84 protein-coding genes, 1 tRNA gene and 1 pseudogene are annotated in these 84,598 nt (G+C 65.9%); 55 read left to right on the forward strand and 31 right to left on the reverse strand.

Annotated elements, in window-relative coordinates:
• Positions 1-121: 121 nt before the first annotated feature.
• The 7 genes and pseudogenes from minC to HB681_RS32465 form a co-directional block, all read left to right on the forward strand.
• A pseudogene (gene minC / locus HB681_RS32435) lies at positions 122-481 on the forward strand (septum site-determining protein MinC); the annotation flags it as partial.
• A gap of 67 nt (positions 482-548) precedes the next feature.
• Complete coding sequence (gene minD / locus HB681_RS32440; protein ID WP_213959002.1) at positions 549-1,361, forward strand: septum site-determining protein MinD; 813 nt, start codon at positions 549-551, stop codon at positions 1,359-1,361.
• A 3-nt stretch (positions 1,362-1,364) separates the two neighbouring features.
• Positions 1,365-1,634 (forward strand): cell division topological specificity factor MinE, encoded by a 270-nt coding sequence (minE, locus tag HB681_RS32445; protein ID WP_213959003.1) that lies wholly within the window; start codon positions 1,365-1,367, stop codon positions 1,632-1,634.
• Between the two features lie 221 nt (positions 1,635-1,855).
• Positions 1,856-2,395, forward strand: a complete 540-nt coding sequence (gene phaP, locus HB681_RS32450; RefSeq protein ID WP_213959004.1) for a TIGR01841 family phasin — start codon at positions 1,856-1,858, stop codon at positions 2,393-2,395.
• Positions 2,392-3,300, forward strand: a complete 909-nt coding sequence (locus tag HB681_RS32455; RefSeq protein ID WP_345944796.1) for an alpha/beta hydrolase — start codon at positions 2,392-2,394, stop codon at positions 3,298-3,300. The genes phaP and HB681_RS32455 overlap by 4 nt, the downstream gene beginning before the upstream one ends.
• Before the next feature lie 79 nt (positions 3,301-3,379).
• Positions 3,380-5,101: a long-chain fatty acid--CoA ligase gene (locus HB681_RS32460; RefSeq protein WP_213959005.1), complete on the forward strand. Its 1,722-nt coding sequence runs from the start codon at positions 3,380-3,382 to the stop codon at positions 5,099-5,101.
• Between the two features lie 134 nt (positions 5,102-5,235).
• On the forward strand, positions 5,236-5,484 hold the full coding sequence (locus HB681_RS32465; protein WP_213959006.1) for a hypothetical protein: 249 nt from the start codon (positions 5,236-5,238) through the stop codon (positions 5,482-5,484).
• A gap of 121 nt (positions 5,485-5,605) precedes the next feature.
• On the opposite strand, the gene HB681_RS32470 is transcribed toward HB681_RS32465, so the two are convergent.
• Together HB681_RS32470 and HB681_RS32475 are read right to left on the reverse strand one after the other, a co-directional pair.
• A complete protein-coding gene (locus HB681_RS32470) occupies positions 5,606-7,312 on the reverse strand; it encodes a hypothetical protein (protein ID WP_213959007.1) in 1,707 nt (568 codons plus the stop codon).
• A 299-nt stretch (positions 7,313-7,611) separates the two neighbouring features.
• Positions 7,612-8,505, reverse strand: coding sequence for a transporter substrate-binding domain-containing protein (locus HB681_RS32475; protein WP_213959008.1), 894 nt, complete (start codon positions 8,503-8,505; stop codon positions 7,612-7,614).
• 156 nt (positions 8,506-8,661) lie between these two features.
• Here HB681_RS32475 and HB681_RS32480 point away from each other — a divergent pair, with 156 nt between their 5' ends.
• Positions 8,662-9,921, forward strand: coding sequence for a D-amino acid dehydrogenase (locus HB681_RS32480; protein WP_213959009.1), 1,260 nt, complete (start codon positions 8,662-8,664; stop codon positions 9,919-9,921).
• 131 nt (positions 9,922-10,052) lie between these two features.
• On the opposite strand, the gene HB681_RS32485 is transcribed toward HB681_RS32480, so the two are convergent.
• Positions 10,053-10,622, reverse strand: a complete 570-nt coding sequence (locus tag HB681_RS32485) for a cob(I)yrinic acid a,c-diamide adenosyltransferase (RefSeq protein ID WP_213959010.1) — start codon at positions 10,620-10,622, stop codon at positions 10,053-10,055.
• A gap of 99 nt (positions 10,623-10,721) precedes the next feature.
• On the opposite strand from HB681_RS32485, the gene HB681_RS32490 reads away from it, so the two are divergent.
• Positions 10,722-12,146, forward strand: a complete 1,425-nt coding sequence (locus tag HB681_RS32490; RefSeq protein ID WP_213959011.1) for an FAD-linked oxidase C-terminal domain-containing protein — start codon at positions 10,722-10,724, stop codon at positions 12,144-12,146.
• A gap of 277 nt (positions 12,147-12,423) precedes the next feature.
• Here HB681_RS32490 and HB681_RS32495 read toward each other — a convergent pair whose 3' ends face one another.
• The 9 genes from HB681_RS32495 to HB681_RS32535 form a co-directional block, all read right to left on the reverse strand.
• Positions 12,424-13,311 carry a CsgG/HfaB family protein gene (locus HB681_RS32495; RefSeq protein WP_213959012.1) on the reverse strand — a complete coding sequence of 296 codons (888 nt, stop codon included), beginning with the start codon at positions 13,309-13,311 and terminating at the stop codon, positions 12,424-12,426.
• Between the two features lie 101 nt (positions 13,312-13,412).
• Complete coding sequence (locus HB681_RS32500) at positions 13,413-14,354, reverse strand: ParB/RepB/Spo0J family partition protein (RefSeq protein ID WP_213959013.1); 942 nt, start codon at positions 14,352-14,354, stop codon at positions 13,413-13,415.
• A 63-nt stretch (positions 14,355-14,417) separates the two neighbouring features.
• Positions 14,418-14,963: an alpha/beta fold hydrolase gene (locus tag HB681_RS32505; protein ID WP_213959014.1), complete on the reverse strand. Its 546-nt coding sequence runs from the start codon at positions 14,961-14,963 to the stop codon at positions 14,418-14,420.
• A 47-nt stretch (positions 14,964-15,010) separates the two neighbouring features.
• The gene (locus HB681_RS32510) at positions 15,011-15,877 is read right to left on the reverse strand and encodes an AAA family ATPase (protein WP_213959015.1); all 867 of its coding nucleotides are present in this window, start codon (positions 15,875-15,877) and stop codon (positions 15,011-15,013) included.
• A gap of 154 nt (positions 15,878-16,031) precedes the next feature.
• Entirely contained in the window at positions 16,032-16,646 is a 615-nt protein-coding gene (locus HB681_RS32515; protein WP_213959016.1) for a LysE family transporter, read from the reverse strand.
• A 100-nt stretch (positions 16,647-16,746) separates the two neighbouring features.
• Positions 16,747-17,394 carry a 16S rRNA (guanine(527)-N(7))-methyltransferase RsmG gene (gene rsmG / locus HB681_RS32520; RefSeq protein ID WP_213959017.1) on the reverse strand — a complete coding sequence of 216 codons (648 nt, stop codon included), beginning with the start codon at positions 17,392-17,394 and terminating at the stop codon, positions 16,747-16,749.
• On the reverse strand, positions 17,391-19,337 hold the full coding sequence (mnmG, locus tag HB681_RS32525; RefSeq protein ID WP_213959018.1) for a tRNA uridine-5-carboxymethylaminomethyl(34) synthesis enzyme MnmG: 1,947 nt from the start codon (positions 19,335-19,337) through the stop codon (positions 17,391-17,393). The genes rsmG and mnmG overlap by 4 nt, the downstream gene beginning before the upstream one ends.
• Before the next feature lie 375 nt (positions 19,338-19,712).
• Entirely contained in the window at positions 19,713-20,636 is a 924-nt protein-coding gene (locus HB681_RS32530) for a transglutaminase family protein (protein WP_213959019.1), read from the reverse strand.
• Positions 20,637-20,822, reverse strand: a complete 186-nt coding sequence (locus tag HB681_RS32535) for a DUF1328 domain-containing protein (RefSeq protein WP_213959020.1) — start codon at positions 20,820-20,822, stop codon at positions 20,637-20,639.
• A 177-nt stretch (positions 20,823-20,999) separates the two neighbouring features.
• Between HB681_RS32535 and gstA the strand changes: the two genes are divergently transcribed.
• Entirely contained in the window at positions 21,000-21,608 is a 609-nt protein-coding gene (gene gstA / locus HB681_RS32540; RefSeq protein WP_213959021.1) for a glutathione transferase GstA, read from the forward strand.
• Between the two features lie 30 nt (positions 21,609-21,638).
• Here gstA and HB681_RS32545 read toward each other — a convergent pair whose 3' ends face one another.
• Positions 21,639-22,883, reverse strand: a complete 1,245-nt coding sequence (locus tag HB681_RS32545; protein ID WP_213959022.1) for a YbfB/YjiJ family MFS transporter — start codon at positions 22,881-22,883, stop codon at positions 21,639-21,641.
• Positions 22,884-23,033: 150 nt separating this feature from the next.
• Between HB681_RS32545 and HB681_RS32550 the strand changes: the two genes are divergently transcribed.
• Both HB681_RS32550 and HB681_RS32555 read left to right on the forward strand, forming a co-directional pair.
• A complete protein-coding gene (locus tag HB681_RS32550; protein WP_213959023.1) occupies positions 23,034-24,137 on the forward strand; it encodes an alkene reductase in 1,104 nt (367 codons plus the stop codon).
• 117 nt (positions 24,138-24,254) lie between these two features.
• Positions 24,255-24,659: a VOC family protein gene (locus HB681_RS32555; protein ID WP_213959024.1), complete on the forward strand. Its 405-nt coding sequence runs from the start codon at positions 24,255-24,257 to the stop codon at positions 24,657-24,659.
• Between the two features lie 107 nt (positions 24,660-24,766).
• Here the strand turns inward: HB681_RS32555 and HB681_RS32560 are convergent, their stop codons facing one another.
• The 4 genes from HB681_RS32560 to HB681_RS32575 form a co-directional block, all read right to left on the reverse strand.
• On the reverse strand, positions 24,767-25,054 hold the full coding sequence (locus HB681_RS32560) for a hypothetical protein (protein WP_213959025.1): 288 nt from the start codon (positions 25,052-25,054) through the stop codon (positions 24,767-24,769).
• A 40-nt stretch (positions 25,055-25,094) separates the two neighbouring features.
• Complete coding sequence (locus HB681_RS32565; RefSeq protein ID WP_213959026.1) at positions 25,095-26,687, reverse strand: mechanosensitive ion channel domain-containing protein; 1,593 nt, start codon at positions 26,685-26,687, stop codon at positions 25,095-25,097.
• 80 nt (positions 26,688-26,767) lie between these two features.
• Complete coding sequence (locus tag HB681_RS32570; RefSeq protein WP_213959027.1) at positions 26,768-27,199, reverse strand: DUF202 domain-containing protein; 432 nt, start codon at positions 27,197-27,199, stop codon at positions 26,768-26,770.
• A gap of 101 nt (positions 27,200-27,300) precedes the next feature.
• Positions 27,301-27,732 (reverse strand): response regulator, encoded by a 432-nt coding sequence (locus tag HB681_RS32575; RefSeq protein ID WP_213959028.1) that lies wholly within the window; start codon positions 27,730-27,732, stop codon positions 27,301-27,303.
• A 94-nt stretch (positions 27,733-27,826) separates the two neighbouring features.
• On the opposite strand from HB681_RS32575, the gene HB681_RS32580 reads away from it, so the two are divergent.
• The 3 genes from HB681_RS32580 to HB681_RS32590 are packed head-to-tail and all read left to right on the forward strand — an operon-like array spanning position 27,827 to position 29,295.
• On the forward strand, positions 27,827-28,312 hold the full coding sequence (locus HB681_RS32580; protein WP_213959029.1) for a RidA family protein: 486 nt from the start codon (positions 27,827-27,829) through the stop codon (positions 28,310-28,312).
• A 26-nt stretch (positions 28,313-28,338) separates the two neighbouring features.
• The gene (locus HB681_RS32585) at positions 28,339-28,980 is read left to right on the forward strand and encodes a hypothetical protein (RefSeq protein ID WP_213959030.1); all 642 of its coding nucleotides are present in this window, start codon (positions 28,339-28,341) and stop codon (positions 28,978-28,980) included.
• 21 nt (positions 28,981-29,001) lie between these two features.
• Positions 29,002-29,295 (forward strand): DUF2007 domain-containing protein, encoded by a 294-nt coding sequence (locus HB681_RS32590; RefSeq protein ID WP_213959031.1) that lies wholly within the window; start codon positions 29,002-29,004, stop codon positions 29,293-29,295.
• 61 nt (positions 29,296-29,356) lie between these two features.
• Here the strand turns inward: HB681_RS32590 and HB681_RS32595 are convergent, their stop codons facing one another.
• The 3 genes from HB681_RS32595 to HB681_RS32605 form a co-directional block, all read right to left on the reverse strand.
• Positions 29,357-30,742 (reverse strand): sensor histidine kinase N-terminal domain-containing protein, encoded by a 1,386-nt coding sequence (locus HB681_RS32595; RefSeq protein ID WP_213959032.1) that lies wholly within the window; start codon positions 30,740-30,742, stop codon positions 29,357-29,359.
• Positions 30,735-31,436 (reverse strand): response regulator transcription factor, encoded by a 702-nt coding sequence (locus tag HB681_RS32600; protein ID WP_213959033.1) that lies wholly within the window; start codon positions 31,434-31,436, stop codon positions 30,735-30,737. The genes HB681_RS32595 and HB681_RS32600 overlap by 8 nt, the downstream gene beginning before the upstream one ends.
• 104 nt (positions 31,437-31,540) lie before the next feature.
• Positions 31,541-33,772, reverse strand: coding sequence for a heavy metal translocating P-type ATPase (locus tag HB681_RS32605; RefSeq protein WP_213959034.1), 2,232 nt, complete (start codon positions 33,770-33,772; stop codon positions 31,541-31,543).
• A gap of 130 nt (positions 33,773-33,902) precedes the next feature.
• On the opposite strand from HB681_RS32605, the gene HB681_RS32610 reads away from it, so the two are divergent.
• The 6 genes from HB681_RS32610 (at position 33,903) to HB681_RS32635 (ending at position 38,516) form a co-directional block, all read left to right on the forward strand.
• The gene (locus tag HB681_RS32610) at positions 33,903-34,097 is read left to right on the forward strand and encodes a heavy-metal-associated domain-containing protein (RefSeq protein ID WP_213959035.1); all 195 of its coding nucleotides are present in this window, start codon (positions 33,903-33,905) and stop codon (positions 34,095-34,097) included.
• Positions 34,094-34,495: a Cu(I)-responsive transcriptional regulator gene (cueR, locus tag HB681_RS32615; protein WP_213959036.1), complete on the forward strand. Its 402-nt coding sequence runs from the start codon at positions 34,094-34,096 to the stop codon at positions 34,493-34,495. Before HB681_RS32610 ends, cueR begins: the two co-directional genes overlap by 4 nt.
• A gap of 75 nt (positions 34,496-34,570) precedes the next feature.
• Entirely contained in the window at positions 34,571-35,632 is a 1,062-nt protein-coding gene (locus HB681_RS32620; protein ID WP_213959037.1) for a cupin-like domain-containing protein, read from the forward strand.
• 98 nt (positions 35,633-35,730) lie between these two features.
• Positions 35,731-36,480, forward strand: coding sequence for a two-component system response regulator CreB (gene creB / locus HB681_RS32625; protein ID WP_213959038.1), 750 nt, complete (start codon positions 35,731-35,733; stop codon positions 36,478-36,480).
• Positions 36,477-37,919: a two-component system sensor histidine kinase CreC gene (gene creC / locus HB681_RS32630; protein WP_213959039.1), complete on the forward strand. Its 1,443-nt coding sequence runs from the start codon at positions 36,477-36,479 to the stop codon at positions 37,917-37,919. Before creB ends, creC begins: the two co-directional genes overlap by 4 nt.
• Before the next feature lie 36 nt (positions 37,920-37,955).
• On the forward strand, positions 37,956-38,516 hold the full coding sequence (locus tag HB681_RS32635) for a hypothetical protein (protein ID WP_213959040.1): 561 nt from the start codon (positions 37,956-37,958) through the stop codon (positions 38,514-38,516).
• A 179-nt stretch (positions 38,517-38,695) separates the two neighbouring features.
• On the opposite strand, the gene HB681_RS32640 is transcribed toward HB681_RS32635, so the two are convergent.
• The gene (locus tag HB681_RS32640; RefSeq protein WP_213959041.1) at positions 38,696-39,067 is read right to left on the reverse strand and encodes a DUF4148 domain-containing protein; all 372 of its coding nucleotides are present in this window, start codon (positions 39,065-39,067) and stop codon (positions 38,696-38,698) included.
• Positions 39,068-39,275: 208 nt separating this feature from the next.
• Positions 39,276-40,193 carry a LysR family transcriptional regulator gene (locus HB681_RS32645; protein ID WP_213959042.1) on the reverse strand — a complete coding sequence of 306 codons (918 nt, stop codon included), beginning with the start codon at positions 40,191-40,193 and terminating at the stop codon, positions 39,276-39,278.
• A 110-nt stretch (positions 40,194-40,303) separates the two neighbouring features.
• Here HB681_RS32645 and HB681_RS32650 point away from each other — a divergent pair, with 110 nt between their 5' ends.
• The 3 genes from HB681_RS32650 to HB681_RS32660 are packed head-to-tail and all read left to right on the forward strand — an operon-like array spanning position 40,304 to position 42,388.
• Positions 40,304-41,551, forward strand: a complete 1,248-nt coding sequence (locus tag HB681_RS32650; RefSeq protein ID WP_213959043.1) for an aromatic ring-hydroxylating dioxygenase subunit alpha — start codon at positions 40,304-40,306, stop codon at positions 41,549-41,551.
• 2 nt (positions 41,552-41,553) lie between these two features.
• On the forward strand, positions 41,554-42,024 hold the full coding sequence (locus HB681_RS32655; RefSeq protein ID WP_213959044.1) for an aromatic-ring-hydroxylating dioxygenase subunit beta: 471 nt from the start codon (positions 41,554-41,556) through the stop codon (positions 42,022-42,024).
• A 49-nt stretch (positions 42,025-42,073) separates the two neighbouring features.
• Positions 42,074-42,388: a non-heme iron oxygenase ferredoxin subunit gene (locus HB681_RS32660; protein WP_213959045.1), complete on the forward strand. Its 315-nt coding sequence runs from the start codon at positions 42,074-42,076 to the stop codon at positions 42,386-42,388.
• Positions 42,389-42,779: 391 nt separating this feature from the next.
• Here HB681_RS32660 and HB681_RS32665 read toward each other — a convergent pair whose 3' ends face one another.
• A complete protein-coding gene (locus HB681_RS32665; RefSeq protein ID WP_256735190.1) occupies positions 42,780-45,173 on the reverse strand; it encodes a penicillin-binding protein 1A in 2,394 nt (797 codons plus the stop codon).
• A gap of 28 nt (positions 45,174-45,201) precedes the next feature.
• The gene (creD, locus tag HB681_RS32670; RefSeq protein ID WP_213959047.1) at positions 45,202-46,623 is read right to left on the reverse strand and encodes a cell envelope integrity protein CreD; all 1,422 of its coding nucleotides are present in this window, start codon (positions 46,621-46,623) and stop codon (positions 45,202-45,204) included.
• 192 nt (positions 46,624-46,815) lie between these two features.
• Between creD and HB681_RS32675 the strand changes: the two genes are divergently transcribed.
• The 19 genes from HB681_RS32675 (at position 46,816) to HB681_RS32760 (ending at position 63,623) form a co-directional block, all read left to right on the forward strand.
• Positions 46,816-48,882: a VIT domain-containing protein gene (locus HB681_RS32675; RefSeq protein ID WP_213959048.1), complete on the forward strand. Its 2,067-nt coding sequence runs from the start codon at positions 46,816-46,818 to the stop codon at positions 48,880-48,882.
• Between the two features lie 13 nt (positions 48,883-48,895).
• Entirely contained in the window at positions 48,896-49,789 is an 894-nt protein-coding gene (gene xrtQ / locus HB681_RS32680) for an exosortase Q (protein WP_213959049.1), read from the forward strand.
• Positions 49,770-50,351 carry a hypothetical protein gene (locus HB681_RS32685; protein ID WP_213959050.1) on the forward strand — a complete coding sequence of 194 codons (582 nt, stop codon included), beginning with the start codon at positions 49,770-49,772 and terminating at the stop codon, positions 50,349-50,351. The genes xrtQ and HB681_RS32685 overlap by 20 nt, the downstream gene beginning before the upstream one ends.
• A gap of 181 nt (positions 50,352-50,532) precedes the next feature.
• Positions 50,533-50,608 (forward strand) — tRNA-Gly (locus HB681_RS32690).
• Between the two features lie 415 nt (positions 50,609-51,023).
• Positions 51,024-52,280: a transglycosylase domain-containing protein gene (locus HB681_RS32695; RefSeq protein ID WP_213959051.1), complete on the forward strand. Its 1,257-nt coding sequence runs from the start codon at positions 51,024-51,026 to the stop codon at positions 52,278-52,280.
• A 65-nt stretch (positions 52,281-52,345) separates the two neighbouring features.
• Positions 52,346-52,795, forward strand: coding sequence for a hypothetical protein (locus HB681_RS38505; RefSeq protein WP_256735186.1), 450 nt, complete (start codon positions 52,346-52,348; stop codon positions 52,793-52,795).
• The gene (locus HB681_RS38510) at positions 52,792-53,142 is read left to right on the forward strand and encodes a GNAT family N-acetyltransferase (protein ID WP_256735187.1); all 351 of its coding nucleotides are present in this window, start codon (positions 52,792-52,794) and stop codon (positions 53,140-53,142) included. Before HB681_RS38505 ends, HB681_RS38510 begins: the two co-directional genes overlap by 4 nt.
• A gap of 85 nt (positions 53,143-53,227) precedes the next feature.
• A complete protein-coding gene (locus tag HB681_RS32705; protein ID WP_213959052.1) occupies positions 53,228-54,316 on the forward strand; it encodes an ABC transporter ATP-binding protein in 1,089 nt (362 codons plus the stop codon).
• A 155-nt stretch (positions 54,317-54,471) separates the two neighbouring features.
• Complete coding sequence (locus HB681_RS32710; protein WP_213959053.1) at positions 54,472-55,752, forward strand: PotD/PotF family extracellular solute-binding protein; 1,281 nt, start codon at positions 54,472-54,474, stop codon at positions 55,750-55,752.
• Between the two features lie 132 nt (positions 55,753-55,884).
• Positions 55,885-56,802, forward strand: a complete 918-nt coding sequence (locus HB681_RS32715) for an ABC transporter permease (RefSeq protein ID WP_213959054.1) — start codon at positions 55,885-55,887, stop codon at positions 56,800-56,802.
• Positions 56,803-56,817: 15 nt separating this feature from the next.
• The gene (locus HB681_RS32720) at positions 56,818-57,708 is read left to right on the forward strand and encodes an ABC transporter permease (protein ID WP_213959055.1); all 891 of its coding nucleotides are present in this window, start codon (positions 56,818-56,820) and stop codon (positions 57,706-57,708) included.
• Between the two features lie 31 nt (positions 57,709-57,739).
• Positions 57,740-58,471 (forward strand): aspartate/glutamate racemase family protein, encoded by a 732-nt coding sequence (locus HB681_RS32725; RefSeq protein ID WP_213959056.1) that lies wholly within the window; start codon positions 57,740-57,742, stop codon positions 58,469-58,471.
• Between the two features lie 75 nt (positions 58,472-58,546).
• Entirely contained in the window at positions 58,547-59,455 is a 909-nt protein-coding gene (locus HB681_RS32730) for a pirin family protein (RefSeq protein WP_213959057.1), read from the forward strand.
• A 235-nt stretch (positions 59,456-59,690) separates the two neighbouring features.
• Positions 59,691-60,017 carry a thioredoxin family protein gene (locus tag HB681_RS32735; RefSeq protein WP_213959058.1) on the forward strand — a complete coding sequence of 109 codons (327 nt, stop codon included), beginning with the start codon at positions 59,691-59,693 and terminating at the stop codon, positions 60,015-60,017.
• A 141-nt stretch (positions 60,018-60,158) separates the two neighbouring features.
• Positions 60,159-60,593 (forward strand): YciI family protein, encoded by a 435-nt coding sequence (locus HB681_RS32740; protein WP_213959059.1) that lies wholly within the window; start codon positions 60,159-60,161, stop codon positions 60,591-60,593.
• 19 nt (positions 60,594-60,612) lie between these two features.
• Positions 60,613-61,053, forward strand: coding sequence for a YciI family protein (locus HB681_RS32745; protein WP_213959060.1), 441 nt, complete (start codon positions 60,613-60,615; stop codon positions 61,051-61,053).
• Positions 61,054-61,079: 26 nt separating this feature from the next.
• Complete coding sequence (locus tag HB681_RS32750; RefSeq protein ID WP_213959061.1) at positions 61,080-61,622, forward strand: SRPBCC family protein; 543 nt, start codon at positions 61,080-61,082, stop codon at positions 61,620-61,622.
• 66 nt (positions 61,623-61,688) lie between these two features.
• The gene (locus HB681_RS32755; protein WP_213959062.1) at positions 61,689-62,960 is read left to right on the forward strand and encodes an RNA polymerase sigma factor; all 1,272 of its coding nucleotides are present in this window, start codon (positions 61,689-61,691) and stop codon (positions 62,958-62,960) included.
• Positions 62,961-63,092: 132 nt separating this feature from the next.
• Positions 63,093-63,623: a Spy/CpxP family protein refolding chaperone gene (locus HB681_RS32760; RefSeq protein ID WP_213959063.1), complete on the forward strand. Its 531-nt coding sequence runs from the start codon at positions 63,093-63,095 to the stop codon at positions 63,621-63,623.
• 100 nt (positions 63,624-63,723) lie between these two features.
• On the opposite strand, the gene HB681_RS32765 is transcribed toward HB681_RS32760, so the two are convergent.
• Complete coding sequence (locus tag HB681_RS32765; RefSeq protein WP_213959064.1) at positions 63,724-64,089, reverse strand: serine/threonine protein kinase; 366 nt, start codon at positions 64,087-64,089, stop codon at positions 63,724-63,726.
• Between the two features lie 200 nt (positions 64,090-64,289).
• On the opposite strand from HB681_RS32765, the gene HB681_RS32770 reads away from it, so the two are divergent.
• From HB681_RS32770 to HB681_RS32780, 3 genes are read left to right on the forward strand one after another with little or no spacing between them, the layout of a single operon-like run.
• Positions 64,290-65,078 carry an endonuclease/exonuclease/phosphatase family protein gene (locus tag HB681_RS32770; protein WP_213959065.1) on the forward strand — a complete coding sequence of 263 codons (789 nt, stop codon included), beginning with the start codon at positions 64,290-64,292 and terminating at the stop codon, positions 65,076-65,078.
• Positions 65,079-65,099: 21 nt separating this feature from the next.
• A complete protein-coding gene (clsB, locus tag HB681_RS32775; RefSeq protein WP_213959066.1) occupies positions 65,100-66,335 on the forward strand; it encodes a cardiolipin synthase ClsB in 1,236 nt (411 codons plus the stop codon).
• On the forward strand, positions 66,332-67,330 hold the full coding sequence (locus tag HB681_RS32780) for a YbhN family protein (protein WP_213959067.1): 999 nt from the start codon (positions 66,332-66,334) through the stop codon (positions 67,328-67,330). Before clsB ends, HB681_RS32780 begins: the two co-directional genes overlap by 4 nt.
• 61 nt (positions 67,331-67,391) lie before the next feature.
• Here HB681_RS32780 and HB681_RS32785 read toward each other — a convergent pair whose 3' ends face one another.
• Positions 67,392-68,030, reverse strand: a complete 639-nt coding sequence (locus HB681_RS32785) for an acyloxyacyl hydrolase (protein WP_213959068.1) — start codon at positions 68,028-68,030, stop codon at positions 67,392-67,394.
• A 118-nt stretch (positions 68,031-68,148) separates the two neighbouring features.
• Between HB681_RS32785 and HB681_RS32790 the strand changes: the two genes are divergently transcribed.
• Complete coding sequence (locus tag HB681_RS32790) at positions 68,149-68,649, forward strand: polyhydroxyalkanoate granule-associated phasin (protein WP_213959069.1); 501 nt, start codon at positions 68,149-68,151, stop codon at positions 68,647-68,649.
• 6 nt (positions 68,650-68,655) lie between these two features.
• On the opposite strand, the gene HB681_RS32795 is transcribed toward HB681_RS32790, so the two are convergent.
• From HB681_RS32795 to corA, 3 genes are all read right to left on the reverse strand, one after another.
• Positions 68,656-69,825, reverse strand: a complete 1,170-nt coding sequence (locus tag HB681_RS32795) for a metallophosphoesterase (protein WP_213959070.1) — start codon at positions 69,823-69,825, stop codon at positions 68,656-68,658.
• Positions 69,826-69,941: 116 nt separating this feature from the next.
• Positions 69,942-70,403, reverse strand: coding sequence for a carboxypeptidase-like regulatory domain-containing protein (locus HB681_RS32800; RefSeq protein WP_213959071.1), 462 nt, complete (start codon positions 70,401-70,403; stop codon positions 69,942-69,944).
• 90 nt (positions 70,404-70,493) lie between these two features.
• Positions 70,494-71,471: a magnesium/cobalt transporter CorA gene (gene corA, locus HB681_RS32805; RefSeq protein ID WP_213959072.1), complete on the reverse strand. Its 978-nt coding sequence runs from the start codon at positions 71,469-71,471 to the stop codon at positions 70,494-70,496.
• Between the two features lie 1,474 nt (positions 71,472-72,945).
• Here corA and HB681_RS32810 point away from each other — a divergent pair.
• From HB681_RS32810 to HB681_RS32825, 4 genes are all read left to right on the forward strand, one after another.
• Positions 72,946-73,737 carry an HNH endonuclease gene (locus tag HB681_RS32810; RefSeq protein WP_213959073.1) on the forward strand — a complete coding sequence of 264 codons (792 nt, stop codon included), beginning with the start codon at positions 72,946-72,948 and terminating at the stop codon, positions 73,735-73,737.
• A 329-nt stretch (positions 73,738-74,066) separates the two neighbouring features.
• Positions 74,067-74,462, forward strand: coding sequence for a hypothetical protein (locus HB681_RS32815; RefSeq protein ID WP_213959074.1), 396 nt, complete (start codon positions 74,067-74,069; stop codon positions 74,460-74,462).
• 754 nt (positions 74,463-75,216) lie between these two features.
• Entirely contained in the window at positions 75,217-75,924 is a 708-nt protein-coding gene (locus HB681_RS32820; protein ID WP_213959075.1) for a BPSL0761 family protein, read from the forward strand.
• A gap of 414 nt (positions 75,925-76,338) precedes the next feature.
• Positions 76,339-76,797 carry a hypothetical protein gene (locus tag HB681_RS32825; protein WP_213959076.1) on the forward strand — a complete coding sequence of 153 codons (459 nt, stop codon included), beginning with the start codon at positions 76,339-76,341 and terminating at the stop codon, positions 76,795-76,797.
• A 53-nt stretch (positions 76,798-76,850) separates the two neighbouring features.
• Here HB681_RS32825 and HB681_RS32830 read toward each other — a convergent pair whose 3' ends face one another.
• Positions 76,851-77,477 carry a hypothetical protein gene (locus tag HB681_RS32830; protein WP_213959077.1) on the reverse strand — a complete coding sequence of 209 codons (627 nt, stop codon included), beginning with the start codon at positions 77,475-77,477 and terminating at the stop codon, positions 76,851-76,853.
• 371 nt (positions 77,478-77,848) lie between these two features.
• Positions 77,849-79,306 carry a hypothetical protein gene (locus tag HB681_RS32835; RefSeq protein ID WP_213959078.1) on the reverse strand — a complete coding sequence of 486 codons (1,458 nt, stop codon included), beginning with the start codon at positions 79,304-79,306 and terminating at the stop codon, positions 77,849-77,851.
• 524 nt (positions 79,307-79,830) lie between these two features.
• On the opposite strand from HB681_RS32835, the gene istA reads away from it, so the two are divergent.
• The 4 genes from istA to HB681_RS32855 form a co-directional block, all read left to right on the forward strand.
• On the forward strand, positions 79,831-81,354 hold the full coding sequence (gene istA, locus HB681_RS32840; RefSeq protein WP_213959079.1) for an IS21 family transposase: 1,524 nt from the start codon (positions 79,831-79,833) through the stop codon (positions 81,352-81,354).
• Positions 81,351-82,181, forward strand: a complete 831-nt coding sequence (gene istB, locus HB681_RS32845; RefSeq protein ID WP_213959080.1) for an IS21-like element helper ATPase IstB — start codon at positions 81,351-81,353, stop codon at positions 82,179-82,181. Before istA ends, istB begins: the two co-directional genes overlap by 4 nt.
• A gap of 131 nt (positions 82,182-82,312) precedes the next feature.
• Complete coding sequence (locus tag HB681_RS32850) at positions 82,313-83,596, forward strand: hypothetical protein (RefSeq protein ID WP_213959081.1); 1,284 nt, start codon at positions 82,313-82,315, stop codon at positions 83,594-83,596.
• Between the two features lie 364 nt (positions 83,597-83,960).
• On the forward strand, positions 83,961-84,598 hold a 638-nt coding region (locus HB681_RS32855), incomplete at its 3' end, for a WYL domain-containing protein (protein ID WP_213959082.1).

Consider the following 84,598-nt stretch of genomic DNA (forward strand, 5'->3'; position numbering starts at 1 on the left):
GGGGGGGGGGGGGGCGAGGAGAGGAGGGGCGCGGGGGGGCGGGGGCGGGGGGGGGGGCGCGAGGCGGGGGGGGCCGGGGGGCCGGGGCCCGGCGGCAGGGGGGGCCGCGAGGCCGGGGGCGGAGGCTGTGCGCGAGGTGCCGGTGCCGCCCAATGGCACCCTGGTCATCGACAAGCCGCTGCGTTCCGGCCAGCAGGTGTATGCACGCGGCGGCGACGTGATCGTGACCGCCGTGGTTAGCGACGGCGCCGAAGTCATCGCCGACGGCAACGTGCACGTTTATGCCCCGCTGCGTGGCAAGGCAATTGCAGGGGCTCGCGGCAACACCGCCGCACGGATCTTCACGACCTGCCTGGAAGCCCAACTCGTGGCCATCGCCGGCATCTACCGCACCGCCGAGGTGCCGTTCCCGGCCGCGGTGGCGGGCAAGGCGGCACAGATCAGCCTCGACGACAAGAAACTCGTGATCGACCCGATATGAACGCCCGTGGCGGCCCGACGGCGGCCGCAAACTCATTCGACAGTATTTGAATTCAGAAGGAACGTAGATGGCCAAGATTGTGGTGGTGACCTCGGGCAAGGGCGGCGTCGGCAAGACGACCACGAGCGCGAGCTTTGCATCCGGGCTCGCGCTCGCGGGCAAGAAGACGGCGGTGATCGACTTCGACGTCGGCCTGCGCAACCTCGACCTGATCATGGGTTGCGAGCGTCGCGTCGTGTACGACCTGATCAACGTGATCCAGGGCGAGGCCAACCTGAACCAGGCGCTGATCAAGGACAAGCAGTGCGACAACCTGTTCGTGCTGGCCGCCTCGCAGACGCGCGACAAGGACGCGCTCAAGCAGGAGGGCGTCGAGAAGGTGCTGAAGGACCTCTCCGACATGGAGTTCGACTACATCATCTGCGACTCGCCTGCCGGCATCGAGACCGGGGCGCTGATGGCCATGCACTTCGCCGACGAGGCGCTGGTGGTGACCAATCCGGAAGTCTCCTCGGTGCGCGACTCCGACCGCATCCTGGGCATCCTCAGCAGCAAGACCAAGCGCGCGATCGAGGGCAAGGAGCCGATCAAGGAACACCTGCTCATCACGCGCTACAACCCGAACCGCGTGGCCGGCGGCCAGATGCTGTCGCTGGAAGACATCCAGGACATCCTGCGCATCAAGCTGATCGGCGTGATCCCCGAATCGGAGACCGTGCTCAACGCGTCCAACCAGGGCATCCCCGCCATCCACGACAAGGGCACCGACGTCTCCGAGGCCTACACCGACGTGGTGGCCCGCTTCCTCGGCGAAGACCGGCCGCTGCGCTTCATCGATGCGCAGAAGCCCGGCTTCTTCAAGCGCATCTTCGGGAGATAAGCCATGTCCTTTCTCTCGTTCCTGCTCGGCGAAAAGAAGAAGACGGCCACCGTTGCCAAGGAACGGCTGCAGATCATCCTGGCCCACGAGCGCAGCGGCCGCGGCAGCCGCCCCGACTACCTGGCCGACCTGCAGCGCGAACTGGTGGCCGTGATCTCCAAGTACGTCTCGATCAAGCCCGAGGACATCAAGGTGCACCTGGAGCGGCAGGACGATCTCGAGGTCCTCGAGGTCAAGATCGAATTGCCCGACGCGATGGTGCCTGCGCGTTGAAACCGCCTGACGCGCAAACCGGTCTTCCGATAGCCGCACACGCCCGCCAGCCCTGCGCTCGCGGGCGTCGTTGTTTGGGCCGGGACCCTTCGCGCCACTCAGTCCCGCGCGGGACAGCGGGAAAGCCCGATGCAAAAAAGTGGGGATGAGGCTCCACGAACGTGCGCTCTCAGCGTATCGTGTCAGCCCAATTCATCAACCCCCCAGAGGAGATTCACGCCATGGCAACTGCAAAGAAGACCGCCGCCAAGAAAGCTGCAGCCAAGCCTGCAGCGGCGCCCGCCGCAAACCCGGTGCAGGACATGCAGGAGGCAATGACCAAGCCCTTCAAGGGCGCGGTCGAGAAGCTGAAGAGCCTGAAGCTGCCGGGCGTGCCCGAGGCGTTCAAGAACGTGAATCTGCAAGGGGCGGCCAGTGCCGTGCTGGACAACCGCCGCAAGGACCTCAAGGCGCTGGTCGAGGCCAACGAGAAGTCGTACAAGGGCCTGCAGGCCGTGGTGCAGCGCCAGGCCGAGATGCTCAAGACCAACATTGGCGAATGGCAAAGCGCCGTGAAGGGCATGCCGGGCAAGGACCCGAAGGAAAACCTGGCCAAGCTCGACGAGATGGGCCGCGCCGCCTTCAAGCAGGCGCTGGCCGACATGAAGGAGCTGGCAGAGCTGGCCGCCAAGTCGCAAGCTGACGCGTTCAACGTGGTGCGCGACCGCATCAACGACAACGTGAAGCAAGTCAGCGATCTGCTCAAGACCGGCGGCAAGTGAGTCAGCCGAGCTTCGCGAAAGCCAACGGCGTCGAGCTCGCTTGGGACAGCTTCGGCGACCCGGGCGCGACGCCCCTGGTGCTGGTCATGGGGCTGGGCGCGTCGATGATCGCCTGGGACGAAGTGTTTTGCGCGCACCTGGCCGCTGCGGCCGGCGTTCGTGTGATCCGCTTCGACAACCGCGACGTCGGACTGTCGACTTCGATGGCCCAACTCGGCGTGCCGGACGTGCAGGCCCTGATGATGAAGGCGCTCGCGCGCCAGTCCTTCACCACGCCGTACACGCTGCACGACATGGCCAATGACGTGGCGGGACTGATGGACACGCTCGGCATCGCGCGCGCCCACATCGTGGGTGCATCCATGGGCGGGGCGATCGGCCAGGAAATGGCGATCCATCATCCGGGCCGCATGCTGTCCTTCACCAGCATCATGTCGTCGACCGGGGACCCGTCCCTGCCGCCGCCAACCCCCGAGGCGCTGGCCGTGCTGTTCACCCCGGCGCCACCCACGCTGGAGGGCTACATCCCTCACTACGCCAAGGTGTGGCGCGTGCTGCGCGGGCCGCATCCTTTCCCGGAGGACGAATCCCGCGACGAGGCTCGCGCCCGGGCCGTTTTCGCGCGCGGGCTCAACCCGGCCGGCACGGCGCGCCAACTGGCGGCCATCTTCGCCTCGGGCAACCGCAAGCCGGCGCTGCGCAACACGCATGTGCCGACCTTGGTCATCCATGGCGACGCCGACCCGCTGGTGCCGGTGGAAGCCGGCATCGACGTGGCCGCGGCCATTCCCGACGCAAAGCTCCTGCGCCTGCCCACCATGGGCCATGCCCTGCCGGTGTCGCTCTGGCCACCGGTGATCGAAGGTATTGCCAACCATACGGCGCGGAACGCATCCACGCGCTGACTTCGAGACTCGGCGCCTGGCGGCGGTCCGCTGCCAGGCCCCCCTTCCCCCGCCAGAAAAACATCCCAAGGAGACAACGATGGCCAACAACGCCCACCCCTGGACCTCTTCCTATCCCGCTGGCGTTCGCTGGGATGCACCGCTCACGATCTCGCCGGTGCAGCAGTTGCTCGACGATGCCGCTGCCCGCTGGCCGGACCAGCCCTTCCTCGACTTCATGGGCCGGCGCATCACGTACCGCGAATTCGGCGCGATGGTCGACCACGCGGCCAGCGGTTTCCAGAAGCTGGGCGTCAAGCCGGGCGTGCACGTCGGCCTCTACCTGCCCAATTCGCCGCACTACCCGATCGCGTTCTTCGGCGTGATGAAGGCCGGCGGCACGGTGGTCAACTATTCGCCGCTCGACGCCGAGCGTGTGCTGGAGCACAAGGTCGAGGACAGCGAGACCGACATCCTCGTCACGCTCGACCTCGCCGCGCTCTATCCGCAGATGTCGCGCCTGCTGGGCCATTCGCGGCTGAAGAAGCTGGTCGTCGGCACGCTGCCCGAGTACTCGGCCGCGCCGGGGCCGATCCGTGCGCAGATGGAAGCCGGCAAGCTGCTGGCCCCGGTGGCCACCGACGACTTCCACATGAGCTTCGCCCAGCTGCTCGACAACGACGGCCAGTACATCACGCACCCCTTCGGCGACCCGGCGGAGACCGTCGCGGTACTGCAATATACGGGCGGCACCACCGGCCTGCCCAAGGGCGCGATGCTCACCCACGGCAACCTCACGGCCGCCTGCAGCCAGTATGTCGAGAGCCTCTCGGGCGACGACCCCATCGTCAATTTCGGCGAGGAGCGCGTGCTCGCGGTGCTGCCGCTGTTCCACATCTACTCGCTCACGGTCAACATGCTGATGGGCATCAAGCTGGGTGCCGAGATCGTGCTGCACACGCGTTTCGACCTCGAGACCGTGATGAAGGAATTCGAGGCCAAGAAGATCACCATGTTCGCCGGCGTGCCGACCATGTACACCGCCATCGCCAACCATCCCAAGGCGAAGGAGATCAACATGACCTCGCTGAAGTCCTGCGGCTCCGGCGGCGCACCGCTGCCGGTGGAAGTGGCGCAGAAGTTCTTCGCCATGACCGGCTGCAACCTCAACGAAGGCTGGGGCATGACCGAGACCTCGCCCACCGGCAGCTTCACGCCGGCGCGCGGACGTCGCAAGGCCGGCTCCTGCGGCATGCCGCTGCCGGGCATCCTGCTGTCGATGCGCAGCCTGGACAACCCCGACCAGCAGGTGCCGACCGGCCAACGCGGTGAGTTGTGCATCTCCGGGCCGAACGTGATGAAGGGCTACTGGCACAACGACGCGGCCACCCGCAGCAGCATGACCAGCGACGGCTTCTTCCGCAGCGGCGACGTGGCCATCATGGACGAGGACGGCTTCGTCTTCATCGTCGACCGCACCAAGGACATGCTCCTGTGCGGCGGCTTCAACGTCTATCCGCGCACCATCGAGGAGGCCATCTACGAGCACCCGTCGGTCGAGGAGGTGTCCGTGATCGGCATTCCCGACGCCTACCGCGGCCAGACGCCCAAGGCCTTCATCAAGCTCAAGGCCGGCGCCGAGCCGTTGACGCTGGAGTCGCTCAAGACCTTCCTGAAGGACCGCCTGGGCAAGCATGAAATGGTGGGCGAGATCGACGTGCGCGCCGAGTTGCCCAAGACCGCCGTGGGCAAGCTCTCGAAGAAAGAGCTCTACGACGAGGAAAACGCAAAGCGGACAACGGCCGAGAAGGCATCTGCGTAACCAGGGGCCTGTTACCGGCCACCAACTGCACGGTTTGCGTACTGGAAGTTTCAACAGTCAGAAAAAAGGAATACGCCGGCAACTCGTACGGCGTACATTGGGGTTCTCATTACAGGTTCCAGAACGGACAAGCAATGGCAGCAATTTCTCGTGCGTCCAAGTCGCTCGAAGAAGCGAACAAGCGGGCAGCACAACGTGAACGACTGAGGCAGGCCCTCCCGGAAACGGTGGACCGGCTCAAGCAGCGACACGCGGACCTGATCGATGCAGACGACATCGAGGCCTACGTGGCGCTGAACTGGCTCGAATGGCACGGCGGCGGCTTGCGACTGACCATCACCGGTCGCAATGTGCGCGCGCAGTTGGCGCCTTCCTCGATCTGAGCGCGGGGGCCCCAAGCGCCCCAGCGCCCTCTCTTGCGCCCAGCGGCCTTGCCGGTCCCTGGTGATTCAATCCGGCCACCCGTTGGTTCGCAACTTCTTGGCAGAGTCCTGCGCCCAGGTCCTAGTGCTCCGGATTGGCCACGTTCACGGAGGTCCGGGTCAGCCCGGTGGCTGACTCTTCTCCCACAGCCGTCGAGCCGCGTGGATGACCCGGCGTGTCGACCATGCGCAGCACCGCCGCGACGGTGAGCACGCCAGCGAGGCCGATCGCGACCGCCAGCGCCAGCTGGGCCGCCAGCGAGCGCATCGGCGAGTGCGGCGCCATCTGCCACGATCCTGGCGAGGGCGCAGCAGTGCCGACCGCCTTGGCGAACGGATCGCTCGCCGCCAGCGGCATCGGCCCCGAGGTGCTGGCCCAGCCTTCGGGTGGCGCCTCGGGCGTGAGCCAGCCGAGGTGGTAGCGGGCCGACGCGGCGAGCGCATGGTCTTCCACGTGCTCGGCCAGCGTGAAGGCTTCACGCAGCAACTGGGCGGCCAGTGGCGGATAGCCTTGCGCGAGTTCCAGCGTGCCGCGCTGATGCAGCGCCCAGGCCCGCTCGCGTTCATCGCCGACCTTCCAGGCGGCCATTGCGTGCCAGTCGAGCGCACGCTTGGCTGCATCCCACTGGCAGGCGAGCACCAGGGGAATGTCCCAAGCGCGCACGATCGCCATCACGTCGAGCCACGCATGCGCCTCGCGCGCAGCGCCCAGCGCCGACCAGATCAAGGGCAAGGAAACCAGGCCGGATGCCATGGCGCGCGGCTGGCGGCTCGCGCGGTGCGCCAGCCGCACCAATCCGTCGATGCGCCGCTGACTGACGAGCACGGGCGACGCCTCCAGTGCGGCCACGACATTCGGTATCAGCCGCACCTGCCCGTCATCCTGATAGACCCAGCCGGCGCCGATCAGCAGCTCGATCGCGAGCAAGGCATCTCGCTTGCCGCTGAGATCCGTCATCACCGCGGCCTGCACGGCCTGCGGGTGGAACGCGGCCAGCATGTCGAGCACCGCGCGCGGGGTTGCGTCGAGCCGGTCCAGCGATGCCGGATCGGCCCCGCCGCTGCGCGAAAGCCGCTCTGGATGGCCGCGCGTCGCGTGGCACTCTGCCAGCGCCACGCCGAGTTCGGCGCCGACGATGGGCGCACCGCGCAGGCGTTCCAGCAGCGCCATCGAGTCGGCCGCGGACAGCCCGCCCAGCACGATCGGCCCGGCTTCGCGCTGCAGCCGCGGCTCATGCGTGGCGAGCAGCACGGCACAGCCCGGGGCGACGTCCTGCAGCTGCTCGATGGCGGCATCGTCGAGCGCCGCATCATCGACCAGCAGCAGCGCCCGCTTGTCCACGAAACGCTCGCGCAGCTCGCGCCGCGCGGGACGGCATCGTTCCTCGACGCCAAAGAAGGCTTCGAACAGGGCTTGCAGCAGGTCGGAGCCGCCGTAAGTGCCGGGCGGCACGCGCACCACGCCGCCCTCGAAAAGCGATTGCGCCTCGGCGCCCGCGCGGCGCAGCATCCAGCTCTTGCCGATGCCCTGCTCGCCGGTGAGTTCGACCGAGGTCAGGCCGAGCTGCAGCGAACCCACGACGATGCCGGTGGCTTCCTCGCGGTCGATGAATCCGGGGGGCGTGGCCGGCGCGCGGCGATAGTCGATGCCGCGCTCGACCACCTCGCGCTCGCCCAATGAGATGTGGACGTTCTCGCCGTTGCCCGCCGACAGCACGCCCTTCTGCCGCTCCATGCGGAAGTGATTGGCGCCCTCGGCGCGAGGAAGTGACAGGGCGGCGACCGGCAAGAGCTTCCTTTGTGGAAACCTCGCGCGCATCGGATGGCGCACGTTGGTTAGCGCTCCCTTAACCTCCTCAAATGTAGATCACAAGTACGCAATTCGCCAAAGGGGTTTAGGCGTGGTCACGGGCTTCGCGGGGCTCACGGGCAACGCGCACGGCCCCAGCCGGAGTTGAACGTCAGCCCTGAAGGCGTGAAGATTTCGTAGCGAGGGCGCCGAGGTCGGGTTGAGGAGCGGAACCGTACTCAAGTACGGTGAGCACCGCAGGCCCGAGATCGGCGTCCGCAGTAGAAATATTCACGCCTTCAAGTCGCTGGCTTGTCGTTCGGCGCCTTGATGTTGTCCTGCAGTTGCGGGCTCATCGGCAGGCCGATCGGCTGGTTCTTCGGCGGGATCGGTTGCACGAACCACTTGTCGTAGAGCCTGGCGAATTCGCCCGACTTCATCATCCCGGTGATGACGCCGTCGACCAGCGCCTTGAACTGCGGGTCGTCCTTGGGCAGCATGCAGGCATAGGGCTCGACTTGCAGCGACTCGCCGACCACTTCGAGGTCCGCCGCGGACTTGGAATTGGACTTGAGGCCGAACAGCAGGATGTCGTCCATCGCGAAGGCAGTCGCGCGGTCGCTCTCGACCAGCAATAGCGCGTCGGCATGGTCCTTGGCCGAGATGATGTCGATGTCGAGCTTCTTCTCCTCGTTGTACTTGCGCACGACCTGCATGTTGGTGGTGCCGGCGGTGATGGCCACCTTCTTGCCCTTGAGGTCGGCATAGTCCTTGACGCCCGCCGTCTTCTTCACGAGCAGCCGCGTGCCGGTGTAGAAGTGGTTGATGGCGAAGCTCACGTCCTTGGCCCGCGCGGTGTTGTTGGTCGTGGAACCGCACTCGAGGTCGATGGTGCCGTTGGTGATGAGCGGGATGCGGTTCTGCGAGGTCACCGCCATCAGGCCGACCTCGAGGTTGGGCTTGTTGAGTTTCTTCTTGACCTCGGCCGCCACGGCATTGGCGATGTCGACCGAGAAGCCGATGGGCTTCTCGGGCCCGTTGAGGTAGCTGAACGGCACCGACGATTCGCGGTACGCGAGCGAGATCTTGTTGGCCGCGGAAATCTTGGCGAGCGTATCGGCCGCCTGGGCGCCTCCCGCCACGCTGGCGAGGCCCAGTAACACCAGGGCGGAGGTCACGGCAGAAATCTTCATGAAGCAAGTTCCCTTCAGGGTTGTGGTTATGGTCGGTGAATGGTCAGTCTAGGAGCGAAGCGCGCCGGCCTGCCCCCTCCTTTTCCCGAACGCACGCGCCCCGGCTACAGTGGAGGACAGACAACGACCCACCCCTGAAGAACGTCGAACCATTTCATGCAAGTCACAGTGCTCGGTGCCGGCATCGTCGGCCTTGCTGCCGCGTGGGAGCTTTCGTTGCGCGGCCACTCGGTCACGGTGATCGACCGGGCCGCACCGGGCCATGGTGCCAGCGGCGGCAATGGCGCGCAACTGAGCTACTCCTATGTGCAGCCGCTGGCCGACCCGTCCATCTGGGCCCAATTGCCGAAGCTGCTGCTGTCGCGCTCCTCGCCGCTCAAGCTGCGCCCGCAATTCGATCCGCAACAGTGGCGCTGGGGGCTGGAGTTCCTGGGCGCGTGCAATGCCGAGACCTCGCGCAGCACCACGGCGCAACTCCTCGCGCTCGCCGCGCGCAGCCGCGCAGGCTTCGAGTCGATGATGGCAAGGCTGCAGCCGGACTGCGACTTCTCGGCCACCGGCAAGCTGGTGATCTACCGCAGCCAGGCAGCCCTCGACGGGGCGGCGCGCCAGGTCGCACTACAGAGTGAACTGGGCAGTGCGCCGCAACGGATCGTGTCGCCCGACGAGTGCATCGCGATCGAGCCCGCGCTCGCGGCCGTGCACGACGAGATCGCCGGCGCGGTGTACACGGAAAGCGAATGCGCCGCCGACTGCCTGAAGCTCTGCATCGCGCTGGTCGATTCGCTGCAGGCGCGTGGCGTGCATTTCATGCTCGGCGAGACGATCGACGGCTTTGCGCTGCGCGGCGACAGTGTCAGCGCGGTGACGACCTCGCGCGGCGCGGTCGATGGGGATGCGTTTGTCCTGTCCCTGGGCAGCGCGTCGAATGCGCTGGCGCAGCGGCTCGGCGTGCGGCTGCCGGTGTATCCGCTGAAGGGCTACAGCATCACGCTGGCGGTGGACGAGACGCCGGGCGCGGCGCCCCTGGTGAGCGTGACGGACAGCGCACACAAGGTAGTGTTCGCGCGGCTTGGCCGGCGCTTGCGCGTGGCCGGCATGGCGGAGCTGGTCGGGGCGGATGCGTCGATTCCGGCGGCGCGCATCGAATCGCTGGTGGCCTCGACGCGCGCACTGTTTCCGGACTGCAGCGACTTCGCGGAACTGAATCCATGGACCGGCATGCGCCCCGCGACGCCGACAGGCCTGCCGATCATCGGGCAACTGCCTGGCGCGCCCAGGAACCTGCTGTTCAACACGGGCCACGGGGCGCTTGGCTTCACGCTCTCCTTCGGCTCGGCCGGCCGCATCGCCGACGCGCTCAATCAATTCGCGCCTTCGTCCGCGCCGCCCGAGACGGGGTGGGGGCGTGTGTAGCCGGGCTTGAATTCGGGAGCGGACAGCCGAACGCAGAAGGACTTCCTTCTTCTTCTGGATTTTTTGCGACTTTTGCGAGCCTTTGCGACTTCTGCGTTCGGCTGTCCGCTCCCGAATTGGCGAACCCGGGGTCAGTCCTGCGCCTGCGCACGCGCCATGCGCTCGCTCTTCCAGTACACGTCATCTCCGCCGTCGACGCGGTTCAGCACGCGGGCCAGCACGAACAGCAGGTCGCTCAGCCGGTTGAGGTACTGGCGCGGCGCGGCATTGATTTGCTCGCCCTGCCCCAGCGCCACCACGGCGCGTTCGGCCCGCCGCGCGACCGTGCGGCACACATGCGCATGCGCAGCGGCGCGCGTGCCGGCGGGCAGGATGAATTCAGCCAGGCGCGGCAAGGTGGCGTTGTGCGCGGCCAGTGCGTTGTCGAGTTGCAGCAGCGCGTCGGGCTTGAGCAGCGTGAAGCCCGGCATCGACAGTTCGCCGCCGAGGTTGAACAACTGGTGCTGCACGTCGACCAGCAACTCGCGGACCGCATCGGGCATCGGCTCGCACAGCAGCAGACCGATGCTGGAGTTGAGTTCGTCGACGTCGCCCATGGCGTGAACGCGCAGATGGTCCTTGGGGACGCGCGTGTTGTCGCCGAGACCGGTGGACCCGTCGTCGCCAGTGCGCGTGGCGATCTGTGTGAGGCGATTGCCCATGTGGATAGCTTTCTGAAGTGCGGTTCATAGAATGGTAGACCGCTCGTCGCAGTCTGCTCGCCGCGATGCCGGGAGGCCCCCCCATTTGGAGACACGAAGATGAACGCCCCAGCCGCCCTCGCCCACCTCACGCCGGAAATTGCCTTGCGCGAGGTGCCCGATGCGGCGATCGCGGCACTCAAGTCGCGCTTCGGCGCCAACTGCTCGACGGCCATGGCGGTGCGCACGCAGCATGGCCGCGACGAGTCATCGTTCGACGCGCCGCCGCCCGCGGCGGTGGTGTTCGCCGAATGCACGCAGGACGTGGCGGATGCGGTGAAGCTGGCCAGCGAATACAGCGTGCCGGTGATTCCCTTCGGCGTCGGCTCGTCGCTCGAAGGCCACCTGCTCGCGGTGCAGGGCGGCATCAGCATCGACCTCCAGCGCATGAACAAGGTGCTGTCGGTCAATGCCGACGATCTGACGGTGACGGTGCAACCGGGCGTCACGCGCAAGCAGCTCAACGAGGAGATCAAGAGCACCGGCCTGTTCTTCCCGATCGACCCCGGCGCCGACGCCTCCATCGGCGGCATGACGGCCACGCGCGCCAGCGGCACGAACGCGGTGCGCTACGGCACCATGCGCGAAAACGTGCTCGGGCTGGAAGTGGTCACGGCCGCTGGCGAAGTGATCCGCACCGGCACGCGGGCCAAGAAGTCCTCGGCGGGCTACGACCTGACGCGCCTGATGGTCGGCAGCGAAGGCACGCTCGGCGTCGTCACCGAGATCACACTGCGCATCTACCCGCTGCCCGAGGCGGTGTCGGCGGCGATCTGCTCGTTCCCGAGCATCGAGGCGGCGGTGCGCACGACGATCCAGATCATCCAGCTCGGCGTACCGATCGCGCGCGTCGAACTCATCGACGTGAACGCGGTGCGCATGGTGAATGCCTACGCCAAGCTCGGCCTGCGCGAGGAGCCGATGCTGCTGATGGAATTCCACGGCTCCCCGGCCGGCGTGAAGGAGCAGGCCGAGACGGTGCAGGAGATCGCCAGCGAGCACGGCGGCAACGCCTTCGAATGGGCCAGCACGCCGGAAGAACGCACGCGCCTGTGGACGGCGCGGCACAACAGCTACTTCGCGGCGGTGCAGTCGCGGCCCGGCTGCCGCGTGATCTCGACCGACACCTGCGTGCCAATCTCGCGGCTGGCCGATTGCCTGCTCGAATCGGTGGCCGAGACCGACGCCAGCGGCATCCCCTACTTCCTGGTCGGCCACGTGGGCGACGGCAACTTCCACTTCGGCTACCTGATCGACCCGAACATCCCGGAAGAGCGCGTGAAGGCCGAGAAGCTGAACCACGACCTGGTCAGCCGCGCGCTGTCGCTGGAAGGCACCTGCACCGGCGAGCATGGCGTGGGGCTGCACAAGATGGATTTCCTGATCACCGAGGCCGGCGCGGGCGCGGTGGACATGATGCGCACGATCAAGCGGGCGCTGGATCCGAAGAACATCATGAATCCGGGGAAGATCTTCAGCTGGTGAGGGCAGCGAAGCACCGGCGGTTCGCACCCGGCACTGTCGGATGACAGGGCGAGTCGCGAACGCCTGAAGCTGGGGCTGGCAAACCACTTTCAAGTGGATTCGGCATGCGCGAGGCGCCCGGTTGCCACGCTCCGAAACCTTCGAAAAGGCTACGGTTCGACCGACGTCGAATTCAGGCGCAAGGATTGCGAAACCGGCGGCGGGTAGCGCCTCCCTTTCCCACCCAGCCCGCCATGGCTACTGGTGGCGCCTTCCTCTCCCACCCGGCCCGCCGCGTCTACTTCTTGCGCGCCGGCTGCGGCGCCGAGGTTTGCGACGGTGCCACGCCGCCATCGATACCCAGCCGCCCGCCACCACCCAGGCCCTGGCCTTGCACGGTCTGCGCCCTGTAGTTGCGCAACGCGATGACCATCTGGTTGTACGCATCCATGAAGGCCGCGGCGATGACCTTGCCCTGTGCGGTGTTGGTGTAGCCGCCCAGGCCACCCGCACCACCGCTGCCGAACACCGAGCCGAAGGCGCCGAAGTCGGTCTTGGAGGCGCTGCCTTCCGAGGCCGCGACCTGCACGCCGGAGCGGTTGTCGATCAGCGTGAGCATCGCGTTGGCTTCTTTGGTCTGCATGTTGCCGCCAACAGCCGTCAACACGCTGCTGTAGCGTCCGCCCACCAAGCCGGCAAGCGCGGCCCCGGCACCGCCTGCGTTGCTGTTGCTGAAGATGATGTCGGGCGACATGCCGTAGTCGGAAGCGACCATCTGGCCGGCTCCGAAGTTGCTGCCTTGGCGCATCTCGCCGGACTGCATGAGTTGCCGTTCACGGTTCATGGCGTTCATGCCTGCCGCGCCGCGCTCGACGACCACGAAGCAGTTCGATTGCTGGATCAGCAGTCGCAGCAGGTTGGACGTGGGTGGAAGCCGGTATTCGTTGCGCAGGATGGTGTACCACCCGGCGTTCTGGTTCTCGACAAGGGAGACCGTGCCGAGCGGCGCCGCGCAGCGCTCCAGCTGGCCGCTCGCATTGGCGGACGCGCTGCCGGCGGCGGCGCCCGTGGCCGTCGTCTTGGCGGCCGGCGAGCCCATCTGCATGTTGGTGGACTCGCAACCGGCCAGCAGGACGGCGCCCGCGACGGCCGCGGCAGCGGCAATGGAAAGCTTGGCAAGACGCATGGCGGCCCCTCGATGCTTCTGTTGGTTCGATTGAACAATCCAAGCGAAGCATAGGCACAAAGGCCTTCGCTGCTCATTCGCCAAAAGGCAGCCGCGTGGAGCTATGTCGTCAGGCGGATGCGGTCGATGAGGCCGTTGAGCGCCTCGATGGAGCCGAAGTGGATGGCGAGTTCGCCGCTCTGCTCGAGCTTTCCGCCGCGCTTGCTGCGCTTCTTGATGCGCACCTCGACCTCCGCCATGAGCAGGTCGGCCAGTTCTTCCTCCACCCGTTGCAGGTCACGCGACTTCTCTTCCTGGCCTGTGCGGCGAGGCGATGACAGGCTGAAGTCGGCACCCAGCTTCTTGACCAGCGCTTCTGCCTCGCGCACCGACAGCTTCTTCGCCGCGATCTGGCTGGCGGCCGTGATCTGCATGGCCTTGTCGAGTGACAACAGCGCCCGGGCATGGCCCATGTCGATGTCGCCGGCCATCAGCATCGCCTGCGCCGGCTCTGCCAGGTTGAGCAGACGCAGCAGGTTGCTGGCGGCGCTGCGCGAGCGGCCCACGGCCTGGGCGGCGAGTTCGTGCGTGAGACCGAATTCGGACACCAGGCGTTGCAGGCCCTGGGCTTCTTCCAGCGGATTCAGGTCCTCGCGCTGGATGTTCTCGATGAGCGACATCGCGGCGGCCGATTCGTCCGGCACGTCGCGCACCAGCACGGGCACGCTGTCCAGCCCCGCCAGACGGGCTGCGCGGTAGCGACGTTCGCCGGCGATGATTTCGTATTCGGCGTTCTTGGCCGCCGCCGAGGCCGGGTCGAGCCGGCGCACCAGGATCGGCTGCATGATGCCCTGCACCTTGATGCTCTCGGCCAGCTCGTAGAGCGCGCCTTCGTCCATGCGCGTGCGCGGCTGGTAGACGCCGGGCACCATCTGGTCGAGCAAAAGGGTGTTGGGGTTCTGCGCTACGCCGCCTTCGGGCTGCGGCTCGCCGGATTCGCTGGCCGTGGGGCCGAGCAGCGCCTCGAGCCCGCGGCCGAGTCCCTTGGGTTTCTTGGTGACCATGGTCAGGCCACCTTTCGCCGGGAAGGCAGATGCACGGGGTGGTGAACGCGGGGGCGGGTCATTTCAGTCCTTCTGTTTCAGCAGTTCGTTGAGCAGCCTGCGGCCCTCGGGCCAATCGCCCAGGCCGGATTCGCCGTTGAGGTGTCCGCCCTGCCCGGCGTCGACGAAGCGCGAGCCCCAGTCGGCTGCCAGCTGCCGCGATCGGTCTTGCGCGCAGTAGGGGTCGTCGTTGGCCGCGATCAGGATTGAGGGGAATGGCAGCTTCTGGCGCACGATGGGCGCCCAGCCAGGGATCATCTGGCGCAGATCGTCGCGCTCCAGGTCGCCCGGCGCGACCAGCAACGCGGCGCGCACCTTGGCCGTGTGGCGTGAGTGAGAGGCCCAGGCGGCGACGAGGATGCAGCCGAGGCTGTGCGCGACCAAGGTGACGGGCGCTGGCGCGGCCAGCAGCTCATCCTCGAGCCGCGCCTGCCAATCGCCTCGCAGCGGGCGCATCCAGTCGTACTGCTCGACGCGGTGGTCGCCGTGCACCACCTCCCAGCGGCTCTGCCAGTGCGGTGCGTCGCTGTTCTGCCAGCCAGGCAACAACCAGATCGATGAGGCGGTCATTTGCTATGAAATTGATAGCAGGAACGATGGCGGACCAGATCGCGCGCTCACTGGACGTCGTTCGGAGCGGGAGTTTCAGTGGCCGACGCCGGGGCCACGGATTGCTGCGGGGCAACCACGGGTGCCGATGCGGACGCGTTTGCACCGGCGCCCGGCATCTTGACCACCAACTCCTGCGCGAAAGCGAGGAAGGCCTGGCTGCCCTTGGCCGACGGATCGAACACCACGCCGGGCAAGCCGTAGCTGGGCGCTTCGGCCAGGCGGACGTTGCGCGGGATCACGGTGTCGAACACCTTGTTGCCGAAGTGCGACTTGAGCTGGTCGGCCACCTGTTGCTGCAGCGTGATGCGCGGGTCGAACATCACGCGCAACAGGCCGATGATCTGCAGATTCTTGTTGAGGTTCGCATGCACCTGCTTGATGGTGTTGACCAGGTCGGTCAGGCCTTCGAGCGCGAAGTATTCGCACTGCATCGGCACGATCACGCCGTGCGCGGCGCACAGGCCGTTGAGCGTCAGCAGGCTCAGGCTGGGCGGGCAGTCGATCAGGATGAAGTCGTATTCGGCGCCGACCGCGGCGAGCGCGGTGCGCAGGCGCTTCTCGCGGCGGTCGATGGACACCATTTCCACCTCGGCGCCGGCCAGCTCGCGGTTGGCGCCGAGCACGTCGTAGCCACACTTGTCGGCGGTGAGGCGGGCCTCGGCCACGGTCGCCGATTCGAGCAGCACGTCGTAGACGGTGAGTTCGAGCTGGCGCTTGTCGATACCCGAACCCATCGTGGCGTTGCCCTGTGGGTCGAGGTCGATCATGAGCACGCGCTGGCCGACCTTGGCCAGTCCGGCCGCAAGATTGACCGTGGTGGTCGTCTTGCCGACGCCGCCTTTCTGGTTGGCGATGCAGAAGATGCGAGCCATCAGTGTTCTCTTCCCGGCTCAGTCGAGCCGTGTTGCGTGGGGTCGCGGGGGATCATGGATGCGGCGGTGATGCGCCGGCGCTTCTGGCGGCGCGGCACCGGGAATTCGGATGGACGGGTGCCGCAGGTCGCGCGCGGTTGAAGGTCATGCCGCATCAACTGGAAGCGGCGAGCTTGACGCCAAAGCCGATCAGGAAGATGCCAGCCAGCTTTTGCAGCTTCGATGAAATGCGCGGATTGGCGCGCAGCCGTTCGGCGAAAAAGTGCGTCAACAAGACGGCGCCCAGCCCGTAGATGAAGGTCAACACAGCGACCGTCGCCGCCATGACGCCGAAGGTCACAAGGCCCTGGTGCTTGACCGGGTCGATGAAGAGCGGAAAAAACGCCATGTAGAAAACGATCGCCTTGGGGTTCAACAGCGTGATGGTGAAGGCCTGGCTGAAGTACTGGCGGGGGCGGATGTTCAGGATCGGGGCGGCGCCGGGCTTGGCCAGCAGCATCTTGCCGCCGAGCCAGGCGAGGTAGATGGCGCCCAGCCATTGGACGCCGTGAAAGACTGCGGGGTATGCCGCCAGCAATGCAGCGATGCCAGCGACTGCGGCCCACATGAGTGCCTGGTCGCCGGCGATCAGACCGAAAGTGGCGGACAGTCCGCCCCGGATGCCACCTTTGCTGGTGGACGTGATCAAGGCCAGATTCCCCGGTCCGGGGATGGCAAGAAACAGAATGATGGCCGCGACGAACGCGCCGTAATCAGCAATGCCGAACATGGGGAAATCTGCTTGGGGGGGATGAAACCGTCGAGTGTACGCAAGGGCGGTGCCGGAGCGACTGCGCGCCCTCCCCATCGCAGGCGCTTACCGTCAAAAATCAGTCAACAACTGTTGCTTTCTGACGCGCCCAGACGATGCAGCGCTCGGCATCCAAACTTGGCACGGTCAATTGTTCCACGTGAAACACGTCGACACCTGGAGGCAGAGCGGCCAGTTCATCGACCGGCACCTTGCCCTTCATGGCCATCCAGCGCGCGCCGGGCGCCAGCAGTTGGGCAGACCCGTTGAAGAAATCCGGTAGCGAGGCGAAAGCACGGGAACTGACGATGTCGTACTGCCCTGCCAGGGACTCGACGCGCGCATGCACGCCGTGCAGATTGGGAAGCTTCAATTCGGCCGCAACCTGCTGGACAAACGCCGTCTTCTTCGCAACCGCGTCCAGGCAACTCACGTCGATGTCGTCTCGCAGGATGGCGATGACGGCACCTGGCAAGCCGGCGCCAGCGCCCACGTCGATCAACTTGCCGCCCGACGGCTGCTCCCGGCGGAGCGGTTCGACCACAGACATGCTGTCCAGCAAGTGGTGCGACAGCACCAGCGCCGGATCCCGCAAGGCAGTGAGGTTGTAGACCTTGTTCCACTTCAGGATCAGTGCGGCATACGCCAGCAACCGGTGCGCCTGGCGTTCGGTCAACGCCAGCCCCAACGCGGCGGCACCCGCGTGCAGTGCAGCGATCTGCGTCATTCCGCGATCTCGGCGGCGGCCGTCGTGAAGGCGCGATGGCCTCCCTTGCGCAGATGGATCATCAACAAGGAGATGGCCGCAGGCGTGATGCCGGAAATGCGCGAGGCGAGCCCCAAGGTCTCGGGCCGATGCTTGCCGAGGATCTGTCGCGCTTCGAAGCTTAGCGCGGTGACCTGGCTGTAGTCGAAGTCGGCGGGCATCTTCAGGTTCTCGAAATGCGCGGCGCGCTGCACTTCGTCGTGCTGGCGATTGATGTAGCCCGAATACTTTGCGGCGATCTCGATCTGTTCGATTTCAGTGGCGCGCAAGGTCGCGCCCTCCTCCGCCGCGTACTTGCCGCCGTCAAGCGACATCAGCGACTGGTAACTCACGTCCGGCCGACGCAGCAGGTCGGCCAGGTTGTATTCATGGTCGATGGCCTTGCCGAGCACCCGCTCAGACTCCGTCGCCGGCAAGTTGCGCGGGTTCACCCAGATGGACTTGAGCCGCTCTGTTTCACGTGAAACAGCGTCGCGTTTCCGCGAAAACGCATCCCAGCGCGCGTCGTCCACCAGGCCCAACTTGCGCCCGTCTTCCGTCAACCGCATGTCGGCGTTGTCTTCGCGAAGTTGCAACCGGAACTCGGCCCGACTCGTGAACATGCGATAGGGCTCGGTCACGCCCTTGGTGATGAGGTCATCGACCAGGACGCCCAAATAGGCCTGATCCCGACGCGGCATCCAGGACTCTTCGCCCCTGCATTGCAGGGCCGCATTGATGCCGGCGAACAAACCCTGCGCCGCTGCTTCCTCGTACCCGGTCGTGCCGTTGATCTGCCCGGCAAAAAACAGGCCCTGGATTGCCCGTGTCTCGAAACTCGACTTGAGCGCACGCGGGTCGAAGTAGTCGTACTCGATCGCATAACCGGGCCGCAAGATGTGCGCGTTCTCCAGCCCGGCCATCGAGCGCACCAGCTTGTACTGCACATCGAAGGGCAGGCTCGTGGAAATCCCGTTCGGGTAGTACTCATTGGTCGTGAGCCCTTCCGGCTCCAGGAAGATCTGGTGGCTTTCCTTGTCGGCAAAGCGATTGATCTTGTCTTCCACGCTCGGGCAATAGCGCGGCCCGACACCGTCGATCTTGCCGGTGAACATCGGGCTGCGATCGAAGCCGGAACGGATGATCTCGTGGGTGCGCTCGTTGGTATGGGTGATCCAGCACGGCATCTGCTGCGGATGCATGTCCACGCTGCCCATGAAGCTGAACACCGGCAGCGCCGTGGTCGTGCCGCCGGGCATGCCGTCGCCGGGCTGCTCGGCGCACTTGGAGAAGTCGATCGTGCGGCCATCGAGACGCGGTGGCGTGCCAGTCTTGAGGCGGCCTTGCGGCAGCTTCAGTTCCTTGAGCCGTGCCGACAGGCTGATCGCTGGCGGATCGCCCGCGCGGCCGGCCTGATAGTTGTCGAGGCCGACGTGGATGCGGCCATCCAGGAAGGTGCCAGCCGTCAGCACAACAGTCCTCCCGCGGAAAGCGATGCCGACTTGCGTGACGGCGCCGACCACGCGGTCGCCCTCCACCATCAGGTCATCGACCGCCTGCTGGAACAGCGACAGGTTCGGCTGGTTCTCCAGCCGGCGGCGAATCGCGGCCTTGTACAGGATACGGTCGGCCTGCGCGCGGGTCGCCCGCACGGCCGGCCCCTTGCTCGAATTGAGGATGCGGAACTGGATTCCGGATTCGTCCGTGGCGATTGCCATCGCCCCCCCGAGCGCATCGACCTCCTTGACGAGGTGGCCCTTGCCGATGCCGCCGATCGACGGGTTGCAGCTCATCTGCCCCAGCGTCTCGATGTTGTGGCTCAACAGCAGCGTCTTCGCGCCCATGCGCGCCGCGGCCAGGGCGGCCTCGGTGCCGGCATGGCCGCCGCCAACGACGATCACGTCGAATTCTTCAGGGTAGAGCATGGGAGCAAGCGCACAGCAGGTACGCGGCAAAAGGGGGCACCAATTTTAGTCGGGCACCCACTCTCATGCCTGCGGCGTGGTCAAGCGCGCCCGGCGCGACTACCGCGAATGAAAAGCGCCGGAACGCCTGTCAATCAACTACGAATTGCTATCATTTTCATAGCGCCAAGTGACACTCGCTCGAAGGCGCCACCGGGCCGAACCGATGGGTGTCGTTGGTCCCGCCGAGGCGCCTTTCCCCTGCTGCGCCCGTACGGCGGAACGTTGCATCCGCGCAAGGCACCCGCAACCATCCGCATCCACGCCGTGCCTTTGCAAGCAACGCACTCCAGCCGTCGACACACACGCGCAAGGCGTTGCCACCGTGCGCAGCCCTCAGCCCGCCGCCTCCAGCGAGTGCGCAGCGTTCTCGCCGCCATCGTCATCGCCTCGCGGCTTCACCGCCACCGGCTTCTCGATGCCCACCAGTTCGCCCGTCGGCGCCGGCTCACGCAGCGGCGGCGCGGTCTCATCCTGGTACTCGCGCACGATGATGGTCTTCTCCGTCATGCCCACCGGGCCGAAGATGGTGCAGAAGGCCACGTCCTTTGCATCTCGCCCGGTGCCTACGCGAACGACTCGATCCACAGGCGCCATCCGGGTCGCATCGAACAGCACCCAGCGCCCGCCCAGCCACGCTTCGAACACGGCGTGGAAATCTTGCGGCGGCTCGTCGAAAAAGACATAGCCGACCACCAGCCGCGCCGGGATATTGAGCGCCCGGCACAAGGTGATGCCCAGGTGCGCGAAGTCGCGGCACACCCCGGCGCGCTGCACGAACACTTCCTGCGCCGTGGTGGTCGAGGTGCTGCTGCCCGGTTCGTAGGTGATGCTCTCGTGGATCCAGTCCACCACCGCCTGCACGCGGCCGATGCCCGGCGGCAAGTGCCCGAACAGTTGCTGCGCCGCGCGCGACATCAGGTCCGATTCGCAATAGCGCGTCGGCATGAGGTAGTGCAGGATCGAGTCGGGCACTTCGTTCACCGGCACCTCGGCCAGTTCGGCCGGCAATATCAGCGGCGAGCGTTGCACGACGGCGCGATAGCGGATCTTCAGCGGCCCTGGCTCCACGTCGAAGCGGATGAATCGGTTGCCGCTGCCTTCGTCGCAGAACGCATTCAATTCAAGGGGCGGCTCGACCACCAACTCCTCGCTCAGCACCGATTGGCCGCCGCATCGTGCGGCCTCGATGTTGAGCAGCATGTGGGAAGGCCCGGTCACCTCATAGGCCAGCACGGTTTCGATGTTCGAGTAGTGCATTCAGCGCAGCGCTTTCCTGGCCGCGCCGACACCCAGTGCGGCAAGCACCAGAAACACCACAGCGAGGATGAGGAAGAGGCCGAACAGCACCTTGGCAATGCCGGCCGCGCCGGCCGCGACACCGGTAAACCCAAGCGCCCCGGCGAGGAGCGAAATGATCGCGAAAACAATGGCGTACTTGAGCATGACCCATCTCCTGTTGGCGGCACAACGTCCGCGGTGAATGCAAGCATAGGTTTGCTGGCGCTTACCCCCGGACAGCCGCGCCCTCGAAGCCCCGTAGGACAAGCCCGTGCGGCAAACCCGCTAGGATTGCCCTCGCTTTCCCTCCCCGTGTCCCAACCCGAAATCAGGAGCATTCCAATGAAGCTGTACTACTCGCCCGGCGCTTGTTCGCTCTCCCCCCACATCGCACTGCACGAGGCCGGCATCGCCTTCGAGCCGGTGCTGGCCAGCACCAAGAGCCACAAGCTGCAGGACGGCACTGACTACTACGGCATCAACCCGCTTGGTTACGTGCCGATGCTGGAACTCGACGACGGCACGCGCCTGCGCGAAGGCCCCGCCATCGTCCAGTACATCGCCGACCAGGCGCCTGCCAAGAATCTTGCGCCGGCCGCCGGCACCCTGGGCCGCTACCGCCTGCAGGAATGGCTGACCTTCATCGGCACCGAGATCCACAAGACCTTCAGCCCGCTGTTCAACCCGGCCACGCCCGAGGAATACAAGGTCATCTCCAAGGACAAGCTCAAGAGCCGCTACACCTGGCTCGACGGCCAGCTCGCCGGCAAGCAGTACCTGATGGGCGATCAGTTCAGCGTGGCCGACGGCTACCTGTTCACCGTCACCAACTGGACCAAGCCGACTGGCGTCGACATCAGCGGCTTTCCAAACCTGGCAGCATGGCATGCACGCGTCGGCGCCCGCCCGGCGGTGCAGGAGGCGATGAAGGCCGAAGGCCTGCTCAAGTAAGCGCACCTCCAGGCTGCGCGGGCGCCCGTATCAATGATGAAGCGCGCGCTGGCGCGATGCCAGCGCCGCACCGAGCCACAGCGTTCCAGCGGACACGACCAGCCCACGCGCCAGGCCGCCAGCGCCGTCGGAGATCCATCCGGTGACCGTCGGCCCCACGATCTGGCCCAGCGCGAAGGCGATCGTGAACGCGCTGATGCCGCGCGCCCAATCGGCCTGAGGCAGGTTGTGCCGCACCAGCGCGGTGGTCGACGCCACCACCGACAGGAACACCGCACCGAACATCACCCCGGACACCAGCGCCACCGGCAAGGACGGGCTCAGCACCGGCAGCAAGGTCGCCACGCCCAGCAGCATGTTCAGCAGCGCTTGCGGCTGGCCACCCCGGAAGCGGTCGAGCAAGCCCGCCCACAGCCGCGACGACGCCACGCACGCCAGCCCCAGCAGCGAATAGAACAGCGTGACGAATCCCGCGCTCGCGCCCTGCTCGCGCAACAAGGCAATGATGAAGGTCATGTAGCCGATGTAGCCCGCGCCAAACAACGTGTAGCCGCCCAGCGCCCAGGCGAATCGATGCAAGGGCACGAATTGCGCGACCGCCTGCGGCCCGGCACCGGCCGCCGCAGCGACGGGCACGCCCAGGCCCTGCCCCGCCATTGCATGCACCGCCCATGCGAGCAACGCCGTGCCCAGGGCGCTGGCCAGCGCCAGCGCCCACCAGGCCCATGCCCAGCCGTGCGCGACGCCCGCCGCAGCCTGCAACACGGCCGGCACGACCAGGGCCGACAGCAGGATGCCGAAGCCCGTGCCGCCGTAGTAGAGCCCCAGCAGGAAGCTGCTGCGCGAGGGCTGCGCCGCGCCCAGCCGCGCGGCAAGCAAGCCACCCGCCACGAACACCCAGGCGCTCGCCAGGCCCGCCAGCAAACGCTGCGACAACAAGGCCGGCGCCGAAGTCACGAAGCCGCTGCCCGTCATGAACAGCGTCGCCAACAGGGCGCCCACGATCAGCACCCGCATCGCGCCATGACGCCGCATCAGCGCCGGCGTCACCAACGCACCGACCAGGTAGCCGACCGCATTGGCCGTGTTCATGCCGCCCGCCAGCGCATAGCTCCAGCCGAGATCGGCGCGCATCGGCGGCAGCAGCAAGCCATAGGAAAAACGCGCAAGGCCCAGCGACACCGCCGCGCCCATCGACAATGCGAGCGCAACCCACAGCGCACGTTCAGGCGTCAACGCAGGTGCTGCGGAAAATGTGGGGGCGGATTTCGTCATCGGGGCGGGCGGCCCATTCTGAGGCAAGGCCATGCGCGCGCGCACTTGCTCCTTTTCCCTAGCACCAAACTCGACAACCCCACCACAGCACGGTTGACCGCGCCGCCGTACGCTGGCGCGCCTCACTGCAACCTGGGAACCCACACAACAATGACCACGCTTTTCGACCCCGTCCAGGCCGGCGACCTGCAACTCGCCAACCGCATCGTCATGGCGCCGCTCACGCGCAACCGCTCGCCCAACGCCGTGCCGCGCGACATCACCGCTACCTACTACGAGCAGCGCGCCAGCGCCGGCCTGCTCATCACCGAAGCCACCGCCATCAGCCACCAGGGGCAGGGTTATGCCGACGTGCCCGGCCTCTACGGCACCGAGCAGCTCGATGCGTGGAAGCGCGTGACCGATGCAGTGCATGCCAAGGGCGGCAAGATCGTGGTGCAGCTGTGGCATGTCGGCCGCGTCTCGCACACCGAGCTGCAACCCGACGGCGGCAAGCCCGTCGCACCCTCGGCGATCACCGCCAGGACCAAGACCGTGCTCATCAAGGACGACGTGCCCACCTTCGTCGAGACCTCGGAGCCGCGCGCGCTCAAGGCCGAGGAACTGCCGGGCATCGTGCACACCTACGCGGCCGCCGCGCGCAACGCCGTTGAAACCGCGGGCTTCGACGGCGTCGAGATCCACGGCGCGAACGGCTACCTGCTCGACCAGTTCCTCAAGACCGGCAGCAACCAGCGCACCGACGACTACGGCGGCAGCATCGAGAACCGCGCCCGCCTGCTGCTCGAAGTCACGCGCGCCATCGTCGACGCGGTCGGCGGCGGCAAGGTCGGCATCCGCCTCTCGCCCGTCACGCCCGCCAATGACGTGCGTGACGCCGACCCGCAGCCGCTGTTCGACTACGTGGTGAAGCAACTCGCGCCGCTCGGCCTGGCCTACATCCACGTCATCGAAGGCGCGACCGGTGGCCCGCGCGAAATCGAGGACCGCCCGTTCGACTACGAAGCATTGAAGGCCGCCTACCGCGCGGCCGGCGGCAAGGGCGCCTGGATGGTCAACAACGGCTACGACAAGCCGATGGCCGAGACGGCGGTGAAGGAAGGCGACGACCTCGTCGCCTTCGGCAAGCCCTTCATCTCCAACCCCGACCTGGTCCGCCGCCTGCGCGAGAACGCGCCGCTGAACGAACTGGACAAGGCGACGATGTACGGCGGCGGCGCCAAGGGCTACATCGACTATCCGGCACTGGCTTGATGGCCTGATACGTTATCGGCGCGGGCCTCGTGCGCGCGACGAACGAAGGCGCTGTCCGTGGATGGCGCCTTTTCTTTTGGTGGCTACGATCGTGCAAGCCGATCCAGCCTCACCACCATGACCCCACCGCTGCACACCATCATCCTCTACGCCAGGGACATGCAAAGAAGCGCCGGGTTCTATCGCAGGTTCTTCGGCTTCACGACCACCGAGGAAGTGGTCGAAGGCCTGATCGAACTCAGCGCGCCGGGCCAGGGCGCCAGCATCCTCATCCACCAGGCGGCCAGGAGCGTCAAGCTCGGCCAGGCCGGCGTGAAGCTCATGTTCAGCGTGGAGGATGTCGAGGGGTTCAAGCAACGCTGCGTCGACCTCGGACTCGACTTCGGCGCGACACACCAGGCCAACGGCTACGCGTTCGCCAATGCGAAAGACCCCGACAACAACACCGTCGCGATCTCGAGCCGCGCATTTCGCGCGCAGGCCGGATCGGCCGGCTTGCCCGAAGCGTCAGAGAAGGTGTGAAGATTTCGTAGCGAGGGCATCGGGGTCGGGTTGAGGACCGGAAACGCACTCTCGTGCGGTGAGGACCGCAGACCCGAGATCGGTGGCCGCAGTAGAAATTCACCCCTTCATCGCGGCAGCCGCTCCAGCGAAAGCTCCTGGCAGCTGCATGACGCCGGCACCGCGCAGGTCGCCACCGCGCTCCCGGCAGCCACCGCGCTCGTCCCGCCAATGCACAACGCCTGCTTCTGCGCCGGGCACGCCGTCGCGCAACTGGCGCACGCGCCCTCGGCGGGCGCGGAGCAGCGCGGGCCCTGCAACTCGGTCTTCAGCAGCACGATGTCCGAGGACGTCGTGGTCGAGGTGCATCCGCACAGCAGGGCTGCGGCGAACACTGAAAGCAGAAGCAGTTTCATTGGCATGCCCTCTTCTCTTGATTCGCCTTGCGGCCGCCCCTCATTGCGCAGGCGGCGGACGCCACCCGTCCCTGGCCACCAGCACCGGGTCGGCCGGCTGCAGCACGTAGTTGGGCGACATGATCTGCACGCCGTATTCGTTGAAGACATCGACGATGTGGCTGTGCAGTTCGTCGAGCACGTCGTACTTCCGTGCCTCGACGGCCATGAAGACGTTGAGCTCATATTCGATGTACCAGTCCTGCAGGCGCAACTGGCGCACCACCGGCGCGGGCTTGTCGAGCAGGCTCGCCGTGCGCCCGGCGGCCATCGCCAGCATCGCGTGCACCTGGCGCCACGGCGTGTCGTAGCCGATCGTCACCGAGGTCGAGATCGACATCTCCGCAGGCTGGCCCGTGAGGCTGTAGTTCAGCACGCGCGCGCCCACCACCACGGCATTGGGCAAGGTGATCTCCTGGTCGAGCCGGTTGCGCAGCTTGGTCGAGAACACGCCGAGGCTCAACACCCGCCCTTCGGCGTCGCCGATCTGCACCTGGTCGCCGGGGCGCAGTGCGCGCGAGTAGATCAGCACGAAGCCGGCCATGACCTGCGACACCACACCCGACGAACCCAGCGTGACCAGCACGCCGAAGAGCACGCTGAGCCCCTTGAACGCATCGGAGTCCGAGCCCGGGATGAACGGATAGGCGATCACCAGCGCGAAGAGCCAGACCAGCCCGGACGTCAGGCGCTTGGTGGCGCCGATGGTGTCGGGCTGCAGGGCGTCCACCGATGCGCCGCTGGCACGCGCACCTTCGAACAGGGCGTGCAAGGTCCGGACCACGACGCGGGCGAGCAGGAAGATGACCGCGATCATCGCCAGGTCCGGCAGCACGCCCACCACGGCCAGCAGCACCCGCTCCACCAGGGCCACCAGCGACTCGCCCAGCGTGTCGCCCCAGGGATGCGTGTACGGGAAGCGCGTGAGCACGAAGGCGAGCCACACGTACAGCGCCATCAGCACCAGCGCATACCGCACCCACTGGACCATGTGCAACAGCACCTGCACCGCCATGCGGCGCCAGTCGAACATCGATCGGCTGGCAGCGCGCGCACGCATGCCCCTGGTCCTGGCCTCGATCATGCTCGCGCCGCGGCGCAGCGCGATGAAGATGGCCGCAAAGATCGCGCTGGCCAGCGCGGTCCATGCGATGGCCAGCGCGATCCTGCGCACGCGACCCTGCTCCCACCGCACCTGCATTGCCGCCTGCAGCCGCTGGCCGGCTTCGGTGGCCACTTGCCGCAGCGGCGGATCGCCCGGTTCCAGGTCGGCGGAGAACACCGCGAACAAGCTCGCGCCTTCCTGCGTGATCACGTAGCCGTGCACACCGTCCTGCTCGATTTCCGCCACCAGCACGGGCGATTGCAGGCGCCTGGCCGGCACCGCGCCGATGCGCTCCGCCGCACGGGCCGCGCGCTGCTTCGCCGTCAGCCCGAACATCGTCGCGCGAAACACGAACACATGGCGGTTCGCGACGGAGAGCGGCGCCTCGACCGTCGCATCCTGCGGATGCTGCTGCGCGCCGGCACCGAAGGCCGCGAAGACCAGGACCAGCGCAAGGAATGCGGCGAATCGGGACGCGAGGGACTTCATGGAATGGGGTCAGGGGAATGGGGGTGCCCCACCCTAGCCGGCGCCCGTCGAATGCGCAACAGGACGCGCGGCGCAGGCTTTCAATTCAGCAGCAGCCAGATCGCACTGACGGCGCCCATGGCCACCACCGCCAGCGTCAGCAGGCTCACCGACGTGGAACTGGGCTCGAAGCGTTGTTCCACGATCTGCGTGTAGGTCTTTCGATAGCGCAACAGCGACCACAGCAGCAGCACCATGCCGACGATCACCATGCCGAGCCCGACGTTGGCCGCATCGCGCATCGGGAAGTGCTGGTGCTCGAGCAGCTTGTCCGCGTTCTGGCCTTGCAGCAGGTAGATGCTGAAGCGGTTGATGGTGATGCCGAAGCTCATCATCGACAGCGCGGTGCGCAGGTAGGCCAGGTGCGTGCGTTCGTTGGCCAGGTGAGAGCGCGCATCGGCCAATGCCGTGCGGTGCCACGCCATCTCGGTGGAGGTGGGTCCGGGAGCCGGGTCCTCCGCGGGCTCGATCATGCGCTTGCTCCTGCACTTTCCATCGCGACCTCCTTCAGGCGTGCCGATCAATCAATCGTCGGTTTTAGACGCTCGCCATCGTGCGCGGAACTGGACTTTGGTTAAGTCGCGCGCCCGCCGTCGCTGTCATCTCCGCCGTCGCCGTCGCTGCCTTGGCCGCGCCGGCCAATGGCGCTGACGATCGCCTCGAACAACTTGTCGCTCGAGAACGGCTTGCGCAGCAGGCCCCTCCCGCCGAGCGCGAGCGCCGAGCGATCGAGGCCGGGATCGTCGCTCGCGGTGATGAAGACCACCGGCACTTCGAGCTTCGCCGCCCGGATGCGCGACTGCACCTCGAAGCCCGACAGTCCCGGCATGTGCAGGTCCACGATGGCGCACAACGGAAGCTGCGGCCCGTCCAGCGAGGCCAGGAAGTCCTCGCCGCTGGCGTATTCGCCCACGCGGTAATCGGCCAGCCGCAGCACCCGCCCGAGCATGATGCGCACAGGCGATTCATCGTCCACCACGGCAATGAGCGGTTCGGGATTGACCACCGCCGGACCCTACGCCGCCGCGGGCTTGTCGGGGACTGGACTTTGGTTCAGTGTGCGGTATGGTGACATCCACCCCCCGGGGAAGGAGATTGAAGTGGCTCGTATCGAAGAACGCCTCGCAGCACTCGGGCTGGTGCTGCCGCCGCCGGTCAAGCCGCCGCCCGGCGTGATGCTGCCATTCCGCCCGGTGCGGCTGGTCGGGCGCCGCGCGATCATCTCCGGACACGGGCCGCAAGGCGATGACGGCGCCATCGCGGGCCCGCTCGGCAAGGTCGGCGCCGCGCTCACGCAGGAGCAGGGCCGCGTGGCGGCGCGGCTGACGGCGCTGTCGATCCTCGGCAGCCTGCAGCGCGCGCTGGGCGACCTCGACCGCATCAGCGCCTGGGTCCGCGTCTTTGGCATGGTGAACTCGGCGCCGGGGTTCAACCAGCAGCCGGGCGTCATCAACGGCTGTTCCGACCTGATCCTGCAACTCTTCGGCCCGGAGGTCGGCGCGCATGCGCGCAGCGCGGTAGGCATGGCCGAACTGCCCTTCGACCTGCCGGTGGAAATCGAAGGCGAGGTCGAACTGGCCGACTGACGCCAATCACAGGGGGAGATCCAACGATGACCAGCAAACTCATGTCGCTCGCCGCCGCGACCTTCGTCGGCGCCTGGATGGCCGGCTGCGCGACCACCGCAATCACCGCGCCCACCGCGCCAACAGCAGCCGTCACCGCGCCCGCGCCAACCATCCGGCCGCCCCCCGGCGTCACCTGGGAGCTGGCCGGCGCGCACGACTTCGAGCCGAACCGCCCGGGCCTGGGCAGCAGGCAGCGCTATGAAAGCGCCGTCGGCTGGGTCGATGTCTACCACTACGGCCTGGGCCGCAACAACTGGGCCACGGGCGTTTCCGACCCCTCCTTCGATGCGCATTTCCGCAGCACCATCAACGAGGTCCGGCAGCTTGCGCAGTCCGGCCAGTACACCGAACTCAAGGTCGGCCCCACGAGCGACACGCGCATCGGCGGCCTGGACTTCCGCACCGTCAGCTACCGGTTCCGCAGCCAGGGCCGCCCGCTCGAATCGCGAACCTTCATGACCGGCCTGCAGGGCCGGTTGCTGAAGTACCGCATGAACTTCCCGAGTCCGGTCGAAGGCGACGTCGACGACATTGCGCGCGACTTCATCGACAAGAACCTGCGCAGCGCGACCGGCGCCATCGACGCCTCCGCGCCGAGGTCCCGCCCGCACCGCTCGCAAGGCTGAACCTGCCCTCTCACGCCACCCATGAACGACGACTCCGGCCCCTACCTTGGCGACATGGTCACCGTTGCGCGCGACCTCTCGCCCATCGACGCCCACATGCTGTGCGCCTGCCTCAACGCGGCGCGCGTGCCGGCCGTCGTGGCCGACGACAACCTGGTGCAGGCCAACCCGCTCTGGAGCGTGGCCGTCGGCGGCGCCAAGCTGCGCGTGGCGGCGTCGCATGTCGCGGAAGCCAGGCAGGTGATCGCCGCCTTCGAGCGCGGCGACTTCGCGCTCGACGACGACTTCGACCCGGGCAACAACGCACCCCGCTGAAGCTGGCTTTCGCGACGCATCAAGCCATGGCGGGAAAGGCGTGCCGGCTCAAGGGTGGGCTTCATCCCCGCGCCGGGAGCGCAACGCTGGCGCGCAAGCCGCCGGTGACCGTATCGTTGTCCAGCGTAAGGACGGCGTCCAGCAGCCCCGCATAGCGCGACACGATCGACAGCCCGAGCCCGGCCCCCTCGCCCAGCTTGTGGCCGGCCGCGCCCTGGGCCCAGCGCTGCATCAGGTCGCGCCGGGCCTCCTGCGGGATGCCGGGGCCGTCGTCGACCACGCTCAGCACGGTGCCGGCGAGCTCGACCGTGATGGTGCGGCCGCCATAGCGCAGCGCGTTGTCGATGAGGTTGTCGAGCACGCCTTCGATCAGCGCCGCGTTGGACTGCACCACCACGCCCGCGCCCTCCTCGATGCCGCGTGCGCCCAGGTCCACGCCGCGCGCATCGGCCCGCGCCAGATGGCGCAGCACCGTCTGCTCGACCAGTTCGGCCAGGCGCACCGGCGCGCGCTGCTGCGTCGCGTGCGCCTCGTCGGCCAGTGCGATCGCCAGCAACTGGTCGACCATGTGGCTGGCACGCGCCTCGCTCCGGGACACGCGCTCGAGCTGTTCGCGCCAGACCTTCGGATCCGGATGCGCCAGGCCATAGTCGGCCAGTGCGCGGATGCCCGCCAGCGGCGTGCGCAACTCGTGCGCGACATTGCCCGCGAACTGGCGTTGCGCCTGCACGCTGTGGCCGAGCCGCTCGAACAGCGAATTGACCGCGTCGCCCAGCCCTTCGACCTCGCGCGAGGTGCGCACCACCGTCACCGACGCGAGGTCATCGGCGTCGCGCCGGTCGAGCGCCTGCTGCAGGTCGACCAGTGGCCGCAGGTCGCTGCGGATGCCGCGCCACAACCATACCGCCAGCAGCCCGAGCAGCAGCAGTTGCGGCACCAGCGTGTACAGCAGCAGGCGCTGGATGAGGCCGGCGCGCGCGCGCGTGGTCTGCGCGATCACGACGCTGTGGCCGGTCGGGTCTTCCTGGCTGAGCACCACGGCACGAAAGGACCGGCCCTGGAACTGGATGTCGGAGAACTGGAAGCGCGTGCCGGGCTCGGGCGCCGGCGCCGTCAAGCCCGCCTCGCCGGCGATGCGAGAACCATCGGGCCGCAACACCACGAAGTGGACCTCCTCCACCTGGTCGAACAGCAAGGTGGTCACTTCGCGCGGCGACAGCAGCAACTCCGGCCCGCGATCGCCAAGCTGGATGTTGGCCGACACCGCCAGCGCATCGTCCAGCATCGCGTGGTCGAAGGCCTGCCCCGTCAGGTAATGCGCGGCGCCGCCAGCCACCAAGGTGCCGATCGACCAGCTCAGCGCCAGCGGCCACAGCACATTGCGCAGCACCCTGCGCGTGAGCGAAGGCGCGGCGCGGACCCGCCGCGCCGTAGCCGGTTCAGGCACGGGATTCCGCTTCGGCTTCCAGCAGGTAGCCGATGCCGCGCAGCGTGCGGATGCTGGCGCCACTGCCTGCGAGCTTCTTGCGCAGGCGCGAGATGAAGGCTTCCAGCGCGTTGTCGCCCAGCGCCTCGTCGAAGCCCGACAGCTTGTCGGACAAGGCGCGCTTGCTCACCGCCCGGCCGGGCGGGCTCATCAGTTCCCACAGCACCTCGAACTCGCGCGCGGGCAGGTCGAGCGGGCCATCGGCATTGGAGAAGCGGCGCGCCTTGCGGTCGAGCTTGAGGTCGCCCTGCATGACGATGTCCTCGGTGCCCTGGGCGCGGCGCACCAGCGCGCGCAACCGGGCTTCCACTTCGGCCAGGTCGAAGGGCTTGCCGAGGTAGTCATCGGCGCCCGCGTCCAGGCCGGCGATGCGCTCGTCGGTGCGGTCGCGCGCGGTGAGCACCAGCACCGGCGTGCGGTCGCCGCGGCCGCGCGCCTGGCGCAGCGCATTGAGGCCGCTCGACAGCCCGCTGGTCGGGCTGGCGGTGGCCGGCAGGTTCAGGTCGAGCAGCACTGCATCGAAGGGCTGCACGCGCCAGAGGTGGTCGGCGTCCTCGACATTGGTCGCCACATCGATGCGGTGTCCCGCATCGGCCAGACTGCGCAACATCACGTCGCGCAGAACCGTGTCGTCTTCAACCAGGAGGATTCGCATGGCTTTTGGTACTTGGGCCAACGGGCGGGCATCGTCGTGCGCAGGCCGCGTTGGCGCGATTGATCAGGGGCGTCAGCATACGGCAGCCTTGCTGACCGAGTTGTTCAGGCTTGCGGGCGCGACGGCTTCCAGCGCCGCAGCAACAGCGCGTTCGCCATCACGCTGACACTGGAGAGCGCCATCGCCGCGCCCGCCACCACCGGGCTCAGCAGGCCCAGCGCCGCGAGCGGCACGCCGGCCGCGTTGTAGGCAAAGGCCCAGAACAGGTTCTGCCGGATCTTGCCGACGGTGCGCCTCGAAAGCTCCAGCGCCTCGGCCACCAGCGCCAGGTCGCCGCGCATCAGCGTGATGCCGGCGGCTTCCATGGCCACGTCCGTGCCGCCCTGCGCATGCGCCATGGCGATGCCGACATCGGCCGCGGCCAGTGCCGGTGCATCGTTGACGCCGTCGCCGACCATTGCGACCACGTGCCCGCCGTGCCTCAACGCGCCGACCACCTCCGCCTTGTCGGCCGGCAGCACCTCGGCGTGGACGTCCGCCGCATCGATGCCCAGGCGTGCGGCCATCGCGCGCGCCGCGCGCTGGTTGTCGCCGGAGATCATCACCACGCGCAGGCCGCGCGAGCGCAGCGCGGCGATGGCTTCGGCCGCATGCGGCTTGGGCTGGTCGCTGAAGGCCAGCAGCGCGCGCAACACCGGGCGCGCGCCTTCGAACTGGAGCAGCGCGGACAAGGTCGCGCCCTGTTCCTGCAATGCCGGCGGCGGCTCGACCGGCACGCCGAGTTCCTCGCACCAGCGCAGGCTCGCCACGGCCCACTCGCTGCCGTCCACCACGCCACGCACGCCGCGCCCCGGCAGCGCCTGCACGTCACGCGCCGATGCCACCTGCAGGCCGCGCCGCTGCGCCGCCGCGATCACGGCGCGCGCCAGCGGATGGCCGACGCCGCCTTGCAATGCCGCCGCCACGCCCAGCAACGCCGCCTCCTGGCCCTCACCCTCGCCCACCGGCAGCAGGGCCGTGAGTTCCGGCGTGCCGAGCGTGAGCGTGCCGGTCTTGTCGAAGGCCACCGTGTCCACGCGATGCGCCAGCTCCAGCGCCTGCGCGTCCTTGATCAGGATGCCGCGCCGCGCCGCCACGCCGGTACCGGCAATCACCGCCACCGGCGTGGCCAGGCCCAGCGCGCACGGGCAGGCGATGACCAGCACGGTCACCGCATGCACCAGCGCCGGCTCGATTCCCGCGCCGGCCAGCAACCAGCCGAGCAGCGTCGCCAGCCCGATCAGCAACACCGCCGGCACGAACACGGCGGAGACCTTGTCGACCAGCTTCTGGATCGGCGCCTTCGCCGCCTGCGCGTCCTCGACCAGCCGGATGATGCGCGACAGCACGCTCTCGGCGCCGACGGCGCGCACCTCGACCACCAGCCGCCCGCCGCCGTTGACCGCGCCACCGGTCACCCCGTCCCCCACGCGCTTGGGCACCGGCAGCGGCTCGCCCGTCAGCATCGATTCATCCACCTCCGACTCGCCCTCCAGCACCCGCGCGTCGGCCGGCACGCGCTCGCCCGCCCACACCGCCAGCCGGTCACCCGGCATGACCTCGGCCAGCGGCAGGTCCGACTCCCCCCGCGGACCGAGCAGGTGCGCCACCTCAGGGCGAAGCTGCTGCAAGGCCCGGATCGCCGATGTCGCCTGCCGCTTGGCGCGCGCCTCCAGCCACTTGCCGAGGATGACCAGCGCGATCACCACCGCCGAAGCCTCGAAGTAGAGGTGCGGCGCCGCGTGCCCCGCATGCGCGCCCGCGCCGGCCCGCCACCAGAGCCAGAGCGACAGCCCGAAAGCCGCGCTCGTGCCCAGCGCCACCAGCAGGTCCATGTTGCCGGCGCCCGCTTTCAGCGCATGCCAGCCGGCGCGGTAGAAGCGTGCGCCCAGCCAGAACTGCACGGGCGCCGCCAGCAACAGTTGCAGCCACGGCGGCAACATGACCGCGAAGCCCAGCGGCGCCAGCAGCATCGGCGCGAGCAGCGGCGCCGACAACAGCAACCCTGCCGCGACCGGTCCGAAGCCCTGCCAGGCCGACACCGCCGGCCCCGCCCCGACGATCGCCGCGCGCGGCTCATAGCCCGCGGCACGCACGGCGCGGCGCAGGCGCGCATCCATGGCCTCGACCGCGCTCGCCCCGCCCCAGGCCACGCGCGCCGACTCCGTCGCCAGGTTCACCGTGGCCGCGGTCACCCCCGGCACCTGGCGCAAAGCGCGCTCGACCCGGCCCACGCACGAGGCGCAGGTCATCCCGCCCACCGATATATCCAGCATCGCTTCCTTCGAGGTATTCATGTCGCCCACCTGTTCACAGGCCCAAGGCTAAAGTCTCACACCGTGGCAAGGTCAAGTCCGACGTGCACGGCCGTGCCGCGTCGGCAGCATCCACACTCCGGACCGTCCAGAAAAATGAGGAGCACTACCCATGAGCCAGAAATTCCAGGTCGATGGCATGAGCTGCGCCCATTGCGCGGAAAGCGTGACGCAAGCCGTGAAGCAGGTCGACCCCGAAGCCCAGGTCACCGTGGACCTGCCCACCGGCCATGTGGATGTGCTGACCCACCAGGCGCGCGAAGACATCCGCTTGGCCATCGAGAACGCCGGCTACCGGGCGGCATGATGGCGCGCGTCGCGATCGGCGAAGCGGCGCGCCAGTCCGGCGTCTCCGCCCGCATGGTGCGGCACTACGAAGGGCTCGGCCTGCTGCCGCCGGTCGACCGCACCGACAGCGGTTACCGCCAGTACGGCGAGGCCGACATCCACACCCTGCGTTTTGTCAAACGCGCGCGCGACCTTGGCTTTCCGATGAACGAGATCGCGGAATTGGCCGGACTCTGGCACGATCGCGCCCGGACCAGCGCCAGCGTCAAGAGCATCGCGCAGCGGCACCTCGCCGACCTCGACCAGCGCATCGCCGCGATGCAGGCCATGCGCAACACGCTGACGCAACTGGTGGATGGGTGCCACGGCGACCTTCGGCCAGAGTGCCCCATCCTCGATGATCTGGCGGGAACGTGACTTTATCGGACGTTATCCGGAGTGTGCGAAGACTGGTGCATCGCCGCCATGCAGGGACGTTTGTAGGATTCGAGTATGCATTTGCAACCCCCGGCTGATCAGGGACAGTCGACACCCGAACCTTCGCCGGCCGACTATGCCGGGCGGACACGCGCGCCCTGGCTCCCGATCGAACGCGCGGATGCCGCGCGCCTGGACTACGAGGACTTCCTTGCCCGCTATGTGCATGCCGGCCGCCCGGTCGTCATCTCCAATGTCGCCAGCGAATGGTCGGCCATGCGCCAGTGGACGCCGGCGCATTTCAAGCAGCGCTTTGGCAGCAAGCCCGTGGCCATCGGGTACGGCCGCGACATGCCCTTCGACAAGTTCATCGACGAAGTGGCGGCCTCGAGCCCGGAGAAACCGGGCCCCTACATGTACCGCTCGTTCCTGCACGAGGTGCTGCCCGAGTTGCTGCCGGACGTGATCCCGCAGAACAAGTTCGCCTTTCCACGCCGCTACGCCAGCCCGCTGATGCCCGAGAAATGGCGCCGCCCCGACGGCTACCTGAAGCTGCTCGTCGGCGGCGTCGGCAGCAAGTTCCCGGTGATGCACTTCGACGGCGAGAACGCGCACGCGGTCATCACGCAGGTCTACGGCGACAAGGAATTCATCGTCTACGCGCCGGAAGACACGCCGAACCTCTATCCCAAGAAGTTCTTCCACAACCATTCGTTGATCGACGATCCGGTCATGCAGGACCTGGAGCGCTTTCCCCTGCTGGCCCGGGCCACGCAATACCGCACCATCCTCAATCCCGGCGACATGGTCTTCGTGCCGGCCAAGTGGTGGCACGTGGCGCGCGCGCTGTCGACCTCCATCTCGGTCTGCAGCAACATCCTCGACGGCTCCAACTGGGACGACTACGTCGAGGACGTCGCAGCGCAGGAAGCCGAAACCTCGCCGAGGCGCGGCAAGCTGATTCGCCGCTACCTGAAGGTCACGGGTCGCGTGCTCGGGAAGCTGGAAGCAGTGCAACACCGCTCGCCGGCACTCGCCCGCGCACTGTTGCTGCCGCGTTGGCTCGCACCGGTGTCGGCGGAAGTGGCGCCCGAGCCCTCGCGCGCGCAGTTGCAGATCCGCATTCCGACCAGCTGAGATCAGCCCGCCACCGGGCGCCTGCGGCGCTCCCTGTCGAGCAGGCGCATCCAGCGGCCCGGCGCAAGCCGGCTGGGCGAGTCGGTACCATTCGCGCCATGCCGCCCAAGCCCCGCATCCTGATTGCCGAAGACGAGTCGGGCATTGCCGACACCCTGCAGTACGTGCTGCGCAGCGACGGCTTCGAGCCCGTGTGGTGCGCGACCGCGGAAGACACGATCAAGTCCTTCGCCGCCGAGCCCCCCGCGCTCGCGATCCTCGACGTGGGCCTGCCGGACCTGAACGGCTTCGAGCTCTTCAAGCGGCTCCAGGGCATCACGCGCGCAGCGGGCGGCGTCGAGGTGCCGATGATCTTCCTCACCGCGCGCAGCGACGAGATCGATCGCGTGGTCGGCCTGGAACTCGGCGCCGACGACTACGTCGCCAAGCCCTTCTCGCCGCGCGAACTGGTGGCGCGCGTACGCACGGTGCTGCGCCGCAGCGGACGGGCGCAGGCGCCCGTGGCCGCCCCTGTCGCGGTCGCGGCGCCAACACCCGCGCCGCAGCCCTTCGTGCTCGACGCCGAACGCATGCAGATCCGCTACTACGGCCGCGTGCTCGACCTCTCCCGCTACGAATACGGCCTGCTCAGGCTCATGGTGCAACGCCCCGGCCGCGTGTTCACGCGCGACGAGTTGCTGCAACTGGTCTGGGACGACGCCAGCGAAAGTTTCGATCGCACGGTGGACGCCCACATCAAGACCCTGCGCGCCAAGCTCAAGGCCATCGCGCCCGAGGTCGAGCCGATCCGCACGCTGCGCGGCACCGGCTATGCGTTGAACGAAGAACTGCCTTCGGTGCGTGAGTGACGCAACGCACCCGCATCTTCATCGGCATCCTGCTGATCTACACCATCGGCATTGCGTTTTTGCTCTACCGCGTGGTGGCCGACATCGATCCGCGCTACCGCGAGTCGGCGGAAGAGTCGCTGGTCGAGACATCGCAGTTGATGGCCAGCCTCGTCGAGCAGGACGTGATCGCCGGCGCGCTCAACACCGCGAGGCTGGAGCCACTATTTCGCTCGGTTTATGCGCGCCAGTTTTCGGCGCAGATCTACAACCTGCACAAGACCCAGGTCGAGCTGCGTGTGTACGTCACCGACCGCACCGGCCGCGTCGTTTTCGACTCGACCGGGCGCCAGCTGGGCCATGACTACTCGCGCTGGCCGGACGTGGCGCGCTCGCTGGCCGGCGAATACGGCGCACGCACCTCGCGCGACGTGGCCAGCGACCCGCGCTCATCCGTGATGTACGTCGGCGCGCCGATCCGCTGGGGCGAGGAAATCGTGGGCGTGGTGAGCGTCGGCAAGCCGGTGCAGAGCTTCGGCCAGTTCGTGGAGGACGCGCGCGCCCGCACGCTGTGGGTGGGCGTGGGTTCGGCCTTCGCGCTGCTGGTGCTGGCGATCATCATGTCGGTGTGGCTGGTGCGGCCCTTCGGGCTCATCTCCGACTACTGGAAGTGGGTGCGCAGCCAGCCGCGCCTGAGCGCTTCGCGCATGGTGCGCCACGCCGTCGACGTGCTGCGCGGCGGCATCGGCGAGATGCGCGATGCGCTCACCGGCCGCAACTACGTGGCCGACTACGTGCAGAACTTCACCCACGAGGTGAAGAGCCCGCTGTCGGCGATCCGCGGCGCGGCCGAGCTGCTGCAGGAACCGTCGATGCCGCAGGCGCAGCGCGAGCACTTCCTCGTCAACATCACGCGCGAGACGCAACGTATCCAGGAGATCGTCGACCGCATGATGGAGCTCACGGCCCTGGAGGCGCGGCGCACGCTGGACCGCGTGGAGCCGATTGCGCTGGCGGGCTTTCTCCAGGATGTGGCGGGCAGTGCGGGCGCTGCCGCGTCGGCGCGCGCCGTGTCGGTGCGGGTCGCCATCGACGCCCCTTTCGCGACCACCGAAGGCGACCCCTTCCTGTTGCGCCGCGCCGTGAGCAACCTGCTCGAGAACGCGATCGACTTCTCGCCGCCCGGGCGCGAGGTGGTCGTCACGTTGCAGGCCAGCGCACGGCTCGCGCGCATCACCGTGCGCGACCGCGGGCCGGGGATACCGGACTACGCGGAGGACAAGGTGTTCGAGAAGTTCTATTCGCTGGCGCGACCGCACAGCCACAAGAAGAGCACGGGGCTGGGGCTGGCCTTCGTGAAGGAGATCGCGGGGCTGCACCGGGGGCATGTGGAACTGGTGAACGGGCCGGGCGGGGGGGCGCTGGCGACCTTGACCTTGCCGCTGGCGGCACGCGGGTGAGCAGCACCTGGCAATCGAAGACTACCGGAGGCTTGAATGCCGAAGAAAACTGTCCATGTCGCTCTGGACTGGCATCGTATTGACTGGATGCCGCATGAAACATGGAAGCAGGACATCGTTCCCAAGCTGACGGCGCTGGGCATCACACTGCAGAAGCTGAGGAGATGCCTCTATGTCATTCGCCTCGACGGCGACTTTTGCATCGACTATCCGCGCGGCGCGACGCCCACCCTGTACATCGGCGAAGGGAACTTCAACCAGCGCATCGGCCAGCACCGCAAATGGGCCAGGAGTCTCGAGAACCTGGTGGGTGATTTCGCATTCCAGGTCTGCATCGCCATTCCACGCGTGCAAGGCAACGATGAAGCCTACCGGGACGCCGAGGCGGCACTGATCGACTTCTTCGCAAAGACCTACGGGACCACGCCACTCTGGAACAAGCAGTACGAAACGCGTCTGTGTCCCCACTATGAGTACAGCGCGCAGTCGATGAAAGAGGCCATCAACAAGCGAAGTGGTGCGCGATATCAATGGGCGTTGCGGCCATTGAAGTCCACGCCTTTCCACCGCTACTACGAGCAGCCGCCTCGTGCATAGAAAGTGAGTGGGAAGAGAACCGCGGCACACCATCTCCCGGAACATCAAGTTCCAGCATCGATGCACGCGGATCGCCTTGCAGGTAGCGGACCTGCATGAGGCACTGACGAAGAAGAGCCATTGAAAGACGAGAGACGGAAGCGGTGCCGGCGCACACGCGCCGGCACGTCGCGCGCCGCTTATTGCGCGACGGTCGGAGCCTTCTTGCTGGCTTGCACTTGCGCTTGTGCTGCGAGCGGATGCGGCATCGTCGACACGACGGTGCTGTTGACGCGCGAACCGCGCGACACGTTCTGGTCCGGTGCGTAGTTGGCATACACGGCCTCGGCGCGGACGGCGGATGCGTCGGCCTGTGCAACGAAGCGCTCGGCGCCACGCGAACCGCGCGGAATGTTCTGGTCGGGCGCCGCCGCGGTGCGCACGGCGTCGGAGTACACGGCGTCACGGCTCGCGACCGAGACGGGAGCTTGAACGCCTTCGTAGGTCTCGGCGTGCAGGCCGGCAGCCAGCAGGGCCAATGCGCTCGCGGAGAGGATGTGAAGAGTCTTCATTTCGATGCCTTTGGTTGAGGGGTTTTCTTGCGCGGCGTCCTTGTGGCCTTCGCGTGAAACGCATTCTGTGGCGCGGCCTCGGCGCCTGCGCGCCGCGCATCGCGAACGCCACGTTCACGAAATCGAAACGATGACAGCACCACTTTCGATGCAGCACGAAAGCGATGACGACGTGTCGGAGCGCGTCGACGACTGCAGGAACGCGTCCTCAGCGCGCAAACATCCCGAAGATCACTTCCCGCAGCCACTGGTTCGCCGGATCCTGGTGATAGCGCGCATGCCAGAACAGCGTGATCGCGGTATCGGGCAGCGGCGCCGGATGCTTCACCCACGTCAGCCCGAACGGCTCGACGATCTTCTCGGCCAGTCGGTGCGGCAAAGTGGCGATCATGTCGGTGCCGGCCAGGATGTGGCCGACCGCGACGAAATGCGGCACGCGCAAGCGCACGGTGCGCTGGATGCCGCGACGCTGCAAGGCGTCCTCCACACGGCCATGGCCGGTGCCCGCGGCTTCCACCACCACGTGGTCTGCAGCAGCGAACTCGGCCAGCGTGATGCGCCGTTTGCCGCCATTGCCGAAGTCCAGCGCATGGCCCTTGCGGAACACGCACACGTACCCTTGCGGAAACAGCCGGCGCTGCAGGAAGCCGGCCTTCAGTTGCGGCAACAGACCGAGCGCGAGGTCGACCTGTCCGGCGCTCATCGCATCCGACAGGTTCACCGCAGAGTTGCGCACCGTGCTGATGCGCACCTGCGGCGCCTGCGCCTTCAGCGCATCCATCAGCGTCGGCAGGAAATAGATCTCGCCGATGTCCGACATGCCGATGTTGAAGCTGCGCTGGCTCGTCGCCGGGTCGAAGCTGATGCGCTGGTTCATCGCGCCGTGCAGCAGCGCCAGCGCATCCGCCACGGGCTGCGCGAGCAGTTGGGCGCGCGGAGTGGGCACCATGCCGCCCGGCGTGCGCAGGAACAGTTCATCGCCCAGCAGCTTGCGCAGGCGGGCGAGCGCATTGCTCACGGCGGGCTGCGTGAGGCCGAGCGTGTCGGCTGCGCCAGACACGCGGCGCTCCATCAGCAACTGGTTGAACACCACCAGCAGGTTGAGGTCGATCTCGTGAAGGTCCATGCCTGCAGTATTCACCAACTTGATGTGCAGTATTCGCCGGATCCGATTGGCTGATACCCTCAAAACGGCCATCATGGCAAGCGAGCGCCGCCCACGAGGAGACAACAGCCATGGCCCACGAAGCCGCCCTGCATTGGCACGACGCAGGCACCAGCCGCATCCCCTTCGCCGCCTACACCGACGACGCGCTGCACCGCGAGGAACTGGCGCGCCTGTTCTACACAAGCCACTGGTGCTATGTCGGCCTCGAAGCGGAGATACCCAACGCCGGGGACTTCAAGCGCACCGCGATCGGCGAGCGCTCCGTCATCATGGTGCGCGACGCCAACGGCACGGACGTGCATGTGGTCGAGAACGCCTGCGCGCACCGCGGCGTCGCCTTCTGCCGCGAGCGCCACGGCAACCGCAAGGAGTTCACCTGCCCGTATCACCAGTGGAGCTACACGCTCGATGGCAACCTCCAAGGCGTGCCGTTCCGGCGCGGCGTCAAGCAGGACGGCAAGGTCAACGGCGGCATGCCGGCCGACTTCAAGCCGGCCGAGCACGGGCTCACCAAGCTCAAGGTGGCCGTGCGCGGCGGCGTGGTGTTCGCCTCCTTCGACCACGATGTCGAGTCGCTCGAAGACTTCATCGGCCCGGCCGTGCTGCACTACTTCGATCGCCTGTTCAATGGACGCAAGCTGCGCATCCTCGGCTACAACCGCCAGCGCATCCCCGGCAACTGGAAGCTGATGCAGGAGAACATCAAGGACCCGTACCACCCCGGCCTGTTGCACACCTGGTTCGTCACCTTCGGGCTCTGGCGCGCGGACAACAAGTCGCAACTGGTGATGGATGGCCGCCACCGTCATGCGGCCATGATCTCCACGCGCGGCGCGCAGGGACAGGCCGGGCAGGTCACGCAGGTGTCGAGCTTCAAGGCCAGCATGCAACTGCAGGACCCGCGCTTCCTCGACATCGTGCCCGAGCCCTGGTGGGGCGGCCCGACCGCCGTGATGACCACGCTGTTCCCAAGCGTGATCCTGCAGCAGCAAGTCAACAGCGTGTCGACACGGCAGATCATTCCAGACGGCCACGGCGCCTTCGAGTTCGTCTGGACGCACTTCGGCTTCGAGGACGACACGGAAGAGATGACGCAACGCCGCCTGCGACAGGCCAACCTGTTCGGGCCGGCGGGCTTCGTGTCGGCGGACGATGGCGAGGTGATCGAGCTGTCGCAGATGAGCTTCGAGGCCAGGCCGTCGCACCGCACGCTGGTGGAGCTCGGCGGCCGCGAGGTCGGCGACACCGACCACATGGTCACCGAGACGCTGATCCGTGGCATGTACCAATACTGGCGCGAAGTCATGGAAGCATGACCATGCCGTTCGATCACTACCTCGAACTCGTCCGGCTCCATGCCGACTACGCCAGCGCCGTCGACTCCGGCCACTGGGACCTGTGGCCCGCTTTCTTCACCGACGATTGCGTCTACCGCATCCAGCCACGCGAGAACCATGAGCGTGGCTTTCCGTTGGCAACGCTCTCCTTCGAAAGCAAGGGCATGCTGATGGACCGCGTCTACGGTATCAAGGAGACGCTGTTCCACGACCCGTACTACCAGCGCCACGTCGTCGGTGCGCCGCTGGTGCACAAGGTCGATGGCGATCGCATCGAGTGCGAGGCCAACTACGCGGTGTTCCGCACCAAGTTCAACGAGCTGACCACGGTCTACAACGTCGGCCGCTACATCGACACCGTCGTGCGCACGCCCGACGGCCTCAAGTTCGCATCGCGCCTGGTCGTCTACGACAGCGAGATGATTCCCAACTCACTGATCTATCCGCTATGAACATGAACGCCGTGCAGGACCGCTTGACGTGCAGAGCGTGGAGTCTTCGATGAGCACCCGGTGGATCGACATCGCCGCGGCCGACGCGGTGCCGCCGGGCGACGTCATCGGCGTGGAAACCGCCGGGCTCGACATCGCGCTGTTCGACGTCGACGGCACCATCCACGCGACGGACAACAGCTGCACCCACGGGGACGGCCGCCTGTGCGACGGCTTCCTCGAAGGCCACGAGATCGAGTGCCCCCTGCACCAGGGCAAGTTCGATGTGCGCACCGGCAAGGCCACCTATGCGCCAGCGGACAAGCCGGTCCGCAGCTATGCCGTGAAGATCGAGAACGGCCGCATCTGGCTCGCGGTGGGGTAATGCGCACCTCCGAAGCTCGATCGGATGAAGTACGCCAGTTAACGGCAAAGTCAGTGCCTGCAGAGGCCTGAATTGGTAACGTTGCGAGCGAGATCACGCCGACGGCGTACTCTGCTCCGCGAATATCCCCCGGCCTTCGGCCTCCTCCTCTGTTTCGCTGCGCAGAGCACACCATCGACGTGATCCGGACGCGCAGTGGTTGATCGACCGGCTCGACGCGACGTGTCCTGGGGTCGAGGGCATCGGGTGTCTCCCGCAGCGAAATAAAGGAGGAGGCCGAAGGCCGGGGGACATTCGCGGAGGGAGACACCCGGTGTCCTCGACCTCGCCCGCCCGGTCTCGTCGTTCGTGGAAGACGCTCGGCGTCAGAAGTACCGACGCAAGGCCCTGCTCAGCGAAACCAGTCGAGTATCCGATTGCGCTCCTCGGGGTGTGCAGGCGTTTCAGCGGGCGCAGGCGCGACCGTCACAGGCACCGGCGAACTCGGCCCGCCAACCTGCTGTTCCGCCGGCGGCGTAGGCGTCGCCGCGTCGAGGCCCAGGCTCGCCACGCCATGTCCCGGCGTGAAGTCGTCGAAGTACCAGTTGCCGTCGACATTGGCCACGCCTTCGGGCGCCGTCAGCGCAGCGACCGGCACGCCCTTCAGCGCCGTCTCCATGTAGCCGGTCCACATCGGCAGGCTCAGGCTGCCGCCGGTCTCGCCGCGCACCCCGAGCTGGCGCGGCGTGTCGTAGCCGACCCATGCGATGCCGACCATCGTCGGCTGGAAGCCCGCGAACCAGGTGTCGATGGAATCATTGGTGGTGCCGGTCTTGCCGAACAGGTCGTCGCGCTTCAGCGTCTGCCAGGCCTTGAAGGCGGTGCCGTGCTTCACCACGCTGTTGAGCAGGGTGCGCATCACGAAGGCGTTGCGCTCGGAAATCGCGCGCATGCTTTCATCGAGCACGGGCGCCTTGTTCTCGAACTCGACCTTGCCCTTGAAGTCGGTCACGCGCGTCACGAGGTAGGGGCTCACGCGGTAGCCGCCATTGGCGAACACCGAGTAGGCCGTGGCCATCTGCATCGGCGTGACCGAGCCGGCGCCGAGGCCCATCGGCAGCACCGCCGGATGCTTGTCGCGGTCGAACCCGAAGCGCGTGATCCAGTCCTGCGCGTACTCCGTGCCGATCGCCTGCAGCACGCGCAAGGTGACCATGTTCACCGACTTCTCGAGCGCATGCTGGATCGTCATCGGGCCGGCGTAGGTGCCTTCGAAGTTCTTCGGCTCCCAGGGCGCGCCGCCAGTCGCGCTGCTGTCGAAGACCAGTGGCGCATCGTTGACCACGGTGGCTGGCGAGAAGCCCTTCTCCAGTGCAGCCGAGTAGATGAAGGGCTTGAAGGTCGAACCCGGCTGGCGCCAGGCCTGCGTCACGTGGTTGAACTTGCTCCTGTCGTAGTCGAAGCCGCCGACCAGTGCCTTGATCGCCCCGTCGCGCGGGTCGACGGCGACGAAGGCGGCCTCGACTTCGGGCAGTTGCGTGATCTCCCATGTGTTCTTTGGTGTCTTCGTCACGCGAATGACCGAACCGCGTCGGATCCTCAGGTTGTCCGGCGCCTTGGCGGCGAGGCTGGCCAGCATCGGCCGCAAGCCCTCGCCGGCGATCTGGAAGGAGTCGCCGTTGGCACGCACCGCCACGACTTCCTTCGGGCTCGCCGACAGCACCACCGCCGCCATCACATCGCCGTTGTCGGGGTGATCGGCCAGCACGCTGTCCACCGCATCGTCGAGCGCGGATTGCTCCTCCGGCAGGTCGACCGACTGCTCCGGCCCCCGGTACGGCTGGCGCCGCTCGTAGTCCATGACGCCGCGGCGCAGCGACCTGTACGCGGCCGCCTGGTCCGCCGCCACGAGCGTCGTGTAGACCTTCAGGCCGCGCGTGTAGACGCTGTCGCCGTACTGCGCCAGCATCTCGCGTCGCACGGACTCGGCCACGTATTCCGCATGCAGGCGCGAAGGGTCGGCCGCGTCGCGCAGGTGCAGTTCCTCGTTGCGCGCGGCGGTGGCCTGCTCCGCGGTGATGGCGCCGGTTTCCTCCATGCGGCCGATCACATGCAGCTGGCGCGTGCGAGCGCGCCGCGGGTTGACCAGCGGGTTGTTGGTGCCCGGCGCCTTCGGCAGGCCGGCCAGCATCGCGGCCTCCGCCGTCGTGATGTTCTTGAGCGGCTTGCCGAAGTAGCTTTCCGATGCGGCGGCAAATCCATAGGAGCGATTGCCGAGGTAGATCTGGTTCAGGTAGATCTCGAGGATCTGGTCCTTGCTGAGCGTGCTCTCCAGCTTGTACGCGAGCAGCGCTTCGTAGGCCTTGCGCGTCAGCGTCTTCTCGGAACTCAGGTACACGTTGCGCGCGACCTGCTGGGTGATGGTCGACGCGCCCTGGCGGCTGGATCCATGCAGGACGTTCGTGACGGCGGCACGCGCCAACCCGGCGTAGTCGATGCCGCCATGCGCGTAGAAGCGCGCATCCTCTACCGCGATCACCGCATCCTTCAACACCTTCGGCACCTCGCCGATGGGCACCAGGTCGCGGCGCTCCTCGCCGAACTCGCCGATGAGCACCTCGTCGCTCGAATACACGCGCAAGGGCAGCTTGGGCCGGTAGTCGGCCAGTGCCGACACGTCGGGCAGCTTCGGCGTGATCACCACCACCGCCACGCCCACCGCGCCAAGCACCAGCAGCGCGCCGGCAACCACCGCGCCGCCGCCCCATAGGACCACACGCTTCAGCCTGGGAGAACCATTCAACATCGGGGACTTGCGCTTTCTCATCAATCAATCAATTCGCCGAGGACGACGACGGCACGGGGCCTGCCGCATTCGCGGCGCCGGCCGACAAGGCATACCAGTCGACCTTGCGGGTTGCCAGCATCAACACGGCCAGCAGGCCGAAGACCAGCAGCGCGCCCAGCAGCAACGCATTGCTCTCCGATGCCAGCAGGCCATAGAGCGCGCCATACAACACCGCCACGTACGCGCCGAAAGACATGTCGCGCCGCCAGCCGCCCAGCACCGCGCTGAAGTACGCGGCCAGCAGCAGCACGCTGGCACTCGCGGCCCCAGCATAGGCCATTCCGAACGCGAGCTTCTCCGACAGCGCCAGCAACATCAGGAAGAACAGTGCGATCGACAGACCCACCAGGCCGTACTGCACTGGATGCATGCGCAACTTGCGGAAGAGTTCGAACATGAAGGCCGCCATGATCACCAGGCCGATGAACAGCACGCCGTATTTTCCCGCACGCGTGGACATCGAGTACACGTTGACCGGTTGCGCCAGCGATACGTCGAACGATTGCAGTAACGCCGGGTCCTTGCCCTTGCGTGCCACCACGCCGCTCAGCAGTTGTTCGCGCGCGGTCGTCACGAGCGATGACACGCGCCAGCGCGCCTCGAAGCCCTGCGCCGTGATGCTGCGCTCCGATGCCAGGAAGCGCCCGCCAAAGCTCGGATGCGCCCAAGGCGAAACGAGATGCGCCGTCGTCTCCCCGCCAAGCGGGACCATCGACAAGGTCTCCTGCCCGACCAGCGCGAGCTTCAGTTCGAAGGGCAAGGGCTTGCCCGCCTTCCACGTCGCCAGCGCCTCGCCCGACAACGGCGCGTGAATCCCGCCGCCCAGCAAGCCATCGTCCGCGAGGCCGGGCACGCGCTGCGCGAAATGCAGCGACTCGCCCTGCACCCCCAGCGCGGGAGAGCCGTCGAGCCCGCGCAGATCGCTGACCTTGAACGCGATGTACGGCGTCCGGGTCTCGATCTGCGAATCGGTCTCGCTGTGCGGAACACTGGCCACGTCGAAGCCCGCGAAGCCGCCGTCCAGCGTTGCCTTGAGCGAGTAGAACGGCACCTTGAAGATGCCGCGATAGCGCTCTTGCGGCAGCAGGCTGCCCTCGAGGTGTTGCCGCTCGGGGAACACGATGTGCACTGCCTCCTTGCTGCGCTGCAGGTTGCGCAGGACGTTGCCTTCGGCGCTGCGCTGCACCTCCATCCATCGCTCCACATACGGCACCACGAGCAAGGGGCCGATCAGCTGCTGGCTGTCCGTGTAGGTGCGGGCCAGCTCCTGCGCGGCCTCCCGCTGGCTCTGCCCGCGCTCGTGGTTCAACGCGTCGATCTGCGCGAGCGGAATACACAGCAGCAGCGTGAGCAACAGCAGACCGGCGAGCTTGACCAGGATGGAATTCCTGAGCGCCTGGAAATTCATGGGGGAGACCTCCTCGATTTCGAAGCCGCGATGCTCGCCGCGCCGTCCGAAGCGGGTGTGAAGCCCTGTGCCGCCGGACTTCACACAGGCTTCACATTCGCGCTTCTTCATTCCCACGGCCTTCCAACTGGCTTCGCCTGCGCTCGCGACATTGAGGTCCGTGCAAGTTCGCACGACCGAGGAAACACAACAATGACGCAAGCCGCCTCTCCCCGTCACGGCCCCTGGCTCTGGTTCGCCACCGTGAGCGTTGCCACCACCTGCTTCGTGCTGCTGAGCACGCGCCCCGCCGCCGCGCAGGAGGCGCCGGGGCCGCGCCTGAAGACCGAGAGCCCGTACTTCTTCGTGAAGAGCGATTCGCCCGACACCGACCGGCTGCCGCTCAAGGCCACCGAGGTCAATGTGCATGTGTCCGGCGTGATCGCCGACGTGACGGTGACGCAGACCTATCGCAACGAAGGCCAGCGCGCCATCGAGGCGCGCTACGTCTTCCCGGGCTCCGCCAGGGCGGCGGTGAGCGGCCTCAACGTGCGCCTGGGCGACCGCCTCATCACCGCGCAGATCCGCGAGAAGCAGCAGGCGCAGATCGAATACAACACCGCCAAGGCCGAAGGCAAGACCGCCGCGTTGCTGGAGCAGCACCTGCCCAACGTGTTCCAGATGAACGTCGCCAACATCCTGCCGGGCGATGACGTGAAAGTGGAACTGCACTACACCGAGTTGCTGGTGCCGAACGCGGGCAACTACCAGTTCGTGTTCCCGACCGTGGTGGGTCCGCGCTATCACAGCCCGCTGGCCGATCCGGCTGCGACGAAGTGGGTGGCGCAGCCGACGCTGCGCGCCGGCGTGGCGCCCAACACCATGTTCAAGCTCAAGGTCGCGATCGATACGCCGATGGGCATCAAGGAGATCCGCTCGGCCACCCACGCGATCGACGTGAAGAAAAACGATGAAGACAAGCATGCCGACGTGGCACTGACTGCCAGCAACGAGCCCGCCAACAACCGCGACTTCGTCCTCGACTATCGCCTGGCCGGCGAGAAGATCGAATCCGGCCTGATGCTCTTCAAGGGCCAGGACGAGAACTTCTTCCTCGCGATGATCGAGCCGCCCAAGTCGGTGGCCGCCAGCGCGATCTCGCCGCGCGACTACATCTTCGTGGTCGACATCTCCGGCTCCATGCACGGCTTTCCGCTGGACACCGCCAAGACCATGCTGGAGCGCCTGATCGGCGGCCTGCGCCCGAGCGACACCTTCAACGTGCTGCTGTTCTCCGGCAGCAACCGGATGCTCTCGCCCAAGTCGGTGCCGGCCACGCGCGCCAACATCGAGCAGGCACTGGCCACCATCAACAAGTACCAGGGCAGCGGCAGCACCGAGCTGGTCCCGGCGCTCAGGCGCGCCTATGCCGAACCCAAGCCCGACAACCTCTCGCGCTCGATCGTCGTGGTGACGGACGGCTATGTGGACGTGGAGCGCGAGGCCTTCGAACTGGTGCGCAAGAACCTCGGCAAGGCCAACCTGTTCTCCTTCGGCATCGGCAGTTCGGTGAATCGCCACCTGATGGAAGGCCTGGCGCGCGCCGGCATGGGCGAGCCCTTCGTCATCACCGACCCGGTCCAGGCGCCCGAGCAGGCCGCACGCTTCAAGCGCATGGTCGAGTCGCCAGTACTCACGCATGTGAAAGCCACCTTCGGCGGTCTCGACGTGTACGACGTGGAACCGAGCGCACTGCCCGATGTGCTCGGCGAGCGTCCGGTGATCGTCTTCGGCAAATGGCGCGGCGAAGCCAGGGGCCGCGTCATCATCGAAGGCCAGGCCGCCAGCGGCCCGTATCGCCAGGAGGTGGCCATCGATGCCGGCACCCGCCAGGACACGGCCGCGCTGCGCACGCTGTGGGCGCGCCATCGCATTGCCGCGCTGAGCGACCAGGAGTCGATCGAGCCGACCGACCTCATCGCCAAGCGCGTCACCGACCTGGGCCTGCGCTACAGCCTGCTCACGCAGTACACCAGCTTCATCGCCGTCGACAAGGTAGTGCGCAACCCGGCGCCGCAGAATGCGGCGAGCGTCGACCAGCCACAGCCGCTGCCCAAGGGCGTGAGCGAATTGGCGGTGGGCGGCGCGCCGACGCTCGGCGCCGAAGTGCCCAGCACGCCGGAGCCCGAACTGCTCGGCGCCGTGGCGGTGGTGCTGTCGATGCTGGCCATGCTGCGCCGCCGTGCGCGGCGCCAGGATGCACGTCGGCTGACGCATTGAGGGGATTTGCAAGATGTCACTCGCTTCCCTCGCCCGGTCCCATCCCCGCGTCGTGGACTGGAGCATCCGCCTCGACCGCGCACCCGCCGCGGGCTGGCTCGCGCTGCAGGCAGCCGCGCTGGCGCCGACCTGGTTCTGGATGGCCGCCCGCCTGCGCGACGGTTCCGACGATCCGCTGGGACTGCTGGCCCTTGGCGCACTGGCGGTGCTGGCGTGGCACACACGGCGCGACCTGCGCGCCTCGCCACGCCTCGGCTGGCTGGCGCTGGCGATGCTCGGTACGATCGCGGCCACGCTGCTGCGGCCATGGCTGCCGCCGCTGGTCTCGGGCCTGCTGGCGGTGCTGGCGCTGGCCTGCGGGCTCTCGGCCTTCCTGCCGCGCCGCGTGGGCCTGCTGCCCGTGGCGGGCCTGGCCGTGCTCGCGTTGCCGCTGTTGTCCTCCCTGCAGTTCTATGCAGGCTATCCATTGCGCGTGATCACGGCCGAAGCCAGTCGCTGGCTGCTCGCGCCGGCCTTCAGCGTGATGCGCGAAGGCAGCACCTTGCTCGTCGACGGCCGCATGGTCATCGTCGATGCGCCCTGCTCCGGCGTGCAGATGGTGTGGCTCGGCTACTTCAGCGCCTGCACGGTCGCCTTGTGGGCGGGTCGCAGCGACCGCGACTTTCTCGCGCGCCTGCCCGTGGTGAGCCTGTTCGTGATGGCGGGCAACATCGTGCGCAATGCAGTGCTCGTGGCCTGCGAGGGCGCCGGCCGGCCGCTCGCGCCGTGGGCGCACGAGACGCTGGGCTTGATCGTGCTCTCGATCGTCTGCGGCGGCATCGCATGGGCCGTGTCGTCGCGCCGCATGCGCGCCGCCGCGCAACCCTTCCCCTTTCACGGAGGCCGCCATGTCGATGCAGTCGCTTGATCGCTTGCTGTTCGCCAACCATTTCATGCAGCGCATTGCGCACAAGGCGGCCTTCGCGGCGGCCATGGTGTTGTGCATCGCCTGGTGCGCCGCCACGGCGGTGCACGCACCGGCGGCCCCCGCTGTCGCGCAGCCGGCCACATCCACGGCGTGGCCCGACACCTGGGACGGCGCACGCCTGCGTCCCCTGGCGCTCAGCGAGGTGGAGCAGCGCTTTGCCGAACACTTCCCGGGCGCCATCGCCCGTATGACCGACGGCGCGCAAACCCTTGTGCTGCGCGAAGTGCGTACACCCACGCGCATGCTGCATCCGGCAGCCGACTGCTATCGCGCGCTCGGCTATCGCATCGACGAGGCGCGGCTGGAGCGCGACCCGCGCGAACGGTTGTGGCGCTGCTTCCTCGCGGACAGGCCCGGCACGCCCAGGTTGCGCGTGTGCGAACGCATCGTCGACGCGGCAGGCGCCACCTTCACCGACACGTCGGCCTGGTACTGGGCGGCGGCCAGCGGCAAGTCCACGGGGCCTTGGCAGGCCATCACGACGGCACGGGTGGTCGAATGAAACATGCACTTCTTGCCCCCTCTCCCTCTGGGGAGAGGGTTGGGGTGAGGGCTCCGTGCCATTGATCATTCAGGGCGATGGACAGGCCCGATGCCCTCGCCCTGCCCCCTTGCTGCAAAGGCCCAACTGGCGACGCCCAGGGCGGGGCCGATTTTCGGCATATAATCATCGGCTCGGAAACGCGGGAATAGCTCAGTTGGTAGAGCGCAACCTTGCCAAGGTTGAGGTCGAGAGTTCGAGACTCTTTTCCCGCTCCAGTTTTCTTTATCGCAGTCCACCGGACTGCGATTTCATTTGTGCATTGCACTTCGCACCGCCTGAACTCGCTCGGGCCGCTGCCGGAACCCCTGGCTCGCGTGCGACAAGATCCCAAAGCCTGACGACAACGCCTGTCGATGATCGCGCGATGCGCTTTCACAGGGGCCCGCCCCGCCTGCATGCCAGTGCAGTGTTTCTCGCTTGGCAGCACTTGATAAGGCCCATGGATTTGTCGTTCCGGCCAGGCGCAAGCCACCGTGATACCCAAAGGTATCGCGAGGACTTGCAACAACACCAAGGCGGCAAGGACGCGGTTCATCGACCCTCCGGATCGGCTGGACGGCTATGGTGCCGTCGCGCCGCTGTGGCAAGCTCGCATGCCGCAACTCAACGAGTTCGACGAGACTGCACCCCGTGAAGAAGATCCTGCGCTACCTGCTCTACGTGGTCCTGGCCCTGGGCGTGACGGCGGCCGTGGCCGTCGTGCTGATCGTCAAGATCGCGCTGGCGCCAGCGGCCGGGGAGTGGGCGACGCGGGTGCAGGCCGGGCCGATCGGGTTCGACGTCGGCGTGCCGACGGTGATCCGCGTGGCCACCGCGCCATGGTTCGCGCCCTGGCTGGACGGCCGCTCCCTCGGTACCCGCTACGGCCCGGTCCGCTTTGCCTGGAACGACCCGAAGCAGACCCTCGAACTGGTCTGCGCCCCCTGCAGCGCCACCGTGCCCGAACTCGGCGCCAAGCCCATCAGCGTCGACCGCCTGCGCATCACCGTGCACCGCGACGTCGTCGTGCTGACCGGCACGCTGGAGGCCATGACGCCCGGCTCCACCGCCTCGACGCTGCGCGGCCATTGGGACGGCCGGCTCTCGCAGACCAAGCTGCAACTCAACGTCGACATGGACGAAGGGCCGATCGACAAGTGGTATGCCGTGTTCGCGCCGGCCGTGCCCGACCTGCAGCGCGCACGCATCGGCGGCGCGATGTCCTTGCGCGCGCAACTCGCGCTTCCGGCCGACAGCTTCACGGTGCAGCCGAAGATCTCGCAGTTCACCGTCGAGGGGCTGGGCACCGATGTGTTGCTGAGCAACCGCAGCAGTTGCGGCCCGTCGGCCAGGCTGTCGCCGGAGAGTTGGCTTGCGCGCGCGGTCATCGCAGCGGAAGACCAGCGCTTCTTCGAGCATCCGGGCTACGACCTGACCGAACTGGGTGCCGCAGCCGCCGCCAACCAGAAGGCCGGCCAGATCGCGCGCGGCGGAAGCACCATCAACCAGCAACTCGCCAAGATGCTGGTCACCGGCAGCGAACGCACCGGCGAGCGCAAGCTGCGCGAGATGCTCTATGCGGTGGAGATGGAACAGACACTCGGCAAGGCCCGCATCCTGCAGATCTACCTCGACAACGCGCCCTGGGGCGACGGCATCTGCGGCGCCGAGGCGGCAGCGCGGCGCTACTTCAAGCGCGGCGCGGCGCGGCTGGACCCCTCGCAGGCCGTGTGGCTGGCCGCGATGCTGCACAAGCCCGATGCCGAACTCGCCGACTGGAAGCGCACGGGCAACATCAACACCGCGCGCGCCAAATGGGTGGCCGAGAACATGCACACCGTGAGCAAGGGCCAGCGCGATGCCACGGCGCGCACAGTCAGCAACGCTCGCTTTGCGCCGCCGCCCTGACGAAGGGGCGAATTTTTATACTGCGGACGCCAATCTCGGGTCCGCGGTGCTCATCAACCGCAAAGATGACATTGGAAGACACCGAGGCGATCGAACGCGCCACGCTGGCGGCGGTCGCGCCGCGCACCGTGGAGGAACTCGATGGATGGCTGCTGCCCTTCGACAGCGGAACGGTCGGCCGCGCGAAGTCCGCCGTGCCGCTGCGCCATGCAGCGCCGACGGACGCCGCCGCACTGGCGCAACGGATCGGGCAACGCTATGCCGCGCAGGGCTTGCGGGCCGCGTTCCGCATCGCCGACCGGGCTTGCTTCGACGCCCTTCGCGAAGCCCTGCAGGAGCGCGGCTGCCAGCGCGGCAAGCCCACCGTCACCCAGACGGGCGACCTGCGCGCAGTGTTCGGGCTCGCGCCCGACGCACCGGGCGATGTCGACACGGCGCCCGACGCCGGCTGGGCCTCGGTCTTCCTCGGCGAGGGCTTCGACCCGGTCGATGGCGAAAGCTCGTCCAGGCCTTGAGCCGCGCCACCGGCACGCTGTTCGGCAGCGTTCGGGAAGACGGCCGCACCGTCGCCGCCGGGGCGATGGCACTGGGCCATGGCTGGGCCAGCCTGCACGGCATGCGCACCGAGCAATCGGCGTGGGGGCGCGGCCTCGCCGGACGGGTGATGGCGGGGCTGGCGCGAGCCGCCCTGGCGCGCGGCTACCAGCGGGTGTTCCTGCAGGTCGAGGCCGGCAATGCGCCGGCGCTGGCCCTGTACCGGCGCGCGGGGTTCGCGCCGCAATGGACCTATGAATACTGGACCCAAGACGCTGTCGACACGGACGCCAGCGCCCCAGCTGGCGCGCCACTGACCGGTCGCTGAGCCTTTCGGGACGCCCGATCGTGGTGCATCCGTCGCAACGCGTGGTAGCGCGCGCATTGGCACATGTCTTGCGATTGTTATCGCAATGCAAACCGTCGCCACCCCCCCTCCTGCGGCTGTTGAGATCGTCGCGCTGACCAAGCGTTATGCGGCCGGCACGCCTGCTGCCGTCGACCAGATCGACTTGCGCATCGAAAGCGGCAGCTATTGCTGCCTGCTCGGCCCCTCCGGCTGCGGCAAGAGCACCACGCTGCGCATGATCGCCGGGCATGAATCGGTCTCCACCGGGGACGTGCTTCTGGACAACCGCAACATCACCAACCTGCCCGCCGCGGCGCGCGGCACGGCCATGATGTTCCAGAGCTTCGCGCTGTTCCCGCACCTCTCCGCGCTCGACAACGTGGCCTTCAGCCTGAAGATGAAGGGCGTCGGGAAGAACGAGCGCCACAAGCGCGCCGGCAACCTGCTCGAACGCGTCGCCATGGGTCACCTGGCCGACCGCAAGCCGGCCGAGCTCTCCGGCGGCCAGCAGCAACGCGTCGCGCTGGCCCGTGCGCTCATCACCGAACCGCGCGTGCTGCTGCTGGACGAACCGCTGTCGGCGCTCGACCCCTTCCTGCGCATCCAGATGCGCGCCGAGCTGCGCCGCTGGCAGAAGGAGCTGGGGCTCACCTTCATCCATGTCACGCACTCGCAGGAAGAAGCGATGGCGCTGGCCGACACCATGGTCGTGATGAACCACGGCCTGATCGAACAGGTCGGCTCGCCGCACGCCGTCTACAACCACCCGTCGAGCGAGTTCGTCGCACGCTTCATGGGCGGGCACAACGTCATCGATACGCCCGCAGGCCCCATCGCGGTGCGCAACGATCACATGCGCATTCGTGGTGCAGACGAGTCCGGCCTTGGTGCGGTGATCACCGATGTGGAATACCAGGGCACCTACGTGCTGCTCGGGCTGGAAGTCACGCAGGCCACCGACGGGCGCAAGGGCGTGTCGGTGCTGCTCAACGAGTCGACCTTCCTGGGGCATCCGTACAGCGCAGGCGACCACGTCACGCTGTCGTGGGACGCCGCGGATGCCCGGGTGCTCGGGCCGGGTGTCAAGCGGCCTTCCGCACGCAGCACTCCCGGCCGCACGCCGCGGGATGAACTGGCTGCGGAAGCGGCCTGAAGCGCATGGCTTCCACGCGCCTCGACGTCGTGCGCCCGCCGTCTCCCGTGGCAACCGCCTGTCGCCCCTGCAGCGGTCCGACGCCGGGCTGACCCCGACTCCTTGCGCTTTTCACGTAGTTTTCCCTGTTCACCACCAACTCTGGAGGCCTTCCCATGTCCGACCCGATCGATTCTTCCAACCAAGGCATCCAACGCCGCGCGCTCGTCAAGGGCGGCGCGGGCCTCGCCGGCATCCTGGCCACGGGCATGGCCCCCTTCGTCCACGCGCAGGAAAAGATCGTGCTGCGCTACCTCGGCACCGCGGTGAACCAGGACAAGGCCATCGGCGAGAAGTTCAAGGCCGACACCGGCATCGAGATCCAGTACGTGGCCGTGACCACCGACGACGTGACCAAGCGCGCCGTCACCGCGCCCAACAGCTTCGACCTGATCGACACCGAGTTCTTCTCGCTCAAGAAGATCGTGCCCACCGGCAACCTCAAGGGCATCGACACGAAGAAGATCAAGAACGCCGACAAGATCACGTCGCTGTTCACCAAGGGCGAAGTCGCCGGCAAGAAGGTCGGCGACCAGGGCACGGCACCGAAGAAGGTGATCTACCTCGAAGGCGAGAAGTCGAAGAAGTTCTCGGCCACGCCGACGCAGTTCATGTCGCTGATCCCGACCACCTACAACGCCGACACGCTGGGCATCCGCCCCGACCTGATCAAGCGCCCGATCGACTCGTGGGCCGAGCTGCTGAACCCCGAGTTCAAGGGCAAGGCCGCGATCCTGAACATCCCATCGATCGGCATCATGGACGCGGCCATGGTGGTGGAAGCCAAGGGCATCCACAAGTACGCCGACAAGGGCAACATGACCAAGCAGGAGATCGACCTCACGATCAAGACGCTGATCGAAGCCAAGAAGGCCGGCCAGTTCCGCGCGCTGTGGAAGGACTTCAACGAGTCGGTCAACCTGATGGCCTCGGGCGAGGTGGTGATCCAGTCGATGTGGTCGCCCGCCGTGACCGCCGTGCGCACCAAGGGCATCGCCTGCAACTTCCAGCCGCTGAAGGAAGGCTATCGCGCCTGGGCCGCCGGTTTCGGCCTGCCGGCCACCTTGAGCGGCAAGAAGCTCGACGGCGCCTATGAATTCATCAACTGGTTCCTCGACGGATGGGCCGGCGCCTACCTCAACCGCCAGGGCTACTACAGCGCTGTGCTGGACACCGCCAAGACCAAGATGGAGGCCTACGAGTGGGCCTACTGGATGGAAGGCAAGCCCGCCACGCAGGACATCAAGAGCCCGCAAGGCGACGTGCTGGCCAAGACCGGCTCGGTGCGCGACGGCGGCAGCTACGAGCAGCGCATGGGCGGCATCGCCTGCTGGAACGCGGTGATGGACGAGAACGAGTACATGGTCCGCAAGTGGAATGAGTTCGTCGCCGCCTGATTGACTCCCTCTCCCCTGCGGGGAGAGGGTTGGGGTGAGGGCGGCGGCGGTGGTTGAACCAGTACCTCCTCGACCGCCCAAGCCCTCACCTTGCCCTCTCCCGGAGGGAGAGGGGAAAGACCTCGCAACACCATGAGCGCACCAGCATCTTCCGGCCATACCGCCTCCATGACCACCCACACCATCAAGGCGTGGTGGCAGGCGGCGCCGTTCGCGCTGGTGTTCCTCCTCTTCTTCCTGATTCCACTGGCCTTGATCGCGATGGTCAGCCTGTGGAACTTCAACGAGTACGAGCTGATCCCGGCCGTCACGTTGCGCAACTACCTGAGCATCTTCGAAGGCTGCTCGCACCTCACCGACAACGGCGACTACTGCGTCACGCTCAGCACCTACATCAGCACGCTCAAGTTCTGCCTGCTGGTCTGGGGGATCACCTTGCTGCTCGGCTTTAGCGTCGCCTACTTCCTCGCGTTCCACATCCGGTCACCGGGCATGCAGACGATCCTGTTCGTGCTGTGCACGGTGCCGTTCTGGACCTCCAACGTGATCCGCATGATCTCGTGGGTTCCGCTCCTGGGCCGCAACGGCCTGGTCAACGACTTCCTGATGGGCCTGGGCCTGGTGGCCCAGCCGGTCGAGTGGCTGCTGTTCTCCGATTTCTCGGTGGTGCTGGCCTTCGTGCACCTCTACACGATGTTCATGATCGTGCCGATCTTCAATTCGATGATGCGCATCGACCGTTCGCTGCTCGAAGCGGCCAGCGACTCCGGCGCATCGGGCTGGCAGACCCTCTGGAACGTGATCGTGCCGCTGTCGCGCACCGGCATCCTGATCGGCTCGATCTTCGTCATCACGATCGTCATGGGCGACTTCGTGACCATCGGCGTGATGGGCGGCCAGCAGATCGCCTCTATCGGCAAGATCATCCAGGTGCAGACCTCGTATCTGCAGTTCCCGCTGGCGGCGGCGAATGCGGTGATCCTGCTGGCAGTGGTGCTGATGATCATCTGGGGGCTGACGCGGCTCGTCGACATCCGCAAGGAGCTTTGACATGGAGCACACCGCATGAGACTCCCCATCGGAGAACACCGGGCCCCCGGCTTCTGGCCGCTGGCCTTCGTCTTCAGCCTGTTCGTGCTGTTCCTCTACGGCCCGATGATCACCATCTTCGTGCTGAGCTTCCAGGGGCCCGAGGGTGGACTGACCTTTCCGCTGCGCGGCGTCTCGCTGCACTGGTTCCAGAAGCTGGCCGAAGGACTGGGCACCGTCGACATCGGCGCGGCCTTCCGGCGCTCGCTGATGCTCGGCGCCGTCGTCATGCTCTTCACCGTCGTGCTGTCGGTGCTCGCGGGCCTCGCGTTCCGCAAGAAGCTCAAGGGCGGCAACGCGGTGTTCTTCATCACGGTGGCCAGCCTGATCATGCCGTCGATCATCGTGTCGCTCGGCATCGGCCTGCAGTTCCGGCTGCTCGACACCGGCATCAAGGACCTGCTCACCGCCATGGATGCCACCAGCACGCTAGAGAACTACGGCACCGCGCTCGGCCTGCTCACGTCGGCGCTCGGCGCGCATCTCACCTGGACGCTGCCCTTTGGCCTCCTGATCATGTTCGCCGTGTTCAACCGCTTCAACCCGGCTTACGAAGAGGCCGCACGCGACCTCGGCGCGACGCCATGGCAATCGTTCCAGCACGTGGTGCTTCCGCTGATCGGGCCGTCGATCGTCGGCATCGGCATGTTCGGCTTCACGCTGAGCTGGGACGAGATCGCGCGCACCTCGCAGGCCATCGGCGACGTCAACACGCTGCCGCTCGAACTGCAGGGGCTGACCTCGACCGTCACCACCCCATCGATCTACGCGCTCGGCACCGTGACCACCATCGTGTCCTTCGCGGTCATGGGCATTGCGCTCGGCGCAGCCGCGCTGCTGCGGCGCCGCTCGGCCCGGAAGAAGTGAGCCTGGGAGCGACCGCTACACTGAGTGCGCCATGCCCTCGCTGCTCGTCATCAATCCCAACACCTCCGAATCCGTCAGCCTGCTGCTGCAGCAATACGTGCAGCAGGAGGTTGGCGATGCCCTCGACGTCCACACGATCACGGCGCGATTCGGCGCCCCGTACATCTCGTCCGAAGCCAGCTATGCAGTGGCCAACCACACCGTGCTCGACGCCTGGGCGGCCGCGCTCGCGCAGGGTCGCAAGCCCGATGCGGTGCTGATCGGCTGCTTCGGCGACCCCGGCCTCTTCGCCCTGCGCGAGGGCGCCGGCGTGCCGGTGGGCGCGCTGGCCGAAGCGGCGTTCGCAGCGGCGGCCTGGCATGGCCGCTTTGCCATCGTGACGGGTGGCGAACGTTGGCGGCCGATGCTGCAGCGCCTGGCCGCCTCGCTCGGCCACGCGCAGACGCTGGCCGGCATCCACACCGTCGCGCCCACCGGCGCCGAGCTCGCCGCCGACCCGGCCGGCGCACGCAAGTTGCTCGCGCAAGCCTGCCGCGAAGCCGCCGAACGCTTCGACGCACAGGCCATCATCCTCGGCGGCGCAGGCCTCGCCGGCATCGCCAACTGCATCGCCGAACAGGTGCCGGTGCCGCTCATCGACAGCGTGCAGGCCGGCGCGCAGTGGGCGCTCGACGCGGTGCGCGACGAGCAGAAGACAGCAGGGCCCGGCGGCTTCGGCGTAGCGTGGCAGAACGTCTCGCCGGAGATGGCCGCGCTGAGGTAGCGAAGCGCGCGCGGCGGCTCGAGCCAACACCCGCGTTGCTGGCGCGGTTCTGCGCTTGGTGCCACCATCCATCGGATGACCAGCGCAAACCCCACCTCCCACGTCACCCACCTCACCGAACTGCAGCCCGTCGCCACGCCGCGCGGCATCGACCACATCGTCGCGGGCGTCTCCACCAGCGACGGCGATGGCGTCAAGCTCACGCGCGTCCTGCAGCAGACCTTGCAGCAGCGGCTCGACCCCTACCTGATGCTCGACGCCTTCGGCAGCGACGACCCCGGCGACTACATCGGCGGCTTCCCGAACCACCCGCATCGCGGCTTCGAGACCGTCACCTACATGATCGCCGGCCGCATGCGACACCGCGACAGCGCCGGCCACGAAGGCCTGCTCTCGAACGGCGGCGTGCAATGGATGACGGCCGGCCGCGGCCTCGTGCACAGCGAGTTGCCCGAGCAGGAAGACGGCGTCATGGAAGGCTTCCAGCTCTGGCTCAACCTCCCGGCGAAGGACAAGATGTGCGACCCTTGGTACCGCGACATCCAGAGCGCCGAGATCCCCGAGTACCTGACCCCCGCCGGCGTCCATGTGCGCGTGATCGCCGGCACGAGCCACGGCGTGCAGGGCGCGATGCAGCGCCAGCACACCGAGCCGCTCTACCTCGACATCACGCTGCCGCCCGGCGCCGAGTTCTGGCAGCCCCTGCCGGACGACCGCAACGCGCTGGTCTATGCGTTTCGCGAGTCAGTGTGGATCGGCAGCAGCGAGGTGCCGACCCGCCGCATGGCGATCCTGGCCAACGATAGCGGCAGCGACGGCCTGCGCCTGCGCGCCGCCGCCACCAACCACAGCCCGGCGCGCGCCCTGCTCATCGCCGGCAAGCCGCTGCATGAGCCGATCGCGCAGTACGGGCCTTTCGTGATGAACACGCGCGAGCAGTTGATGGAAGCGGTCCACGATTTCCAGAATGGGAGCCTGGGTTGAGCACCGCGGCGCCATGGCGAGCGAAGCCTTAGCGAGTTTCAGAGGGTGAGAAGATTTCGTAGCGAGGGCGTCGAGGTCGGGATGAGGAGCGGAGCCGCACTCACGTGCGGCGACAACGCAGTTGCGGCGAGGCTGACAATTGCGCGAAGCGCTTGTCATGCCGGAGCCAACACCGCAGGCCCGAGATCGGTGGCCGCAGTAGAAAGATTCTCATCCTCTGGGCAGAATGGTTTTCATGAGCACGCCCTACACCCCCGAGTCCACCGACCGCGCCGCGGTTGACCACCTGCCAGGCGCCACCGTCGTCGAGTTCGGCACCAACTGGTGCGGCTTCTGCCAACGCGCAGAACCGCTGATCGACGAGGCCTTCGAAGCCCATGCCGACGTGCGGCGCATCCGCGTGGAGGACGGCAGCGGCAGGGCCCTGGGCCGCAGCTTCCGCGTCCGGCTGTGGCCCACGCTGGTGTTCATGCGCGACGGCAAGGAACTCGCACGCGTGGTGCGCCCGACCAGCGCCGATGAAATCAGCCGGGCGCTCGCCCAGATCGTCGCGCCGGCTTGAACAGGATCTGCAGACCCGCGCACGCCCGATGTCGATTTCGCGTGCCCTCGTTCGACGTGTAGACAGGGCCGCCGCGCAGGGCCAGCCATCGACCGGCCGGCAGCCCTTTCACAACCCCAATCCTTCAGGAGTACCCGAGAAATGAAATTCATGGTCATCGTCAAGGCCGACGCCAACACCGAAGCCGGCGTCATGCCCTCCGAGCAACTGCTCACGGAGATGGGCAAGTTCAACGAATCGCTGGTCAAGGCCGGCGTGCTGCTCGCGGGCGAAGGCCTGCACCCCAGCTCCAAGGGCGCACGCATCCGCTACAACGGCGCGCAGCGCACCGTGATCGACGGACCCTTCGCGGAGACCAAGGAACTGGTCGCCGGCTTCTGGCTGATCCAGGTCAAGTCGAAGGCGGAGGCCATCGAATGGCTCAAGCGCGCGCCCTTCGGCGACGGCGCCGAGATCGAGATCCGCCAGGTGTTCTCGCCTGAGGATTTCGGCCCGGCCCTCACGCCGGAACTCAGGGCCAACGAAGAACGGCTGCGGGCAGAAGCCGCCGCACAACAACAGCAGCAGCAGCATTGAGCGCCAGGCGGAACACACCATGCGATTCATGATCATCCGCAAGGCCGACGCCGAAACCGAATCCGAGACCAGCCCCGCAGGCCCCCAGCATGCGCAGCTGCTCCAGGACATGATGGCCTACAACCAGGCCATGCTCGATGCCGGCATCATGCGCGGCGGCCAGGGCCTCAAGCCCAGCTCGACCGGCGCGCGCGTGCAGTTCAAGGGCGGCCAACCCACCGTTACCGACGGTCCCTTCGCCGAGGCCAAGGAACTGATCGCCGGCTTCACGCTGATCGAGGTGAAGTCGAAGGAGGAAGCGCTCGAATGGGTGCGCCGCTGGCCCGCGAGCGACGGGCATGGCAACGTCTCGCTGGAACTGCGGCAGCTGTATGAACTCGAGGACTTCGAAGGCGTGGCCGGGCCGCAGTTGAAGGACCTCGAGCAGCAGATGCACGCTTCGGCCGACGTGCCGCGCTGAAGCTCAAGAAGAACCAGGGAGACCGCATGCTGAAGAAGGTCCTGCTCACCATCGTCCTGCTGCTCGCGACCGCCGTCGCGATCGTGCTCGGGCTGGCCACCGGCAAGCCCGACACCTTCCGGGTCGAGCGCAGCGTGACGATCCAGGCGCCACCGGAGAAGATCGCGCCGCTCATCGAGAACTTCCAGAACTGGAGCACCTGGTCCCCCTATGAAAAGCTCGACCCGTCGATGAAGCGCGTGTTCAGCGGCGCACCCAGCGGCAAGGGCGCCGTCTACGCCTGGGACGGCACCGGGAATGCCGGCGCTGGCCGCATGGAGATCGTCGAGTCGATGCCTCAGCGGATTGGCATCCGGCTCGATTTCAGCAAGCCCTTCACGGCCCACAACATGGCCGCGTTCACCTTGCAACCGCAGGGCGCAGGGGCAACGCAAGTCACCTGGTCGATGGAAGGCCCGGCGCCCCTGGTGTCGAAGATCATGCAGGTGTTCTTCAGCATGGACACGATGATCGGCACGGACTTCGAAGCCGGCCTCGCCAACCTCAAGGCCGCGGCGGAGAAGGTGTGAATATTTCTACTGCGGCCACCGATCTCGGCGCCCTCGCTACGAAATCTTCACACCTTCTCGAATGACGTGAGCGCCACCCACAGTGCCATCAACGCAGTGTGGCGCATCGAGTCGGCGCGGATCATTGCGACCCTCGCGCGCATCGTGCGCGACGTCGGCCTGGCCGAGGAACTGGCGCAGGACGCGTTGGTCACGGCACTGGAGAAATGGCCGCGCGAGGGCGTGCCCGACAACCCCGGCGCCTGGCTCGTGGCCGCTGCCAAGTACCGCGCGCTCGACGAACTGCGCCGTCGCAAATTGATCGAGCGCAAGCACGATGAATACGGTCGCGAGCTGGAAGTGCACGAGGCGCACCTGCACGTCGATTCGCACGAGGCACTCGACGACGAGGTGGGCGACGACCTGCTGCGCCTGATCTTCATCGCCTGCCATCCGGTGCTCTCGCCGGCTGCCCGTGCTGCGCTCACGCTGCGCCTGCTCGGCGGCCTCACGACCGACGAGATCGCCCGCGCCTTCCTCGTGCCCGAGGCCACGATGGCGCAACGCATCGTCCGCGCCAAGCGCACGCTGTCCGAGGCCCGGGTGCCTTTCGAAATGCCGCACGCGAGCGAGTTGCCGAAGCGCCTGGCATCGGTCCTCGAAGTGATCTACCTCGTCTTCAACGAAGGCTATGCCGCGACGGCAGGCGACACCTGGATGCGCCCCGCGCTTTGCGAGGAAGCGCTGCGGCTCGGCCGCATCCTGGCGGAGCTGGTGCCCGCCGAACCGGAGGTGCACGGCCTGGTCGCTCTCATGGAAATCCAGGCCTCGCGAACGCCGGCGCGCGTGGACGCGCAAGGCACGCCGATCCTCCTGCTTGAACAGGACCGGTCACGCTGGGACTGGTTGCTGGTGCAGCGCGGCCTCGCCGCCCTCGCGCGGGCGGAAGTGCTGAGCGGGGCGCTCGGCGAGGCGCTCGGGCCCTATGCGATGCAGGCCGCCATCGCCGCCTGCCATGCACGCGCCCGCACGCCCGATGCCACCGACTGGCTCCGCATCGCCGCGCTTTACGACGCGCTCGCGCAACTCACGCCCTCGCCCGTCATCGAACTCAATCGCGCGGTCGCGCTGTCGTTCGCCTTCGGTCCGGCAGCAGGCCTGGAGGTGGTCGACATGCTCGTCGCCCAAGGCGCCTTGCGCGGCTACCACCTGCTGTCCAGCGTGCGGGGCGACCTGCTCGCGAAACTCGGCCGCGCGGACGAAGCACGCGCCGAATTCGAAGCCGCCGCGGCGCTCACGCGCAACGCCCGCGAGCGCGCCTTGCTGCTCGACCGCGCGGCCAGTTGTGCTTCGCCATAGCCTTCGGGCCTTTACGTTCACCGAACTTTACGCACGCTCACCGCCGGCTCACGCTTGCGACACAGAGCGATCCCACACTCCCTCTCACCTGCTGCCGAGTGGCATCAGTCTTCTTCGAAAGGAAGCTTTCTCATGATCTCGCTCACCCAACGTCTCGTCTCCGCCGGCTTGCTGGCAACCGCGGCCTTCGCCGCTTCGGCCCAGGCGCCCGCAGCACCCGCCACCGCGCCAGGCGCGCCCGCCGCCGAGCAGCGGATGGACCGCCAGCAACGCGATGGCAAGTTCTTCGAACGCATGCAGGCACGCCACGCGCAGCGCCAGGCCGCCTTGAAGGCCAAGCTCAACCTGAGCGCCGCGCAGGAAGGCGCATGGTCGACCTACACCGCGGCCACCGCGCCACCGGCGCGCCCGCCGCAACGGCCTGACCGCGCCGAGTTCGAAAAGCTCACGACGCCGCAGCGCATCGACCGCATGCAGGCGCGCCAGGCCGAACGCCAGGCCATGTTCGCCAAGCGCGCAGACGCGACGAAGAGTTTCTACGCCGCTCTCTCGCCGGAGCAGCAGAAGACCTTCGACACCGAGTCCCTGGCCATGATGCGCCACGGCCCGCGCGACGGCCAGGACCACCACGGCCATCGTCCGCCGCCGCCCGCGAAGGGTTGAAGCCGAGGCCGCGTCGGCGGCCTCTCAAAAGACACGAAGCCCGCGGCGCGCATGCATCGCGGGCTTCTTCACGTGCTTCTTCACTCAGGGCGCCATTCGCTCACTTCGGCGTGCCTGTCTCGTGCGCCGGATTGGTCGGCACGTCCGGCCGCTCACCCTTCTCGCCGCCGCGGAAGGTGGGGCGTGTCTTGTAGGTCTGCTGGCGCACCTCGGCACGCGTGGTGTCGCTGATCGGCGTGGGCATCACGTTGGGTTGATGGTTGATCGTGGTGCTCGCCTCGCCGCCGGGCGTCAACGAATTGGCCGGGGTGCGATTGTGGATGCGCGCTTCGGTGCGCACAGCGTCACGCGATACCGGCGCATCGACGCTCGCGCCCGGTTGCACCGGCTCAGGCTTCTGCGCCATTGCACTGCCGGCGACGGCCAGCATGCCCGCCAGCAGGGTGGATGAAATGAGTTGCTTCATGGTGTCTTCCTTTGGATGGGTTGGAAATCTCCGGCTCCTTGCAGAACCGTGAAATCACCGTAGGCCGCCGGTCCGGCGCCGGAATGTGGTCATCGGACAGACACCCCTGTAGGAACAGGCCGCCGTGAGTCGAAGGAGCGGCCTGAACGTCGCGCACTCCTACAGGCACGGCCATGCCCGCGCCGTACAACGACTAATCCATGACTCATCAACCACCCGCCACGCCCGTCATGCAATACACCCCTGCATCGCTCAAGGTGATGACGGTGAACACGCACAAGGGCTTCACCGCGCTCAACCGCAAGTTCATCCTTCCTGAACTGCGCGATGCGGTGCGCACCGTCGGCGCGGACGTGGTGTTCCTGCAGGAAGTGCAGGGCACGCACGAGCGCCATGCGCGCAATCATGAGAACTGGCCCGACACGCCGCACTACGAGTTCCTCGCCGAGACCATGTGGCCGCAGTTCGCCTACGGGCGCAACGCGGTGTATCCGAAGGGACATCACGGCAACGCGGTGCTGTCGAAATTCCCGATCGTGGATTTCCGGAACCATGACGTGTCCATCGCCGGCCCCGAGAAGCGCGGCCTGCTGCATTGCGCGCTGCGCCTGCCCGGCCGGGCCAGCGACGTGCATGTGATCTGCGCGCACCTGGGCCTGGCCGAAGGGCACCGCCAGCAGCAGCTCGAGCTGCTCTGCCACATCGTGCGCGACGAGGTGCCGGCCGATGCCGCGCTGATCGTGGCCGGCGACTTCAACGACTGGCGCGGCCGCGCGCACGACGTGCTGGCCGAAGGTGCGTCATTGCGCGAGGTCTTCGTGCAGGCCAACGGAAGCGCCGCGCGCACCTTCCCGTCGCGCTTTCCGCTGCTGCCGCTGGACCGCATCTACGTGCGCAACGCCGGCGCGCATGCACCCGTGGTGCTGCCGCGCAAGCCCTGGTCGCACCTGTCGGACCATGCGCCGCTGGTGGCCGACATCGAACTTTGAAACGACACGGAGAACCGCCCCATGAGCAGCCGCTGGACCACCGGCAACAACATCGAACTGCTGGAGAACGGCGAAAGCTTCTATCCGCGCGTGTTCGAGGCCATTGCCAACGCCGAGCGCGAAGTGATCATCGAGACCTTCATCCTGTTCGAGGACAAGGTCGGCGAGGGCCTGCGCGACGCCATGCTCGCGGCGGCGCAACGCGGCGTGAAGGTGGACCTCATGGTTGACGGCTTCGGTTCGCCGCATTTCTCGCATGAATTCGTCGAGGGCCTGACCCGCGCCGGCGTCAAGGTGCGCGCCTTCGACCCGGGCAGCCCGGTGCTCGGCAAGCGCGTGAACCTGCTGCGCCGCATGCACCGCAAGATCGTGGTCATCGACGGCGTGCTGGCCTTCGTGGGCGGCATCAACTTCTCGGCCGACCATCTCGCGGACTTCGGCCCCAAGGCCAAGCAGGACTACGCGGTGGCCTTGCGCGGGCCGATCGTCAACGACATTCATCGCTTCGTGCTGCATGCCATCGCGGCCGGCGGCAAGGGCCACCGCTGGTACCGCCGCCGCGTGGAAGCGGCCGCGCCGGACGTGCAGGCAGCGCAGGCTGCAGGCGATGCCGACGTGCTCTTCGTCACGCGCGACAACCGCCACCACACCAACGACATCGAGCGCCACTACCGCGCCGCGATCCGCTCGGCGCGCCACCGCATCACCATTGCCAATGCGTACTTCTTCCCGGGCTACACCCTGATCCGCGAGATGCGGCGCGCGGCCCGGCGTGGCGTCGACGTGCGGCTGATCCTGCAAGGCGAGCCGGACATGCCGATCGTCAAGACGGCCGCACGCATGCTGTACCACCACCTTCTGCATGCGGGCGTGCGCATCTTCGAATACTGCGACCGCCCGCTGCACGGCAAGGTCGCGTTGGTCGACGACAACTGGAGCACCGTGGGTTCCAGCAACCTCGACCCGCTCTCCCTCTCGCTCAACCTCGAAGCCAACGTGGTCGTGCGCGACAAGGCCTTCAACGCGGTGCTCGCCGGGCGGCTCGAGCACCTGATGCGCCACAGCTGCAAGCAGATCGAGAGCCAGCATCTCGACGACTGGAGCGGCTGGCGCCTGGTGCGCAGCTTCTTCATCTTCCACCTGATGCGCTGGTATCCCGCATGGGCCGGCTGGCTGCCGCCGCACGCACCACGGCTCGAGCGCGTGCGCGCCGGCCGGCACACGCCGGCCGGTGCAACCCGGACGGACGTGGCATGAGCATCCAGTCCGTCACCGCGCACCGTTGGTGGCCGTGGGCCAGGCGCATCGGCGTGGCCGGCTTCCTGGCCTTCGTGGTCTTCATGCTCGTGCACGAAGCCCGTGCGATCGACTGGCGTGAAGTCTTCGCGACGATGCGCGACTACCCGCTGCGGGTCGTGGCGCTGGCTGCCCTCCTGGCCTGGACCAGCCACCTGATCTACAGCACCTTCGACCTGGTCGGGCGGCACTACACGGCGCACCCCTTGCGCCCTGGCTCGGTCATGGCGATCACTTTCGTGAGCTACGCCTTCAACCTCAACCTCGGCACGGTGGTCGGCGCGCTCGCGATGCGCGTGCGGCTCTATACGCGGCTCGGGCTGGAGGCGCCGGTCATCGCGCGCGTCGTCGGCCTGAGCATGCTGACCAACTGGCTCGGCTACTGCCTGCTGGCAGGCCTGGCCTTCCTGTTCTGGCCGGTGCCGATGCCCTCCGACTGGCACATGGGCACGGTGGCGCTGCGCGTGCTCGGCGGCGTACTGGTGCTGGCGTCACTGGCCTACATGGTGCTCTGCGCGGTCTCGAAGCGTCGCGAGTTCCACGTGCTCGGCCATGAAATCGACTTGCCGGTGCTGCGCCTGGCCTGCGTGCAACTCGCCATCTCGTGCGCCAACTGGTCGGTCATGGGCGCGACGATGTATGTGCTGCTGCTGGGCCAGGTCGCCTATCCCGTGGCGCTGGGGGTGCTGCTCATCGGCGCGATATCCGGCCTCATGTCGCGCGTGCCGGCCGGGCTCGGCGTGCTCGAGGCCGTGTTCATTGCCTTGCTCTCGCCGCCGCTGTCCAGTACCACGCTGATCGCGGCGGTGCTGACCTACCGCGCTGTCTACTACTGGGCGCCGCTCGCCGCCGCGACCGTGGTGTACCTGGCCATGGAGGCCCATGCGAAGAAGCTCGCCGCGCGCGCTTCCGCCGACGGTTCAACGTCAGGGCGGCAGCTCCAACCCTCCTGCTGACCTCGCCCACCCAACCGCGTCGACTGTCTACCCATCGCGGGCTCGCCGCGCTGCAAAGCCTTCAAAAACGGTACGCGTAGCGCAGCTTGACCAGGTTTTCCCCTGGGTTCGGCTCCCTGATGCCGCCATTGGACACATGCTGAAGGCGCAGCGAGACCTCATGGACGCCGCTCGCCCCAAAATTGCGCCCGAGCGCCAGCACCTCGGTGAACTGGAATTGCGTGCTGAACCTGCGGCTGTCGGTCTCGTAGTAGCCGTCGAACAAGGTCAAGCCGATGCCGAGGTCCATGAACCAGGGCGAAGCGCCTGCGTCGAATCGATAGCGTGCATTGGCGATCGCACCGATCTGGGTGTAGGTCTGCGCGCCCGAAAACTGCCGCTGGGCTCGCCAATTACTCACGAAGAAATCGCCATGGGTGGTGACCTCTCCGCCCCACATCTCACGGCGCGGCCCGAAGTTGTAGGTGACACCAACCGTGGCCACGTCGGACTTGGACCTGCCCTCCAGCGTGGTCCCGCCTTCCACGTAGACGCCCCAAGACGTCTGCATTTCGGCTCCCTGTCGGTACTGGGCCATTGCCGGCCCTGCCAACACCACCATCACACCAACACCCACACAAGCAGCCACCGTCTTTCGCACGCGCATCGGTTGAATCCCCCGCGGCAAATCGCGCCGCAACAAAAGATCTTGTTTTAACAATTGTGTACATAGAAACGGAAAATTACGCGGGACTTCGTAGGAAAGCTGACAAGCACCTTCTGATTTTTGCTGCAGTGCAGCAAAAAAAGCTTAATGCCCCTATAGTCGGGGCATGCGCATGCCAAACACCTCCCCCCGATTCTTCAATCCGCTGATGATCTGGACCGACGTCGCCCTCAAGACCGGCGAAATGCTGGTCTCTTCGGGTTCGGTCATCCAGATGCGCACCAGCCGCATGGCGGAACACGGCTTGCGGCCATCGCCTTCGGACATGCGCGAGATCCATCTGATGAGCGAGGAAAAGCTCGCAGCGGTCACCGAATCCGGCGCCGCCATCGCGAACCAGTTGCACACGATCAACTACGCCCTGGTCAATCGCGCGGTCCAGCAGTGGTTCCAAAGCCACCTGGCCCTGTGGTCGCTGGCCACCAGCTTCACCCCCGCACAGGCGATCACCCGCGGCCAGGTCTTCCTCGACGCCAGCACGCGCGTCGCGAACACCTGGAGCCAGCTTTCCAGCGCCAGCGCCCGCATAGCCCAGCGAGCGCTCAAACCCATCCACGCCAAGGCCACTTCCAACGCGCGCCGGCTGGCATTGCCCCAACCCGCGGCCGCCTGACACGGCTCAGCGCGCGCGCACCAGGCGCAGCAGCGCGATTTCCGAAGGCGCACCAAAGCGCTTCGGCGGCCCCCAGTAGCCGGTGCCCCGGCTCACATAGACCCACATGTCGCGCAGCCGGTGCAGCCCGGCCGTGAACGGTTGCTGCAGCGGCACGAACAAGTTCCACGGAAAGAACTGGCCGCCGTGCGTGTGGCCGGAAAGCTGGAGCTGGAAGCCTGCGGCAGCTGCCGCCGCCGCGCTGCGTGGCTGGTGTGCCAGCAACACGCGCGTCGTGCTCGCCAGGGGCGCACCGGCCAATGAACCTTCCGGGTCGCTCGCCTGGGACGCGTCGAAATGGCCGGCGGTGAAATCGGTCACCCCCGCCAGCACCAGCGCCTCGTTGTCGCCAGTGGAGCGGCCCGGGGAATCCTGCCGCAGCACCACATGCTCGTTGAGCAGCACCTGCAGCCCGATCCGGCGCAATTCCGCGATCCAGGCCGGAGCGCCCGCGTAGTACTCGTGGTTGCCCGTCACCACGTAGGTGCCGTGTCGCGCTCGCAATCCACCCAGCGGCGCGATGTGGTCGCGCAGCTCGGGCACGCTGCCGTCCACCAGGTCCCCGGTGATCGCCACCACGTCGGCGTCGAGCGCATTCACCGCTTCCACCATGCGCAGGATGTAGCCCCGCTTGATGGTCGGCCCGACGTGAATGTCGCTCAGTTGGGCGATCGTGAAGCCTTCCAACGCGCTCGGCAGCCCGGCGATGGGCACGTCCACCCGCCTCACACCCGCTGTGCGCCGTGCATTCACGAATCCGAGGAGGGAGGTGCCGGTGGCAATCAACGGCACCGCTGCGGCGCTCCAGGAGGTCACCAGCGGCCAATCGACGGCCCAGAGCCCGACCCAGTTGCCCAGCCATGCGCCGAGCAGGCCGACATCGCGCACAAGCGTCAGCACGAACATCGACGAAAACCAGCCCATGCTGAGCAACCCGACCCACTTCCAGGTGTCCGAAACCGGCTTCGCGGACGAGCGCCGCCCGATGAACGGCAACGGCATCGTCACGGCGGAAATGGCGAGCAGCAGCAACAGTGCCGGCCACAAGGGCGTCAAGGCCGCCAGCGAAGGCAGCAGCCGCACCCCGATCAGGAGGTGCAGCAGCAAGGTCAGCAATGTGAGAGGGCGAAGCGGCATCTGGGCCTTGGGCGACGGGCATTCCCCGGGGCCCACCAGATGCAAGGCGCGTGCCCTGCATTCAAGGCACGTCTTCGATAGAAATCGAGATGCGGGCGCGGAAGTTCTTCACGCCTTCAGGAACTGAGTGCGCTGGTGGGCCAGACGAATGTCGCCCTGCTCGCTTCACCGACGCGCACCGTCAGTTCCTGCTTCAGCACCTGGCCATTGAGGGTCGCCTCCACCTCGTAGCGGCCCGGATCCAGCCGCGCCAGCAGGAACGGCCCCTCGGATTGGGCGCTCAGCAGCGGCTTGCCGGTGGCGGCATCCAGCACCCGCACCTTCACATTGGCCGTGAAATCCGCACCGTTCGCGTTCGACGCGTCCTTGACCGCGAATTCCAGCGTGGCCGCCCAGCGCGGAGACACCGTTTCCATGAACTGCGCCTCGTCCTTGCCGATGCCGCCACTCATGTACTCGATGCCATTGGCCATGTGGATCGGCGGATTGGCCGCCTGCGCCGTCAGCGCGCCGAGCAGGCCAGCGCCACAGAAAAACGCGACCGCCACGGGCCGCATCGTCGATTGCCAGGTTGTCATGAACCAACTCCTTTCAAAGTGCGTGTGACTTCCACAAGCACACTTTGCGCCGGCGACCTTAGGAGAACCTGATCGATGCCTCGCCGGCCCCTAAAGCCAGCCCGCCTTGCGAAACCGGTAGTAGAGGTAGCCGCTGGTGCACGCGATCAGCACCAGCGCCATCACGTAGCCGTAGCGCCACTTCAGTTCCGGCATGGCCTCGAAGTTCATTCCCCAGATGCCGGCGAAGGCGGTGCACACCGCGAAGATCGCCGCCCACGCCGCCAGGCGCTTGGTCACTTCGCCGTCCTCGATCGTCACCATCGACAGGTTGACCTGGATGGCCGTGCTGATCGTGTCGCGCATCGACTCGATCGATCCGTTGATCCGGCCCAAGTGGTCCACCACGTCGCGGAAGTATTCCTGCGAACCCATGCAGACCTGCGGCACCCGCCCGCCGTGCAGCTTGTTGGCGGCTTCGAGGAGCGGCGACACCGCATGCTTGAGCACCATCACGCGCTGCTTCAGTGCATACAGGTTCTGGATGCTGGTGCGCGCATTGCGCTCGACGAAGATCTGCCGCTCGACCTGCTCGAGTTCAACCTCCAGCGCATCGATCACCGGAAAGTAGCGGTCGACCACCGCATCCATCAGCGCATACAGCACGAATCCCGCGCCATTGCGCAGAAGTTCGGGCTCACGTTCGCAACGCGCCCGCACGCCCAGGAACCCGGCCTTGCTGCGGCTTCGCACCGAAACCACGTAGTTGCTGCCTACGAAGACGTCGACTTCGCCGATGTGGAGCCCGTGTTCCTCACCACCCTCGACACGCTCCACCATCTGCATCACCACGAACAGCGAATCGCCGTACTCCTCGATCTTCGGCCGTTCGTGACCCTTGTGGGCGTCTTCCACGGCCAACGGGTGGAGCCCGAATTCCACCTGGAGTTCATCCAGTTCCTCCGGCGAAGGGTCGTTCAGCGCAACCCACACGAAGCATCCGGGCCGCAGCACGTAGTCGCTGATCTCGGCCACCGGGATGTCGGCCAGCTTGGCCCCGTCTTGATACGCAACACAGTTGATCAGCATCGTGGATTGGCTCCGGGTGGCGGTGTGGTGGCTTTGCCAGGATTGTCCGGCCGGCCCGAGGGGCGCGGTTGTCCTTGCTACTTCTTCTTATTCTTCTTATTTAAATTAGTAGTAGTAGTAAGGGCAGCGGTCTTCTGTGGACAGTGCCATCTTTTCCTTTGCCTGCAAGGACTTGCGTCATCTCAACGGCTGTGCGCAGCCCCGCTTTCCAGCTGTCGCGCCAAAGCGAACAACATCGCGCCCGGATCGCGCGCTGTGGACAACCCCACAGTTGTGCCGGAACAGTCCCCAGACTTGTGCTTTGACAGCCTCCAACGGACTCGCTAAAGGAAGATATTCACGTCGAGGCGGCGTGCACAAGGATTAAGCAGATTGTTGATTCTCTTTTGAAATCAATGAGTTACGTCATCGTTACAGGTGAGTCCGACAGTTGTCCACAAAGTTGTCCAAGTTTTGTGGGGAAAGGTTGCGACGTGCACATGAGGATGAGGGGGCGGGGTTGAACATTTCTTTTCGCTTGCAGTTGCGATGAGGAGGCGCGCCTTGATGACGCGGGTGGCAGGCTTTCGAGGCACGGTGCTGCGCAACAGGCCAAGCCGGGTGGTCCAGAGGCGCCATGGGGCGGCGTCGACAGTCACGGCGGGGATAGACCCTGATTGGCCAAACACTGCCCTGGAGGCGCTGAGCATCGCCCGCATGACGTACCAGCCGCATTCCGAGATGGCATGAGAAGGGCATCCCCGGGATCGAGATGCCGGTGCGCACCACGCTCATCAACAACCGGGCGGATTTCAAAACCGGCGACGCGCCCAAACCCCTGACGTGCGAGGTTCCGTGCGCCGCGACCTGGCCCGATGCCAGTTGTTGCGGCCAGCAACTGTTGCGCCGATGCCGCCCCGCAACGCGGGCGGGGCTGTTCCTGCTATCTCTTCTTATTCTTCTTATTCAAATTAGTAGTAGTAGATAGGTGCCGCCCCGGCCTGTGGACAGCCCCCTATTTCCGTTTGCGGACAAGCACTTGCATCTCCTCAACCACTGTGCGCACCCATGCTTCCGGGCTGTCGCGCGGAGGCGAACAACATTGCGGGCGGGACCCGCGCTGTGGACAACCCCTTGCTTATGCCGGAACTCTCCCCAGACTTGTGCTTTGACAGCGTGCCAAGGACTTGATAAAGAGGAAAAATTGCGTCTTCGCGGTAGTGCCTGCGAATTAAGCAGACTGTTGATTTCCTTTGTAAATCAATGACTTACAAGGGTCCTACACAGTAGTCCGACAGTTGTCCACATGGTTGCTCAAGATTTGTGGGGAGAAGGTTGTGACGGGGTCATGACGACGTTGCTGTCATGACGAACGCAACGCTCTAGCTCGGAAGTTTTCATTCCCAAGACCGGTAGCATCGACTTCTTGAAACCGAGGGCTCGGAACCTGCGCTCTGCCCCCGGCTGGCAGATCGAAGGTCCGAAAAAGTACCGGATGAATCAGGCAATCGCCAAGCGCGCCTGGACGCGCGACGAACTCATCGCAGCGTTCAATTTGTATTGCCAACTGCCGTTCGGCAAGCTTCACAAGACCAATCCGCAAATCGTCCAGCTCGCCAGGTTGCTGGATCGATCGGCATCCTCGGTCGGAATGAAGTTGGTCAACTTCGCGAGCTTCGATCCGGCCATCACTGCCACCGGCCGTGTGGGACTCAAGGCCGCGTCGCGACTCGACAAGCAGATCTGGGATGAGTTCAATGCGGACTGGGAAGACATGGCGAGCGAGAGCCAAACGGTGCTCGAACGACTGGCTGCCTCTCGTGGAGAGGTTTTGCCGCCCTTGGAGGACGTTCTCGACACACAGGACGCTTTCGCCGAAGGTCGCACTCGAGCAGCCACAGTTAGGGTTCGAATGAACCAGGCGTTCTTCCGGCGAACCGTGTTGGCCAGCTATACGGGACAGTGCTGCGTGAGCGGGCTATCGCAGCCCTCATTGCTGGTTGCAAGCCACATCGTTCCGTGGGGCAAGGACAAGGCGAATCGCCTGAATCCGCGCAACGGCTTGCTGCTATCCGTCCTGCACGACAAGGCGTTCGACCGCGGCCTCATGACCATCGGCGAGGATCACAAGGTCGTCTTGTCCGGCGTGCTCAAACACAACCCTGACGCCTTCTCGCGCCAGGTGTTCATGCCATTGGAGGGACAGCGAATGAGCCTGCCGGAGCGTTTCGAGCCAGACCCGGCATTGCTCGCTCACCATCGCGAAAACATATTCGTGGGGGCCTGATTCACCAAGGTCGAGCGGGAATGCAAACGCCACCCGAAGGTGGCGTTCGACGACAAGCGACCGGAGGGTCCCCGCAGCTGTGGACGTGTGCAAAGTTTTGCCGTCGGCACCGTTGACAATCAACGACATACGCGCCAACAGTGACGGAACTATTGCCGCTATCAGTGGCAGTGTTTTGCCGTTTAGCCGCATGCCCGTCGCAGAGTTTTGCCGATTTGCCGGATGCCTAGCCAACCATATTGCATTCTTGCGAGGCCTGCCCGTTGCATGCAACTGACCGCGTGAATTGTCGCTCGTGTTCCCGTGGAGCGGACGTCCACGTTGCGCCGGTGCAATCCTCATACGTCCAGAAGCAGAAGCCCTGGCTGGAATCGGCTTCGACGAGCATCCGGGGGGCATCGTCAAAATGCGGGCTGAAATTGATGCTCCTTGCACGGTCGACCAAAAGTTGGCGCGGTCGCCACTTCAGCCACTGTCCGATCAGGTCGTCAATCATCAAGCCGCCAGAGCCCGAACGCAACGGCTTCGAGAAACTCCAAAAGGACGCCCGCTCGAGCGCTGCCGCACGCGCCGGAAAAGCCTCAGGATTTTTGGGACTTGCTTGGAAGCTGCTCCAGGGTGCAGATGAGAAGCACGGCATCACGACGACCATCGCACGAGATCGACGTGGTGCAATCAGCGTTCATTGCCGACTCGAAAGTGCAGACAAGGGCAATGCGAAATGACTGGTGGTTGCACCGTTGACTGACCCCCTCGGGGGACATCAAAGGTCGCTCACACCTGAGCGTCCTTAGGCACTTGCGATCTTGCCAGACTCCGCAGCGCAGGCACTTCCCTCTCGAAAGTCAGTTCCATCTTCCTCACGCGATTGACAAGCCAATCAATCATGCTTGACCTCGGCCTCGGAGGCCACAGGAAGGCGCGTCTGCCAAAGCGCTTCGTTTCCCCGGCTGGCTTGCATCGCGACGGACTCCGTCATCTATTTTTGCGTGCGCGACGAATCGAATTCCTAATAAGTATTCGTCTTTCTTGTCCGCTGCGGCAATAGGAAGACCGGGGGACACTCTTCGTAGCTGTGTGTAAACGCCAGTGTAGCGAAGAGGTGTCTATTGAAAGTTAATTGATAGTGTTTCAACCATCAATTGCACGATCGCATTCAAGCGTAGCGCATATTTATGCGGCGAGATCGGCGCTCTGATGGCGCAACGTCCATTTTGCGTTCAATAACTCATGTTGCGTTGAAATGCCAGCAACTCTCTTAAAGACCCTATTGCCTTCCCTTCCTTGCAAAATGCAATTAAGGGGCGATGGAAAGACTGATCACACTTGAGGTCAGGCAGTCTGGTGAATCCCCAAGTACGGGTGCTATCCGATGCAAAGCGAGTCCTTGCTCTTCCCTCAATGGATCAGTGGCTCCGCCAGCGAGGACCCTACACTGTGCATGCGATCTGGAAGCGTTGCTTAACTAGGAGTCTGTAGATGACCATTCCAAGGGAACGGTTTCGCGCAATGCGGTGGGCTCGAGAACTCCTGTGCGAAGTCAAAGTAAACCAGAAGATTCCGTCGCGTGATAGAGCTAGAGCAGCTGCGTTGGCTGATGCATATCCTTCTGATTTCCAGCTCCGCGAGTTAATTCGAAATCAGACCTTTGGGATACCGAAGGACATCGCCCAACCCCTAATTGCGGCGTCGGAGTGGATTTTCGGTTATTCCCATCCGGCATGTTGCGCAGCTTTAATAGCGGTACGTAGGCATCTACCGACGCCTCAAGAAATCACCGGCATGGCTCGAGAGCGTGAACCTGACATTCCTGCTGGATGGAGCACCGTACTTGGCGTGCATCACTGGCTCGCGCCTGACGAGGATTACGTAGACGCTGTCGTCGTTGGCTGGGTGGGCAATGCCTCCGTCGTCATCCCAGAGGAAAAAGCGCAAGGCTGCAGTACAGAGGAACTGCAGCACTTGTGGCCTCAATATTTGATTACCGAATTCACTGCAGGCGTTGATTACAAGCGACTCTCGCTCATGCAACGCGTGCGCTGCACCGTACCTCGCGGTTGGCATTCGGAGGAAGAAGAACATCCACGCATCGCCTCACGCTGCGAGGCAGCTATTAACTCAAATGCGAACGAATGGTTTCAACCTGCAAAAAGCGGTGTTCGCGGCGGCCCAGTGGCGAAGCAATGACCTCAATCATTTTGTTCGCTTGCGTGCCATCTTTGATTTTCAGGGATCTATCCCGTGCGCTTTGGCCATTGTCTCCGCTGGCTTGCGCGGAGTTGATCATGTGGTCGCTTCTATTCATGCCCGCGATCTTTGGTGCGGGATGTCTCATAATTGAACGACATGGGAAACATCAGTGGACAACGGCGAATTGAACTGGCCTGCAGGCCCCCGTATGAGGGTCGGAGTGCATAAGTTCTGACGCACCCTTAATGCGGGCTTGTATATGAGGGTGGTTGACTGCACAACCGGCGCTGTGCGCGGAGGCTACGGATTCGACGATTCCACCACCTGTTCCTTCTTTGAACGGAACGATCACGAGAGTCGACCCTTTTGCTGCAGCGGTGATTATTCTTTCGAGGACTACGTTGAATTTTCATGCTTGAATGGCTGTCAAATCCAGGGGTAATTTTTTGGCTCGTCGGCATGTCGATTGCGGTTTGCTTTGGCCGCTTGTTGAGTGCGACCCACGAGGAAAATGTCAAGCGTGTAGAACAAACAGCCGAGGCGCCCCGCACGGTGTTTCAGCAATTGGCGATGGCTTGCGCGGTTGCGGGGGCGTATGAAAAAGGGACAGAGTACGCTTTGCTCGGGCTTGCCGCCGCACCGGATGATGCGCAGTTGTACGGACTATTGGCAATTAACTATGCAGGGCTTGGCGACATTGCCAATGCCAGGGACGCATTTGCTCGCGCACGTCTACTGGGCACGTGGGTCGAGCGCGCGTTGACGAGTGGTTTCGCAGTTCGCAACCCCGAGCATTTGAAGAAGGCCATGACGTTGCTGCGCATTGCCGCCGGACTCGAAGACAGCGCCGTATTGAGCAACCATCAATGACCTGCGCTTTCGGATGCGTGGCGTCCAGAGCATTCAACCTGGCTGAGACGACGTCATGCAATAAAGGTATTGCCGCACTGGCTTGCAGCGCGAACAACGGCTGCCTCGTCTTCAAGGAAGTCCTTGGGCGCGATTGGCGTACGCGTTGAATCATCCTGCCGCACAAGTCGGCTGCTGGGAAAGTGGAACCACGCCACGAGCGTCCATGGATCGGCGACCGATCCGAACGCTCGGAGGACAGCCTGGATCACCGGTAGCGGCCGCATCGCTGCGTCAAATTGGTAAGCGGGAAATAGGTCTTTTCCGTCGGTGCCAGACACCGCAAAAATGCGCTTGCGCCGCTTCCAATCCGCCACGGCACGTGGATGCGCCTTCGCGGCCCTCTGAATCTCGATTGCGGTGAGCCACTGAGTTTCTCTCGTCAGCGTGTTGATCGTTTTCAATCGCTCGACACGTTCGCGCACAAGATCACAAGAGGGGGTCGCAAGACCAACGATGACTTGCGCGAGGCGATCTGCGTCCTGCAGCAATTGGGGCCCAAGTATCTTCACGGCCTTGTTCAAAGCCTCCGTTAACGAAGCCAAGGTATCGGGAGACGTCGAGATAGCCAGATGCACAACGGCAGTTTCCGCGTCGCAGCGCGGTTCATCTACCTGATCTGAGCCGCCGCGACTTCTCATAACATGCTTTCGCCACGAATGCAGCAGAGTAGCACTTGCTGGCAATTGTGGCGAACGTGCGGACGGCTTACTTACCTCTGCCCTCCGATTGTCTTGTCGATATGGCGGGCCGTAAAAGGTCAGGCGCAGCCTGCAGAAAGTTCATAAGGCATTGGGCGCTTGCGATGGCCAACGCCATAGCAGCCTACTTCTTCGGCGGGTTGTTGTCCCGACCGCCGCCAGAAGGTTCGCCTGTCCTGCTCGGCCAGCCGGCGCGGCTCTCATTGAGGATGACGATTGTTTTCATGAACTTCTCCTTGTCCCGGCGAAAAATGGACGTGCTGCGCCGGCCCGGGACGTTCGCCCGCGCTGCACGAGTTCAAAAGAGTTAGTCAGTCGTCGCCGAAGTCTGGCCAGCCGAAGGGCCGCGGCGGGCCAACAAAAAGTCGGTCCAGCGGAGGCGCCGCGGCCAACTCATCGACACGTTCGTCGAGACGTTTCATCGTCTCGGCGACGTTGTCGTTTCTCCACGGTTGGTCTCGCAGCGAGCCGTCTTCCTGTAGTTCCACCAGTTTGATGCGGTACATCATCCGGCACAGCGGCTTGCGGCCCAGCCGCAATGCGACATGGGGGCGCGCGTCAAGTTCGATGAAGATGGACGCCTCTCCAGCGCTCAGCTTCCAGCATTCGCGCGGCCAGTGCTGTAAGCGTGGCCGTAGCTCCGGCCAAAGCCCTTGGGAGATCCAATTTAAAACGAGACTGTGACTGGCTCCCTCCGCACGAAACCTCTCCAGAAGTTCGTCGTCCAGTTCATCCAAGTCACCCAGCACCACAGCCGCAATCTCTGGTTGAGGCAGCGGCGTGCCCTTGGCAAAGGCTTCCTCTATGTGTTCCGTGCGCACCCGCTCGATGACCAACCGCAGCTGACGCAGTTCCTGCAGCGGCGCACCGACGGCGAAACCGTCAATGAAGTTCGCGTGCGACCAGAATTGAAAGGGCACGTGCGCAAGCTGCTGACGATCGAACCTTGCAGGCGTCGTCCATTTCAGGCCACGCTCCCCAGGCTCAAATCGCACGAGGCTAAGTGTGCGATTGACGTGCGGCCACGTGGGATGTTCCAAATGCACGCGGAACCACGGCGCCTCCTCGCGGAATACAAGGCGGGCGTCGGCGCCCACGGCCGTCGCATATTCGCTTCCATTCGGGCGCAGCCAGCCGAGGACTTCCTGATGCACGCGCCAGATCGCTTCGTCGATGCCAACGACAATCTGTGTGGCGCTTGTACCTATTGCACTTTCTGAAGCGACGAGCCAATACCCGTGGTGGTTCGCAGGCTGCTCAAGATCACGCAAGTCCCAACCAGTTACCTTCCCGAGTTCGTTCAGGCGAACCAACTGGCGCGTGAATTGCGCTAGTTCGATCCGGGTGGCCAGCCTCTCGGCGACCGTATGAGTTGACCCGCCTCGAGCAGCCTCGCTGGAGATAGCCGCTTGCGCGTCCGCGTTCCCAGCTTCAGCTTGGCGTCGCAGTTGCAACTCGATCTCCGTGACACGGTCTGGTGCGGGGCCGCCTTGCAACACAAGTGTCGTAGTGCTCAAGGCGCGCGCCACGCATTCAGCAGTAGCGCGATCCTCGATTCGTCCGGTCGCTTCCCAGCGCCGCCACGTCCGTGCGCGACTCTCGTCCTCGACCATTTTTTCGGGGAGCGCCCGCTTGTGTGCTGCCTCGGGGTCTAGGCCGTGGGCTTCGCGGCTGTCCTTCAGAATGCCTCCATCAATCTGGAAACCTGGTGGCCGGCCACCCTTGGCGCGTTCAGGTGCACTAAAGAGGATGTCTGCGGTTAAGTTCATGACCTGATCTTGTGCCGCTATTGCTGTCCGCACAAGGACATGAACGGACAGAAACGCGCGTTGCGCTGCCTTGGCATCTCTCGCATCGTCCTCTTGCGGCTAGGCATGGCAGGCCCAAAAATCGGCCAGCATGCCAACAGGCAAGGTCCCTCGCGCGTCCCCGGGATCGTCCACGATCAGGCTGAAACGTCGATGGGTTGAAATACGCATCGTGCGGGCCGAAACGCAGCGAAAAATGGAGCGGGGGGATGCCAAACGGAATGCCGGCATTTGGCCGCGGTGCAACTGTGATTGGATCGCTGCCGAGAAGGGCATCATCTTTCGGACATTCCTTCGGCGGGAACATCCGCGCGCGACGAAATTGTGGACGGCGACACTCATCTTGGCCGGCTGAACGACAAGCACGATGGCCGGTGGTGAGGAGTCGAAGGCGGCGTAGCCGCCGTAGACGACGAGCTACCGGCGGCGCCGGTTTGGTGGGGGTTCACGATCGCGGGTTCAGGTCTCAAGAAGAGGTCGGCCCCGTGTCAGGTTCCCGAATCACCGATCAGCAGGTACGCCTCTACATGAACACCCGCAAGAAGAAGTCCCAGGAGTTGGCCGCAGCCAAGGCCGGCATCAGCGAGCGCAGCGCGCGTCGCATCGAGAGCGCGGTGACGCTGCCCTCGCAGAACCCGTGGCGCTACTGGCGCTCCAGACCCGATCCATTCGCTGATGTCTGGGAGACGGAGGTCGTTCCGCTACTCAAGAACGCGCCCAAGTTGATGGCCGTCACGCTGCTGCGTAAGCTCCAGGACGATCACCCGGAGCGCTTCCCGGATGGCATGGTGCGCACGCTGCAGCGGCACATCCGTCAGTGGCGAGCCTTGCAAGGCCCGCCGAAGGAAGTGTTCTTCCCCCAAGACCATGCGCCCGGCCATCAAGGTCTCTCGGACTTCACCGCCATGGGCGACTTGCGCGTCACCATCTCCAACGCGCCCTTCGTCCACATCCTGTACCACTTCGTTCTGGCGTTCTCGCGCTGGGAGCATGTCGAAGTGGTCGAGGGTGGCGAGAGCTTTGAGGCCCTGTCCAAGGGCTTGCAGAACGCTCTCTGGCAAGCTGGCGGCGCGCCGCAGGAGCATCGCAGCGACAGCCTGTCGGCGGCCTTCAAGAACCTGGCCGAGGAAGATGACTTCACCGTGCGCTACACGGCGCTGTTGGACCACTACGGCATGGAGGGCACGCGCAACAACCGGGGCGTGAGCCACGAGAACGGAAGCGTTGAGTCCTCGCATCGGTACCTGAAGGGGGCAATCGACCAGGCGCTGCTGCTGCGCGGACATCGCGACTTCGAGGACCGGCCGGCCTACGAGGGGTTTGTCCGTGAAGCCGTGATGCGACGCAACCGGCGCAACGCCGCTGCGTTTCGCATCGAGCGCGAGCAATTGCAGGATCTGCCCCAGCGGCGCACCACCGACTTCGTCGAGGAGGAGGCACGCGTCACCCGATGCGGCACCTTCACCGTGCGCGCGATCCTCTACAGCGCGCCGTCGCGGCTGATCGGCCATCGCCTGAAGGTGCGGCTGTACAGCGACCGCCTGGATTGCTACCTCTCCGGGGCGCTGGTCCTGACGCTCGCGCGCGGCACGCGCTCGCCCGGCACCTCCCGCGGCCGGGTGATCGACTACAGACACTTCATCGAAGAGCTCAAGCGCAAGCCACAGGCGTTCAAGGGCTTGTTGTTCCGTGACGCGTTGTTCCCGCGTGAGGCGTACCGCCGCACCTGGGAGCAACTCGACCTGAAGCTGACACGACGCCAAGCCTGCCAGACCATCGTGGCGCTGCTGGAGATGGCCGCGTGCGACGGCGTAGAGGGCGTGCTGGCCGAGCGACTCGATACGCTGCGCCTGGCCGGCGAGTTACCCGACGTGAAGCGCTTGCGGGATGAGTTTGCCCCGCGCAAAACCGAGGTGCCCCAGATTACGATCGAGATGCCCTCGCCGAGCCGGTACGACGCGCTATTACCTAGCGAACATGAAGACGAGCCGGAAGAGGTGCCAGCATGACCGCCGCTGCATTCGAGCCCGGGCGCAACGCCTTGATGCTCAACGAGTTGCGCCTGCCGACGATCGGCAGGCTGTGGTCAGACTTCGCGGAGCGCTCGGACAAGGAGGGCTGGCCAGCGAGTCGCTTCCTGGGCACCCTGCTGGAGCACGAGGTAGCCGAACGCGCGAAGCGCCGCATTGAGCGCCATCGCGTCGACTCGCGCCTGGATGTGACCAAGACCTTGAGCAGCTTCGAGTTCGCCGAGGTGCCGATGCTGTCGAAGGCCCATGTCATGGCGCTGGCCAGCGGGGATTCATGGCTCGAGAAGGGAGCCAACATTCTGATTTTTGGTCCGCCAGGCGTCGGCAAGAGCCACGTCGGTTGCGGTATCGGCCATGCGCTGATCGAGGCCGGTAGGCGCGTGCTGTACATGCGCACCAGCGAGTTGGTGCAGCGCCTGCAGACTGCTCGCCAGACTCTGCAGTTGCCCCAAGCGCTTGCCAAGCTCGACCGCTACGACTTGCTGATTCTTGACGACATCTCGTATGTGCGGAAGGACCAGGCCGAGACCAGCGTGCTGTTCGAACTGATCGCCGAGCGCTACGAGCGACGCAGCATTCTCATCACCGCCAACCAGCCGTTCTCGGGGTGGGACACCGTATTCCCCGATGCCGGCATGACCGTGGCCGCCATCGATCGGCTGGTTCATCACTCGACGATCTTTGAGCTGAACAACGTGGAGAGCTACCGCGGCAAGGTGGCCGCCCGGGAACAGAAGGTCCAACGCGACAACGACAAGACGAATCGCCGGCGTCAATCATCCAGTGACAACGACACCCAGCCCTAAGGAGCGACAACCATAGCCCCATAAAAAAACGACATTCACCCCTGCCCAACCGGCCAAGATGAATGTCGTTTAGCCGGCCATGCTGCTTGACGCTATCCAAAATTGTCTCTTGGATCATGTTGGAGCTGGAGATGAAGCGCAGTGCACTGTACGCAATGGTCTGGGCGAAACCCATGACTCAGTTGGCGGCCGAGTTGGGCATATCGGATGTGGGCTTGGCCAAGGCGTGTCGCCGCCACGCGGTGCCGGCGCCGCCCCGAGGCTATTGGGCCAAGCTCAAGGCAGGCCAGAAGCCGCCACAAACACCGTTGCCAACGCCGGAGTTGGACGTGGTCGTGCAATTTGCGCAAAGTGATCCGGCGGAGCGGGAGCGACAGCGAATCATGGAGCGAAAGCGTACAGAGGTGCTCAATGCCGTTGCCACCCCTACGGTGACGAGGGTCGTCGCCCAGTTCTCCGTGCAGCTAGATGACGCTCATCCGCTGGTAAAAGCCAGCCAGCGATATTGCGAGCGCATCCCTAGATTGATCGAACAGTACAAGCGGCGGGGGGTTCACGCTTGGAGCTTGACGAAGCAGGAAGATCGTCCGCCCAGCGACAGCTATGGCCGCTACAGCTTGCTTCATCACGGGCTCTTGGACATTACCGCCTCCTTGGACCTGATGCCCTGGGTCTTGCAGTTTCACGCCTCGATTTTCCGTGGACTTGTGGCGGGCGGCATGGCAATAGCTCGACGCGAAGCGCCGACGGGGCGCCCGATCAGCAGGTCAGAGGGGCCGGCTATCGAGGCTCGGTTCAAGGGTGAGATCTTTACGATTCAGTTTTCGCAGGGCTATCGACGTGCCTACCTGGATGCCGACGAACTTGCAAAGAAGAGGAAGGAGTCATCGTGGGCGCGCGAGTACGAAACTCAGCCTTCCGAGAAGCTGACCTTTACCATCTCCGGTAGTGAATATCGCGCGAAGAAGACATGGCAAGGGACGCAAGAAAAACTGCAGGACCAAGTCGAGGATATTGTGCGTACCGCGTTTCAGCTCGTGCCGTTGCAAATGGAAATGCGCGAAGAGCGTGAAGCTGCGGCGGCCATTGCCAAGCGTGAGGAAGAGGCTCGCGCATTGGTGCGCCGACAAAATGAGGCGAAGGCAGAGCAACTCAAACAAGCTTTTCTCATGGTCGATGCCGATGAACGTACTCGCCGCCTAAAGGACTTTCTGCTGCGCCTTGAAGAGTTGGCCGATGAACTTCAACCACCCTACGACGAGCGGGCCAAGGTCTGGGTGAAGGTCGTCAGGAAGGAGCTTGACGCGCGAAATCCCATGGAGGAAATTTTGCAGCGCTGCCTTTCGGTTCCGTCGTGGAGCAAATGGCCACCGGATTGGTGGCCCGCGGAGTCGGGAGGTCAAACGATGGAGTAACCATCGGACACGGCTCCAATTAGACGCAACCAGCGCAAGAGTTGTGCTTAACTTGAATCATGCCGAGGGCTTTCGGGCGCTATCCGGCATGATCGACAGTGCCGAAAGTAGCCTCCTACATGCAGCAGGCGACATCTAAAACTATCCCGCACGAGGCCAGTTTCTGATGTTGCCTGACGCCATGAAATATCGTCTGTCGTACGTGCCGACGGATGCCGCAGCGAAGTCATCACCCCGGCCGACAATGCCGGCGCCGATGCACGCCGAGCGTGCGCCAGTTCGCCAAGCTTCGGATGAAAGTGGTGGGTGCCTGGACTTTCCAAGAAACCGGCAGACTGCCTTGTGAAATCACGATGGAAGAGAGATGCCGCCAAGAGCAAAAAACGGAAACACCGAGCGGATGCACCGGATCCTGGCCATCGTGCGTCAAAAGAATGGCGCCACGATGCAGGAGCTTATGGGCGAACTCGAAGTCTCAATGTCCACGATCAAGCGTGACATTGACGTGCTTCGAGACCGCATGGGCTGCCCCATCAACTTCGACCATGACGGCAACAAGTGGGTTATCGGCACCCTGCCTAGCGGCAAGCGATTTGAGCTGCCGGGTCTGTGGTTCAACGCCAGCGAGGTCTACGCGCTCCTGGCCATGCAACACTTGCTGAAGGGCGTTGAGCCTGGGCTTCTGGAGCCACACCTCCAGCCGTTGAAAGATAAGCTGGAAGCCATGCTGGGGGAATCGCCGGCGAAAGCCAAAGACATAGAGAAGCGCATCAAGCTCATACATTTCGCCGGCCGGCGCGTTGAGGTGAAGAACTTCGAGCTCTTGACAGAGGCCGTCCTAGAGCGCAGGCGCGTGGTGATGCGCTACTTCAACCGTGACAAGGGCGAGGCGACAAAGCGCGAGGTTTCACCATTGCGCATCGTCCACTACCGGGAGAATTGGCTGCTGGACGCGTGGTGCCATCTTCGAAACGAGCTCCGCTCGTTCGCCTTGGACGCGAT

The organism is Variovorax sp. dw_954 (genome assembly GCF_018449755.1).
Lineage (GTDB): Bacteria > Pseudomonadota > Gammaproteobacteria > Burkholderiales > Burkholderiaceae_C > Variovorax.

What these genes read in the sequence shown, in the direction of transcription:
- minD (WP_213959002.1), top strand. Translation starts at nt 549, where the DNA reads ATGGCCAAGATTGTGGTGGTGACCTCGGGCAAGGGCGGCGTCGGCAAG.
- minE (WP_213959003.1), top strand. Translation starts at nt 1,365, where the DNA reads ATGTCCTTTCTCTCGTTCCTGCTCGGCGAAAAGAAGAAGACGGCCACC.
- phaP (WP_213959004.1), top strand. Translation starts at nt 1,856, where the DNA reads ATGGCAACTGCAAAGAAGACCGCCGCCAAGAAAGCTGCAGCCAAGCCT.
- HB681_RS32460 (WP_213959005.1), top strand. Translation starts at nt 3,380, where the DNA reads ATGGCCAACAACGCCCACCCCTGGACCTCTTCCTATCCCGCTGGCGTT.
- HB681_RS32465 (WP_213959006.1), top strand. Translation starts at nt 5,236, where the DNA reads ATGGCAGCAATTTCTCGTGCGTCCAAGTCGCTCGAAGAAGCGAACAAG.
- HB681_RS32475 (WP_213959008.1), bottom strand. Translation starts at nt 8,505, where the DNA reads ATGAAGATTTCTGCCGTGACCTCCGCCCTGGTGTTACTGGGCCTCGCC.
- HB681_RS32480 (WP_213959009.1), top strand. Translation starts at nt 8,662, where the DNA reads ATGCAAGTCACAGTGCTCGGTGCCGGCATCGTCGGCCTTGCTGCCGCG.
- HB681_RS32485 (WP_213959010.1), bottom strand. Translation starts at nt 10,622, where the DNA reads ATGGGCAATCGCCTCACACAGATCGCCACGCGCACTGGCGACGACGGG.
- HB681_RS32490 (WP_213959011.1), top strand. Translation starts at nt 10,722, where the DNA reads ATGAACGCCCCAGCCGCCCTCGCCCACCTCACGCCGGAAATTGCCTTG.
- HB681_RS32495 (WP_213959012.1), bottom strand. Translation starts at nt 13,311, where the DNA reads ATGCGTCTTGCCAAGCTTTCCATTGCCGCTGCCGCGGCCGTCGCGGGC.
- HB681_RS32500 (WP_213959013.1), bottom strand. Translation starts at nt 14,354, where the DNA reads ATGGTCACCAAGAAACCCAAGGGACTCGGCCGCGGGCTCGAGGCGCTG.
- HB681_RS32505 (WP_213959014.1), bottom strand. Translation starts at nt 14,963, where the DNA reads ATGACCGCCTCATCGATCTGGTTGTTGCCTGGCTGGCAGAACAGCGAC.
- HB681_RS32510 (WP_213959015.1), bottom strand. Translation starts at nt 15,877, where the DNA reads ATGGCTCGCATCTTCTGCATCGCCAACCAGAAAGGCGGCGTCGGCAAG.
- HB681_RS32515 (WP_213959016.1), bottom strand. Translation starts at nt 16,646, where the DNA reads ATGTTCGGCATTGCTGATTACGGCGCGTTCGTCGCGGCCATCATTCTG.
- rsmG (WP_213959017.1), bottom strand. Translation starts at nt 17,394, where the DNA reads ATGACGCAGATCGCTGCACTGCACGCGGGTGCCGCCGCGTTGGGGCTG.
- mnmG (WP_213959018.1), bottom strand. Translation starts at nt 19,337, where the DNA reads ATGCTCTACCCTGAAGAATTCGACGTGATCGTCGTTGGCGGCGGCCAT.
- HB681_RS32530 (WP_213959019.1), bottom strand. Translation starts at nt 20,636, where the DNA reads ATGCACTACTCGAACATCGAAACCGTGCTGGCCTATGAGGTGACCGGG.
- HB681_RS32535 (WP_213959020.1), bottom strand. Translation starts at nt 20,822, where the DNA reads ATGCTCAAGTACGCCATTGTTTTCGCGATCATTTCGCTCCTCGCCGGG.
- gstA (WP_213959021.1), top strand. Translation starts at nt 21,000, where the DNA reads ATGAAGCTGTACTACTCGCCCGGCGCTTGTTCGCTCTCCCCCCACATC.
- HB681_RS32545 (WP_213959022.1), bottom strand. Translation starts at nt 22,883, where the DNA reads ATGACGAAATCCGCCCCCACATTTTCCGCAGCACCTGCGTTGACGCCT.
- HB681_RS32550 (WP_213959023.1), top strand. Translation starts at nt 23,034, where the DNA reads ATGACCACGCTTTTCGACCCCGTCCAGGCCGGCGACCTGCAACTCGCC.
- HB681_RS32555 (WP_213959024.1), top strand. Translation starts at nt 24,255, where the DNA reads ATGACCCCACCGCTGCACACCATCATCCTCTACGCCAGGGACATGCAA.
- HB681_RS32560 (WP_213959025.1), bottom strand. Translation starts at nt 25,054, where the DNA reads ATGAAACTGCTTCTGCTTTCAGTGTTCGCCGCAGCCCTGCTGTGCGGA.
- HB681_RS32565 (WP_213959026.1), bottom strand. Translation starts at nt 26,687, where the DNA reads ATGAAGTCCCTCGCGTCCCGATTCGCCGCATTCCTTGCGCTGGTCCTG.
- HB681_RS32570 (WP_213959027.1), bottom strand. Translation starts at nt 27,199, where the DNA reads ATGATCGAGCCCGCGGAGGACCCGGCTCCCGGACCCACCTCCACCGAG.
- HB681_RS32585 (WP_213959030.1), top strand. Translation starts at nt 28,339, where the DNA reads ATGACCAGCAAACTCATGTCGCTCGCCGCCGCGACCTTCGTCGGCGCC.
- HB681_RS32590 (WP_213959031.1), top strand. Translation starts at nt 29,002, where the DNA reads ATGAACGACGACTCCGGCCCCTACCTTGGCGACATGGTCACCGTTGCG.
- HB681_RS32600 (WP_213959033.1), bottom strand. Translation starts at nt 31,436, where the DNA reads ATGCGAATCCTCCTGGTTGAAGACGACACGGTTCTGCGCGACGTGATG.
- HB681_RS32605 (WP_213959034.1), bottom strand. Translation starts at nt 33,772, where the DNA reads ATGAATACCTCGAAGGAAGCGATGCTGGATATATCGGTGGGCGGGATG.
- HB681_RS32610 (WP_213959035.1), top strand. Translation starts at nt 33,903, where the DNA reads ATGAGCCAGAAATTCCAGGTCGATGGCATGAGCTGCGCCCATTGCGCG.
- cueR (WP_213959036.1), top strand. Translation starts at nt 34,094, where the DNA reads ATGATGGCGCGCGTCGCGATCGGCGAAGCGGCGCGCCAGTCCGGCGTC.
- HB681_RS32620 (WP_213959037.1), top strand. Translation starts at nt 34,571, where the DNA reads ATGCATTTGCAACCCCCGGCTGATCAGGGACAGTCGACACCCGAACCT.
- creB (WP_213959038.1), top strand. Translation starts at nt 35,731, where the DNA reads ATGCCGCCCAAGCCCCGCATCCTGATTGCCGAAGACGAGTCGGGCATT.
- HB681_RS32635 (WP_213959040.1), top strand. Translation starts at nt 37,956, where the DNA reads ATGCCGAAGAAAACTGTCCATGTCGCTCTGGACTGGCATCGTATTGAC.
- HB681_RS32640 (WP_213959041.1), bottom strand. Translation starts at nt 39,067, where the DNA reads ATGAAGACTCTTCACATCCTCTCCGCGAGCGCATTGGCCCTGCTGGCT.
- HB681_RS32645 (WP_213959042.1), bottom strand. Translation starts at nt 40,193, where the DNA reads ATGGACCTTCACGAGATCGACCTCAACCTGCTGGTGGTGTTCAACCAG.
- HB681_RS32650 (WP_213959043.1), top strand. Translation starts at nt 40,304, where the DNA reads ATGGCCCACGAAGCCGCCCTGCATTGGCACGACGCAGGCACCAGCCGC.
- HB681_RS32655 (WP_213959044.1), top strand. Translation starts at nt 41,554, where the DNA reads ATGCCGTTCGATCACTACCTCGAACTCGTCCGGCTCCATGCCGACTAC.
- HB681_RS32660 (WP_213959045.1), top strand. Translation starts at nt 42,074, where the DNA reads ATGAGCACCCGGTGGATCGACATCGCCGCGGCCGACGCGGTGCCGCCG.
- HB681_RS32665 (WP_256735190.1), bottom strand. Translation starts at nt 45,173, where the DNA reads ATGTTGAATGGTTCTCCCAGGCTGAAGCGTGTGGTCCTATGGGGCGGC.
- creD (WP_213959047.1), bottom strand. Translation starts at nt 46,623, where the DNA reads ATGAATTTCCAGGCGCTCAGGAATTCCATCCTGGTCAAGCTCGCCGGT.
- HB681_RS32675 (WP_213959048.1), top strand. Translation starts at nt 46,816, where the DNA reads ATGACGCAAGCCGCCTCTCCCCGTCACGGCCCCTGGCTCTGGTTCGCC.
- xrtQ (WP_213959049.1), top strand. Translation starts at nt 48,896, where the DNA reads ATGTCACTCGCTTCCCTCGCCCGGTCCCATCCCCGCGTCGTGGACTGG.
- HB681_RS32685 (WP_213959050.1), top strand. Translation starts at nt 49,770, where the DNA reads ATGTCGATGCAGTCGCTTGATCGCTTGCTGTTCGCCAACCATTTCATG.
- HB681_RS38505 (WP_256735186.1), top strand. Translation starts at nt 52,346, where the DNA reads ATGACATTGGAAGACACCGAGGCGATCGAACGCGCCACGCTGGCGGCG.
- HB681_RS32705 (WP_213959052.1), top strand. Translation starts at nt 53,228, where the DNA reads ATGCAAACCGTCGCCACCCCCCCTCCTGCGGCTGTTGAGATCGTCGCG.
- HB681_RS32710 (WP_213959053.1), top strand. Translation starts at nt 54,472, where the DNA reads ATGTCCGACCCGATCGATTCTTCCAACCAAGGCATCCAACGCCGCGCG.
- HB681_RS32715 (WP_213959054.1), top strand. Translation starts at nt 55,885, where the DNA reads ATGAGCGCACCAGCATCTTCCGGCCATACCGCCTCCATGACCACCCAC.
- HB681_RS32720 (WP_213959055.1), top strand. Translation starts at nt 56,818, where the DNA reads ATGAGACTCCCCATCGGAGAACACCGGGCCCCCGGCTTCTGGCCGCTG.
- HB681_RS32725 (WP_213959056.1), top strand. Translation starts at nt 57,740, where the DNA reads ATGCCCTCGCTGCTCGTCATCAATCCCAACACCTCCGAATCCGTCAGC.
- HB681_RS32730 (WP_213959057.1), top strand. Translation starts at nt 58,547, where the DNA reads ATGACCAGCGCAAACCCCACCTCCCACGTCACCCACCTCACCGAACTG.
- HB681_RS32735 (WP_213959058.1), top strand. Translation starts at nt 59,691, where the DNA reads ATGAGCACGCCCTACACCCCCGAGTCCACCGACCGCGCCGCGGTTGAC.
- HB681_RS32740 (WP_213959059.1), top strand. Translation starts at nt 60,159, where the DNA reads ATGAAATTCATGGTCATCGTCAAGGCCGACGCCAACACCGAAGCCGGC.
- HB681_RS32745 (WP_213959060.1), top strand. Translation starts at nt 60,613, where the DNA reads ATGCGATTCATGATCATCCGCAAGGCCGACGCCGAAACCGAATCCGAG.
- HB681_RS32750 (WP_213959061.1), top strand. Translation starts at nt 61,080, where the DNA reads ATGCTGAAGAAGGTCCTGCTCACCATCGTCCTGCTGCTCGCGACCGCC.
- HB681_RS32760 (WP_213959063.1), top strand. Translation starts at nt 63,093, where the DNA reads ATGATCTCGCTCACCCAACGTCTCGTCTCCGCCGGCTTGCTGGCAACC.
- HB681_RS32765 (WP_213959064.1), bottom strand. Translation starts at nt 64,089, where the DNA reads ATGAAGCAACTCATTTCATCCACCCTGCTGGCGGGCATGCTGGCCGTC.
- HB681_RS32770 (WP_213959065.1), top strand. Translation starts at nt 64,290, where the DNA reads ATGACTCATCAACCACCCGCCACGCCCGTCATGCAATACACCCCTGCA.
- clsB (WP_213959066.1), top strand. Translation starts at nt 65,100, where the DNA reads ATGAGCAGCCGCTGGACCACCGGCAACAACATCGAACTGCTGGAGAAC.
- HB681_RS32780 (WP_213959067.1), top strand. Translation starts at nt 66,332, where the DNA reads ATGAGCATCCAGTCCGTCACCGCGCACCGTTGGTGGCCGTGGGCCAGG.
- HB681_RS32790 (WP_213959069.1), top strand. Translation starts at nt 68,149, where the DNA reads ATGCCAAACACCTCCCCCCGATTCTTCAATCCGCTGATGATCTGGACC.
- HB681_RS32795 (WP_213959070.1), bottom strand. Translation starts at nt 69,825, where the DNA reads ATGCCGCTTCGCCCTCTCACATTGCTGACCTTGCTGCTGCACCTCCTG.
- HB681_RS32800 (WP_213959071.1), bottom strand. Translation starts at nt 70,403, where the DNA reads ATGACAACCTGGCAATCGACGATGCGGCCCGTGGCGGTCGCGTTTTTC.
- corA (WP_213959072.1), bottom strand. Translation starts at nt 71,471, where the DNA reads ATGCTGATCAACTGTGTTGCGTATCAAGACGGGGCCAAGCTGGCCGAC.
- HB681_RS32810 (WP_213959073.1), top strand. Translation starts at nt 72,946, where the DNA reads ATGAATCAGGCAATCGCCAAGCGCGCCTGGACGCGCGACGAACTCATC.
- HB681_RS32820 (WP_213959075.1), top strand. Translation starts at nt 75,217, where the DNA reads ATGACCATTCCAAGGGAACGGTTTCGCGCAATGCGGTGGGCTCGAGAA.
- HB681_RS32825 (WP_213959076.1), top strand. Translation starts at nt 76,339, where the DNA reads ATGCTTGAATGGCTGTCAAATCCAGGGGTAATTTTTTGGCTCGTCGGC.
- HB681_RS32830 (WP_213959077.1), bottom strand. Translation starts at nt 77,477, where the DNA reads ATGAGAAGTCGCGGCGGCTCAGATCAGGTAGATGAACCGCGCTGCGAC.
- HB681_RS32835 (WP_213959078.1), bottom strand. Translation starts at nt 79,306, where the DNA reads ATGAACTTAACCGCAGACATCCTCTTTAGTGCACCTGAACGCGCCAAG.
- istB (WP_213959080.1), top strand. Translation starts at nt 81,351, where the DNA reads ATGACCGCCGCTGCATTCGAGCCCGGGCGCAACGCCTTGATGCTCAAC.
- HB681_RS32850 (WP_213959081.1), top strand. Translation starts at nt 82,313, where the DNA reads ATGAAGCGCAGTGCACTGTACGCAATGGTCTGGGCGAAACCCATGACT.